Below are 86,114 nucleotides of genomic sequence, written 5' to 3' on the forward strand. Positions count from 1 at the left end.
GTTAGACGCCGAACGCAATCGCGTGGATGGCGAACGGTCGGCCGACCGGCGCGCCCAAGTGGGCAGCGGCGATCGCAGCGAACGCATCCGCACCTATAATTTTCCGCAGGGCCGGATGACCGATCATCGCATCAACCTTACGCTGTATAAGCTCGATCAGGTCATGCAGGGCGATCTGGGCGATATCATCGACGCGCTTGCCGCCGACGATCAGGCCCGCCGCCTGGCCGAGTTCGAGCATGCCTGACACCGGCGCGGATCTGCTTCGCGCTGCGGTTCGCGCGTTGCGTGACGCGGGCGTGCCCGATCCGGCGGGCGATGCGCGCCATCTGCTGGCGGCCGCGCTGGGCGTCGGGCGCGATCGCCTGACCCTTGTTCTGCCCGACCCTGTTGCGCCGGAGATGGCCGCCCGGTTGGGCGATTTCGTGGCCCAGCGGTGTGCGCGGCGTCCGGTCTCGCGCATCATCGGGCGGCGGGCCTTCTTCGGTCATGATTTCATCGTCACGCCCGATGTTCTCGACCCGCGGCCCGACACCGAAACCCTGATCGAACTGGCGCTTCTGGCGCCCTTTGCGAATGTCCTCGATCTTGGCACGGGCAGCGGCTGCATCCTGATCGCCCTGTTGGCGGCCCGGCCCGATGCGCGCGGTGTCGGAACCGATCTCAGCGAGGCCGCACTGGACGTTGCCCGCCGCAACGCGGACGCCATCGGCGTGGCCCGGCGGGCCGAATTCCGGGTGTCCGACTGGTTCGCCGGGGTGTCGAGACGGTTCGATCTGATCGTGTCGAACCCGCCCTATATCGCGGCGGGCGAACTGGACGCGCTCGCGCCGGAAGTGCGCGAACACGACCCTGCCATGGCGCTCAGCGATGGCGCCGATGGACTTGGGGCCTATCGCGCGATCTGTCGCGATGCCGCCGCGCATCTGCGCGGCGGCGGGCGACTGCTGGTCGAAATCGGCCCTACCCAGGGCGACGCCGTGGCAGCATTGTTCAACGGCGCCGGATTCGGCGACATCCGCATCCATCCCGATATCGATGGCCGCGCGCGGGTCGTTTCGGGCGTGAAGCCCCCATTCGACCGGCATTTACCGGCGGAATAACGCCGTTGTTGCGTGATTTTCTCTTGTAATGCGGTCGGGCCCATGTTTTTAAGGGCTTGCGAAGGCCGGGATGCAGGCCGCGTCCCCTTTGCCCATTGCCCTTAATTCCGCTCACCCTTCGGCCACCTGCCGGTGGTTCACGTTTCCAGGCTTCGGTGAGTGACCTGAATAATCAAAGACAAGGCTGGATTGAAAATATAATGAGATCGTCCAAGTCCCGTTCGCGGTCCAAATCGAACCGCGGCAACAACAACAGCAATCGTTCGTCGGTCAACATCGTCAACCGGGTCTTTGACAGCTCAGGCCCCGAAGGCAAGGTGCGCGGAACGCCACAGCAGATTATCGACAAGTACAATCAGCTGGCGCGCGACGCACAATTGTCGAACGATCGCGTGGCGGCCGAAAATTTCATGCAGCATTCCGAACATTACACCCGCCTTCTGGGCGATGCGCAGCGCGAGATCGACGCGCGCCGCGAACAGGAACAGCAGGCACAGCGCGACCGCCAGCAGAACCAGAACCCCAACCAGGGCCAGAACAATCCCTCGCAAGGCGGCGGGCAACAGTCGAACCAGAACAATACCGGCGGCGGCGGGCGCGACGATCGCCAGCCCGACCCCGCGCAATCGGAACAGCCGCGCAGCGACGCCGGTCAGGGTGACAAGCGCGACAAATCCGACGCTCCCGATGCGGCGCCCCAGGGCCAGGACGACGCTGGCGAACCGCGCAAGCCGAAACCGCGCCGGACCCGCACGCCCAAGCCCACGCGCAACGACGACGTGATCGATGTGACCCCCGAATCGGACGGCGACAGCGGTCTGGTCGATACCCCCGAAAGCAAACCCGCGCCCAAGCCGCGCCGCAGCCGCGCCAAGCCCAAACCGGCAAGCGATGACGGCAACGGTGATTCGAACGGCGGTAGCACCGGATCCGGCGGCGCCCCCGAGGCGGCCGAATAAAAACGCCGCCCGCCGGCTGCCTTGCCGGTCCACGCGCCACCCCGGCGCGTGGTGCGCGTTGCGGCGGCTTACGCGTCCTCGGCCAGGCTCCGCGCCAAGGCGCAGAACGCCTCCAGCGACACCTGTTCGGCCCGTTCCGTCGGCGCAATACCGGCGCGCGTCAGATGCGCCTCGATATCCGGCGACACGCCCTTCAGGGCCGAGCGCAGCATCTTGCGCCGCTGGTTGAACGCCGCCGCTACCACCCGTTGCAGGACCTTGGCATCGGCGGGGAACCGCGGTGTTTCCAACCGCGTGAAATGCACCACTGCCGAATGCACCTTGGGTGGCGGGCTGAACGCCTCGGGCGGCAGCGACATCACGATGCGTGGCGTCGCGCGCCACTGGCTGAGGATCGCCAGCCGCCCATAGGCCTTGCCGCCCGGCTGGGCGACGATCCGTTCCGCCACCTCGCGTTGGAACATCAACGTCAGGCTGTCCCAGAACGGCGGCCAGACGGCCGGCGTCAGCCACCGCACCAGAAGCTCGGTTCCCACGTTATAGGGCAGGTTGGCGACGATGCGGATCGGCGCGCTCAGCCGTGCGGCGGCGTCGATCTCCAGCGCATCCCCCTGCATGACCTCAAGGCGACCATCCGACACGGCCGCGATCTCGGCCAGTGCGGGCAGGCAGCGGGGGTCCTTCTCCACCGCCAGAACGCGGCGGGCGCCCTGCAACAGCAAGCCGCGCGTCAGGCCGCCGGGGCCGGGCCCGACTTCCAGAACGTCGCAACCGGTCAGATCGCCGGCCTGTCGCGCGATCTTCTCGGTCAGGTTCATGTCCAGCAGGAAATTCTGCCCCAGCGATTTCTTCGCGGCCAACCCGTGCGCGTCGATCACCCGGGCCAGCGACGGCAGATCCGACAGACCGCTCATCGGCTTTTTCTTGCTGAAAATACTCGATTGCACCACCGCAGCATCACGCGCCGACGCTCCGGCCATGGCCCAGCCGGGCGGCCATCGTCAGCGCCTCGATCAGCGATGACGGATCGGCGCGGCCCTGACCGGCGATGTCATAGGCGGTGCCGTGATCGGGCGATGTGCGGATGAACGGCAGGCCCAGCGTCACGTTGACGCCGCGCGCGAAGTCCAGCGTCTTGATCGGCACCAGGGCCTGGTCGTGATACATGCAGACGGCCACGTCGTATCTCGCCCGGGCGGCGGGATGGAACATCGTGTCCGCGGGCAGGGGGCCGGCGATGTCGTACCCCTCGGCCTTCAGGCCCGCAAGGACCGGCGCGATCATCGCGATCTCCTCGCTGCCCATGGCACCGCCTTCGCCGGCATGAGGGTTCAGGCCGGCAACGGCGATACGTGGCGCCGCGATGCCGAAATCGCGCTGCAACGCACGATGGGTGATCCTGAGCGTATCGGACAGCAGGTCTGGCGTCAGCGCGGCAGGCACCTCGGCAATCGCAATGTGAATGGTCACCGGCACCACGCGCAGCGCGTCGCAGGCCAGCATCATCACCACCCGGTCGACCCCGGCCAAAGCGGCCAGAAACTCGGTATGGCCGGGAAAGGCGAAACCGGCGCCGTCCTTCAGCGCCTTCTTGTGGATCGGATTGGTGCAGAGCGCGGCGGCATGGCCCCCCTGCACAAGCGCGACCCCACGTTCGATGGCACGGATCACCCCTGCGGCGTTCGCGGGATCGGGATCGCCGGGCCGGGCCGGGGCTGCGAACACCTCGGGCAGCACGGGCAGCCCGTGGCGCACGGCATCCTGCGTTTCGGACGCATCGGCAATTTCCGCGATCGGGCAGTCGCGGGGCAGGTGGGACGGATCGCCGATCAGGAAGAACGGCAGATCCGCGCCCAAATGACGCCATGCCGCGGCGGCGATTTCCGGCCCGACCCCCGAAGGATCGCCGCAACTCAGCGCGACCGGCGGGATGGCTGGCGCAGGTGTGCTCATTGGATGCGGATCGTCGCGTTTGCTTTCAACTCGGCCAGCAAGGCATCGGCGGATGAGGACAGGCGCCGGTTGATGATGCTTTCGCGCACGGCGCCCAGGTTCACGTCATCGGCGCCCTGCGGTTTGCGGTCGCACAGCATCAGGAAAATGGTCGTCTGCCCCCCGGCCGAACGCAAGGCGGTCGATACCTCGCCGGGATCGAGCTTGGCCAGTTCCAGCGCGATGTCGCTGGGGATGTCGGACGTTGCACGCGTCACCCGTTCAAGACGGCTGGCGGGCAGATCCTTGGCAACGGTATAAAGATCGTCGCAGGTGTCGACGCGGGCGCGCACCCGGGCCGCTTCGGTGCGACCGGCTTCGGTGCCGGCGCCGGGGATGAAGAAGGCGGCATACTCAAGGTCGGGATTGCCCGCGGTGTTGACGCCTGTTTCCTCGATGGCGCGCAACTGGAACAGCGCGATGGCGTTGGCGATCGGCACCGGCGGGGTCACCTGGCCGACGCTGAGGCCCAGCACCTGGCCGGCGATCGCCGGGGGCAGGTTGGCATAGGGGATCCAGTCGATGCGCCCGCCGCGGCCGCGCGACGGCGAGCCGGAATACTTGCGCGCCGCGGCGGCAAAGGCGGGCAGGGTGGTGATGCGCGCGACCTCGGCCGCGCGGCGTTGCGCGGCGGCCTGTTCTTCGGGGGTCCGGGCGGGCAGGATGATCTCGCTCAGCAGAACGCGGATCGAACTGGTGGAATCGCCCTGGCGCACGGCGCGGTTGACGTCCTGTTCGCTGACCTCGATCCGCCCGGCAAAGCGTTCGCGCACGACCTTGCGCCACGCGAGGCCCGCACCCACGAAGTCGCGGAAACTTTCTTCGCCGACACCCGCCGAGGCCAGCGCCTTGATGAACTCCTCGCGGGTCAGGTTGGCGCGACCGGCGAATTCCTCCATCCCGGTTTCGATCTCGGCCGGGGTGACGGTCAGCCCCAGGCGCTTGGCCTCGCGCAGTTGCAGCCGTTCGTCGATCAGCGACTGCAGGGCTTCTTCCTGAAGATCGCCCGGGGCGCGGAACAGCTGCAGCATTAGAACCCGCTGGTTCCGCTCATAGGCGGTGACGACGGCGCCGTCGACCTCGGCCACGGGGGCGAACAGGTTCTGCGCGCGCACCGTGCCGGGCGTGGTGGCGGCAAGCAGGACGACGGCAATCGCCCCCAGGGTCATGCGTGCCAGGGTTTGGCGGACGGTTGCGATGGTCATCGGGTGCGTGCTCCCTCAACTCGTTTCATGCGGGCGGGCCCTGTCACGGTCCGCCGTTCATTGGGCGCATCGGCGCCGATAGCTGTCGTCGTTGCGGCCCGATCCGAACCCTGCCAGGGACAGGCTCAGACCGAAGTCCGTGCTCGGCTCCACACTAGTCGAGGACGTGAAGCGGCGCGAGAGCGAAAGATCGACCACCAGGCATTCCGAGCGATACTCGAGCCCGATACCGGCGCGCGCGGCCCGTTCGTTGACCACATCGAACCGTGTGTCGAATTTCCCGGTCCAGTGGCGCGACAGCCGGTGGCGGGCATCCAGTGCCACCTCGTGGGTGTCGACGGGGCGGTTTTCGCCCGCCTCGGCCTCAAGCCACAGATAGGACGCGCCGATGGCCGAGCGTTCGTTCTGCCAGGCCAGCCGCGCCTCGGTGCGCGAGAAGTCGAAATCGTTGTCGAACAGCGACCGCTGGGTCAGGGCCAGCGAATTGCCGATGCGAAGCTGCACCGCGGCCAGCCAATCGGAGCGCTTGCCGTTCAACCCGGTGCTGGCCAGGAACTGGCCTGTATCCTCGCTGCGCAACACGCGCCCGACCGTGGTTCCGATCGACCAGCCCGCGGGGTCATAGCGGGTCCAGCGCAGCCCGACGTTGGCGCGCGCCCCCTGTTCGCGCGCATCCAGCCCCGGATAGCGCGAGATCGAGAACAGGTTGCCTTCGTCGAAGGTGACCAGGACCGAATCCTCGTTCGGCACCGTGCTGCCGTTGGTGTCGGCCCAGGCGAATTGCACCACCGGTTCCAGAACCTGATAGGCGCCACCGGCTTCGGTGCGCTGGAACGGCCACGCCAATTCGACGCTGGCGCGCTTGGTGAACTGGGCGGTGGTCGTGTCGAAGGCGGTGTCCTGGCGGGTGTCATAGCTGAACGCGGCAAGCCCCAGTTCGCCGGTGGCGACCATGCCGTTGGCGAATTGCAGGGTGCGCCGGTAATCGGCGGACAGGCCGGCCCGGCTGGTGTCGCGGCCCGCGCCATCCACGCTGCTTTCGCGGGTCAGGGACGCGGCGTCGAGATCCAGGCGCAATTCCCCGCCGCCCAGCTGCAACCGCCGTTCATAGCGCAACGTGCCATAGGCATTGGGAAGCTGTTCGCGGATCGGAATCTCGGCCTCGCGCAGGGTGCGGAATCCCGTGATCTCGGTCGCGATCATTTCGTCGCGGCGGGCCCGTGACAGCCGCAGCCGGCTTTCCAGCCGGTCGCGGTCGGAGAAGCCGTAATCCAGAAGATATGCCGTGTCCGACACCGATTGCAGCTGAAAGTCCAACCGGAAATCGTTTGGCAGATCGAAACTGCCTTCACCGAAGATGTAATAACGCTGGGGTTCGACGCCCAGATCGTCATCGGACAGCGCCCCGTTGAAGCTGATCGCGCCATTGGTGAAAGCCTGGCGGTAACGCGCCTCGAGCGTGCGGGTGCGCGACGACAGATAGGGCGTCAGCGTGAGATCCGAGTGATCGCCAAGACGCAGGAAATACGGCAGCTTCAGTCCCGTCGCCAGTTGCGAGGTCGAACGCACTTCGGGCAGCATGAAGCCCGACGCGCGGGTCAGCGTCGGATCGGGCAGCCGGAGGCGCGGGGCATAGAAGATCGGCACGCCCAACAGCCGGAACTGGGCGTGATCGAAGTAAAGCTGACGCGTCTGGCTGTCGTGAACGATGCGGCGGGCACGGATTTCCCAGGTCGGGGTGGGATTGCCCAGGCAGACCTCGCAAGACGACGCCACCGCGCGGCTCAGTTGGGTATAACGCCCGTTGACGCGCGCGATTTCATTCGCCGCCAGCTGCAACTGCTGGTCCAGCACCAGTTGCGCCGAGGTGAGGATGCCATTGGCCAGATCGCGGTCCAGATCGGCCTGATCGGCCAGCACGATGATCGCGCCGTCGTCTTCCGTCACCGTGATCGGCCCTTCGATCTTCAGGCGCGCGCCTGCCTTGCTGTAGGTGACGCTGGTCGCCTTCAGGCGGGTGGTGCCATACAGCACCTCGACATTGCCGCTTGCCGTCAGTTCCGCCTCGCGGCTGACGGTGACGCGATCGGCCACCAGCGTTGCGGTCTGTGCCGCAACGGGCGACGTGTCCAGCGCGACGACGCCGGGGATCAGAAGGAAAAACGCGATCAGCAGCGCAGTCAGACGCATCAGCCGTCCTCCCAATGGAGCAGCAGCCCCGTCGGCAGCAGGATTGCGGCCAAGGGCGGACCATAAGCGGCCAGAAGCACGGGGATCTGGCCGTTCTCGCCCAGAATCTGTGCGAAATTTCGGATGAAATAAAGCGAGAATCCCATGACCAGCGCCAGCATCACCATCAGGCCGGTGCGTCCGAACCGGATGTGCCGCATGGTAAAGACCGCCCCGACCAGCACCATGGCGACCAGCAACAGCGGCAGGGCCAGTTCCATGTGCAGCCACACCAGATGCTTGCGGGCGGAAAAACCGGCTTCTTTCAGCTGGTCGATGAAGGCGGGCAACTCCCAGATCGGAATTGCCGAGGGGGTGCCGAAGCTGTCGAGGATCTGGTTGCGCGTCAGGTTCGACGGCAGGCGGAACAGCGGATATTCGCTGGCATCGCGTTCGGGGTTGGCGGCATCGAAGCGCCATTCCTTGACGCCGCGCATCTCCCACGCGCCGGGGGCCAGCCGGGCACTGTCGGCCTCGATCCGATAGGCGGGGCCGCTGCCCGGGGCAAAACCGATGAAGGTGACACCGTAAAGTTCGGTGCCGTCCAGGTTGGCGCGCTCGGCCCGGATCACCGTCTGGTTCCGGCCATCGCCCTGGCGCAGCCACAGCCCCTCGCGGCTGATCGACATGACCGACGATGTGCCGCTGGAAAACCGGTCGGCCTTGCTTTCATAGGTTTTCGTCGTGGCGGCGACCAACGGGTTGAACACCGTCACGGCCACCACCCCGATCAGCAGAGCGACGACCACCGGCGCGTTCAACGCCTTGATCGCCGAGCGTCCGGCGGCGCGCGTGACGACCATTTCCGAGGTCCGCGCCAGCGACAGGAACAACGTCAGCGTCGTCAGGATCACCACGAGCGGCAGGATGCCATACAGGCTTTCTGGCGCATGCAGAAGCGTCAGCCCGATCAGGTCGGCAAAGGACACGTTGTCGCCATCGAACTTGCGCACCTGTTCGACCAGATCCAGCAGGACAAGGATCGCGGTAAAGATCGCCGTGACCCCGAGGAACGCCATGAAGAACCGGCGGGCGAAATACAGATGAAGGGTCATGGCGTGGCCGTCCGGGTACGTTTCAGCAGGCCCGGGCGCGCGCTCGCGCCCAGGGCCACCGCCGCGATGGCAAACCCGGACAGGGCGGGGACATAGGCCAGCGGCCACAGGCCGGCACCGCGCGCGGCATCGGTTATGGCATTGTCCAGCAGCTGGATCAGGATCAGGCAGATGATGGCACCCACCATCTGTTTCCACAGGCCGAACCGGCTGAACCCGCCCAGCAGCATGATGGCGAAACCGATCACCGGCGTCACCGCGCCGATCAGGGCATCACCGAACCGTGCATTGCCGTCATAGCGCAGGGCCGCCATGGTCTGCCCGGTTTCCACGACAAGTTCCGGCGTCGGAAACAACAGCTCGGGCGTCGATAACTGGCGCACGCCGCGCGCCCCGACGCCGGGAATGTCGACCAGATCGGCGATGTCGAAGGCGAACTCCTCGAACCGCGTGACCGCCAGCCGGTCGGTGGCAAGATCCAGCCGCTGCACCAGCCCCTGGAACATGAGCAGCTTGGGGCCGCTTTCGCTGCGCAGCAACAGGGCGCGTTCGGCGGTGTAATCGGTGCGTTCGGACGATTTGCGCGCGTCCGACAGGAAGATGTCGCGCAACGCGCCGCTGGCGTCGATGTCGCGGATATAGAAGGTGACGCCGCTGGCGGGGGTCAGGAATGCCCCATCGCTCAGCAGGCGCGCCGTGAGGTTCTCCGACACTTCGGCGGTGCGCTTTTCCAGCTTGCCGGTGCTGGCGGGCACCAGCACATGCACCAGCACCGAGATGAGGAGCGCCACGAACAATCCGAACACGATCATCGGACGGGCCAGCCGCCATGGGCTGTATCCGGTGGCCTGCACCACCACCAGTTCGCTTTCGTTGGCCATGCGGTTGGTCACGTAAAGGCCTGCCGCGAAGGCCGACACGGGCAAGACGACGCGGATCACGTTGGGCAGGCTGAGGGCCGTGAATTCAAGAAACACGAACGCCGACTGGCCATTCGCAATCAGCTGATCGAACAGCACGACCGCCCGGTTGATCCAGTAGATCGTCACAAGAACCAGCGAGAAGAAGCCGAACACCCACAACAGCTGGGAGAGCATGTAACGGTCGAATCTGGCCACCCATTCCCCCATCGTGCGCGCGTGCCTGGCCGGACCCTAGACGATCCGCGGGATGGGGAAAACTCCCTTCTGGCAAAGTCGGATGACGGCGACTAGGTATGGTCCGACTGCACGGAACGTGGTGCCCTCCGCCGCCGACCGTGCCCACAGGCCGCATCGAAAAAGGATATCATTGCCCATGACCACCCCCGCACACGTCGACCTGACCGCCACCGATCTGGACGCGATCAAGGACTTCGATGGCCAGATCGCGGTCACGGTGCCCGCCGACGGCACCCTGAACGCCCCGGCCCGCCGGGTGAACAAGCTGATGCGCGGCGCGCTGGAACGCTTCGTCACCGGACCGGCGTTCGAAAAGCTGGACGAGGGGAGCGTGCAATCCCTGGCCTGGCCGGGCGGCCTGGCCGCGTCGGCGGTCATCGTCGTCAAGCTGGACAAGCGGGCCGACGGTGTCGACGCGCGGCGTGCGGGGGTCGCGATCGGCCAGGCGGCGGCGGGCAAACCCCTGTTGATCCTTGCCGGATCGCCCAAGGGATCGGCGGAGCTGGCCCTGGGCGCGGCGTTGCGCGGATACGACTATACCGACCAGAAGACCGAGAAGGGCGAGGCCGCCGGCGCGATCACGCTGATGGTGTCGAAACCCGAAGATGTCGAAGCCGACGTCGCCGGGATCGACGCCCTGGCCCAGGGTGTGTTCTTCACCCGCGACCTGGTCAATGCCCCGTCCAACGTCCTGACTACCACGGAATTCGCCGCGCAACTGGAAGGGCTGCGCGACCTGGGGGTCGAGGTGGAGGTGCTGGAAGAGGCTGATCTCGAAAAGCTGGGCATGCGCACCCTGCTGGCCGTCGGACAGGGCAGCGAAAGCCCCTCGAAGGTCGTGGTGATGCAATGGAACGGCGGCGGCGACGAAGCGCCCTTCGCGCTGATCGGCAAGGGCGTGGTGTTCGACACCGGCGGCATATCGCTGAAACCGGCCGCCGGCATGGAAGACATGACGATGGACATGGGCGGCGCCGGTGTCGTCTCGGGCACCATGAAGACGCTGGCCTTGCGCAAGGCCAAGGCGAACGTGGTCGGCTTGGTCGGCCTGGTCGAAAACATGCCCGACGGTCGCGCGACGCGCCCCGGCGACGTGGTGAAGTCCATGAAGGGCGACACGGTCGAGGTCATCAACACCGACGCCGAAGGGCGTTTGGTGCTGTGCGACGTGATGTGGTATGCGCAGGAACGGTTCAAGCCCACGGGCATGGTCGATCTGGCAACGCTGACCGGTGCCATCATCATCGGGCTGGGCCACGAAAGGGCCGGCGTGTTTTCCAACGACGACACCCTGTGCGACGCCTTCCTGAAAGCGGCCGAGTCCGAGGGTGAAGGCGCGTGGCGGATGCCGCTGGGCGATGCCTATGCCAAGCAGCTGAAATCGCGGATCGCCGACGTCAAGAACGTGGGCGGCCGGCCGGCCGGCTCGATCACCGCAGCCGAATTCCTGCACCGCTTCGTCAAGGACGGCACGCCCTGGATCCACCTTGACATCGCCGGTGTCGCCTCGACCGGCGAAGCGTCGGCCCATGCGCCCAAGGGCGCCTCGGGCTGGGGGGTTTTGTCGCTGAACCGGATGATCCGGAACATGTTCGAAAGCTGACCCCTTGGGCGCCGCGTTCTTCTATCACCTGACCCGCCGGCCGCTCGAGGCGACGCTGCCGACGCTGCTGATCCGCGCGCTCGGCAATGACTGGCGGGTGGTGGTGCGCGGCGCCAACGCGCGGCGGATGGATTGGCTGGACGAAAAGCTGTGGCTGCTGGAAAGCGAGCCGTTCCTGCCCCACGGCCTTGCGGGCGGCGAATTCGACGCCGACCAGCCGATCCTGCTGACCACCGACAGCGCGATCCCGAACGGCGCCGTCTGCCTGATGAGCATGGACGGCGCCGACGTCACGCCCGACGAGGTGCAGCGCATGGAGCGGGTCTGTGTCCTGTTCGACGGCGGCGACGGTGCGGCGCTGGAGAAGGCCCGCAGCCAATGGCGCGCCCTGACCAGGGCCGGCTGCTCTGCCCAATACTGGAGCGAGGAGTCGGGCCGCTGGGAGAAAAAGACCGAAGCCTGATCCCACACATCGGCCGTCCTTGAAGGCGCGATCTGCCGTGGCATTCGGCAGGGCGGGCCCTGATGCCGCCACCCCCTGCGTCACCCGGGAAAACAAACCGACAAAGGCCGACACACTGTGCCGCGCGAGGGCTTGCGCCCAGCACCGGCATTGTCTAAGACGCTGACAATCTGCGGCGCGGCGAGTTGGCGGAGTGGTTACGCAGCGGATTGCAAATCCGTGTACACCGGTTCGATTCCGGTACTCGCCTCCAATAAAATCAATGGGTTATGAATTTCTCTGCTCATTGGGTATCACCTCGGGTATCAGTTTCTCGTTCTGTGCTTGTTCTGTTCGGCCTCATTTGCGCTTTGCTGCCGCCTGTCGCGCGCGCATGATCTGACGGGCCTCCCCCGCATATTTGATGATCATCTCCTTGGATGTGTGACCGCTGTAGCTGGCGATTTCATCGTCCGTACAGCCCGCCCACGCCAATTCCATCACGCCGCGATACCGCAAGGCGTGTTGGTCATAGGCCATCAGGCCTAACCGCTTACGTTCGCGCACCATGACGCGGGCCATTGCATGGTAGTCCATCTTCGAACCATCAGCGCGCGTCAGGATGTGGCGCGATGGGTGCGGCGCGAATCCCAGATCGGCCTTTGCGCTGTCCAGTGCGGCCTTGAGCGCAATCGTGCAGGGCAGTGAAAGAAAAGTATCTGTCTTGTTCTGCCGCAACTTGAGGGTATCGCCGTCATAGTCGCCCCATTGGAAGTCAACCCAGTCACCAGGACGCTGCACACTCCCCACGCCAATCTCAAAAATCAGGCGAGGCAATGGCGCACCCTCTTCCCGCATCTTTTCGACCGCCCAATCTGTCCACGGCAAATGCGGTTTCTTGCGGTCCTTCGGAACCCTCAACGGCTCGATATCAATCGCGGGATTGTCTTTGCGCCAGCGCTTGCGCATCGCCATTTTGGATAACATGCTGATCGCGGTCGGGATGTAATTGGCGAACCGTACGCGATGGCGGTTCTTTTCCATGGCGTCGTAAATGTCGGCTTGGGTTAAACGAGCAACGTCCGCGCGACCTATCTTTTCGGTCAAATACTCAAAGACTTGCTCAAGATCGCGCCGATAGCGGGGCGAAAAATCCCTCCATTTGTCGGTCTCACGCAGAGCGTCAATCAAAGCCCCCCATGACGTCTTGGAACCCACTTTCTTCCCGCTGACGATCTCCCAGTACTGCTGATCAAACTCTGCCGTACCTTCTTCTGCCGTGATCCGCCCCAGATAGAACATCTTGCCGTTGACGCTCTTGCGCACATACCAACGGCCAGACGGATGCTGCCAAAGGTATTTCTTGCGTCGGCCTACCACTGAATTTGATCCCATAATCCTGTCACATCTCCACCTGAAATTCGCTTGAGCGTTTCAGTATCCCAACGAACAACGCCGGGAGCAATTTCATGCCCCGGCGGTAGGTGACCCTCCTCGACCAAAGCCTTGAACTCGTTCGTACGCAGGTCGAGCAAGCGGGCTGCGGTCGTCTCGCTGGCCATGATGGGTGTAGGCCGCGTCATTTGTCAGGCCCCATTTCTTGGCTGGCTCTGCGCGGCTCAGGCTTTAGCGCTTTGACCGTGAATTGAGAGACATACTTTTCCCAAGCGCCGCTCGGAATCTTAGGGTTACGCTGCCCCGGCGCGGTGTAGATATGATCCAGCATATCCTCGCGGATTAGATATCGGATGTTGGTAACGGGCAGACCTAAGCGCTCGGCCAGCTCCTTTGGTGTTTCGAGAGGTTTGGTCACGGCTCACCTTTCCGTTGGATTTCGGTTGAAAACACTGCAAGAGTGAACAGAAATGCTCACAACTTACCATAAGTGCAGCTTTATGCACGTTTAGTTACTCAAGGTGCACCTTGTCAACAAGCTTGTCTGGAATAGGCCTTCGCCTTCGAGAAATTCGCAAGAATAACGATCTGACCCAGCCTGTCATGGCTGCCGCAATCGATGTGTCCGATCGGACTTACAAGTATTACGAGCAAGAGAAGCGTGAGCTTCCAGCCCTAGCAGCGGTCAAGATTAGCGAAGGGTTCGGCGTTACCCTTGAATGGCTGCTGACCGGGCGCGGCAAGGTCCAAAAGAGCGACGATCCCGAACTGGCAGAGGCCTGCGCTATCGCCGTCTTATCCGAGGCTGACGGGCGGGGAACGAACTTGCCTATCGCCAAGCTCAGCAAAATCATCGGCTTTGTCGCCGCGCAATCTGCGCAAACCGGCGAAACACCGGCACAGGTTGCCAGCCATTACTTTGACACGCTTTGAGCAGGAGAACCGTTATGACCGACACATATCAACCACTGAAGTCCTCAAAGTCGGACTTGGACCCTTGCGACCAAGAAGTGTTCACCTTCGCCCGCCAGATCGGCGTAGCGGGCGCGATATCTCTACTAGTCGGCGGCACGGGAATGATTGCAACATCGGGCCAACCGGATTGGGACATCGCGCGGTCCCTTTACCTCGCGCTGGTCGTCCTAGGCCCAATGGCCATCCTAATCGCGCAGAAATTTTTGAAAATTTTGATGAAGCATCGCAGGCGAGAGCTTAACATTTTTGATAGTCAGAGTGCATTTGAATGAAGTTAGTCACCCGAACCATTTCAGAGAAACTTTCTCCGGCATTAAAAGCACACCGACCAGCTCGATCTGACGTTGAGCAGTTCGCGCGAGACCTGAAAAGCTATCTGAACCACATTGACAGCAAAGAAACCGAAGAAAATCTCAAGACCCACTTGATGGGGCTCTTAAAGCCAACGTACCAACCGACTCATACGATTGAACAGTATGGTGACATCGACTTCGTTATTCGGGCTGGCGGCAAAGGCAGCCCAGCGGCGGTCTTGTTTGAGGCCAAGCGCGAACTCAATAAAGCTGACATGATCCGACCGGACGATATCAATCGTAAGGCGTTGCACGAACTCGTACTTTACTTTTTTCGGGAACGACACGCAGGCAATACGGATGTTCGACATCTAGTGATCTGCACAGAGTTCGAGATGTATGTCTTCGAAGCATCTGATTTTGAGAGAGAGTTTTATCGAAACAAAGCTCTTCGAAAGGATTTCGAAGACTGGGCCGCGGGTAAGAAATCCGATAGCATCACCGACTTCTTTTACAAAGAGATAGCTGCGAAGTTCATCGCTAACAGTAGTGCTGAACTCAAGGCCGTTCACATTGATCTCAGAAGCTACAAAGCAAAACTCGAGAAAGGTTCGGACGACAAATCAATCGTCAGACTATTCAAGTTTCTCGGCCCCCATGGCTTGATCGCTAAAGAACTTTCAAATGATAGTAACAGCCTGAACAAGGCCTTCTACGATGAGTTGCTGCACCTTATCGGATTGGAAGAGCGCAAGGATGGATCGAAGCGCGTGATCGGTCGCCTTGAAGCGTCTAAACGAAATCCTGGCTCGCTTCTGGAAAATGCAATCAGCCAGATTAGGTACGAAGACGATTTCAATGACCCGTCGATGATCCAGACATACGGCTCATCGAACAACGACCGCGAATTCAATATTGCCTTGGAACTCTGCCTTACTTGGGTCAACCGTCTGCTCTTCTTGAAGCTGCTCGAAGCCCAGATTTTCAAGTTCCACAGCCAAGACCCGACCTACAAATTTCTATCGACTTCGATGGTCGCTGATTTTGATGATCTGTCGGACATGTTCTTCAAGGTACTTGCTTTTGCCCCGGCTGAGCGCCCCCCGCATATCGCGACAAAGTACGAAAAGGTACCCTACCTCAACAGTTCTCTTTTTGAACTGACAAAACTCGAAAAATCTTTCAGGATCAACGCCCTTACTAACGCACTAGACATACCAGTGTTCAGTCGAACCGTGCTTCGTGATGCGTCTGGTCGACGCGCGTCAGGAACGAAAGGGACCCTTCCCTACATCTTTGACTTTCTTGATGCATATGATTTTGGGGCCGTTGGCGGCGGGGATGTCCAGGAGGAAAGTAAGACGATTATCAATGCCGCCGTACTAGGGCTGATCTTTGAAAAGATCAATGGATACAAGGACGGCGCAATATTCACGCCAGGTTATGTCACGATGTACATGGCGCGGAAGGTAATCGAGAAAACCGTTCTTGAGGCTTTCCAAAAAGAAAACCCAGGTTGGACACTCACCGACACGGACGATCTCCGAAACAATATTTCCGATGATCGATCCAAATCAGCCACACTGCGTCATAACGAAGTGATCGACAATCTGAAAATCTGCGATCCTGCGGTTGGATCGGGTCACTTCCTTGTTGCGTGTCTCAATGAACTGGTTGCGCTCAAATCTCGACTTGGAATCCTAGCCGATGCAGAAGGCAACAGGTTGTCTGACTATGTCGTTGAGGTGGACAATGATGAACTAATTATTGTGAACGCGGACACAGATGAAGTCTTCGCTTATCAAGTGCACGGCACCAAAGTGCCGCAGCGCCTTCAGCAGGTTCAGCAAACCCTTTTTCACGAGAAGCAAAAGCTGATCGAGAACTGCTTGTTTGGCGTGGATATCAACTCGAACTCGGTGCGTATTTGCCAGCTAAGACTATGGATCGAACTTCTTAAGAGCGCTTACTATCGGGACGGCCAGGACTCTCAGCTCGAAACGCTGCCGAACATCGACATCAACATCAAATGCGGCAATTCGCTCCTGTCACGGTTCACACTAGATCAAAACCTGTCTGAGGCCTTCAAGAAGGCAAAACTCACGGTATCTGAGTATCGAAAACTAGTGAGGGACTATAAAAGATCAAAAAACAAGGACGTTAAGCGCCAACTCCAAGCAAAAATTGACAGTGTCAAAACCCAGTTCCAAGAGGAGGAACTGGGACGACTTACTAAGCAGATTGATGCCGAAATTGCTGGGCTGCGTGCAAAAGAAGCTCAGGACGACCTCTTCTTAGATGAAGAGCAAAACAAGAAAATTGAGGCGAAACTGAAGGTAACTCGAGAACGCATTCAACAACTTGAGAGCAACCGCGAGAAGCTACTTCAACGGAAAACTTTTCTGGGCGCTCTAGAGTGGCGGTTTGAATTTCCTGAGGTGCTTGATGACAAAGGCAAGTACATCGGATTCGATGTGGTGATCGCAAACCCACCTTACGGGGTATCGATTCGGGAACCTATGCGTACCCACATAGTTGGCGCTCTAGGAAAGGTGCCTGATTATGAAATATACTATCTTTTCATAAACTTGGCATCGAGAATTGCTAGGCTAGAAGGACATACATGCCAGATCATTCCAAACACGATTCTGTTCAACTTTTTTGCAAAGAGTTATCGGGAGCAGCTGCTTCACGATTGGAAAGACCTGCACATTGATGACCTTACAGGCTTCACAGTTTTTGACGGCATCGTTGTACACAATGTAATAGTTCACGGTCGCCGTCGTGTCGGTTCAGAGGGTGTGAGTTTTCGACGAACCGGGCAAAGCAAAGATGTTTCCTCCTACCTCTTGCAACCGATTGAAAACGCATCCGTTAACGTTCTCTCAGAAAATATCGGGAACTGGGGCCTCGTCTTTCGACTGGATGCAAAGGTTATGAGTACCGTTTCGAAGATCCGAAATGTTGGGCAACAGCTCAAGGATCGCTTCCCGTTGGTTTCCCAAGGCCTGATTGCCTATGATAAATACCAAGGCCAATCCGAAGAAATAATTAAGAATCGAGTATATCATTCGGAACATGCAGCAAGCACCAATTCTCCTTGGCTCAAAGGCGAAGACGTTACTCGGTTTTCCGTCCGCTGGAACCAACGGGAGTATGTAGAGTATTCCGCAAAACTCGCGAACCCAAGGCAGCCAGAGTTCTTTCAAAAACCAAGGATTTTGGTTCGAGAGATCACAAACCCAAGGGTTTTCGCGGCATACACTCAAGAAGAGCTGTACAACGACCCTGCGCTAATTAATATTTTGGTTGAGGATGATCAGGGATTTGATCGCCATGTGCTACTTGCAATTTTGAACTCTAAAGTTGCTAGCTTCTTCCATTTCAACTCATCTCCAAAAGCAACGAAGGGTGCGTTCCCTAAAATTCTAGTGAATGACCTAAAGACATTTCCATTGCCAGAATTGGCTGGAAATGAAGACCTAGTTTCAAAAATTTCGACGCGGACCAACCAACTCATTGCGATGGCTATCAATGGTAGTTTGACCGATAAATTCAAAAAACTGGACGATGAAAATGAGCGCGACGTGTTCAGCCTCTACGGCTTGTCAGGCCCGGAAATTGCGATGGTAGAGCAATATTTTGATAGATTGGGCGCAATTGACGGCGAGTGAGTATGCCCGTTTGGTGCTTCCACGTCCCTGAAAGCATCAGATTGAACTAGGACGCTTCAGCCATACCCCGCTCCGCTGACAGCTTGCCTCTATGAGTCAATTCTCTTGGACCATCGAAAACGCCATCCCCTCGCGCTGCTTCAAGCGCGACACCATCGCCAGCAGATTGTCTGCGCGCGGGTTTCCCTTAGCGCTAAGCATCCGCATCAGGCTCTTGGGGTCCTTGTCCATGTCTTGCGCCAGGGCCTCGAAGCCAACTGTGGCGTTGACATAGTCGCGCAGCAGCACCTTGCCGGTCTCCAGATCATCGCTGAGCATCGCCTCAACGGCTTCGCGGAACAGACCCGCCCGAAACTCAGGATCGCGCTCAGCGCGCGCTTTGATCGTATCTTTGAAGTCTTTCGTCAGGGGCATCTCAGTCGCCTTTCACTTTGCGGGCTTTGTAGTCTTCCCAATACACCTTGGCCTGCTCTATGTCCTTTGATTGGCGCTTCTTGGTCCCACCACAAAGCAGGATGACAAGCGTATCGCCGTCTTGCCCAAAATAGACGCGGTAGCCGGGGCCGAAAGTGATGCGCCGCTCTGACACGCCTTGCCCAACCGGCTTAACGTCGCCAAGGTTGCCGGTCTCGATCCGTGCAAGCGCCGTGCGCACCTTCAATGCTGCCGCCGTGTCCAGACCATTGAACCAATCGTCGAACGGTGTTTTCCCCGCCTCAGTGACATAGACAACAAGCTTATTCATTGCGACTATTGGTGACATATACGTTACCATATGTCAATCGAATTTGCACCCTCAATGCGTCATCCCTCGGTCCATCTCGACCTCTCGCTCCCCTAGTTCTGTCTCAACCTCTCTTCGGCGGCCTTCACTAATTTCAAGCTGGTCTCGAGTTGCGTGCGTAGCCTCCCGTAATTCGAGCCCTCGCTCAACAAGCCGTGCAACGCAGCCACGGACGCTGTTTGCGATTGAATGAGCACCGACACGCAGGCGGCCAATCCATCCATCTGGCTCTGCATCCTGCTGGTCGAGCGTTCCTCTAACCCGCTCAATTCCTTTGCTGAGACCTCGCAGGCCGTCACCAACCGCTCGACGCAGACGAGCAAGTCGCGTTCCAAGGCTGTCAGGGGTGTCGTCATCTAGTTCTCCTCGATCTTGATGCATGTCACTGATCTGCCGCCCAGCGTGCAGGTTCTCAGGCGTGTCTTGGTCGGGTCCAGCACCAGCCAAGTCCCGTCCTCCCTGTCGATCCGCGTCAGGCCCAAGTCCGTCAGTTCCGAGCTGGTCAGCATGAGCGTCCAAAGCAAGCTCGCGGCCATCATCGAGACGATCCCCGCCAAGAATGTCCCCGTGATCAGCCAGGGCGAGATCGTCAGCCAGCTCTTGTTCTGTCGCAGAAAGGTGCGGGTATCGGTCTCGATTGTACGCTGCGCGTTGGTCGCAATGCTGTTCAAATCGGTCCTGAAGCTCTCCAGCTGGGATGCAATCGAGGCGGCGTAGTCCTGCCTGATCGTGTCCAGCTCGGCGTTCAGCTTCTCGCTCAGCCGGGTCGGCTTGCCAGTTTTCATGGAAAATCTCTCCTTTCAAACGCCAGCGTTCGCCGGTGTCGGGGTCTTGGGCGGTCAGGTAGGCTTTTCCCGCGCGGGGAATGTCGAAGCCCGCGTCTGTGAGGGCGTCGAGCATGCTGCCACGGTCGATGATCAGACCGACGCTGACCTGATCCAGAATCCACGCATGCAACTCGTCGCGCCCCTGCGCGCGGGTTGGGGTCTCGATGGTGTCGCGGACCTCTTGGGTGCGCTCCAACTCCATCGGATCGGCCCAGCCGTGGCGCTGGTTCATCACGTCGCGCAGGCTGTCGAAGGCCTTCTCATAGCCGGGCGGTGCAATGTTTAGGCTGCGCCCCGAGGTCAGCTCCAAGCGCGGCGTGCAGAAGTGAAGCTCGACGCGGCCTTCGTGGGTATGTCGGACCCAGAGCACCTCATATTGCTCAGGGTCCAGCCCCGCGAAGGCCAGACGCTCGAACCCGTCCATGACTTCGGCCTGCTGCTCCTCGGTCGGGGCATCCTGGGCGGCAAAGCTGATCACGCCCGCGCGGTAGGTCCACTGGTGGCGGCTGGCGTCGATGAGTGCCTCGGTGCGGTCGGGATTGCCGCGCAGGACTTCTGGCAAGGGTTCGCGTGTGACTGTCATGGGCTGGCCGTCTGCATCGCGGATCAGGTCGCGGTTGTCGTCGTAGGCCAGCACTTTGTCAGCGACGAGGTAGCCAACCGGACCCGCGCCCGCGCCTTTTCCATTGTGGAAAAACTTGATCAGCATCGGCGGGACGCCTCGACGATCTGGGCAAGCTGGCGTTCGATGGTTAGCAGGCGGCGCGCAACGGTCAGCGCGTCGAGGTCAACGCGGCCCACCAGCATCGCGCGGTTCAGCCAGCGGGCGATCTGGTTGAGGTTGCCGCCGATGCGTCCGACGGCAAGCACCAGCGCAGGATCAACACGGGGGATAGGCTTGCGGCGACGGGCCTCGGTGAGACCAAGCGCCTCGCGCAACAGGGTCGCAGCAGGCAGGCCAGCAGCCTCGGCCTTGGCGCGTAACTGGGCCTTCTCTGCCGCTGTGCACCGAAAGACGAAGGTCTCGGTTAGCGGCTCTTTGGTGCGGGCTTTTCCCGCGCCGGTGGGGTTCGAAGGGGAGGCTTGCCGCCCCTCGAAAGGTCCCGTGTCAGCAGCGCTAGCGTATGACATGGGTCGCCTTGCTGTTTGCTCTTCGCTGGAATCGGTTGCGCTCATGATCTGAGGCCTGCGGCTCGGATTTGGGCCTGTGTAACCAGTTTCGACGCCAGCAAACCGTCGATCTGCTTTGCCGTTATATGTTTGCACATCGGGCTACGATCACTGATCCAGCAGGCCAGCCGCGCATGGTGATCGGCCTGTAGCGCTGCTACCTTCTCTCGGTCTTCCGCTTGCTTCTGAACATAGGGCTGCCAGCGCCGCGACTGAAACCAGTTGTCAGAAAAGCAGACCTTGGAGCGGGTGAAACCTGCGCTGTCGGTGGCGTAGGCTTGGACGGCTTGCAGCAGGTCCTCCGGTCTGATCCCTTCCTTCATGGCCTCGTCGATATGGGCTAGGCAGGCCGCTTTGCCCCGCAACCGATCGGGCGGATATGCTGACAAAATCTTCTCGGCCTCCCCCGCCTAGCGCCCGCGCGAAGGCGGTTCTTTCTTAGGTTCAATGGTAAGGTTCCTGTCTCGATTTGAGACTACCCCCGTCTCACCCTTGAGACTTTTCCCCCGCTTTTTTGAGACGTTTCCCCCCGTCTCATTTTGAGACACAACCCCATTCTGATCGCTGCTCCCGCCCTTCGGACGGGAACTTGGCCCAAGGGTAATATCGAGGTGCAACTCATACTGATTGGACCCGCGCCCGCCGTCGCCATCACCTCGGGCATGGCGCGTAACAAGGCCGCATTCCTCCAACGTCGTCATGTGCCGAAACAGCGTTGCGCGGCCCATCTCGCATTCATCCGCCAACCGCTGCGCGCTCGGGTTGCACTGGCCGGTTTCCTTGTTGTGGAAATCCGCCAGTTGAATCAGCACAATCTTGGCGGCGGGCTTGAGACCCTTGACGTTCGCGGCCCAGATCAAAGCCATGCCACTCATAGCTTTGAGCCTGCCAAAACACGAGTATCAGGTTCGTTTATTGTTCGACAAATGTCCTGATACTTTTTCGCCACTAAGTGCTTGTTTTTGTGACGAAATACACTGGATTGCAAATTCGTGTACAGGAGTTCGATTCTCCTACTCGCCTCCAATGCCTTGGCCTTATCCCACAACACCGTTTTCGTGGTCTTGCCGCACATTCACCTCCCGTTCTGCCCTGACCAGTGATCAGGATGGAAAGCCTTCCTGACACCGCGGTTTCGGGATCCTGCAAATCATCAATGCCGCCAGCATCCGGCAAGTGGTTACCCCGGACGGCATGGTGCTGACGGGACCGCTCATGGGGGTGTCAGGCGCAGCGCGTTGCCGCCCAGGTCGCGGAAGGCGCGTTGGCGGCAAGTCAGGACGATGATCTGCAGATCGCCTGCCTGCCGGTGCAGGGCGTCGAACATGCGCTCGATCCGGTCGTCGTCGGTAAAGACCAGCGCGTCGTCCAGGATCACCGGCGCAACCCGGCCCGTCGCGGCCAGCATCCGCGCAAAGGCCAGCCGGACCAGCAGGGCCACCTGTTCCTGGGTGCCGCCCGACAGGACGTCGATCGGCTCGGTCACGCCGTTGCGGGTCAGCGCGTCGGGCAGCAACGATTCCTCGCCCCAGGTCAGTTCGGCGTCGGGCCAGAGCAGGTGGAGCAGCGGTTTCAACTCCTTCGCGATGGGGGTGAAGTAACGCTCGCGGGCCTCGTTGCGGGCCGTCTGGAGCGCCTTTTCCAGCCGCGTCAGCACGGCCACCTCATGCTCGACACGTGCAAGGGTGGCCTCTGCCGCGGTCAATTCCTGCGCGGTCTCGGCCAGGCGTTCCTCGACCGCGTCGCCCGAGGATCGGCTGATACGCTCGCCCAGCCGGGCCAGCAACGGCTGCAGGCGGGCAATTTCCTCGCGCGCGCGGGTATCGACGGATTCAGCGCGGCGCAGCGTCGCCCCGGTGGTCGCCAGATCCGGCGCATCCTTTGCCTTGGCGGCATGTGCGGCCTGGGCCGCGCGGAAAGCGCGCGCCGCCGTCTCGGCCGCCGTGGCAAGGTCGTCCTCCGAATTCTCGCCGATCTTGGTCATGGCTTCCCCGGCGCGTTTCAGGCGATCGCGCAGCGAGATCAGCGTCGTCTCGGTCCGCATCGCCTCGGCGCGGGCATCGGCCAGCCGTTCGGAGGCGGTGTCGCGCGCGATGCGCGCCCTGTCGTGGGTCGCGCGGGCGTCGGTCAGCGCGGCCTCGGCGGTGTCCGGATCGGGGCTGTCCGATGTCGCGTCGATCTGCGGGATCTTCGCCAGTGCCTCGCGCAGCCGGTCGATCCCCTGGGGCGCGAGGCTGTCCAGCACGGCCTTGGCTTCGCCGTGGCGGCGTTCGGCCTCGGCGCGGGCCGCGGCCGCGGTGCGGGCCATGTCGAGATCGTCTGCACCTGCGGCTTTCAGCGCGTCGCGCAGGGTTTGCGCGGCGGCCTCGACCGAGGTGTCGTCATGGCCTGCGTCCCCCGGGCGCACCTCCAGCGTGCCGATGCCGTCGATGGTTAGCCGGGTGGCACGGGGCAAGGGCAGGGGTTGCCCGTCAGGCAGGGGGACGTCGCAGGCGCGGATCGCGCCCGCGCGGCCTTCGGCGTAATGCGCGACGATCTGTGTCGCGGTGGCGTCGCGCGCGGCGATGGTGGTCTGATGGGCGGATGACAATGCCTCGATCCGGCGCAGGGTCTTGGCATCGGGGCCGGAACGCGCGGTCGCGGCGGCGGTTTCCATCGCGCGGCGGGCCTCTTCGGCCTTGGCGATGCGCTGTTCCAACTCGTGCCGCCGGTCGGCGCCGTCCTTTGCAGCCTGCGCGCGCAGGGCACGGGTTCGGGCGGCCTCGGCCGTCTTCAACGTCTGTTGCGCCGTCTCGAACGTGCGCTCGGCCGTGTCGCGCTGTATCCGATGGCGTTCCAGATCGGCCTGTTTTTGGCGCGCTTCCGTCGTGGCCTTCTCGACCAGCGCCGCGGCTTCCTGCCGCTCGGCCAGCGATGCACGGAAGGTGGCCAGCCGTGTGTCAGCGCCTTCGGCCGTCAGTCGCGCCATGTCGACCTTGCGCATCTCGGCCTCGACCTCTTCGGCGTGGCGCTCGGCCGCGGCATGGGCGGCGCGGGCCGCGTCGAGTTTCGCGCGCCGGTCCTCGATCGCCTCGGGGGCTTCCAACTCGCGCAGGTCGCGGCGCGCGCGGGCGCGTTCGGCCAGCGCCGCGTGCAATTCGTTCGCGGTGGCGGCCAAGGTGTCGCGCCGGATGGTCAAGGCTTCGACGTGGTCCAGGGCCTCCTTCCACGCGCCGTTCGTCTTCGGCCGTCCGGTCGAGGTGGCATAGCCGGTCAGTTCCGCGCGGCACCGTGCAAGCGCCGAATCCATCCTGCGCCCGCCGGTCATCGCCTCGACTTCCTCGCCGACCGAAGTCATGAGATCGCGCCGCGCTTCCAGTGCCGCGTCCTATTCCTTCTTCGAGCCGCCGGTCAGTCGGGTCATGCCCTGGCGCACCCAGATCAACCCCGACGGGCCGCCCGCATCGCCGCCCAGCACATCCATGATCCAGGCCTCGGCTGCATCGGATTGCGCGATCAGGGTGCCGCCGCGATGCACCGTGGCGGCGGGCTTTTGAAACCACCGTTTCGCGACGCTGAACAGGCCGGCTTCGGTTTCAATCTCGACCGTCACTTCTGGCGCGCCGCCCGCATGGGGGCGCAGCGCCGCGATGTCCTTGTCGCGCGAGCCGTGCGGTTTGAAGAACAACGCCTGCATCGCGTCGAAAAGGGTGGATTTGCCGTGCTCGTTGGGCGCGCACAGCACGTTCAACCCGTCGCCGATGGCGGCGACCCGGGTCGGTTCGGTAAAACGGCGGACGTTGTTCAGGGTGATGGCACGGATCTTCATTCCGCGGCCTCCCGCACATAGGCATAGAGACGGGCCAGCGCGTCGGCCGCCACCTCACGTTCGGCTTGCGACAGGGTTTCGGATTCGGCCTCGTCCATCAGCCCGTCGGCGGCCAGCCGCAGCGCGCCGCCGCGGTCGATCTCGTCCAGGTCGGCGGTTTCGTATTGCGTGCCCAGCGCGTCGGTCACCAGTTCGAAATGCGCGAAGTCGGGGGCACAGCGGTCAGCCGCGCGTTGCAGATCAACGTGATCGGACAGGCCGGCCCAGCCGCTGGCACAGACGCGCAAAAGCACGTCGCGCCGACCCGCCTGGGGCAGTACGGCGTCCAGTGCCGCGGCTGGATCCTGGCGTGGATGCAGCGCCAGATCGACCTGCGTCCACAGGAAGGTGCCGGTTTCGATCTCCTCGACCTGCGGCACCGCCCCGGGGCCATCGATCGCAACCGACAGGCAGACGCCGCGGCGGCCATGCTTGAACCTGTCCTGCTCGGGGGTGCCGCAATACTGCACCCGGTCCGAGACGGCCATCCGCCCATGCCAGTCGCCAAGCGCGAGATAGTCGAGCCGCGCGCTGCGGTCGCGATCCGCCGCGATCGCCGCGCCGCTTTCGGTGAAATCGGTGACACCGCCATGGGCCAGTCCGATCCGCAGCTTTCCGTCGCCGTCCGCCATCGTCACCAGCGCCTCGGTCGGATCGCTGGCGCCCGCGCGAAAGGCGACGGGGCAGGGCAGAAGCGTCGCCGCGTCGCCCATGTCGTGCGGCACGCCATCGGTCAGCGCCCGCACGTTGGCGGGCGCATCGCGCAAGATCGCCTCCCACAGCGGTTCGGCGTCGCGCAGGTTGTCGTGGTTGCCCGGAAGCAGCCACCACGTCAGCGCGGGCGCCTCGCCCATCGCCGCCAGTGCCTGGCGGATCACGCTGGGTGACGGGGTGGCGGTGTCGAACGTATCGCCGGCCAGCAGAACATGGGCGGCCCCGCGGTCCCGCGCCGCCTGTGCCAACCGCCCGATCGCGCCGTGGCGCGCCTCCATCAGGCGGCCGCGGATGTTGCCATCCACCGGCTGCGGGATGTTGGCGAATTTCCGACCGATATGAAGGTCGGAGGCGTGGACGAAGCGGAATGTCATTGGCAGCTCCTGAACTGATTCTCGGGGTCGCCGGCGGGCAACGGGTCGAGCATAGCGCACGGGGGGCGACAGATTGTGTCATGGGTGCGACGTTCGCGGTCCCGACGCAAGGCGCAGTCGTCAACCGGGGCGCCTCGAGGTGGCGACGGAATGGCCATTGTTCGTGACCGGCGTCATGTGGTGGCCAAGCCGTCCGATCGTTCAGCGTTCCAGAAGCAACCGGTCGCCTGCGATCTCGATCCGCCCGAAGCGTTGCAGATACGACATGCCCAGAAGTGATCCGTCCATTTCGCCGCCGTTCACCGAGGCGCCGACGTGGCGGTCGGTCATGTCGCCCAGTTGCACGGTGTCCAGGGTGACGCGGGCGATGGGGACAGTGCCGTTGGCGGTGCGGGCCTGCCCGAGATAGGCCAGCCGGTTCAGGTGGATACCGGCACGTTCGGCGTCCTGCGCGCTCAGCACGATGTCGCTGGCGCCGGTATCGACGACGAACTGCACCGGTTTTCCGTTGATGCCCAGCGTCAGGTAATAATGTCCGTCGACGGCGCGCGGCACCTCGATGCGGCCTTCGCCTTCGACAAAGCTCTGGCGTGGCATCAGGTCGTGGCGCAGGTCGTCCCACAGACCGGCAACGGCGACCACGCCGACAAAGATCAGCCCCCAGATCGCCGCCTGTTGTGCCGTCTTGCCCAGATTGTCGCGACTTGTCGCGAGGAAGTAGCCGCCGACCACAAGGCCCAGCAGCACGAGATAGAAAAGACGGGGAAGATCCTGTGTGTCCATGACGTTAATGTGGGGGCAACGGCACGCGATGCCAAGACGTCAGACGATCAGCGCGCGCACGCCATCGACGACGAACTGCACCGACAACGCGGCCAGCAGCATTCCCAACAGCCGGGTGACGACGTTCACGCCGACCTTGCCCAACCCCTTTTCCAGAAGGCCGGACAGCAGGAACAGCGTCAGCGTCACCCCCAGGACCGCGAACAGCACGAGATGCACCAGCACCAGCGCGCCCCAGCCGCCGGTCTGTCCGGTCAGCAGGATCATCGTGGCGATCGCGCCGGGTCCGGCGATCAGCGGGGTCGCCAGCGGAAACACCGACGGATCCCCGACGGCGGACTCCGACGTGTCCTGACGGCGTTCGGTGCGCCGTTCGAACAGCATGTCCAGCGCGGTGAGGAACAGCAGGATGCCGCCGGCAATGCGGAAGGCGGGCATCGAGATGCCGACAAAGCCCAGCACCGCCTCGCCGAACAGGCCGAAGACGGTCAGCAGGATCGCACTGATCGCGATCGAGCGCAGGGCGATGGCGCGCCGATGGCCCGGATCCATCCCCTGGGTCAGCGCCACGAACAGCGGCGCCAGCCCGATCGGGTCGATCACCACGAACAGGGTGACGAAAGCGGTGATGTAAAACGCAAAGTCCATCGCTCAGGCCGTTGCATCCTCCAGTTTCTCCAGCGCACCGATCCACAGGGTCTCGGCCCGCTCGAGTGCGGTCATCACCTCGGCGTATTTCTTGTTCCACGTCTCGAGTTCGCCGATGCGGGCGTCGTCATACAGCGCCGGATCGGCCAGCTTCTTGGCCAGCTTGTCGCGCATCTGGCTGAGCTTGGCGACCCGTTCCTCGCAGCGTTTCACATCGCTGCGCAGGACAGACACCTTTTCCTTCGGCCGCTCGGGGCGCTTTTCCGGCGCCTTTTTCGCGTCGGCCTTTCGGGTCTTTTCGGCCGGCGTGTCCGAGGACAGCAGCAACTTGCGATAGGATTCCAGATCGTCATCATAGGGCTGCACGCGCCCGTCCTTGACCAGCCACAGCCGGTCGGCCACGAGGCTGAGCAGGTGCATGTCGTGGCTGACAAGGATCACCGCGCCGGAATAGGCGGTCAGCGCCTCGACCAGCGCTTCGCGCGATTCCATGTCCAGGTGGTTGGTCGGCTCGTCGAGGATCAGCATGTGGGGCGCGTCGAGCGTGGCCAACAGCAGCGACAGACGCGCCTTCTGTCCCCCCGACAGGCGGCTGACGACGGTTTCGACCTGCGCCGCGGCCAGCCCGAAACCGGCCAGGCGGGCGCGGTGGCGGCCCGGTGCCTCGGTCGGGCGCAGGCGGCGCAGGTGTTCCAGCGGGGTTTCATCGGCACGCAATTCGTCCAGCTGGTGCTGGGCGAAATAGCCGATGCGCAGCTTGTTCGATGTCGTGATCTTGCCGGCCATCTTGTCCAGCTTGCCGGCCAGCAGCTTGGACAGGGTCGATTTGCCTTCGCCGTTGCGCCCCAGCAGGGCGATCCGGTCGTCCTGGTCGATCCGCAGGTTCAGCTTGCTCAGGATCGCGCGGCCGTCATATCCGACCTGACCGCCTTCGATGTTGATGATCGGCGGCGACAGTTCCTCGGGCTCGGGGAAGGTGAAGGCGCGCAGGGCGGCCTCTTGCGGGCTCGATATCGTCTCCAGCTTCTCGATCATCTTGATGCGGCTTTGCGCCTGCTTGGCCTTGGACGCCTTGGCGCGGAACCGGTCGACAAAGCTTTGCAGGTGGGCGCGGCGCGCTTCGGTCTTGCGGCTCTGGGATTCGGCCACCGCCAGCCGCGCGGCGCGGGTGCGCGCGAAGGTATCGTAATTGCCCGCATACAGCGTCAGCTGCCGGTCCTCGAGGTGCAGGATATGGTTCACCGCCCGGTTCAACAGACCCCGGTCGTGCGAGATCACCAGCACCGAATGGGGATAGCGGCCCAGGTAGGATTCCAGCCACAGCGCCCCTTCGAGGTCGAGATAGTTCGTCGGCTCGTCCAACAGCAGAAGGTCGGGCGCGGAGAACAGCACCGCCGCCAAGGCGACGCGCATCCGCCAGCCGCCCGAGAACGCCGAACAGGGCATCTGCTGTTCGGCGTGGGTGAAACCCAGACCGCGCAGGATGCTTGCGGCGCGCGCCTCGGCGCTCCAGGCATCGATGTCGGCCAGGCGGGTCTGGATTTCGGCGATGCGGCCGCCGTCGGTGGCGGATTCGGATTCGGCCAGCAGATCGGCGCGCTCGGTATCGGCCGCCAGCACGGTGTCGATCAGCGACACCTCGGATCCCGGCACCTCCTGCGCGACACCACCGATGCGGGATTTCGCCGGCACCCGGATGTCACCCCCCTCAAGCGACAGCTCGCCGCGGATCAGGTTGAACAGGGTCGTCTTGCCGGTGCCGTTGCGCCCGACGATCCCGACCTTGTGGCCCTGGGGAATTGCGGCACTGGCGCCCTCGAACAGGGGGCGGCCTTCGACCGAATAGGTGATGTTGTCTATTGTCAGCATCCGCGCGCCTTACCAGAGGGGGTGCGCGGGGGGAAGGGGGACGCGGCGGTTCCACGGATGCGGCGCACGGCGTTGGCATCGCCGCCCATGGTGCCTCCCTTACCCAAGCAGGGTTGATCGACAGGCCGAGACGCCGCAGAATGAATGATGTGAAATCCGAAGGCGGAATGCACGCCTGCCAATTCCTGATCTATGAGGCCGTTAACGTAAAATATAACAAAGGATTAACAAAATGCCCGTTTTCAACAGAACTTTTAGAATCGATGGTGCCAGCGATATCGCCCTGCCGGATTATTCGACCGGCATCGACTGGAACAACGGATTCGCAAGCTGGGTCAGCTTTTTCGACAACAACGCCGGCAATTCCCACAATCTGACCCTGAACCTGACCGGGTCCGACTGGTATATGCAAACCCTGCGGTTTATCGGCGAGTCGACGATGAACGTGCGCCTGCAGGATCGGAACGACGCACCGGATCGGCGGATCCAGTTTGTCGAACTGCACGAAAACGCCATTGTCGACCTCACGACAACCCGCGTCGATTATCTGGTCGGGTATGGCGACGATTACGACATCAGCTATGGGGCCGCGCCTTCGAAAATGGTGCGCCTGGGGGGAATGGCGACAAGAGCCTGACGGTGGCCGATGGTGGCCGGGTCGACGCGGTGCAGATGGATGGTGGAAAGGCGACCATCGACCTTCAGGGAAGCGCGCGGGTTTTCCTCATGAAACTCGATTTCAGCGTGAACACTGTTACGACCGACACGGGGTTTCACGAAAGCTACTATGCCCATGAAAGCCGCAATACCCTTCACTTCGGCACCGGCGGGGTTGGTCAAGTCATGCTGACCGGTGACGGCGGGCTGCAAAGGATCACTGCGGATGGCTTCTTGGGAACGCTGCAGATTCATGGTGACAACCGGGCAATCGTCACGCTGAACGACACGGCCATATCCGTCACCACATCCAGCGGGAACGACCTGATCACCACGACAGGCCGGGTGGACACCATCGCGACCCGCGGCGGCAACGACGTGGTCAACAGCGGCACCGATCGCCTGGGTCTGATCACGCTGGGCGACGGCAACGATACCATGCGGTTGGGTGCCGAAGGCGCCAACCTTGTCATGGGGGACGACGGCAACGACCGGTTCATCCTGCGTACCCTGTCCGACGGCGGTGGCGGGCGCATCTCGGGCGGCGATGGCATTGACGAGTTGAAGATGCATCTGCTCGGCGGGCTCGACATCACGTTCTCGCTTGCCGAAAGCGGTTTTCAAGGTATCGGGCGCGGCGCCTATGCGGTGACAGGAGTCGAGCAGATCACCACCGGGCGCGGATCCGACCATATCACCGGCAACAACGCCGGCAACCGCATCACCGTCAACAACGGGCAAGACACCGTGGACGGTGGCGGCGGCAACGACCGGATCTTCGGTGGCGGCGGGGCTGATGTGCTGAATGGCGATGGCGGCCGCGACCTGTTGACAGGCGGTGGCGGCAATGACCGGTTGAACGGTGGCGGCGGCAACGACCGGTTGAACGGCGGTGCCGGCGCTGACCGGCTTGAAGGGGGCGCGGGCCGCGACATCCTGCATGGCGGAGGCGGGGCCGACCGCTTTGTCTTCGTGGAAAACGGCGGAACGGACACCGTGCTCGACTTTACCCGCGCGGGGCCACAGTCCGACCGGCTGGTTCTGGATGCTGCCCTTTGGGGCGGTGGCAAGAGCGCGGCGCAGGTGGTGGCGGATCACGCCAGCATGAACGGGCAGGGCGGCGCGGTGTTCGACTTCGGCGATGGTGACCGCCTGATATTGAACGGCGTCGGTGGGCTTGGTGGCCTGGACGGGTTCATCGACATCATGTGACCTGCCAATGCGCGCCCGCTATCGCTCGCGCCGGCACACGCGCGGATCGCGCGGTTTGCCGCCGGACGTCTTTCCAACCCTGCATCGGCATGCTAGCAGGGCGCGCAAATTCCGGGCGGGCATTGGGTCCGTTCGATTACAGACGAGGATTCCCATGGCCACCGAACGCACCCTTTCGATCATCAAGCCCGACGCCACCCGCCGCAACCTGACCGGCAAGATCAACGCCAAGTTCGAGGACGCCGGCCTGCGCATCATCGCGCAGAAGCGGATCCATCTGACCAAGGCGCAGGCCGGCGAATTCTACAAGGTGCACGCCGAACGTCCGTTCTATGACGAGCTGTGCGAGTTCATGGCGTCCGCGCCGGTCGTCGTGCAGGTTCTGGAAGGCGACGGCGCCATTGCCAAGAACCGCGAAGTCATGGGCGCGACCAACCCTGCCGATGCCGCGCCGGGCACGATCCGCGCCGAGTTCGCGGAATCGGTTGGCGAGAATTCGGTTCACGGGTCGGACGCACCGGAAACCGCCGCGGAAGAGATCGCCTATTACTTCTCGGGTCTCGAACTGGTCGGCTGAACCGTCCATTTCGGTTGTTCGGGGCCGCGGGCGATGCCTGCGGCCCTTTTCATTTCGGCACGCCGGTTTCGGGGATGGACGGACCGCCATCGGCCGAACCGGCGGACCCCGGCGTATCCTAGATCGCCGCCCAATCCTTGAACGCCACCGGAACACTCGGCGTCGGCTGGGGCTGGGGGGCGGGGATGCGGGGCTGGGGGTATGGTTTTTTCATCGTCTCGATCTTTTCACTGTTACATGATCCTGCGATCATTCATCTCAAATCGGCCGGGATTGCGGCGGCTTCAATGGCGATTCCGGGGCGTTTCGGGAACGTGACCGAAATGTCTCGGATTATGCTGGCTCGGGCGCCTTTGGTCGGCGGAAAATCGCCCAGGGCCATGAAAACAAGGGGTTTGATCCCCGGCGCGCCGGTGTTGAGTCAGGCCGGCCGCCCAATCGGATTCGGCAAAAGAGGCAAGGAGCGAAGCGGATGGAGCGGATCGAGGCCGTGCTGTTTGACAAGGATGGCACGCTGTTTGATTTTCAGGCGACGTGGGCGGCATGGTGTGGCGCGCTGCTGCGCGACCTGGCCGCCGGCGACGATCACCTTTTCGCCGTCATGGCCGAGGACGTGGGGTTCGAAATCGCCTCGGGCCGGCTGCGCCCGGGCAGCATCGTGGTGGCCGACACCCCCGATGCCATCGCCGGTCTGTTGCTGCGGCGGCTTGCGGATTGGTCACGCCCCGATCTGATCGAACACATGAACGCCCGGGCGGCGCGTGCGCCACAGGTTCAGATCACGCCTCTGGCGCCGCTGCTCGACGGTTTGCGTGCGCGCGGCCTTGTCTTTGGGCTGGTCACGAACGACGCCGAAAGGCCGGCCCGCGCGCATCTGGAGGCGGCAGGGATCCTTGGGCAATTCACATATGTCGCGGGTTTCGACAGCGGCCATGGCGCCAAGCCGGATGCCGGGCCGCTTCTGGCCTTTGGCGCCGCCACGGGCATACCGCCGGCCCGCACCGTCATGGTGGGCGACAGCCTGCACGACATGATCGCCGCGCGCCGTGCGGGAATGATCGCGGTTGCGGTGGACAGCGGGATGACCTCACGCGCCGATCTGGCACGACACGCCGATGCGGTGTTGGACGGTGTCGCGGCCTTGCCCGCCTGGCTGGATCAACGGGCCGCCCGTTAAGCGCGGCCCGTGATCATGCTGATCAGCCGTCGATCTTGCCGGCCATGATCGCGATGGCCTTCTGATAAACGCCGGCCGCGTTCCATTCCTGGATCACGCGAAAGTTCGGCTGTCCCTGTTGATAGCCCTGTCCGGGACGCCACCCCTTCTGGCGCAGGAAATTCGCGGTCGAGGCCAGCGCGTCGGTCTGGTTGGTCAGATCGACCCGGCCGTTGCCGTCGGCATCGACACCGTATTTCAACACGTTGCCGGGCAGGAACTGGGTATGGCCGACCTCGCCGTGGCGCGCGCCCACGGTGTTGGCCGACAGCGCGCCGCGATCCACCAGGATCAGCGCGGCCAATGCGTGCGGCGTGAAGAACCCCGAGCGGCGGCAGTCATAGGCCAGTGTCGAAATCGCCGACACCACGTTGCTGTCGCCCATGAAGTTGCCGAAACCGGTTTCCATCCCGTGGATCGCCAGCAACACACCGGCGGGCACGCCATAGCTGCGTTCGAGCGAATTGAAGAAGGCCGCGTTCTGTGCCTTGCGCTTGCGGCCCTGCGCGACGATCGTGTCGGCCCCGCGCACCTGCATGAACTTCTCGAGGCTGTATTTGAAGCTTTTCTGGTTGCGGTCCGCGGCGATGGTCTTGGTGGCATATCGCGTGGCGGCCAGCGCCTGAAGGCCGCGTTGGCCGACGCCCTGGGCCTGAGCCTCGCGGGCGAAGGCCGCTTTCCACGCCTCGAATCCGTTTGCGTTGTTGCCGCATTGGGCGGCCAGCCCGGCGGTGGCGAGGGTCGAGAAGGCCGCGCCAAGAAGCACGCCCCGGGTTAGTTTGAACAGCATCCTGAAACTCCGAGAAACAATGTTGCGGACAAGTCTATCCGATCTGGCTCAAGACTCAAACATTCGTGATGGCCCAAGTGTTCCGCGCCGCGAAATCAGCGTCACGGCCAGATGATCAGCTTCAGCGCCAGAACCGCCAGCACGGCCAGCACCAGCCGGTCGAACGCCCGCGGCGAAATCGACCGCGCCAGCCACGCGCCCAAAGGCATGAAGCCGACCAGCGGCATCAGGGCCAGCGCGCTGAGAACCAGCATCTCGGCGTCGTAATATCCCAGAACGATCAGCGCGGGGATCTGGACCAGGCTCATGGTGGCGAAGAACAGCGACACCGTGGGGATGAATCGCGGGCGCTCCATCTTGCAGGCGTTCAGGAAACTGACCGCGATGGGGGCCGAGATCCCGGCCGCGCCCTGCAACACGCCCGCCAGAAGACCCGCCACAGGCGCCGCGCGCACGGCCGGACCTTCGGCAATGCGGAAGTCGGCCTTCCACAGGCGCAGGCCGATATAGGCCAGAACCGCCAGCGCCACCGTCAGAGTCAGCGCGCGCACCGGGACGGACACCAGCAAGGCGGTGCCGATGCCCGCCCCGATGCCGCCCGCGATGGCGAACCGCCATGCCAGCGCATCGGGGCGACGGGCGCGGTATGTCCACAGTTGCAGGATGTTCGTGCACAGGTTGGGAAGCACCATCAGCACGACGGCCAGCCGGACATCGAAAAATGCCGCCATGACCGGAATCGCCACCACGGGCGCCCCCATCCCCGTGGCCCCCTTCAGGGTGCCACCCGAGGCGAGGGCAATGAAGACGATGGCATATCCGATGGCGTCAAGTTCGATCATGGCCAAAGCGTTAGCGGATCGCACGACCGGACGGAAGGGCGCACCGCGGCGCCGGTGGTCTGCCGATGGCGGCGCTGATGTCGGCGATCCCGGCCCTCTGGGCATTTCGGCGGCGACAGCGTAATCCGGTGCCATGAGTCTTGTTGTTGATCTGATCCGGGCGCGGCCGATGTTCTGGTTTACCACCGGTCTTCTGGTGCTGGGCGCGCTGGGCGGCGAGGTGGCGAAACTGATCGGTCTGCCGCTGCCGTGGATGCTGGGCAGCCTGCTCAGCACCGCCGTGGTGGTTGCGGTGCTGCCGCACCGTATTCCCGTGGGCTTCCGGTTCTCGCAACGCTTTCGCATGGTGTTCATCTCGATCATCGGGGCGATGATCGGTGCGCAACTGACCCTGGACGTGCTGACCCAGTGGCGCCCCCTGGTCTTCAGCCTGCTGGGGGTCACGGTGTTCGTGGCGCTGGCCCATGGCTGGAATTACTGGCTGTTCCGCCGCATCGGGCGTTTTGACAAGGCGACCGCCTTTTACTGCGGAACCCCCGGCGGGCTGATCGAGAGCATCACGCTGGGCGAGGCGGCGGGCGCCGAGATCCGGATGCTGACCGTGATGCAGTTCCTGCGCATCATCCTTGTCGTGACGCTGGTGCCTCTGGGGATTTCCATTGTCGAGGGGCACCCGGTGGGAAGCGCGGACGGTGTCGGTTTTACCCCGGGCGCGGGGCATCTGTCATCGATCCCGGTCCTGCTGGTCATCGGTGGCGTCGGCCTGCTGGTGGGGCGGCTGCTGCGTCTGCCCGCGGCCCAGCTGGTGGGCCCGCTTCTGGTATCGGCGGTGCTGTCGGGAACGGGGCTGATCACGCTGGATCCGCCGAACTGGGTCATCTCGGTCGCGCAGGTGGTGATCGGCGTCAGCCTGGGATCTCGCTTTATCGGCGTCACCGGCCGGCTGTTGCGGCGCGCGCTGGGCCTGTCGCTGGTGTCGGTGATCGGAATGCTGGGCATCGGCGTCACGCTGGCGGTGATCCTGAACGCCATTGACGGCCATTCGATCCTGGTGCTGATCCTGTCGCTGGCGCCCGGTGGCGTGACCGAAATGGGGCTGGTCGCGCTGTCGCTGGCGGCGAATCCCGCGCTGGTGGCGTTTCATCACCTGTATCGGATCATCCTGACGGTTCTGGAAATGGCCGTGGTGGGCCGGTGGCTGATGCGCTCCGGCCCATAGGATTTTCGCCCCTCAGTGCGCCGTGCGGCCCGCCGCGGCCAGTTCAAAGGCGCGCTCCTGCTCGCGGCCCCATGCGCGAATGTCATATTTTTCAACAACCTGGCGCAGCGTCTTCATGCGATCGCGGCGTTCCGCCCGATCCATGTTCAGCGCCTGAAGGATCGCGCTGTCCATCGAGCGATAGGAATAGGGGTTGGTGATCACGGCGGCGTTCAACTCCACCGCCGCACCGGCGAATTCCGACAACACCAGAACCCCGTCCTCGTCCTGACGCGAGGCGACGAATTCCTTGCACACCAGGTTCATCCCGTCGGCCAGGGGCGTGATCCAGCAGACGTCCGCGGCCTGATAATAGGCGACCAGTTCGCTGAACGGCACGGCCCGGGAAATCAGCGTGATCGGCGTCCAGTCAAAGCTGCCGTGCTTGCCGTTGATCCTGCCGGCGGCCAGTTCGATGGCGTCCTGCACCTCGGCATAGGCCGTCATGTTGCGGTTCGCGCTGACCGACACATGCATCAGCCGCACCTTGCCACGCAACTCGGGGTGGGCGTCCAGCAGGCGGCCGAAGCTTTCAAGCTGAACCGTGCCGCCCTTGGTATAATCGGTGCGCCCGACCGACAGGATCAGCTTGCGGTCGGCCATCTCCTCGCGGATCGACACGACCTTGTCGGCGGTTTCCTCGAGCGCGGCCTGTTTCTTGATGTATTCGACATCCACCCCGACCGGCGCCGCCGAGATATGCACCGTGCGCCCGTTGTGCACGATGTGGGTCGGTTGCGTGCGTTCCGTCAGCGCGGTGCCTTCCGAGATGAAATCGTCGTCCACCCGCACACGAACGATGTCTTCGACGTCGAACAGCGACCGGGCCACCGACACGAAGTTCGAGGCATAGCGCGCGATGTGGAAGCCGACGACATCGCAGGCCAGAAGGCTGGCGACGATTTCCTTGCGCCAGGGCAGCACGTTGAACATGTCCGCCGCCGGAAACGGCGTGTGGTGAAAGAACGATATCCGAACGTCGGGGCGCAACTGGCGCAGGTATCCGGGCACCAGCCACAGGTTGTAGTCATGCACCCAGACCACCGCGCCTTCGGCCGCTTCGGCGGCGGCGGCTTCGGCAAAGGCCCAGTTCACCTCGCGGAAGTTGGGCCAGTCCACGGGGTCATAGTTGTAACGCTCGCGGAAGCCGTGCAGCACCGGCCAGAACGCCTCTTTCGAGGTGACGTGATAGAATTCGCGCACCTGATCGGCGGTCAGCGGCAGGCGTGACACCGAGTAATCGCCATAGCTGTCCGAGATTTCGACAACCCGTTCGAAATCCGGGTTCGCGGTGTCTTCGGCCAGTTTCCAGGCGACCCAGGCGCCATGCTCGACACTGCCGAAGAAACTTTTCAGCGTGGGGACGATGCCGTTCGGGCTGGCGTTTTCCTTGAATTTGGTTTTGCCGTTCTCGACGACTTCCTCATAGGGTTGGCGATGATAGACGATGACCAGATCTGATGGCATGACGTTTCCCCTAAATGTTTGGATGCAGGTTCAGAACGCGGATCGCGTCCATGATGCCTGCGGCGCCGATGGCGTTGGATTTGTGGACGTGGTCCAGATCCCGCACGCGATCCAGCAACGGCTGTTCGGATCCGCCCACGGCGACCGCCGGAAGGCCGACCGCCAGCATCGAATAATCGTTCATCGTGTCGCCAGCCGCCAGAATACTGTCGTGGTTCAGGCCCAGGTGATCGGCCAGCAGAACCAGGGACGGGCCTTTCGATATGCCCCGCGGCAGCACGTCGAAATATTGATCGTCCGAGATCAGCGTGTCGAAACCCATATCGTGAATCATCTTTTCAACCGTCGGATCATAGGTTTGCGGGTCGAAGTGAAAGCTTTGCCTGAAGCGGAAGGGGGTGTCTTGCGGGCGCAGGCCCGGCGCCTGTGCCAGTGCTTCGCGCACCCGCGCGCCGGCGTCGCCCCAGCGGCCCGAGATTTCCGCCTCCAGTGCGGCGATCGGTGTGACCTTGCGATCGGTGATCCGCGCGATGGTCGTGCCGACATCGCCGATGACGTATTCCGGCCACGGCAACCCGTCTTCGCACATGCCTTCGATGAACCGCGGGTCGCGACCGGTGACGAAGATCAACCCGACGGTATCACGGTTCGCCTCGATCCAGTCATACAGCATCTTGCGGTCGGCATCGCTGCCGCCCAGAAACGTGCCATCCAGATCGGTGGCGAGAACGAAGTGCTTGGTCGATAGATCAGTCATGTTGCCTCGGTCATCGGGGTGTTGGAAGGTGTGGCGGACGGATGGTCCAGCGAAAGACCCATGGCGCGCGGTTCGGATTCGATCGGGCTTGACCACAGGCGGGCGAAGGTGCCGCGCAGGTCGGCACCGTCATGCAGGACGGCGCGCACCGCCTCGCAGATCGGCATCGAGACATGCACCCGGCGGGCGAGGTTGGTCACCGAGATGGCGTTCAGCTCGCCCTCGACCACCACCGGTTTGCCCTCGAAACATTCATTGCGCGGCGTGCCCGCGCCCAGTTGCACACCCAGCGACATGTTGCGCGAACTTTCCGACGAACAGGTCAGCGTCAGATCCCCTGCGCCGGACAGGCCGGTCACGGTTTCTCGTTTTCCGCCAAGGGCTTCGGCCAGCCTCTTCATCTCGTCCATGCCGCGGGTGATCAGGGCGGCGCGGGTGTTCTTGGCAAAGCCCGCGCCGGTCATCATGCCGCAGGCGATGGCGATCACGTTCTTGACCGCGCCGCCCACCTCGACCCCCACCAGATCGTCCGAGACATAGGCGCGGAAGTGCTCGGTGCTCATTGTGACGGCCAGTCGTGCGGCGGGGCTGTCGAAGGGCGACAGACGGTCCTGATAGGTGAAGTCGAAAGCGACGGTCGCGGCGGTCAGGTATCCCATGGCCGTCTCGTCGGCGAAGGTCGGGCCCGAGATCACCCCCACCGGATGGCCGGGCAGTTCCGAGCGTGCGATCTGACCCATCAAAAATCCGGTCGATTCCTCGATCCCCTTGGCGCAGAGCGCCACGGGAACACCGGGGCCGATCAGTGGCGCGATGTCGGCGCAGAGCCCGCGGATGGAATGGGATGGCACGACGATCAGCACGACCTCGGCGCCGTTCAACGCCGCCGCCAGATCGGTGGTGGCCGCGATTCCGGCGGGCAGGTCGATGCCGGGCAGGAAGGTGTCGTTGCGCGCGTTGGTGTTGATGTCGTCGACGACCGCCTCGCGCCGCCCCCACAACCGCACGTTCGCCCCGCCACGACGCGCCACGCTGGCCAGCGCAGTGCCCCATGCACCGGCGCCCAGCACGGCGACGTTGGCATAGCGGCGGGCGCGTGACGGGCGGTGACGAGACGTCAGGTCATCAAGGGTCATCGGGGGCCTTTCCGGTGGCTTGGAGCAACGCGCGTCCGGTTCCGTGTTCCGGGCCAAACCGGTTCGCGTGACGTGACGGCACAGTGCTCAACATGGATATGAAACGCATCTTATCAACGGGCGGGTTCCGACGCACCTTGCATTTTTGATCGCCGGGGCGCGGCCGGTCGCGGGGGTTTCTGCCGTCAAACGTCCTTAATGTTTTTGGGATCGCACCACAGCTTTGTCGCATTTCAGCGCCATACCGCGCCAATCGGCGGCACGGCGAAGGGCGGTGCCAGCAACCAGCAGAAGGTATGGGCATGAGCGGCAACAAGGTGAAGACGGCGATTTTTCCGGTGGCGGGCATGGGAACGCGGTTTCTTCCAGCGACCAAGGCGGTCCCGAAAGAGCTGTTGTCCGTGATCGACACGCCCCTGATCCAGTTCGCCATCGACGAAGCCCGCGCCGCGGGGATCGAGCGGATGGTGTTCGTGTCGCATCCGTCGAAATCCGCGATCGAACGCCATGTGCGCGACGACGCCGGGCTGCGCGCATCGCTGTGCGCCAAGGGCAAGCATGACATCGCCGCACAACTGGAGTCGGCGGCGCTGCACGGGGGTGACGACGCCGTGCGCTTCGTCATGCAGGACAAGCCGCTGGGCCTGGGCCATGCTGTGTCCTGTGCCAGGGATCACGTGCTGGACGGTCCGGTGGCCGTGATCCTGCCCGATGATCTTATCCTGGGCGGACGCGGATGCCTGACCGAGATGATCGCGGCCTATGATCCATCGGTCGCCGGCCACCTGGTGGCCACGATGGAGGTCGCGCGGGAAGAGACCAAAAGCTATGGCGTGCTGGACGTTGCCGACACGGTCGGCGATCTGCTGCACGCGCGCGGCATCGTCGAAAAGCCAGATCCGAAGGTGGCGCCCTCGTGTTTTGCGGTGGTCGGGCGATACATTCTGGACCCCGCCATTTTTGCGCGACTGGCACACCAGACGCCCGGCGCGGGCGGCGAGATCCAGTTGACCGATGCCATCGCCCACGACATCGGCACGGTGGGACTGGCCGGGTTCGGCTTCGCCGGAACACGGTTCGATTGCGGATCGAAGGCCGGAATGCTGCGCGCGACGCTGCATCTGGCCATGCAGGACCCCGAATTCGACGATGTGCTGGCCGAGATCGCGCCGCGCCCCCTGGCGATGGCGGCAGAATAACCGACGGCTCAGCGGCGTTCGACCGGCAGACCGCTGGGCACGGTTTCGGGAATTCCCAACCGGCCCGCGGTCGCCACCGGATCCTCGAGCGTTTTCAGGAACGCCAGCAAATCATGGATGTCGCCGTCGCCCAGCGTGACGGGCGGAGCCGTCACGGCCTCCAGAATGTCGCGGCGTGCCTGGGGATCGTTGAACTCGGCCATGTCGTTGCCGGGTCCGATACCGGCCGGCAAGGTGATGTCGAGCGCAAGGTCGGCGTCGGCGGCCCGCGGATCGGCGTGGTGGCGCAGGAAGGTGGCCAGATCGGCAATGGCGCCCGCGTGACCATAGGGTGCCGTCAGGGTTACGTTGCGCAGGGATGGCGTGCGAAAGGCGAACGCGTCCTCGGCGCGGCCGGTGACCCGCATCCGGCCGGTGTCGCGCTGGTGGTTCTCGAAAGTCGCGGCCTTTCCCGGCCCGATCTGTGGCGCGCCCATGGCGTGGAAGCCGTGATCGGTCTGGAACGGGCCGGAATGACAGGTTGAACACCCGGCGCTGCCGTAAAACAGGTCCAGCCCGCGGGCGGCATCGTCGGGCAGCGGCGCGCCACCGCGCAGCATCCTGTCGAAGGGGGACGAATCGCTGCGCCATTCATGGGCGATGAAGGCGGCGATTGCGTTCGAGATATCGGCAAACCCGATCGCGCGCCCGGCCGCGATGGCGGGATACACCGCCGCGAACCGCTGGCGGTATTCGGGAATCGCGGCGACCCGGCGCGACAACATATCCCAGGCGCCGCCATCGCCGGTGATCCGGCCCTGGCGCACGGCGCGCGAGATCGCGTTTTCATTCACCTGGCCGGCCATCTCGTCGGCGCTGAGGACCGGGAACATGGTCTGCGCCGACAGCACGCCGGAAAAGCCGGTCAGCATGTCGTCGTCCATGGGCGTGCGCATGCCCGACGGCGCGTCGGGGTCGACCTCGACCCGGCCATCGTGGAACATCACGGTGAACTCATGGGCGCCCAGGTTGAAAAGTGCGGGCGCATTGCGGGGGATGCGCGCCTCGGGCGGGTTGTCGGGATCGGCGCGGCGCGCGGGGCCCAGGCCGATGCCGCCTTCGCCGATTCCCAGCGGCAGCCCGTCGGCTGTGGCGAAGGCGGGATGGTGGCAGGTGGCACAGGATATGTTCTGATTGCCCGACAGCACCGGATCCCAGAACAGCAGGCGGCCCAGCGCGACCTCGGCCATGGCCACGGGCCGATAGTCGGCATCGCTGACCGGGGCGGGCAGGTGCGCGGTTCCGGCCCCTGTGGTGCGGGCCGATGTGCTCGCGGCAACAGCAGCGGCGACGGCCGTGATCGTCAGCAGGGTGGGGGCGGTGATCTTCACGGTCGTTGTTCCCTTCGGCACGGTTCGGGCGGCGGTCTCGTTTCAGTATGCGGCCTATCGCAATTTGCCACGGCGGCGCGTCGGTTTTCCAGCCGGGTCTGCGGGCGATTTTGCGCGCGTCTGCCTGTTTCGGGCAATGGAAGCGACCGGCGCGGATCCGCGCAAGGATGCGGTGTGTCGCGGGCGCCTCCGGCGGGAGTATTTCGGTCGGCAAGAAGCCCGGGGTTCGTGCCCGGCATCAAGGGGTATCGCGCACCGCGGCCAGGGCTTGGGGCAGGATGGCGGCAAAACGATCCAGATCCGCATCGTTGCCACAGCTGACACGGATGCAGCGATCCAGGGGGGCCACGGCCGGCATCCGCACGAAGATGCCGCGTTCAAGCAGGGCGGCCAGCAAGGCGCGGGCGAAAGCGCCGTCGCGGCCCGCGTCGATGGTGACGAAATTGGTGGCAGATGGCAGCGCGCGCAGCCCGTTGTCGGCGGCGATGCCGGCGATGCGCTCGCGGGCCCGTGCGATCCGCGCCACGGTGTCGGCCAGATAGCTCTGGTCGCCCAGGGCCGCCAGCGCCCCGGCCTGTGCGATGCGGTTCACTCCGAAATGGTTGCGGACCCGGTCGAAGGCGGCGATCAGGGCGGCGTCGCCGATGGCGTATCCGATCCGCGCCCCGGCCATGCCGTAGGCCTTGGAGAAGGTGCGCATCCGGATCACCCGCGTATCCTCGGGGGCCAGCGGCGGGATCGCGCGCGGTGGGGCGCAGTCGCCATAGGCCTCGTCGAGGATCAGAAGCGTCTGTTCGGGCAGCGCCTCGATCATGGCGGCGATGGTTTCGACGTCGTGAAAGCCGCCCATGGGGTTGTCGGGATTGGCCAGATAGATCAGTTTCGCGCCGGTTTCATGGGCGCGGGTGACAAGGGCCAGCGCATCCTGCCGGTCATCGGCATAGGGCACGCGGTGCAGGGTGCCGCCATAGCCGGCGACGTGAAAGTTGAAGGTGGGATAGGCGCCGTCGGATGTCACGACCGCGTCGCCCGGACCGACCGTCATGCGCACCAGATACCCGAGCAGCGCATCGATCCCCTCGCCGATGGCGATATGCGCGGGCGCGATGGCGTGGTGGAGGGCCAGCGCCGCGCGCAGGTCGTGGTTTTCCGGATCCCCGTATTTCCAGACTTCGGCGGCTGTCCGGACCATGGCGTCGTGGGCGGCGGGCGACGGGCCGAACACCGACTCATTGGCCCCGAGACGGGCATCGAACGCGCGACCCCTTGCGCGTTCCTGGGTTTCCGGACCGACGAAGGGCACGGTAGCGGGCAGGGCGGCGACCAGCGGGGTCAGACGAGGGGACATGGGCAATCCTTCAGCTTTGCGCTGGCCTTATCAGGTTCGGCGGGGCACGAGAAGATGCCGCATTCGACCCGTCGTTCGCCCGCGACCACCGCCGGCGGCCGACCTTGCGGTTCTATTGACGGGTTCCGATTTGCCGCGCACAATCGCGTCAACGCAGACGGCCACAACCCGAACTTCGTGGAGGAACCATGTCCCATCTCAGCAAACGCGCGGCCCTTGGATCGGTATCGCTGGTTGCGGTTCTGACGGGGGGTGCGGCGCTTTCGGCCGAGATCGACCTGATGATTTCCGACGTCGACGGCAAGGCGGCGGTGATCCAGGATTTCGCCGACCGCTACATGCGGGACAATCCCGACGTCACGATCACCATGAACGTCGTCGGATACGACGTGATCCGCGAACAGCTTCCCGTCCAGCTTGAGGCCGGAACCGGGCCGGACATGGCATTCAACACCAACCTCGGCGGGCTGCACGACTATTACCTGGACCTGACGCCCTATGTCGATGCCGCCGCCTGGGAGGACGCCTATGGCGATGTTCTGCCGTGGTATCGGGCGGGCAACGAGGGGGGCATCTATGGCTTTCACACCGAGCTGACGGTGACCGGCCCCTATGTCAACCTGACGATGTTCGAGGAGGCGGGCGTCGCGCTGCCCGAACCGGGGGCCACCTGGGAAGAATGGGCCGAGGCGACGCGCACGGTGATGGACGAAACCGGCGCCTATGCCGGGATGGTCATGGACCGGTCCGGTCACCGCCTGGCCGGGCCGGCGATGTCGTATGGGGCGCAGTATTACGACGACGCGGGGCAATTGATCGTCGACGACGGGTTTGCCACCTTCGCGCAGATGATGGTGGACTGGCACGCCGAAGGGCTGATGCCGCCCGACATCTGGCCCGCCGTGTCGGGATCGAAATATGCCAACGGCAACGAGATGTTCTTCAGCCAGGATACGCCGTTCTACATGTCGGGCTCGTGGAACGTGGCCAATGTGCAGGAAAACGTGGGCGACACCTTCGACTGGGCCGTGGTGCCGGTGCCCTGCGGTCCGGCGGGCTGTGGCGTGATGCCGGGCGGCCAGGGGCTGGTCGGCTTCAAGGGCACGGATGCGCCCGAGGCGGTGGCGGGGTTCATCGCCTGGATGGGCGCGCCCGAACAAGCGCGCGAGTGGTATGGCCGCACCTATGCGATTCCCGCCCACAAGGCGTTGCAGGCCGAAGGGATCGATTACGTCGAATACGGCGCGGGCGACCGGGTGTCCGAGGCGCTGAACCTGTTCGCGCGCATGGCGCAGGTCGCCGCCGAACAGACGCCCCAAGCCTATCGGTTGCAGGGCGACGCGGACAACTTCGTGATGTACAACGCGACCGCCCAATACCTCAGCGCGGTGATGAGTGGCGCGTTGTCGATGGACGAGGCGCTGGCGAAAATGGGCGAAGAACTGCGCGACACGCACGAGTGACCCTTGCGCCGCCGGATGTGACGATGCCTGCCGGGGCCACGGGCCGCCGGCCTGCATGGCGGTGCGCGCGATGAGTGTCGTGGTCCTGGCCCTTGCAGCCTTGTGGATCGGCGGCGGCACCCTGTGGTTGCTGGCGCGGCGGCGCTATCACTGGCGCGAGGTTCCCGCTTTCGCCATGGACCTGATCGGCGTTCCCGTCGATCTGGCGCAGCGGCTGTTCGGGCGCGGGGGCGTGCCCTATGCGCTGCTGCTGCCGAACATGTTGATCTTCGGCATCTTCACCTTCGCCCCGATGATCCTGAACTTCCATGTCTCGTTCACCGGCGGCGCGTCGATCCACCTTCTGGATCGCCCGTGGGTCGGGGCCGCGAATTATGGGGCGATCTTTGACTGTGAGACGTATCTTTCGCCGCGGACGTGCAGCAACGAGGGTTATGATTTCTGGACCGGCATGTTCAACACGCTGGCCTTTGTCGCGGTGCAGGTGCCGGTGCTGTGCATCGTGGCACTGCTGACGGCGCTGGTGGTGAATCGCAACATCGTCGGGCGCGGCTTCTGGCGGGCGATGTTCTTTTATCCGGTGATGCTGTCGCCGGTGGTGATCGCCAACATCTGGAACTGGGTGCTGCACCGCAAGGGCGCGCTGAACGCCGCGCTGGGCGGATCGGCCGAGGGATTGACCGCCATGGCGGGTCTGGCCGGGTTCGACATGGTCGTGTCGGTCGTGTTCGCCGTGGCGCTGATGGTCACGTCCGAGCGCGCGCTGCGCGGATCGCTGGCATGGGCGGCGGTGTTCGGGCTGCTGTTTGCCTGTGTGTTCGCATGGGCGAATCCGCTGGCGATGATCGGGCTGGGGGGCAGTTTCTGGGTCGGGCCGGTGCTGGCGACCGGCGTGGTCTGGGCTGTCGCCATTGCCCACCGGCGGGCGCGCTGGGCCGTGGCCTCGGCCTCTGTCGTGTCGATCCTGCTGCTGCTGACGGTGCAGTTCGACGCCGTGTTCGCGTTCGATCGGGTCCGCCCGGTCAACTGGCTGGTCACGCCCAACACCGGCTGGCCGTTCTTCTGGCTGGTGTTCGTCTTCTGCTGGTCGCACATGGGGTTCTACATGCTGATCCTGCTGGCCGGACTTCAGGCGATCCCCCGCGATCTCTATGAGGCGGCGAAGATGGACGGCACCAAACCGGCGCGCGCGTTCTTCCGCATCACCCTGCCGCTGGTGATGCCGACGCTGACGGTGGTTCTGGTGCTGTCGCTGATCCGCAGCTTCCAGATCTTCGACGAGGTCTGGCTGCTGACCGGCGGCGGACCGGGGCGCGAGACGTTCATGATCGTGCAGCACATCTATGAAACCGCCTTTACCGGCGACCGCCCGGAATACGGCGAGGCGGCGGCGGGATCGGTCCTGATGGCGGTGGTGATCGCGGTCTTTACCTTCGTCCAGCTGTTCGTCACCCGCCGCCAGTCGGAGTTCTGAGCCATGGGCGTCGCCACCTTCCTGACCCGCACCAAGGGCACCGCCGACCGCGCCCGGCGTTTCGGCATCGCCGATCTGCTGGCCTATGGATACCTTCTGTTGGGGGTGCTGGTGATCCTGATGCCCGTGGCCTGGACGTTCCTGTCATCGCTGAAGGGCGAACGCGCCATCGACGGCTTCGACACCCGCCTGCTGCCCATGGCCCAGGTCGAGGCCGAGGTCGAGGGGCAGGGGGTCAAGCCCGTCTGGACCTGGACGGCGCCCGACGGCACCACCCGCGATGTCGTCAAGGCCGGCCCGACGCGGCGTGAAACCGATGTCGTCGCGCTGGACGATCCCGACACGGTGTTGCGCGTGCCGCGCACGACGCTGGCCCCGAACGAGCGGATTCGCGTCGCCACCGAAAATTACCTGGACCCGATCCTGGGCCGCAACGGGCAGGACAATTTCGCATTCTTCACCTACCTGCTCAATTCGGTCTTCGTCACGGTCATGGCGACCCTGATCACCCTGCTGATCAATGCCATGGCGGCCTTTGCCCTGTCGAAATACAAGTTCCGCGGCCGGCTGACCTTCACCATCCTGATCATCGCCACGCTGCTGATCCCAAGCTCGATCATCCTCGTGTCGCTGTTCTTCGTGGTCTGGTCGTTCGGCATCTTCGGCAGTCTCTGGGGGGTGATCATTCCGGCGGCCGCCACGCCGACGGGGGTGTTCCTTTTGCGCCAATACATGCTGACGATCCCTGACGAACTGCTTGATGCGGCGCGGATGGATGCGGCCAGCGAATGGCGCATCTTCTGGCGGATCGTTCTGCCGCTGTCGCTGCCCGCGTTGTCGGTGCTGGCGATCCTGTCGGTGATCTGGCGCTGGAACGATTTCCTGTGGCCGCTGATCGTGCTGATCTCGGATCCCGCCCAACACACCCTGCAAATCGGGCTGACCGCGTTCAGTGGCGAATTCGATAGCGATTTCCACTATATCCTTGCCATGACGGTGGTGTCGCTGGTCCCCATCACCCTGGTGTTCGTCTGGCTGCAACGCTTCATCACGACCGGCATCGCCACGACGGGGCTGAAATGACCGCCGCGCTTGAACTGAAGGGCATCTGCAAGTCATGGGCCGAGGTCGAGGTGATCCACGGCATCGACCTGACCGTGGACGAGGGCGAATTCGTGGTGTTCGTCGGCCCGTCGGGTTGTGGCAAGTCCACGCTGCTGCGCCTGATCGCGGGACTGGATGATCCGACCGCGGGCGATATCCTGTTGTCGGGCAAGCGGGTCAATGCCGTGCCGGCCTCGGAACGCGGGTTGTCGATGGTGTTCCAGAGCTATGCGCTCTATCCGCATATGTCGGTGCGCGCGAACCTGTCCTTCGGGCTGGAGAACCTGCGCATGCCCCGGGCCGAGATCGCGCGCCGCGTGATGGAGGCGGCGAAACTGCTGCAGATCGACATGCTGCTGGACCGGCGGCCCGGTCAGCTTTCGGGCGGGCAACGTCAGCGCGTCGCCATCGGCCGCGCCATCGTGCGCGAACCGCTGATCTTCCTGTTCGACGAACCGCTCAGCAACCTGGACGCCGAGCTGCGCCTGCAGATGCGGGTGGAGATCAGCAATCTGCATCGCGCACTGGGCAACACGATGATCTATGTCACCCACGATCAGGTCGAGGCGATGACCATGGCCGATCGCATCGTCGTTCTGCGGGCGGGCCGGATCGAACAGGTGGGGCGGCCGCTGGATCTGTATAACCGGCCCGCGAACCGCTTTGTCGCGGGTTTCCTCGGTGCGCCGCAGATGAATTTCCTGCGCGGCACCATCGCGGGCGCGGGCACAATGGCGCTGGATTGTGGGGCGATCGTGAACGTGCCGCTGGCGGCGGGCGTCGATGCGCAGCCCGCGACGCTGGGCTTGCGTCCCGAGTCGATTGCCGTATCGCTGGACGGGACCGGCGACATGACCGTCACGGTGCAGAACTATGAACAGCTGGGGGCGATCACCTATATCTACACGACCTTTCCCAACGGCGAGACGCTGACCGTGCAGCAATCGCGCCAGATCCCGCTGCGCCGGGGTCAGCAGATCGGCGTGACGTTCGACGCAGACAGCCTGCATGTCTTTGCAGGCGAGGATGAGACAGCCCTGATGCTCAAGGAGAGACAGACATGACCCGTGTTGCCCTGATCGGCCTTGGAATGGTCGCCGGAACCTATGTGGATGCCATTTCCAAACTGCCTGATATCCAGATCGGCGGCGTCTTCGCACGCACCGCCGACAGCCGTGCGGCGTTCCTGGAAACCCACGGGTTGGATGCGAAGAACTATGGATCGATCGCGGAAATCGCCGACGATCCCGACATCGGGTTTGCCATCGTCACCACGCCCCCCAATGCCCGGGCCGACATCGTCGCGATGCTGGCCAAGGCCGGCAAGCCGATCCTGATGGAAAAGCCGGTGGAGCGCACGCTGGCGGGTGCGACGGAACTGGTCGAAACCTGCGAAACGGCCGGTGTGCCGCTGGGGATCGCCCTGCAACACCGCACGAAACCGGTGGTGCAGGATCTGCTGCGCGTGCTGCCTGACCTGGGCGCACTGGCCATGGTCGAGGTGCATGTGCCATGGTGGCGGCCGCAATCCTATTACGCCGAACCCGGGCGCGGCCGCTATGACCGTGACGGCGGCGGGGTGATGATCACGCAGGCGATCCACACCTTCGATCTGATGCTGTCGCTGGCGACGCCGTTGGCCGGCCCGGTCACCGATGTCACGGCGATGACGGCCACCACCGCCCTGCACGACATGGAATCCGAGGATTTCGTTTCGGCCGGTCTGCGGTTCGAAAACGGCGCGGTCGGCATGCTCAGCGCGACGACGGCGGCGTTTCCGGGACGGGCCGAGGTCATCGCGCTGCATTGCGCCAATGGTTCGGCCCGGCTGGACACCGATCACCTGAGCGTCGATTGGCAGGACGGGCGGTCGGAAACCTTCGGCGCGGTCACCAGGTCCGGATCGGGCGCCAACCCGATGGCGTTCACGTCCGATTGGCACCGCGCGATCATCGCCGATTTCGACGCGGCGGTGAAGGAAGGGCGCGCACCGCTGATTTCCGGGCGCGCCGCGCTGGACGTGCACCGCCTGATCGCGGCGCTTGAGGCGTCGGCGAAGGCCGGCGCGCGGGTGGACGTGGAAAGGGGCTGAGATGCCGTTCAAGCTGGGGATTCTGGGCATCGATCACGGCCACATCTTCGGGATGCTGTCGAACATGCTGGCTGAGGGCTGTTCGTGCGCGGCGTGGTGGAGCGACGGGGCGGCGGTGAGCGAACCCAAGTTCCGCGCCACCTTTCCCGCATTGGAACGGGTCGCGGACCGCCGCCGCATCCTGGACGACCCCGACGTTGCCATGGTCCTGATCGCCGCGGTCCCCTGCGAGCGTGCGGTACTGGCGATCGAGGCGATGGAGGCGGGCAAGGACGTGATGGTCGACAAGCCCGGCTGCACCACCCCCGAACAACTGGCCGCCCTGCGCGCGTGCCAGGCGCGCACCGGGCGGATCTGGACCGTGAACTTCTCGGAACGGTTCGAGGTGGCGGCGGTGGCCCGCGCCGATGCGTTGGTAAAGGCCGGGGCCATCGGGCGCGTCGTTCAGACGGTGGGCTTCGGCCCGCACCGTCAGAACCTGAAAACGCGGCCCGACTGGTTCTTCGATCCGGCGAAATTCGGTGGCATCCTCTGCGATATCGCCAGCCACCAGATCGACCAGTTTTTGCATTTCACCGGGTCCGACAGCGCCGAGATCGTCCACGCCCATGTCGAGAACACCACAATGCCCGATCATCCCGGCTTTCAGGACTTCGGCGAGGTGGTGCTGCGATCACCCAAGGGGCATGGATATATCCGCGTCGACTGGTTCACGCCGGACGGATTGCCGACATGGGGCGACGGGCGCATTTTCCTGCTGGGCACCGAGGGCCAGATCGAGTTGCGCAAGTATACCGAGATCGGGCAGGCCCATCGCACGAACAACCTGTATCTGGTGAACGGTGAAGAAAACGTGCATATCGACTGTTCCGACATGGCCCTGCCGTATTTTCCGCGCCTCGTGGCCGACGTTCAGGACCGCACGGAAACCGCCGTGACACAGGCCCACACCTTTGCGGTGATGAATCTGGCCATCGCCGCGCAGCAGAAGGGGCAGACGCCATGATCCGGTCCGTCGCGATCCTCGGCGCCGGCATTGGCGCCGCCCACATGGACAGTTTCGGCGAACTGCCCGACCGGTTCCGCGTCGCCACCATCTGCGACATCGACGCCGAACGCGCCCGGCGTGTGGCCCGGCGGCGCGAGGGTGTCGCCCACACCACCGACATCGATGCGGTTCTGGCCGATCCCGCCATCGACATCGTTGATATCTGCCTGCCCCCCGCGCTGCATTTCGAGGTGGCCGAACGCGCGCTGAACGCGGGCAAGGCGGTGATCTGTGAAAAGCCGCTGGTCGACAGCCTGGCCGAAGCCGATGCGCTGGCCGCGGTGGTTGAGCGTACCGGCGGCATGCTGTTTCCGGTGTTCCAGTATCGCTATGGCATCGGCGCTGCGCAGGTGCGCGCGCTGATCGATGCGGGGCTGGCCGGGCGGTGCTTTGCCGGATCGCTGGAAACCCACTGGGACCGCAACGCCGAATACTATGCCGTGCCTTGGCGCGGCACGTGGAGCGGCGAAAAGGGCGGCACGCTGTTGGGCCACGCGATTCACATCCACGATCTGCTGTCGGCGCTGCTCGGGCCCGTCGCGCAGGTGTTCGCCGACACCGCGACCCGCGTGAACGCGATCGAGGTCGAGGATTGCGTCGCCTTGGCGATCCGCATGGCATCGGGCGCGCCGATCACCAGTTCGGTGACCCTGGGGGCGGCCGGCAACATGTCGCGCCTGCGGTTGTGTTTCGAGGGGTTCACCGTCGAATCCGACCGTGCCCCGTATACGCCCGCCGCCAGCCCCTGGACCTTCACCGCCCGCGCCCCCCTGGCGCAGGACCGCATCGACGCCGTTCTGACACGGGTGCCGCCCGCCCGGATCGGGTTCGCCGGCCTGTTCGAGGCGGTGGCCGACGCGCTGGACGGCACGCCCGGGCGCGAGGTGACCTTGGCCGACGGGCGCCGGTCGCTGGAATTCGTCACCGCCGCCTATGCTTCGGCCCGTGCGAATGCGCCGGTGGCGTTGCCGCTGGGGTCGGATCATCCGATGTATCGCGGATGGCTGCCGACCGCGTGATCCGCCCGGGGTTTGCGGCCGCCGGAAGGCTCGGCACAAGGCTTGTGCCGATGCCGGCTTTGCGGGCAAGCTGGGCGGGAAAACCAGGGAGTGGCAGGCATGAAGGTCGTCGTGATGGGTGCGGGGGTGATCGGGATCACCACCGCGTATTACCTTGCAAAACGGGGCGCCGAGGTGACGGTTCTGGACCGTCAGATCGGCCCCGGGCTCGAGGCAAGCTATGCCAACGCCGGAGAGCTGTCCTATGGGATGACGTCGCCCTGGGCGGCGCCCGGGATCCCGATGAAGGCCGTCAAGTGGATGTTCATGAAGCGCCGGCCGCTGTTCATCTGGCCGCTGATTTCGCCCACCATGTGGAAGTGGGGGGCGCAGATGATCGCCAATTGCAACGCGGAAAGCTATCGCATCAACAAGAGCCGGATGGTCCGCATCTCGCATTATTCGCGCGATGTCATGCCCGAGCTGATCGAAGAGACCGGCATCGAATACGATGGCCGCGCGCAGGGCACGCTCCAGCTGTTTCGCACCGAAAAGCAACTGAAGGCATCGCGCGCCGATCAGGAGATCCTGGCCGCGTTCGATTCACCCTTCGCAGAGCTTGACCGCGACGGGTGCATTGCGGTCGAGCCGGCCTTGGGCGCGGTGCGCCACAAGTTCGTCGGCGGATTGCAACTGACGGCGGACCGCACCGGGGATTGCCGGATGTTCACCGTCTCGCTGGCCGAGAAATGCGCTGAAATGGGCGTGAAGTTCCACTATGGCCAATCGATCCGCGAGATCGTGATCGAGAACGGCAAGGTCAAGGGCGTGCGCTGTGACCTGGCCGGCCTGGTCGAGGCCGACGCCTATGTCTGCGCCCTGGGCAGCTATGCGCCCAGGCTGCTGAAACCCGTGGGCGTCAGGATTCCCGTGTATCCGGTCAAGGGGTATTCGGTGACGCTGCCGGTGGTGGACGACGCGATGGCGCCGCAATCCACCATCATGGACGAGACGCACAAGGTGGCGATCACCCGGCTGGGCGACCGGATCCGCGTCGCCGGAACGGCAGAGATCGCCGGATATTCGGATCGGCTGGGCCCCCATGCCACCGACACCGTCAAGCACGTCATCGGCGATCTGTTTCCGAAGGGGGGCGACCTGTCGCAGGCCGAAGGCTGGACCGGATTGCGCCCGATGACCCCCGATGGCACGCCCGTCCTGGGTGCGACGCGCTATGACAACCTGTTCCTGAACACCGGGCACGGTACGCTGGGATGGACCATGGCCTGTGGTTCGGCACGTGCGGTGGCCGATGTCGTGACCGGCCATCCGCCCGAAATCGATTTCGACGGGCTGACGGCGGCGCGATACGACTGACGCGGGCGGCGGCGCGGATCGTGGGGGCGGATGCCTCCGGCGGGAGTATTGCGATCGGTAAGAAGCACGGGACAACGTGCCTGGCGTGATGGCGGTCGCGGCCCGGGCATTGCCGGCGGTCCGGGTATGTTGCAAGTGCGACCGGTGGGGCGTGATCCTTGGCTTCAGGCGGGCGGTCCCGGGGAATGGCCGGGGGCGGAGTGATGGCGCCCCGCGTGGGACGCCGCAACCTCATGCGCGGGTCAGGACGACGTCGGCGCGGATGTCGTGGTCATGCTCGATCACGTCCAGCAGGTAATCAGCGACTTCGGTGCGCGACACCAGGCCGTTCTTCCACTTTGCCGGCTCGTGGATGGCCCGTGCCTGGCCCGTTCGGGCCGAGTTTGTCAGGATCGTCGGGCGGACGATGGTCCAGTCCAGGGCGCTGTCCATGATCAGCCCCTCCTGCCGGTCCTTGTCGGCATAGGGGCGGCCCAGTATCGCGCGGTGGCCCAGGCGTTCGACGGTGCTCATGGCGGCGCGGCTGCGTCCGGCGCCAAAGCCGGTGACGGCGACCAAGCGCGTCACCCCGGCCCGTTCCATGGCGGCGATCAGCACGCGGGTGGTGTCGGAGAACAGCGTTTCCTTTTCCCACAACATGGCAAGGCGTTCGCGGATGCCGAGGGCGTAGATCACGGCGTCGGCCCCGGCAAGCGCGCCGTCGACATCGGCCGCCGTCCGGGCGTCGCCGGCGATGGGCGTGAGCCGGGGATGGGGCGCCATGTCGTGGGCCGAGCGGGCGAAGCCGTGCACATGGTGACCCCGTGCCAAGGCTTCGCGGGTGGCGGCGGCGCCGATGCCGGAGGTCGCGCCGAGGATCAGAATGGTCTTGGTGTCGCTGGTCATTGCAGGCCCCTGTGATGTCCCGCTTCAGATATGGCGCCGCTGGCCGATGTCGAGAGGGGCATGGCGGTCGGCGGTCGGCGACCTTGCGCCGTCGTGGACCGGGCAGCCGCGGGTTTCGACGCTTCCCCGGCCAGGGGTGTTGGGCGGCGTGCCGGCCGCTGCGGCACGCCAAGCCCCGTGGATCCGGCGGGACCGCCCGCCGGCTGGCAGGATCGCGCGCCCTGGGTGAACAAACGTTGCAGGGATCGGGGCGCCCCTGAGGCGCAATGGCGCGGCCGACGGCCTTTCAAGTCAACGCACATTGGCCCATAGTCAAAGGGAAAGGTGAAGTCATGGCGGTCAGTCATTGCAACAGATCCCGGGTTTCGGCGTTCTTTGCCCCCGAACAGCGGGTATGGCGCGGGCGGGCGAGCCTGGCGGTTGTCTTCTGGGGCTATGGTGTCGGGGTCAGCCTTGTCCTGGCCACCCTTCAGGCCACGGCGATCTTCACCGGAGAGCTTCTGTTTCAGCAGTTCCTGATCGCCGTCTCGGCATTGTACACGGTCTGGATCGTGATCGCGATCTGGCGCTGTGCGCGCAACGCCGATCCGTTCTGGGGCACGCTTGCGCGATGCTTGACCGTGACGTGGGCGTTGAACGCGGGTCTGGTGTTGTTCTTCCTGCAGATCGAGCTGGTGCTCAGATATGTGCGGGGGTGATCCCACCCGCACGCTCGGACCTCCGGGTCTGAAACGTATATTGCTGGATGGCGCGAAATCCCTGTTTCCGGGGTATTTCGCGCTGGTCATGGCGACGGGGGTGGTTTCGATCGCCTGTCAGTTCATGGGGCTGCGCCCGATCGCGCTGGCGCTGATCGTGGTCAACTGGATCGCCTGGCCGGTGCTGTGGGGGCTGACGATCCTGAGGGCGGTGCGGTTTCGCACATTGTTGATGCGCGACATCTCGGACCATCGGCTGGCGCCGGGCTTTTTCACCATCGTTGCCGGCACCTGCGTGCTGGGCACCCAGAACGTCGTGGTGATCGGGGCCGTGGCGGTGGGCACGGTGTTGTGGTGGTTCGGGCTGATCCTGTGGTTCGTGATCATGTACACCTTCTTCACCGCGGTGACCGTGCGGGCGCGCAAGCCGACCTTGGCGCGCGGCATCAACGGCGCGTGGCTGATTGCCGCCGTCTCGACCCAGTCGGTGGTCGTGCTGCGGGGGGTGATCGACATCGCGGCGCCGCCGTCCGAGGCGATCCAGTTCCAGGTGATCGCGATGTTCCTGATCGGTTGCATGCTGTATCTGGCGATCATCCCGTTGATCTTCTATCGCCTGACGTTCGTGCCGATGAGTCGCGAGGATTTCAGCCCGCCCTACTGGATCAACATGGGGGCGGTCGCGATCACGGCGCTTGCCGGGTCGATCCTGCTGTTGCGGGGGGAAACATGGCCGCTGCTCGGGCCGCTTCTGCCGTTCCTGCGCGGATTCACCTTCTTTTTCTGGGCGGTGGCCAGTTGGTGGATTCCGTTCCTGTTCGGGTTGATGACCTGGCGTTACCTGTGGATGCGTGACCGCTTTACCTATGAGCCGGCGATCTGGGGCATGGTCTTTCCGCTGGCGATGTACACGACCAGCACCTATCAGTTCGACCGCGCCATGGGGTACGGGTTTCTCGATCCGGTGCCCAATGTATTGGTCTATATCGCGCTGACCGCATGGATCCTGGGGATCGTTGGCCTGATCCGCCACATCCTGCGCATCATGCGCGGGGCAGGGGCGATGGTGGTGACGCCGCTTGACTGACCCGGCCCCGTGGCCTTGCGGACCCGGGCCGTGATGTGCCGGATCGGGTCCGTGTGCGGGCAGGGCGGTGTCAGCCGGCCCCGCGATCCTGACGGCGGGCCGTGATCGGGAAGGTCGCCCGAGTCATGACTTTGCCGGCGTCGTCGACGATGAAACGACAGGCGCGGTCGCCGTGATGAAAGGTCAGACGCCAACGACCGGCGTCCTCGTCGATGCCGGCTTCGCACCGCGAGGTGATCGCGCCGTCGCGCATCCGGGTCTTGACCTGGTCTTCGGACAGCCCGAACGCCTCGGCCAGCAACGCGGCGTCGACCACGAAATCGTCCGCGTTGCGTTCGATGGCTGTCATGACGTCTCTTTCCAGTAATCGTTGGCGGCGGCCACGGTGGCGAAATGCGTCGCCACGATCTGGCTGGACGCGATCAGCGCGTCGGCGTCCTCGGCATAGACGGGACGCAGACGGTCGCGGACCGCGGCGTCGGGCTGGGTCATCTTCACGGCGACACGGGCCAGTTTCACGGCCAGTTCATAGCCTTCTTCCGGTGTCGCGGTTTTCAGGGTGGGTAGCCAGGTTGTCATGGTCATCCTTCCGGTTCTGGGTTGCGGGACGTGTGCAGATCGACACCGCCGATCATGGTTCAATTTAGCTCAAGCGGGGCAAGCGCGATATCCCCGAGCGTCGAGCGGTCAAGCTCGGCAAGGAACGCGGCTTCGGCGGCGCCCAGCCGCGATTTGAGGCCGCAGCGTCCGTCGATCACGCAGGCGCCGCCGTTCGCGCCCAGGCATTCGACCAAGGGTTGGCCTTCCTCGAGCAGGCGGACGACCGCACCCAGCCGGATCTGGTCGGCCGGGCGCGCCAAGGCCGCGCCGCCACCGCCACCGCGCCGCGTCGTGACCAATCCCGCACGGGAAAGACGCTGCATGATCTTGGCCAGGTGATTGCGCGAGACACCGAATTCATCCGCCAGTTCAGCGGTCGAAAATGCGCGTTCGGGGTCGCTTGCCAGGCGCATAAGCATCCGCAGGCCGTAATCCGTGAACGAGGTGAGACGCATCGGTGCAAGGTCCGTTTGAATGGGTATTTACAATACCTATTAGCAGTCCTAGGCTCGGATGCAAACGGAGAACGCGAAATTTTCATGACCAGCTTCGGCGCATCACCACGGATCGATTCCGTCAGGGCAGAGATCACCGCCGGGATCATGGCCGACACCGGCCTGAACGAAGCGATGTTGCGCGCCCTGGTCGAGCATTTCTATGACGCGGCCCGGCGCGACCCGGTGCTTGGCCCGATCTTCGATGCCCACATCACCGACTGGCCGGCCCATATCGAACGCATGATCGATTTCTGGTCGTCGATCGCGCTGATGACCGGGCGCTATCACGGTCGCGCCATGGCGGCGCATACGCCGCTGGCGCTGGGCCAGGCGCACTTTGACCGCTGGCTTGACCTGTTTCGCACCAGCGCGCGCGAAACCTGCACGCCGGCGGGTGCCGTGCATCTTGTGATGCGCGCCGAACGCGTTGCGCGCTCGCTCCAACTGGCGGTTGTCAGGGCGCGCACCGCCCGTGACGGCGCGCCTTTCACCCGTCTGGAAAGGATGTCGAAGTGACCGAAACCGCCCCGAAACATGATCCCGCCGAACTGACCCGCTATATCGAAAGCCGCTATCACGCGCGCCACCGCGAACAACTGCCGGCCCTGGCCGACATGGCCGAGCGGGTGGAAAGCGTTCATTTCGGTGATGACGATGTGCCCGACGGCCTGTCGTCGGTCCTGCATCGCATGATCGGCGAGATGGAGGTGCACATGAAGAAGGAGGAGCTGATCCTGTTCCCCGCCATCCGCAAGGGCGGTGTGCCGGGGATCGAAAACCCGATCGCCATGATGCGCGCCGATCATGACGATCATGCCACCGGAATTGCCGAAATCCGCCGGCTGACAAACGATCTGACGCTGCCGCAGGGCGCCTGTGGCACGTGGACCGCGCTTTACGCCGGCCTCGAGGAATTCGTGGCCGATCTCGAATCGCATATCGAGCTGGAAAACCAGGTTCTGTTTCCCCAGTTCGAGCAGGAGTAAGGACAGCCCATGGGTATCGCGACCGTGACATCGGCGGAACGCGGGGCGACGGATCGCCTGTTCGACGCCATCGTGACCCGGCTGTCGGCCGAGGGTGTGCGCATTGCGGGCGCCGTGCGCCCCGTCATTCCCGACGTGGCGCCGGGCCATTGCGAGAGCGACCTGCTGTTGCTGCCGGACGGGCCGATCGTGCGGATCACCCAGGATCTTGGTCCGGGCTCGACCGCGTGCCGCATGGATGCCGGCGCCCTTGAACAGGCGGTCGGCCTTGCCACCGCGCGCTTGGCCGAACAGGGCGCCGATCTGGTCGTTCTGAACAAGTTCGGCCTGAGCGAGGCGGAAGGGCGCGGTTTCCGCGGCTTGATCGCCGATGCGCTGGGGCAGGGCGTGCCGGTTCTGATCGGTCTGTCCGACACCCATCGCGCCGCGTTCGAACGCTTCAGCGAAGGACTGTCGCGCGCGCTGCCGCCCGACGAGATGGCGATCGTCGACTGGTTCCGGGCGACGGCGGGGGTCGATGCCGACATGGCCGAAAACGTCTGAGCGCGTTTGGATGGCTGCGCAGCGGGGTGCGGCCTGAACGGCCCGCACGGCGATCACCGAACCGCGCGCATTTCCATCGACACGACACTGGACAACGCCCCCGCGCGCGTTTAAGTGACGCCCGTGCGCCGCTCACGTCCACAAACGCGGCGCCTCGATGGCGGCAACCCTGTCCACCGAGAGCCCCTATAGCTCAGCTGGTAGAGCAACTGATTTGTAATCAGTAGGTCCGCGGTTCGAGTCCGTGTGGGGGCACCATGATTGCTTCAGATCCTTCGCAGGAAACCTGGGCGATATCGGCTCTTCCGCTTGCCCTTTCGCAACACGCAGTGTCTTGGGATGCGCTTGAATGCGGCGGCGATCGGGCGGCGTTTTGCGTTGCCGGGATGGCGGCCTTCTATGGGGTGATCTCGTCGAGGCCCCTTGTGACGATGATCGACGCCAGGGCCATCGCGGCGAAGATCGTCAGCGTCACATGCGGGCCGGCCAGCGAGGCCAAAGCGCCGAACAGCCCGGATCCCAACAGGAGCAGGCCGATCACCGTGTTCGATACCGCCGTATAAGCTGCGCGGTTGTCCTTCGGCGCCATGTCCACCAGATAGATCACGCGCCCCTGCCGCACCCCGTGATAGGCGATCATCAGCACGAACAGCACCAGCGGCAGGGCCCAGATCGTGCCGGAAAGGCCGATCAGGTCCATCGCCACCGCCGATACCAGCGCCAGAGCCCCGGCAAGGGCGGATACGATCAGCACCCGGCGGCTGGATCTGTCGGCCAACCGGCCCCAGATCCACGAACTCAGCAGCGATGCGATGGACGAGGCCAGAACCAGCGCGCCGAGGCGGTCGAACCCGCCTTGCCCGGCCTGCGAGCCGAGCAGCACGATGTAGGGCGGCGCAAGGGCGGTCGAGGTCAACAGGCCGCGCGCATAGATGAAGCGGCGCAGTTGCGGATCACGCCGCAAAAGGGCCAGCTGCGCGAAGGCGGGCGTCTCGCCGGCACCCGGCGCGGCCTCTTCCCACAGGGTCGAGAAAAGCAGACCCGCGCCCAGCCACAGAAGCGCCGCCAGCGCGATCGCCACCAGGACCAGCGTTGTCCTGTCGATCAGCCCCGACATCAGGAGCAGCGCGAAGATGACGACCGCGGCGGCGCCCAGCGATGTGGCCGTGCCGGTGGCCGCGCCACGCCGCGACTGGCCCACCGTCTTGCCCAGAACATCGCTGTAGCTGACCGAACAGACCGAGCGCGACACCGCAAGCACCGCCAGCAGGCCACAGATGACGGCGCCCGCCGCGGTCCCGGTCAGCGTCAGCGCGGCCAGCACGATGCCCGCGGCGGCGGCGCCCTGTCCGATGCTGCCGCCGACCCATGCCCATTTGCGCCGATCCATCGCCTGCACATGGGCGGCGGTGAACAATTGCGGCAGCAGCGCGCCCGCCTCGCGGATCGGCACCAGCAGGCCGACGAAGAAGGCCGACGCGCCCAAGTGGTCCAGCAGCCACGACAGCACCAGTTTCGGGTCGATCAGCCCGTCGGCGATCTTGCTCATCGAGAGGGATCCGGCGTGGCGCAGGAAATTGCCCGGCTCATGGGTCGCTTGGGCGTCGGACAGATCGCCGGGGGTGTCGGTGTCGTCCACCAGCGCCTCGAACAAGGTCTGTTCGAAATCCGGTTTGCTCATCGTGTTTTCCTATCGGGCCTGGCTTTGTCTGGCGTTGCTTGCTGTTTCCTGTCGCGCAGGTCCTTCAGCGCCACAAGCAGCGCCAGAACCACCACGAAGGCGATCAGGCCGAGCCCCACAACCATCGCGGTCCCCCAGGACGAGACGGCCAGCGTGGCAAACACTGCCGCCGTGATCACCGCAATGCCGACCGCCGTGCCGATCCTTTGCCCGGTCTGCATGATCGCCCCCGAACTGCCGGCATAATCCAGTGGCACGTTGGCCAGTGTCAGCGTCTGGTTCGGGCTGATGACCGTGCCCTGCGCCACCCCGATCAGGGACAGCGACGCCATCAGCCACCAGATGCTCAGATGGCCCGCCTCGAACAAAAAGACGACAAGGATGCTCAGCCCGAGGCCGAAAAGCGCGATGATCAGGCCGGCCACCACCAGCTTGCGCCCAAGATAGGCGACCCGGCTGCCGGCCCAATGGGCGGCATAGGCCGACAGCAGGGCCGCCGGAATCCCGAACGACGCCGACTGCAGCGCCGTCTTGCCGTCGCCTTCCTGGACATAGAGCGCAACCAGAACCCAGACACTGGTCACCCCCATGAAATACAGCGCCATGATGGTGATGCCGTTGGTATAGCTCTGGGTCGAGAAGATCTTGAGATCGACCATCGGGCTCAGCCCCAGCCGGACATAGCGTTGCTCCCACCTGACCCAGAGCCAGGCCAGAACGAAGCCCGCGGGCAGCAGCAGCCACAGCGCGGCGCCGCCACGCCCTTCCATGAAGGGAAAGAGGACCGCAAGAACCGCAAGCCCCAGAAGCACCGCGCCCACCGGGTCGAGCGAGCGCAGCCCGCTGCCCGTGCGCGGCAATCGTATGATCAGGGGCCGCGGGAACCACCACAGCCCCAGCGCGATGGCAAGCACGCCAAAGGGCACGTTGACCAGGAACGTCAGGCGCCAGCCGATATCCGGCCCGCCCAACTGGATCAGCAGGCCGCCCAGAACCGGGCCGACAGCGACCGATAGACCGACCGTGGTGCCGAAATATCCAAAGGCACGCCCGCGGGCGTCGCCGCGGAAATAATGCTGGATCATGCCCAGCCCTTGGGGGTTCAGCAGGCCCGAGCCGACCCCCTGTACGAAACGGGCGGCATTCAGCCATTCGGCGTTCGGCGCCATTCCCGCCGCGACCGAGGCGAGGGTGAAGATCGCCACGCCGATCAGGAACAGCCCGCCGCGCCCCATGATGTCGCCCGCGCGCCCCGCCGCCACCAGAACGACGCCGAAGGTCAGCGCATAGCCCGACAGCACCCATTGCAGATCCGCCTCGGACGCATCCAGCCCCAGTCTGATCGAGGGCAGCGCCACGTTCACGATGCTGACGCTGACGAGTGTCATGAAGATGGTGATCAACAGCACCGAAAGGATGCGCCATCTTACCGGGTCCGTCGTCGGGTGGGCATCGGCCTGCGCCGACGTGTTCGTATCTGCCTTTGACGAAGCCAAATCCAGGACCTTCCGTTTACCCGTCCGGTTCACTGCTCTAGCCTGTGCGCCGATTTATTGCTAGCCGGTTGCACCAGGATGGCATTATCGGAAGACGTCATGAAATACCTCTGTGGCCTGGCAACGGCACTGATTGCTCTCGTCGTCGGCGCGGCGGCCCTGAACTGGTCGGCCAGGCCCGACAACGCGCCCCTCAGCCTGGATCCGTCCGAAGCGCTGCAGACCTATCTGTTTTCCGTCTCGTGGGTCGCCGGCGGCTGGGGCATGGTGATCGGGGTGGTGGTGCTGGTGGTTTATGTGTCTCTTTTCTACGCGCTGGGCGCCCGGACGTATAAGCGTTTGGCGCACCGCACCCCCTGACACGGGTGCGGCGCCCTCAACACTCCTTTTCCCCAGCACAGGACGTTCGACAATGATGCATCCGCTGACGTTTCCCCGACCGCGAGATGACGAACGCTGGGCCTGGGGTCTGTCAGGCCCTGAACCGGTCGAGGTCTGGGAGAGGTTCTCCCCGGCCTACGAGGCCCAGTTGGAACGGCTGACATCGATCCTGATCGATATGGGGTTCAGCCCCACGATCGGCGGGGCGGGATCGGAGGATGGCGAATACGTGCGCGCCGAACACGACGACAGCGATCGCATCGTCTTTTTCTACCATCTGGAAGATCCCGCCGATGCAAATGTCCTGGCCGCACTGAACGATGACGACGCGCTGCGCGATTGGATCCAGGAAGGATGGATCGGTGGCTGACGGCCGGCCGCATCGATCCTGAGCCCGCGGACGATCGGTTCCGCGGGCGCCCGATCCGCACCGGCAGGACCGGGTCACAGGGACAGGCGAGACGGCCATGGGCCCGTATCCTTGCTTGACCTGCGGTCTGGTTTTCACAAGACAAAAGGATGCGTGTCCTGCACCGAACCGGTTTGTATGTCCTTCCCCTGTGCCTGGGACTCTTGTCTCTGGCGGCGTCGCTGACGCCGTCGCTGATCCCGCGTGACTGGCTGGTTCAGGGGGTGCTGGGCGGCACGGTCATGGCTTTGGGCTACCTGATCGGGCGGCTGTTCGTCGCCTTCTGGCGGCTGCTGGATCTGCCCGAACCCACCGGGCGGGCGGTTGTGGGGGCGCGGTTGGTCGGGGGCATTCCGACGCTGCTGATTCTTGCCTGGTGCCTGTTTTCGGCGCGCGACTGGCAGAACGGCATCCGCGTGCGGATGGGCATGGACCTGCTCGAAAGCTCGAACACGATTCGGATGCTGGCCTTGGCCTTTGTGGTATTCGCCGCGCTGGTTCTGCTGGGTTACGCGCTGCAATGGCTGTTCGATCGGGTGCGCTTTCGCCTCTATCGGTTCATGCCGATGCGCACGGCGAACCTTGCCGGCTTCCTTGTCACCGCGCTGGCGCTGATCTTCCTGGCCCGCGACGGCGTGATGAACCAGGTGATCATCGCGCTGGACGATTCCGTGACGCTGGCACAACGGCTTTTTGCCGACGCACCGCCGCCGCCGGATGTTCGCGACCTGACGGGGGGCGCGGCATCGCTGGTGGATTGGGGTGCGTTGGGCCAGCCGGGGCGCGATTACGTTCTGACGGGGCCCGATGCCGAGGCCATCGCCGCCTTCAGCGGCCGCGCCGCCATGACGCCGATCCGCGTCTATGTCGGTCGCGCCCAGGCCGATACCGCTCAACAGCGGGCCGACATCGCCCTGGCCGAACTGATCCGCCAGGGCGGGTTCGAGCGTGAGGTGCTGATCGTCGCCATGCCCACCGGCACAGGCTGGATGGATCCGGGCGCGATGGACCCGGTCGAATACATGCATGGCGGCGATATCGCCACCGTCGCGGTCCAGTATTCCTATCTGCAATCGCCGCTGGCGCTGATCCTCGAGACGCGCTCGGGGCTGGATCAGGCGGAGAGGCTGATCAGCACCGTTCATCGCCACTGGCGCACCCTGCCCGAAGAGACGCGACCGCGGCTCTACATTCACGGGCTCAGCCTGGGCGCCTGGTCGTCGATGCATGGCACGGATCTGTTCGTGCTGCTGGACGATCCGATCGACGGTGCGTTCTGGGTCGGGCCGCCGTTTCCATCGCTCAGGTGGCAGAATGTCGTCGCATCGCGCAACCCCGACAGCCCCTATGTGGCGCCGGTCCTCGGGGACGGCCGGCTGGTGCGGTTCGCGTCCCATTACAAGGACGCGGGCGGCCCGGACGGCTGGGGCGACATGCGCATCGTCTATCTGCAATATGCAAGCGATCCGATCGTGTTCTTCACCACCAGCGCGGCCTTTCGCGCACCGCAGTGGATGAAGGAGCCGCGCGCGCCGGATGTCTCGCCGCAGATGCGCTTTGTTCCGGTGGTCACGCAGTTGCAGCTTGTCGTCGACATGCTGTTGGCAAACACCGCACCCGAAGGGCACGGCCACGCCTATCACGCGCGCGACTATATCAAGCCCTGGATCGCGGTGACCGCGCCCCGGGACTGGACGGCGCAGGATACCGGGCGCCTGATCGCGCTGTGCGACAACGGGTTCCTGCAAGGCTGTGACGCGGCGCGCGCCGCCGGCAAACGGCCCTGACGGGCGGCCCGTCGCCGGGCGCGATCAGTTACAACGGGGGCAGGGGCCCCGACCCCTGACAGGCGCACGACACGAAGCCACTGGCGCCGGCCGGCACATTCCCGTTGATCCCGGCGCGCGGGCACCGCATCATCACGGCCATGATGATGTCCGCACCCGGAACTACGATCGATCAGGGTCAAAGGGGCGAAGCCGCCGCAATCTGAGGGGTGCCGATGGACAGTCTGAGTTGGCAGATGAGACATGCGTTGCGCATGGTCGTTTCCGGTTCGGGCGCCTATCTGCTGGTCTTTTCGCTGGGCCTTCAGGTTGATTTCTCGGCCGTCATCACCGCCATCTTCGTCACCCAGAGCAACGTCGGCGGGTCGTATCGGGTGGCGGTCGAACAGTTCTTCGCCTCGATTGCCGGTGCGCTCTGCGGCACCGGGGCGGCCGCGCTGATCATGCCGCAGGATCCGGTGACGACCGCCATCGCGCTGGTCATCGCGCTGACGCCCCTGGCCATGCTTGGCGCGCGGTCGCCGGGGTTCCGGGTGGCGCCGATCAGCGCGGTGATCATCCTGTTGCAAGCGCCGGAATTCGAGATCGATACGCTTACGCTGGCGCTCGACCGGGTGGTGGGGGTTGCACTGGGGTGTGGCGCGGGGGTGGCGGTGTCGCTGACGGTGTTTCCCGCCCGCGCGCTTGCGGCCGCGGTGGAAACCGCGGCGGCCGTCACCGGTCTGCTGGCGCGGCAGATGCAGATCCTCTCAAAGGACCAGCCCGCGCCCCGCGGCGCCCACGGCGCGCTTGCGGCGCAGGTGCGCGAGAACCTCGTGCGGCTTGGCGAATTGGTGGAAGAGGCCGAACGCGAGCGGCGCGGTCGATCCACGCGCTATGCGGGCGCGCCGCGCCTGCTGCGCACCTTGCGCCGGTTGCGCCATGATACGGACATGCTGCGCCGGGCGGGTCGTGACATCAGCCGCGACGCGCTGCCGGCCAGCATCGATGCGCCGTGGTGCAAGGCCGCCCACAGCGCCGCCGAAACCCTGCTGGGTGTCAGCCGCCTTCTTGCCGGCGAAGACGTCGCCGAGGATTTCGACACCCTCGGGCCGGCCGTGCGCGTCTATCTTGCCGCCCTTGAGGAGATCCACAAGAGCGGAGAGGCGGCGACGCTGCCGCCCGCCACCCTGCGGCGCATGTTCGGGATCGGGTTCACGCTGGATCAGCTGCGCCTGGATGTCGGTGACATGATCGAGATCGCGCGCGACGTGCCCAAGCCACGGCCCGGCGTGGTCGCCGCCGTGACCGGCTGGCGGTCTGCACGCGGCCGGGCATGATGCCGTGCCATGGCGCGCAAAAGGCCCCGCGGGATTGTTCCCGCGGGGCCTGATGTTTCCGTGTCGGGCAATGGGTGGCGCTCAGCCTTCCCTGACGCCCTTTTCGACCCGCTCGCCCAGCGTCTTGTCGACGTTGCGCCAGTATTCGAAGGCGCGTGTCAGCACCTTTTCGGACACGCCATCCTTGAGATGGCCGACGATGTTGCTGACCAGCCGGTCGCGGGCCGCGTCATCCATCACGTCGCGCACCAGGGTGCCGGCCTGTCCCCAGTCGTCGTCATCCTTCCGCAGGGTATAGGCGCGGCGCACCATGTCGCCGTCGGCATACCACAGACCCGCATCGTCGGTGCGCGACGGATCCGCCGCCGGCCCGCCATAGGAGTTGGGCGCATAGACCGGATCAGAGACATTCTGAACCCGCATCGCCCCGTCCTTGCTATAGCTGTGAACCGGCGATTTGGGCCGGTTTACCGGGATCTGCTTGTAATTCGCACCCAGCCGCGCGCGGTGTGCGTCGGAATAGGAAAAACCGCGCCCCAGCAGCATCTTGTCGGGGCTGAGGCCGATACCCCGCACCACGTTGCTGGGCTCGAATGCCGCCTGTTCGATCTCGGTGTGGAAATCGGTCGGGTTGCGGTCCAGCGTCAGCTTGCCGACCTCGATCAGCGGATAATCGGCATGGGGCCAGACCTTGGTCAGATCGAAGGGATTGAAGCGATAGGTCCGCGCATCCTCGAACGGCATGATCTGCATCTTCAGGGTCCAGCTGGGATGATTCCCGTCGCGGATCGAATTGAACAGGTCACGGCGGTGATAGTCGGCATCGGCGCCGGCCAGGCGGTCGGCCTCGTCCTGGGTCAGGAATTCGATGCCCTGGTCGGTCTTGAAGTGGTACTTGACCCAGAACTTCTCGCCCTCGGCGTTGACCCACATGTAGGTGTGGCTGGAAAAGCCATCCATGTGCCGCCAGGTTTTCGGAATGCCGCGATCACCCATCAACCAGGTCACCTGGTGCGCCGATTCCGGCGAGAGCGTCCAGAAATCCCACTGCATGTCGTGATCGCGCAGACCACTGTCGGCGCGGCGTTTCTGGGACCGGATGAAATGCTGGAATTTCATCGGGTCGCGCAGAAAGAAGATCGGTGTGTTGTTGCCGACCATGTCATAGTTGCCCTCGGTGGTATAGAACTTCAGCGAAAAGCCACGGGGGTCGCGCCAGGTGTCCGGGCTGCCCTGTTCGCCAGCGACGGTCGAGAACCGGATCAACGTTTCGGTTTTCGTGCCCGGCTGGAACAAGGCCGCGCTGGTGTATTTGCTGACGTCATGGGTGACTTGGAAATGTCCGAACGCGCCGCCGCCCTTGGCGTGGGGCTGGCGTTCGGGGATGCGTTCGCGGTTGAACTGCGCCATCTGCTCGATCAGGTAGTGATCGTGCAACACGATCGGGCCGTCCGCACCGACGGTCAGCGAATGTTCATCACTCGCCACGGGAATCCCCGCATCGGTCGTGGTCGGCTTCTTGGCGTCGTCGGCCATGGTAATCTCTCCTTGCGCTGCTTGGGGCCTTCGGAACCCCGACCGGAAGGTCGGGGCGCCGCGATCCCGTGTTGGCTGTCGTGATCCTGCCGCAATCGGGCACCACTGCCAATAGCGGGTTTGTCGGCAGGCGGGACCGCGACGACGGTCCGCCGGCTGGACCGGATCGAACGGTGGCTATGGGATACTGTTGCACCTTATGCAATGGTGAATGCGATATTATGGCCCTATCCGGCAACAAATCGGTGGCCTATATCAAGAGGACGAGACGCCGATCACCGCCGGGCCGGATCGACCGACGGCCACGCCATCGGACATTATGGAACACCTGGCCGCGCGCCGGCATTAACCCACGACCCTTCTTGCACGGAGAACAATAATGTCTGTCAAACTCGCCATCATCTACTATTCCAGCTACGGCACCAACCATCAGATGGCCTCGATCGCTGCCGAGGCGGCCAAGGCCACCGGCGCCGAGGTGCGGCTGCTGAAGGCCCCCGAAACGGCACCTGCCGAGGTTGTCGCCGGTGTCGACGCATGGAAGGCACAGGCCGAGCGCATGGCCGACATCCCCGAGGCGACGGTTGAAGACATGGAATGGGCGAACGCCTATCTTCTTTCCGCACCGACCCGGTTCGGCGTCGTGGCCAGCCAGATGCGTGCGTTCATCGACACGCTGGGCGGTATCTGGGGCAAGGGCGGTTTGGCGAACAAGCCGGTGTCGGCGATGACCTCGGCCCAGAACACCCACGGGGGCCAGGAAACCACGCTGCTGTCGCTTTATACGACCGTCATGCACTGGGGCGGTTTCGTCGTGGCACCGGGCTATACCGACGAGGTGATCTTCAAGACCGGCGGCAACCCCTATGGCTACAGCCACACGGCGGGCGAGGATTTCTCGGACGACGCGAAAACCGCCATCGGCCACCAGGTGCGCCGCCTTGTCGAAATCGCGGGCAAGCTGGCCTGACCTTCGGCCTTCTTCGCCACATCGCTTCCGTGGAAGCGACCGGACCGGTCCGGAGCTGTTGACCGGTTCAGGGATGGCACATGGGCCGGGCCGTTTTCACAACGGCCCGGACTGAACCCTGCGATGCGAAAGGACCCCCGAGATGAGCTATGCGCCTTGCCCCGATCCCGTTCTGGGGGACGCCGACAGCGTCAATTCCATCGAAACCCTGATCGTGCCTCGCGCGGTCGATCTGGGCGGGATGGAGGTGCGCCGGGCGCTGCCGTCGACCAAGCGACAGATGGTCGGCCCGTTCATCTTCTTCGACCAGATGGGACCGGCGGAATTCCTGACGGACCAGGGCATCGACGTGCGGCCGCATCCGCACATCAACCTCGCCACGCTGACCTATCTGTTCGAGGGCGAGATCCTGCACCGCGATTCCCTCGGCACTGAACAGACGATCCGGCCGGGCGCCGTGAACTGGATGAAGGCGGGGCGCGGCATCGTCCATTCCGAACGCACATCGCAACAGCGCCGCCAGGACGGCCAGCGGCTGTTCGGGTTGCAGACCTGGGTGGCCCTGCCCGAAGCCGACGAGGAAACCGCGCCCGATTTCATTCACTATGGCGCGGACGTCCTGCCGATGCTCGACAGTGACGGGATCAGGGCGCGCATCCTTGCGGGCGCGGCGTTCGGTCAGAAAAGCAGCCTGAAGACGGCGTCGGAAACCCTTTACGCCGATCTCGAGGTGCAGGCAGGCAAAAGCGTGCCGATCGATGCCACCCATGAAGAACGTGCGCTTTACACGATCTCGGGCGAGATCGAGATCGCGGGCGACCGGTTCGGCAAGGGTCAGCTTCTGGTGCTGCGGCCCGGCGATGCGATCACGGTCAGGGCCAGCACGCCGGCGCGATTCATGCTGTTCGGCGGCGCGCCGATGGGCGGGCCGCGCTATATCTGGTGGAACTTCGTGTCGTCGCGCCCCGAACGCATCGAGGCGGCGAAACAGGAATGGGCCCACGGCCGGTTCGACACCGTGCCGGGGGACGAGGCCGACTTCATCCCGCTGCCCGAAAGCATCGGCAAACCGCGCCGCGCCTTCGGCGGTGTCCGCTACCCCTGAGACCGAGCCAGCAAAGGATACTTCCATGACACAGACGATTCCCGGCCTGCATCACGTCACCGTCGTTTCCGGCCCACCTCAGCAGAACGTCGACTTCTACGTTGGAACCCTGTTGCAACGGTTGGTGAAGAAGACGGTGAACTTCGACGATCCCGGCACCTATCACCTGTATTACGGCAACGACCGTGCCGAACCCGGCAGCATCCTGACGTTCTTTCCCTTCGTCGATGCAGGGCCGGGGCGGGCGGGGCCGGGCATGGCAAGTGCCGTGGCCTATGCGGTGCCGAACGGCGGGCTGGACGCGTGGGTTGCGGCCTTGGCCGAGGCCGGCGTTGACCATGAAGGACCGTTCACGCGCTTCGGCGAACAGATGATCGCGCTCAGCGATCCCGACGGCCTGCGGATCGAACTGATCGAAACCGATCGCGGCACGGCGGGTACGGCCGGCGGTGATGCGCCCACCGATGGCGGGTTCCATTCGGTTACCCTGTGGCTTCGCAACCCGGACCGTACCGCGCGCCTGTTGACCGATGTTTTCGGCTACGCCAGCGCGGGGCAGGCCTCGGAGGGTGGCGAGACGCGCTATCGTTTTGTCGCCGACGGGCAGGGGCGCGGTTCGGTCATCGACCTGATGACGTCGGATGTGACCGCTGCGGGCCGACCGGGTGCGGGCACGATCCACCATGTCGCCTTTCGCGCCGAAACCGACGATGTGCAGATGGGCTGGCAGGAGACGCTGCGCGCTCAGGGGTTTGACGTGACGCCCCAGATCGACCGGCAGTATTTCAATGCGATCTATTTCCGCGAGCCCGGCGGCGTGCTGTTCGAAATCGCCACCGATCCACCCGGCTTTGCCACGGACGAGCCGATGGAGAAGCTGGGGCAGGCGCTGAAGCTGCCGGAACAGCACGAGCGGTTGCGCGATCAGATCGAACGCATCCTGCCGCCCGTCACCGTTCCGCAACGGGGGCGCGGTGGGCGATGATCGCCGCACTGCAACATTCCAGATGCTCCCGCAATCCATCCTGACACGCCCGGGGATCGAAACCCGGCCAAACACCACCAAAGGAGAACATACCATGCGTATCAGCCTGTTGACACTCGCCAGCCTGGCAATCGCCGGCACTGCCTCGGCCGACGTATCGCTGTCCATCCCGCTTGAACTTGGCACGATCGGCAGCGTCCACGCCCAGAGCTATACCTGCGGCGAAGCCGAGCCTTTCACCGTGCAATACATCAATACCGACGCGAACACCCTGGCGATCGTCCCGGTCGACGGCGAAGACCGCGTCTTCGTCAACGTCGTGTCGGGGTCCGGTGCGCGCTATGTGTCGGGTGCCCACGTCTGGTGGAGCAAGGGCGACACTGCCACGCTGGAAAACACGATGGACGAAAAAGACGTCGCGGATTGCCAGGCGCAGGGCGACACCACGGTCCAGTGATGTGAGGGGCAGGGAGGATCCGCGTATCCGCCCCTGCACCAACGTGATCCCCTGTGGCATTGCCGGCTTCGGCGGCCACAGGGGCTTTGACGGGTGGGCACGGCCCGCACAAAGCCCCAGCCTTTGCTATCCCGCTGACCAAACCGTCTTGACGTTTGTTCAAGACTTCCATAATTCGCGATATATGGATAAGAATCACGCCCTCGACGCCTTCAATGCCCTTGGCCAATCCACGCGGCTTGACGTGTTCCGCCTGTTGATCACGGCGGGGGCGGCGGGTCTGTCGGCGGGCCGGATCAGCGATACCTTGGGCGTGCGCCAGAACACCATGTCGGCCAATCTTGCCATCCTGGCCCGCTCCGGCCTGATCCGCAGCGAACGCGAGGGGCGCAGCATCCGCTATTTCGCCGACATGGACGGCATGCGCGGCCTGCTTGCCTTCCTGATGGAGGATTGCTGTGGCGGATGCCCCGACCTTTGCCAGCCGGTCATCGATGAGATCGCGTGTGCTGCCCTCCAGGCGACAGCGGATGACGTGACGCCCAACCGATGATCCCGCCCGCCCTGTCATCACACCTTCCCACAACCTGAAAGCCCGTCATGACCGATACATCTCTCCGCGCCGCCGCCGGCCTTGGAACGTTCGAGCGTTGGCTGTCCGTCTGGGTGGGGCTGGCCATCGGTGCCGGGCTGCTTCTGGGAAACCTCTTTCCGGCGGCCTTCTCCTTTCTTGCGGCGCTTGAGGTGGCATCGGTCAACCTGCCGGTCGCGGTGCTGATCTGGGCCATGGTCTATCCGATGATGGTCGGCGTGGATTTCGGCGCGCTCGCCCGTGTGGGCGAGACGCCGAAGGGCCTGATCGTGACCTTGGTGGTGAACTGGCTGATCAAGCCCTTCACCATGGCGGCCCTCGGCGTGCTGTTCTTCAACCACGTTTTCGCCGGCCTGATTCCGCCGGATGATGCCCAGGCTTACCTTGCCGGGGTGATCCTGCTGGGGGCCGCGCCCTGCACCGCGATGGTATTCGTCTGGTCGAACCTGACCCGGGGCGATGCCACCTATACGCTGGTGCAGGTCAGCGTGAACGACGTGATCATGGTCTTCGCCTTCGCGCCCATCGTCGCCTTCCTGTTGGGGGTGACGGATATCACGGTGCCCTGGGACACGCTGCTTTTGTCGGTGGGGCTTTATGTCATGCTGCCGCTTCTGGCCGGCTATGTGACGCGCCGCAATCTTGTCGGCCGGGGGGGCGAGGCGGCGGTGGATGCCTTCAAGGCCCGGATTCAGCCGTTCTCGATCCTCGGGCTGCTGGTCACGGTGGTGCTGCTGTTCGGCTTCCAGGGCGAGGTCATTCTTGATCGCCCGCTGGTCATCGCCATGATCGCGGTGCCGCTGTTGATCCAGTCCTATGGCATCTTCCTGGTCGCCTATGGCGTTGCGCGGGCCTGGCGCATTCCGTTCAACATCGCCGCGCCCTGTGCGCTGATCGGGACGTCGAATTTCTTTGAACTGGCGGTGGCCGTCGCGATCAGCCTGTTTGGGCTTGGCTCGGGCGCGGCGCTGGCCACTGTGGTCGGCGTGCTGGTCGAGGTGCCCGTTATGCTGTCGCTTGTCGCCTTCGCCAACCGCACCAAGCATTGGTTCCCGCCCGCAGGGGGCACCGCATGACCACTTGGCCGTGCCGACAAGGGCTGCCGTGACCTAATCGGTCTCCCCGCGGAACGCCTGCCTGTGCGGGAACTGACCATCGGCGATGTAAGCCTGTTCGGCAGCGGTCGAGGCGCGGTTCAGGATGGCGTTGCGATGGGGATGGCGGCCGAAGGCGGCAACCACCTTGCGCACCTTGCGGGCCTGATCGGCCAGCGACCCATAGATCGGGCGCAAATGATGCGGCGCCGCGGCGGCGATGCCCTCGCGCAGGTCGATCAGCATGTCGACGCGTTGAAGATGGTCGGGCCCTTCGCAATGGCCGAGCGGAAGGCCAAAGACGATCCGGAACCACGGCGTTTCCAGGTCCTGATACTGCCCGTTCGAGATCCCCGCGAGGGTCAGCGCCAAGGCATGGGGATCCTGCGCGAAGGCGCGGACGTCATCGCGCCAGACCGAGCGCGAGAACTGGTCGAGCACGATGATCAGCGCCAGCCGTCCCTGCGGATCCCGCGCCCAGTGATCCAGATCGCCGCGCGCCGCCTGTCCGGTCAGATCGCTGAAGCGCGCGATGATTGCGTCATCGGCGCCCCCCTGCATGCGCCAGCGCCAATGGGTGCGGTGCGTCTGGGCGTCGATGGTCAGATCGGCCCCCTCGGGAAACCAGAAATCGAGAACATCGTCCCATTCCTCATGAAGCCTGGCACGCATTTCATCCCCTCCATCCGTGGTCTCGCGACAGGGCGAACCATACCCTTGAACGTATCAAACCCGCGCCGGCAGGGCGCGGGTTTTTCGGCGTTTGCGTCGGTCGCCCCTATGCCGCGACGCGTTCGGCGGCCCGGGCGGCACGGGCCCTTACGGCTTTGGGCACGCGCAGCAGGCGCATGGCGTTGAGGATCACGATCAGCACCGAAAGCTGGTGCACCAGCATCCCGCCGGCCATGTGGATCGTGCCGGTATAGACACCGAACAACAGCCCGACGACGGTCAGCACCGAGATCACCAGGTTCTGGCGCATGTTGCTGATCGTGGCACGCGAGATCTCCATGGCCTCGGCGATCTTGCCGAGATCGTCGGTCATCAGCGCGATATCCGCCGTCTCGATGGCGATGTCGCTGCCCGACGCCCCCATGGCGATGCTGATATCCGCCGCCGCCAGGGCCGGGGCATCGTTGATGCCGTCGCCCACCATCGCCACGCGCAGACCTTCGGCACGCATGGCGCGGATGCGCTCCAGCTTGTCGTCGGGCATCATCGCGGCATGCACCTCGTCGACGCCGACGGCGCGCGCGATCGCCTCGGCTGCCGGGCGCTGGTCGCCGGTCAGCATGACCACGCGACTGACCCCCAGGGCATGCAGCCGGTCGATCATCGGCCGGGCGCTGGCGCGCGGCATGTCGGCCAGGCCCAGCAGGCCCACCACCGTGCCGTTGCGCGCCACGATCACCACCGTGTGGCCCAGCCCGTGGAGACGGGCGATGCCGTCCTTTGCCTCGGCGTTGAAGTCGATCTCCAAGTGGTCGAACAGGCGGTGGCTGCCGACGGCGATGTCGTGACCGTCATGACGGGCGATCAGACCCATGCCGGCGATCTCCTCCAACGACGCGGCGGTGGGCAACGGGCCCTGCTTGCGTGCGGCCTCGATGATCGGGCGGCCCAGCGGGTGGGTCGAACCCGTTTCGGCGATGCCCGCCCAGAGCAGCACGTCATCCTTGCTCTGACCCGACAGCGCCACGACTTCGGCCAGACGCGGCTGGCCTTCGGTCAGCGTGCCGGTCTTGTCCAGCGCCAGTGTGTCGATCCGCCCGGCGTTCTCAAGATGTTCGCCGCCCTTGATCAGGATGCCGGCGCGGGCCGCTCGTCCGATACCCGCGACGACCGACACCGGCGTCGAGATGACCAGCGCACCGGGGCAACTGACCACCAGCAACGTCAGCGCCAGTTCGACGTTGCGCGTGACGAGATAGCTGACGATGGCCAGGACGAACACGGCGGGTGTATACCAGCGCCCGAAGCTTTCGATCATCCGCTGGGCCGGGGCCTTGGCCTCTTGCGCCTCTTCGACGCGGCTGATGATGCGGGCCAGCGTGGTGTCGGCGCCGACACCGGTTGCACGCAGATGCAACAGGCCGTTTTCGGCCAGCGTTCCGGCGAACACCTTTGATCCGGGGGCCTTTTCGGCGGGGATCGGCTCGCCCGTGATCGACGCTTCGTTGACGGCGGCCGTTCCCTCGGTGACCTCACCATCGACCGGCAGGCGTTGTCCGGCGCGCACCAGAACGGTTTCGCCCAGTGCGACCTCGTGGGCGGCGACCTCGATGGTTTCGCCGCCGCGCACCACGGTTGCCGTGACGGGGGCGGCATCGATCAATGCCTTCAGCGCACCGCGCGTCCGGCTCATCGTGCGGGTTTCCAACCAGGCGCCCAGCATGAACAGGAAGGTGACGGCGGCGGATTCCCAATGGTTGTCGATGAACAACGCACCGATCGCCGCGACGATCACCAGCAATTCGATGCTGAGCTGGCGGATGCGCAGTGCGCCCCAGGCCCGCAAGGCAATGTCATAGCCGGCAAGAACGGCGGCAATGGTCATCAGCGGCGCCCAGGGGGCGGCCAACCCGAAACCATACCAGGCGACAAGGGCCGCGGTGATGAACAGCCCGCTGGCGATGGTCAGCCATTTGCGCCGCTCGGCGGGCTGTCTGTAGATCGTCGTGAGGGCGGATAACATGCGCACTCTCCTTTCAGGACAGAACCCACCGCCTTGGGGGCGGTGGGCAAGGGGGGGGCAGCGAGGTCAGAAGGCCGAGGGTCGGGCGGTATAACCTGTCCTGGCAATCGCCTGCACCAGCGCATCCACACTGGTCTGTGCCGGATCGTGTTCGACCTCGATCCGCCCGCTGGCGAATTTGACCTCGGCCTTTTCCACCCCGGCAAGTGCGCGCAGCGCACCTTCGATCTTGGGCACGCAGGACGGGCAGGAGAGTTCATCGCTGCGCAGAAGGGTGCGGGTTTTGGTGTTGGTCATGGCGTGGTCCTTTCGTGGAATGATCGTTGCCTCTGACCTCCATATGGCTCCACACTCAGCGCACAGGGAGTGGCGATAAGGGAAAGGTGGCTTTGCATGAATGCACAGCTTGCGAATTGGGACGATCTGCGGGTGTTCCTGGCCGTCGCCCGGGCCGGAAGCCTTTCGGGGGCGGCACGCCGCCTTGGGGTCAACCATTCCACGGTCTTCCGGCGAATCGCGGGTCTGGAGGAGACGCTGGACGTGCGGTTGTTCGAGCGTCTGCCGAACGGCTATGCGCTGACCCCGGCGGGCGAGGAAACCCTTGGCATCGTGGAGTCCATCGAAGATGGCGTGGCCACGCTGAACCGCACGGTGACCGGAAAGGATCTGCGCCTGAGCGGGTCGGTGCGCATCACCGCGGTCGACATGCTTGCGTTCTGGCTATTGCCCGATCACCTTGCGCGGTTCCGCGCGGCCTATCCGAGGATCGAGATCAGTCTGGCCGTCGGCAACGAGACGCTGGATCTGTCGCGGCGCGAGACCGATATCGCGCTGCGGATCGGCAACACGCCGCCCGAAACGCTGGTGGGGCGCCGGGTCGGCCAGTTGCGGTTTGCGGTATATGGCGCCCCCGACTATTGCGCCGCGCATCCCGACACCGAACTGGCGGCGCATACCTGGATCGGGCTGGATGGCGGCCATGCCCCGCTGACCCGACGATTTGCGCAATTCCTGCCGGGGGTTCGGCCGGCCATCCGATCGAACTCGGTGGCTTGCACGGTGCGACTGGCCAAGGCGGGTCTCGGCCTTGCCGCCTTGCCCTGCGCGATTGCCGAACGCAAACCCGACCTGATCCGCGTGGCGGACCTGCCGGACAGTTTCGCACTGGACCTGTGGCTGCTGACCCATGAGGATCTGCGTCACACCGCCCGGATCCGCGCGGTGCTGGATTTTCTGGCGCCCGCGCTTGGCACGGCCCTGATGTCAGATCCCGATGGGGTGTGACGGGAGCGGCGACAACCGTGCCGCAGGCTTGCCGCCAGACGGCGGGGGCCGGCGCGTGATACGCCAACCCGCCCGCCCTTACGCGGACTGCATGTTGAGCGCCTTGCCATCGAATTTCCCGGTCGTGGCGGCGGTGGCAAGAACCTGCGCCACGTCGGCGCGGCTGGCCTTGGCGGACGTGTCGACATCGTCCCCCAGGATCACATCGTCGCTGCGCCCGTCATCCGTCAGGGCCACGGGCCGCAGGATGGCATAGGTCAGGCCCGACGCCTTCAGATGTTCGTCCGCGTCGTGCTTGGCCTTGAGGTAATGCGCCATATCGCCCGAGGGATCCGACTGGTCCGCCCCGATCGAGCTGAGCATGACGAAACGTTCGACCCCGGCATCCCGGGCCAGATCGACCAGCCGCATCGCGCCCTGACGATCGACCTTCTCGGTCATCTCGGGGCCGGTCGATCCGCCCGACCCGGCGGCGAAGACGACCACGTCCGCGCCGTCACACACGCCCGGTTGCAGATCGGTCAGATCGGCGCGGCGCAGCTTCGTGTCGGCGGGCAGAACGCTGGTGTCCGAACTGTCACGCACCAGTGCCGTCACGGTGTGGCCCTGATCGCGAAGCGCGTGGGCCAGGATGCGGCCGGTTTGGCCGGTGGCACCGGCGATGAGGATGTTCTTGCTCATGTCATTTCCTTTTCATGTCAGGCGGGCGGCGCCATGGGGCCCGCGTCGCGCAGCGCGGCGATATAGCCGGGCTGCCCTTGCAACGCGTCCCAATAGGCCGCGACCGTGGGATGATCGGCAAGCAGATCGAACCGCGCCAGAAGCGCCACGATATAGGACAGCTGTATGTCCGCCAGCATCGCACGCTCGCCAAACAGAAGCGGACCATCGCCGATTTCCTGCGTCAGGTAATCAAGGTGGGTGTTCAGCGCGGCGCGCGCCGCTTGCGGCACGGGTTTGTCTGCAAAGGCGGGCAGGATGGCTTGCAACGCCACCTCGGCCAGCGATGCCTCGACGTAATCCAACAACGCTTCGTGGCGCCAATAGGCGGACGTGCCCCGGGGCGGTGCATGGCTTTCGTCGCCGTACTTCGCCGCCAGATATCGCAGGATCGTCGCCGATTCGGCGATCATCTCGCCGTCATCCTCGATTACCGGGGATTTGCCCAAGGGGTGCACCCGCTTCAGCGCGTCGGGCGCGCGAAAGCTGTCGGTGCGGTCATAGTCGATCCGGTTGCAGGGCTGGCCAAGGTCGGCCAGCAGCCACAAGACGCGGCTCGCGCGCGAGAATTTCAGTGCGTGCAGCGTGATCATGGCAGGAAGATCGATTTGGCGTTGGTGAATTCCTTCATGCCGAAACCACCGTGTTCGCGGCCGTAACCGGAATCCTTCACGCCACCGAAGGGCATGTTCGGATCCGCCGCGCCGAAGTTGTTGATCCGCACCATGCCGGTGTCGAAATGATCGCGGGCAAGCTTTAGCGCGCGTTCCTCATCGCGGCTGAAGATGCCGCCGCCCAGGCCATACCGGCTGTCGTTGGCGATGCGCATGGCGTCTTCGTCGTCCTTGGCACGGATCACCGCGGCGACCGGGCCGAAGATTTCATCGTCATAGGCAGGCATGCCGGGCGTCACATTGGCCAGAACGGTGGCGGGGTAATAGGCGCCGGTGCGCTCGGGCACGTCGCCCCCGCACAGAACCTTGGCGCCCTTGGCCACGCTCTGTTCCACCTGTTCCTTCACCGTGCTGAATTGGTCTTCGCTGGACAGCGGTCCAAGCTGGGTGTTCTCGTCCGTGGGGTCGCCCAGGGTGATCGCCTTCATCTGATCGACAAATGCGGACACGAAGGCGTCATAGACCTTGTCCGTCACCACAAAACGCTTGGCCGAAACGCAGGTTTCGCCGTTGTTGTAGAGCCGACCCATGACCGAGAATTTCACTGCGGTTTCGATGTCGGCGTCTTCCAGCACCAGGTAGGCATCGTTCGAACCCAGCTCGAGCACGGTCTTCTTCAACGCCTTGCTCGCCACGCTTCCGATATGGCGCCCGGCGGTGTCGCTGCCCGTCATGGTGACGCCGCGCACAAGGGGATGTTCGATGATCTCGTCGCTGGTGTCGTGGTCGATCAGGATCACCTGGAACAGGTCTTCCGGCAACCCGGCCTCGATGCACAATTCGCGCAGCCGCAAGCCCGAGCCGGTGCAGATGCTGGCATGTTTCAACACACAGGCGTTGCCTGCCATCAGGTTCGCCGCCAGCACGCGCACCGGCTGATACAGCGGAAAGTTCCACGGCTGGATCGAATAGATAACACCGATCGGCTGGTGGGTGACGACGCCGCGCGCGCCGTCCGTGCCATGGGTGCGTTCCTCATCGGCCAGAACGTCCGGGCCGTGCTGGGCGGTATATTCGAAGATCGCGGCGCAGATCTCGACCTCGGTCTTGCCGTCCTTGATCAGTTTGCCGGTCTCGCGCGTCATCAGCGCGGCCAGTTCATCGGAATGGTCGCGCAGCACCTTTGCGATCCGGTTCAGATAGGGCGCGCGGTCGGCATGGGATTTGGTGCGCCAGTCAAGGAACGACGCGTGGGCGGCTTCGACTTTCTGGACGACGTCGTCCTTGCTCATCAGCGTGTAGGTTTCGATTTTCTCGCCGGTTGCGGGGTTTGTTGTCGTGAACGTCGACATGGATTCTCCTTCAAGCGTTGTCCGGTCAACACGCGCAGCGCATTCCGGTTCCTGCGCCGCGCGCCGCAGACCGCCGGATCACCGAGACTTTATCGCCCCACGTCCGCGCCGATCGCATCTTCGGGGTGGGATTGCGGCGCGCGACGGCCTACCTGCTGGTGCAACTGAACCGAGAAATAAAAGGAAATCCGGATATGGCCACCACCGGCAAACAATTGTTCACCACGCTCGAGGCCGACGGCACGCTGACCGTCGCGCTTGAAGAGGTGTCCTTTCCCGACCCCACCGGCAATCAGGTCCTGGTGAAGATGGAGGCGGCGCCGATCAACCCGTCCGACCTTGCCATCCTGGTGGGCGGGGCCGACATCGAGAACGCGCAATACACGCCGGGCAAGTTCGTGGCGAAGCTGCCCAAGCCCGCGAACGCCGCCGCGACCGCCCGGCACGGTCTGAAGCTGCCCGCGGGCAACGAGGGGGCGGGCACCGTGATCGCCGCCGGCGACGGCGAGGCCGCCCAAGCCCTGATGGGGCAACGCGTGTCCTGCGTGCCGGGCAACGCCTATAGCCAATACTGCCTTGCGGATGCGCCCATGTGCCTGCCGCTGGGGGATCATTCCGCCGAAGAAGGCGCCAGCGCCTTCGTCAACCCGATGACCGCGCTGGGCTTTGTCGAAAATGCCAAGGCCGACGGGCAGGGCGCGATCCTTCATACCGTCGGCGCGTCGAACCTCGGCCAGATGTTGATACGCATCTGCCAGGAGGATGGGATCGATCTGGTCAACATCGTGCGCAAGCGCGATCAGGTCGATCTGCTGAAGGGGCTCGGCGCGACCCACGTCGTCAATTCGTCGGACGATGATTTCATGGAGCAACTGACCGCCGCCATAGGCGAGACGGGTGCATTTTATGGCTTTGATCCGGTTGGCGGTGGCACGCTGGTCGATACGGCCTTTCGCGCGATGGAGCGGGTTGCCGCCGAGCGGATGAGTGAATATTCGCGCTATGGCTCGAACCAGATGAAGCGCATGTTCATCTATGGTCGCCTCGACACCAGCCCCACGGTGCTGACGCCCAGCTATGGATTCGGCTGGACGCTGTCGGGCTGGCTGCTGTTCCCGTTCCTCCAGTCCGTCGGACAGGACACCATGGGCCGCATGCGCCAACGGGTGCGCGACAACCTGACCACCACCTTCGCCAGCCACTACAAGACGCGCGTCACCCTGGACGAGATGCTGACCAAGGACGCGGTGATGGATTACAGCGCGATGCGGACGGGCGAGAAATACCTCGTGACGCCCTGGGGCTGACGTTCGAACCGGCGCCGCCCGATGCGACGGCGCCGGTTGCCGCGGCGATCTGACGGCAGCACACGGGCGCGACGCGTTATGCCGGAAAGCGGCCGGTGATGAAGGCGGCGCAGCGGGTCACGATCCGGTCGCGATCATGGTCCAGCGTCGCGACGTGAAAGGACCGGTCCAGCCATTGCAGCGACACGTCCGACGATCCGACATCGCGCACGATGCGGCTTCCGTTTTCGGGGGCGACGACGTGATCCTCGCGGGACTGGAACACAAGGATCGGCTGTTTCAGAGCGGGCAGCAGGATGCCCGTCGCGCAGGTCAGGATGAACCTTTCCCGCATCGTGGAAACGGGAATCCTGTCATAGCATATCTCGCGTCGGGCAGGGTGGCTGATGTCTGATCCGATCCCCGGCTGAAATGCGTCGGCCGCCGTGGCGAACAGGCCTGTCACCTGATCGGGCCGGTAGATCCCGGTCGAGCCGTTGATGCTGACCACCCCATCGACCCGGTCCGGAAAGCGGGCGGCAAGGTTGAGGGAAATCGTTCCGCCAAGCGACAGGCCCGCCACGACAACCCGGTCGCAATCGCCGCGCAAGCGATCGAGTGCCGCGTCTGCCGAGGCCAGCCAGTCGCGATATCCCGTCCGACCCAGCGCTTCGGGGCTTTCGCCGTGGCCGGCCAACAGCGGCACGCCGAGCGTGACCCCGGTCGCCGCCTGGATTGCGCGGCCGACGTGGGCGACGCTCTGGGGGGTGCTGGTGAAACCGTGCAGCAGCAGCACGCCGGTGCGTGATCCGTTCAGATAGAAGGGGGTCGGGTCGGTATCATGGTCCATCACGGGCTCACACGGGTCAGTCACATCGGCGCCCCCATAAGACGCAAGGTCGCAGCGACGCTCAAATAAGGTTGTGTGATCGGGTGATCGCGGAATTGGATCACCCCGGTGGAAGCTATTGCGGAAAGCTCTCGCGGAACGCCTGCAGCAGCCGTGTATCGACGGTCCTGCTCCATGCCATCGCGATGGTCAGTTGTGGTGTCCAGCCTGGCACCGGGAGAATCTGAAGCGCGGCGGGCAGGCTGTCTGCCGCGCTGATCGGATAGAAGGTCAGCCCGCGCCCGTCGGCGACCCGCTGAAAGATGACCTGGACGTCCCACGCCTCGTCCACGATCGACGGGCTCAGGCGCGGTGCGTCGAACGCCGCGTCGAGAAGCGCGCGGAACGATCGCCAGTTTTCGCGCACCCCCATCACGAAGTCGCTGGTGCGCAGCATGTCCAGCGACACCGCGTCGACCGTGCGCGGAACGACGACGCCGATGGTCGTTGACCAGATCGGCTTTTGCGCCACCTCGGGATCGTGCACGCTGTCATGGGACAGCAGGAAACCTATGTCGATCTCGCCCGTCTTCAGGTTGCGCATCATGGTGTCGGTGGACATGACATGCATCTCGACCTGGCAGCCGGGGTGGCGTTCCTGAAAGCGGTCCAACCCGCCCGAGATCTGCGCAGACGTGGCAAGGGCCGAATACCCGACGATGATGTGCCCCCTCGCGCCCAACTCGTTCTGGCGCGACGCGCGGATCGTCCGCTCGAACGTGGCCAATGTCTGGCGCGCGTCATCGAGGAAGATGCGGCCCGGTTCGGTGATCTCGAACGTGCCGGCACTGCGCAGGAAGATCGCGAACCCAAGGTCGTTCTCGGTATCCTGCACGGTCTTGCTGACCGCCGGCTGTGCGATGTTCAACGCTTCGGCTGCCGCGCGAAACCCGCCCGCGTCCGCGACTGCAACGGTATAGCGCAGGTGACGGATGCCAATACGCGTCGGGCCCATGGCGTTCTCCTTGTCGACTGGCCGACTGATAACGAAGCGCGATCACCCGATCAAGCTTTGCGATTTGCGATGGGCTGATCCGTGCGGAATGCTGTGAAAAGCGCAGCGGATCGCGAGAGGTTTTGCGCAGGGAGGACGTATGGATCGCGCATTTCGCAAACTGACCCAAGGGCTGATGCTTGTCGGAGGTCTGGGCATCATCCTGATGATGCTGAACATAACGCTGGACGTCGTTCTCAAGATATTCTGGAATGCCCCGATCCAGGGCACGGTCGAAATCTCGTCCTATTACTACATGGTCGCGATCGTCATGTTACCGATGGCTTTGGTGGAATACGATGACGAGCAGATCAGCGTTGACCTGCTGTTCAACCACTTTCCCGACTGGCTGAAACGGGCCAGCCTGATGCTGACGTTCATCGCCACGGCGGGAATGCTGGCGATCATGACCTGGCGCACCGGGCTAGATGCCGTGCGTGCCTTCAAGGTCGGCGAGGTGGTCATGGGCAGCCGCGAGATCATCGTCTGGCCCGCCCGCTGCATGTTGCCGCTGGGCTTTGGACTGGCGGCCGTCGCGGCGGTCTTGCGAGCGATCATGCTGTTGCGCGGCCGGCCCGTCACGAAACTGCACGATATGGACTCTGCGGCATGAGCATGCTGGCCATCGGTTGGATCGGGGTCGGCGGTCTTTTCGCCCTGCTTGCCCTGCGCATGTCCATCGGCATTGCCCTGATGATCGTGTCGTTCGTCGGCATCTCGGTCATGCTGAACACGACCGCCGCCTTCGGCATCGTCAGCGCGCTGCCGTTCAGTTTCATCGGTGACTGGTCGCTGACCGCGATCCCGATGTTCCTGCTGATGGGGTTCATCGCGGCCAACACCGGGCTGACGACCGGCGCGTTCGATTTGCTGAAGCTGCTGCTGGCGCGTGTTCCGGGCGGGCTTGCCTCGGCCAGCGTGGGGGCCTGCGGGCTGTTCGCGGCGGCGTCCGGCTCCAGCATCGCGACGACCGCCGCCATGTCGCGCATTGCCGTGCCCGAAATGCTGCGGGCGAAATATCATCCGTCCCTTGCGACGGGCGTGGTCGCGGCCTCGGGTACGCTGGGGTCGCTGATCCCGCCGTCGATCCTGATGGTGCTTTACGGCATCTTCACCGAGCAATCGATCGGCCAGTTGTTCATCGCCGGCATCATTCCGGGCGTGATCTCTGCCCTGATCTACATGGGCATGATCACGATCCGCTGCGCCCTGAACCCCGGCCTGGCGCCCCGCAGCACGGAAACCTTCGACGCCGCGCGATTTTTTGGCCTGCTGTGGTCGGTCTGGCCGTTTCCCGTGCTGATCATGGGCGTTCTGGGCGGTATCTTCGGCGGCTTCTTCACCCCGACCGAGGCCGGTGGGGTCGGCGCAAGCCTCGCGATCCTGATCGCGCTCGCCCGCCGCAGCCTGACGTGGGAGGCGGTACGCATCGCCATCCGGCAGACCGTTGTGGCGACGTCCTCGATCTTCTTCCTGTCGATCGGCGCAATCATGTTCACCCGGTTCATGGGGCTGTCGGGGGTGCCGCGATCCCTCACGGATGCGATGCTGTCGGTGTCGGACAACCAGATCGTCATCATCCTGATGGTCGCGGGGCTGTTCGTCATCCTGGGCATGGTCATCGACTCGATCGGTCTGATGCTGCTGACGCTGCCGGTATTGCTGCCCGTTCTGGAAGGGGCGGACGTGAACCTGATCTGGTTCGGCATCATCACGATCAAGCTGCTGGAAATCGGGTTGGTCACACCGCCGGTCGGCCTGAACCTCTACGTTCTGCACAGCGCGCTGTCGGGCAAGGTCAAGCTGCGCGACATCATTTCCGGAACAACCTGGTTCATCGCCATGGACCTGCTGACCCTGATCCTGCTGATCGCATTTCCCGCGCTCAGTCTTTTTCTGCCGTCCCTGATGGCGGGCTGACACCAAACCACTGCATGTTCCAAAGGGAGGAAACCTGTGAACACGAAGTCGATACTGAAATCCACCGCCGTCGCGCTTGCGGCACTGACAACCACGGCCACGGCTGACAGCTATAACGCCAACCATTTCTTCGCCGAGCGCCACTCGATGGTCCGCGGACCATATGTCGAATTCGCGAAAAAGGTCGCCGAGGAGACGAACGGCGAAATCGAATTCACCGTCTTCTCTGCCGGCTCGCTTTTGCCGCCGGCCTCGTCGCTTCAGGGGGTCCGCGACGGCGTGGCCCAGGTCACCTATCATGCGGGCACCTACACACCGTCCGAATTGCCCATCGACAACCTGATCGGCAACATGGCGTTCTACAACACCGATCCGCTGGTCATGGCGTTCGCATCGACCGAATTCGGGCTGACCAACCCCGCACAGTTGGACGAATGGAAAGCGAACGGCGTGGTTTACGGCGGCGGCTATTCGACATCGCGCTATTTCATGCAGTGCAACACACCGATCCGCACGCTGGAAGACATCAAGGGCAAGCGGTTGCGCATGGCCGGGGGCGCATGGTCGCGCTTCGCCGAATACGTTGGTGCCGTGCCGGTCTCAATCCCGTCGAGCGAGATGTATACGGGGCTGGATGCGGGATCCCTTGATTGTGCGGTGGCGGCGGCCGACGCGCTGGACAGCTTCAGCCTGAAGGACGTCGTGACCGACATGAACACCCTTGCGATCGGCAACTACTATGCCGGGTTCGAATGGGGGTACAATGTGCCGTTCTGGCAATCGATCTCGCCCGAAAACCGCCGCGTGCTGTTCAACCAGATGGCCTATTACCTGGGCGAGCACCGCATCGAATTCGACAAGGACGTCGAAAAGGCCGTCCAATCCGCGAAAGATGATGGCATGACGGTGGTCGATCCGGACGAGACGCTGAAGAACGCCCTGGCCGAATTCGTGGTGGCTGACGAAGCGACCCTGATTTCAACGGCAAAGGAGCGGGGAATCGAAAACCCGGAAGAGATCCTGACCTCGTTCAAGGCACTTGTCGACAAATGGGACGGGCTTCTGGCCGAGGTCGACACCAAGGATGTCGAGGCACTCGCCGAACTGGCCCGCACCGAAATCTACGACAAGATCGATGAGACCACATACGGTGTCTATTGATCCGCTTTGAGCGTGATCACAAACGGTGGAGGCGGCTTTCGGGCCGCCTTCGTCTTCTCTCCCCAGTCCATCAGCCTTTCTCGCGATTGGAATCGATTGGATGGGTATCTGATCCTGCCGACCGAGAAGGTAGGAAGGCGCAGTTGCGCAAACTCTGTTTGCCGCGCGCCTGCCGCGGGCTTTTTCCGGTAGCGAGATCCAGCCTAGCCTCAGGACCCATTGATTTTTCACAGACGGCATGATTCACGGTTCGAAAAGCGAGCGGTGAACATGTCTGATCTTTTCTGCTGACGGATGCGCAGATGGCGCGTCTTGAGCCCTTCTCTCCGAAGTCCCACGGCAAACCCTGGGTCGATGATCGGCGTGTGTTGAGCGGAATTATCTTCATCAATCGCACTGGCTTCCGATGGCGCGACGCACCTGCAGCCTATGACCCGCACAAGACGCTCTACAATCGCTCGACGCGGTGGCGTGATAAGAGCGTCTTCGCCGGGATGATGGCGGGTTTGGCTGCCGAGCACGGCGAACAAAAGACCGTCATGATCGACGCGACCTATCTCAAGGCCCACCGCACAGCGACCGGCATGGGCGTCAAAAAGGGGGGTGCGGTCGCCTGATTGGACGGACCAAGGGCGGCATGAACACAAAGCTGCATGGCATCTGCGACAGCCGGGGACGCCCACTGAACCTGTTCGTGACTGCCGGACAGGTGAGTGATTACATCGGGGCACGAGCCTTGCTCAGCAGCCTGCCGAACGTCGATTGGCTGCTCGGGGATCGCGGCCATGACGCCGATTGGTTCAGGGAAGCGTTGCAAGACAAAGGGATACGCGCCTGCATCCCGGGCCGAAGACAACGCAAGAAGCCCGTCAAATACGACAAGCGCCGATAAAAACGCCGCAACCGCATCGAAATCATGTTCGGCAGGCTCAAGGACCGGAGGCGGGTCGCGACCCGTTACGACAGGTGCCCAAGAGCCTTCCTGTCAGCCGTCGCTCTTGCCGTCATCGTCATCTACTGGCTTTGAAACTTAATGAGTCCAGGCCCTGCCGCGCATCGAACAGGTGATCGAACCGGACAGTATTAAATGTCCGTGCGGCTGCGGGGCGATGCACCGGATCGGCGAGGATCGCAGCGAACGGCTCGACATCGTTCCGGCGCAACTGCGCGTCATCGTGACCGTGCGCCCGAAATACGCCTGCCGCGCTTGTACCGATGGGGTCACTCAGGCGCCGACGCCGCCCTGGCTGATCGAGCGCGGGTTGCCGACCGAAGCCACCGAACGCGGGCGCACCTTCAACAACGTGGGGCGCACCCGGCTCTTGTCGGCGTTGACCTCGGCCATTCATACCGGCGACATGACCATCGGCAACTTTGCGGCCCGCGATCTACTGCGCCAAGAGCTTGAGAGTTTCGAGGCCGATGTGGGATCGACCGGGCGCGTGCGGATCGAAGGATTAAGCTACCCCCCGAAATTCGGACACTGACATAAGCTACGATATGCAGTCTGCTGATCTTCAACACCAAGGAGATTACAGATGTCTAAACGCAAGCAGCATGCGCCGGAGTTCAAGGCGAAGGTCGCGCTGGAGGCCTTAAAGGGCG

At 64.3% G+C, this 86,114-nt stretch carries 84 protein-coding genes, 2 tRNA genes and 2 pseudogenes (1 of these 88 cut by a window edge); 46 read left to right on the forward strand and 42 right to left on the reverse strand.

Annotation, left to right across the window (positions count from 1 at the left end):
• From prfA to CFP68_RS13445, 3 genes are all read left to right on the forward strand, one after another.
• On the forward strand, positions 1-247 hold the end of the coding sequence (gene prfA, locus CFP68_RS13435) for a peptide chain release factor 1 (RefSeq protein ID WP_099827456.1). It extends 806 nt beyond the left edge of the window; 247 of the gene's 1,053 nt are visible here — the last part of the coding sequence; its start codon lies off the left edge, out of view; it ends in the stop codon at positions 245-247.
• On the forward strand, positions 240-1,103 hold the full coding sequence (gene prmC / locus CFP68_RS13440; RefSeq protein ID WP_099827457.1) for a peptide chain release factor N(5)-glutamine methyltransferase: 864 nt from the start codon (positions 240-242) through the stop codon (positions 1,101-1,103). Before prfA ends, prmC begins: the two co-directional genes overlap by 8 nt.
• A 200-nt stretch (positions 1,104-1,303) precedes the next feature.
• Entirely contained in the window at positions 1,304-2,062 is a 759-nt protein-coding gene (locus CFP68_RS13445; protein ID WP_099827458.1) for a DUF4167 domain-containing protein, read from the forward strand.
• Between the two features lie 68 nt (positions 2,063-2,130).
• Here CFP68_RS13445 and rsmA read toward each other — a convergent pair whose 3' ends face one another.
• From rsmA to lptF, 6 genes are read right to left on the reverse strand one after another with little or no spacing between them, the layout of a single operon-like run.
• A complete protein-coding gene (gene rsmA / locus CFP68_RS13450) occupies positions 2,131-2,976 on the reverse strand; it encodes a 16S rRNA (adenine(1518)-N(6)/adenine(1519)-N(6))-dimethyltransferase RsmA (protein WP_099827532.1) in 846 nt (281 codons plus the stop codon).
• Positions 2,977-3,019: 43 nt separating this feature from the next.
• A complete protein-coding gene (pdxA, locus tag CFP68_RS13455; RefSeq protein WP_099827459.1) occupies positions 3,020-4,015 on the reverse strand; it encodes a 4-hydroxythreonine-4-phosphate dehydrogenase PdxA in 996 nt (331 codons plus the stop codon).
• Positions 4,012-5,259: a peptidyl-prolyl cis-trans isomerase gene (locus CFP68_RS13460; protein ID WP_099827460.1), complete on the reverse strand. Its 1,248-nt coding sequence runs from the start codon at positions 5,257-5,259 to the stop codon at positions 4,012-4,014. Before CFP68_RS13460 ends, pdxA begins: the two co-directional genes overlap by 4 nt.
• Before the next feature lie 57 nt (positions 5,260-5,316).
• Positions 5,317-7,449, reverse strand: a complete 2,133-nt coding sequence (locus tag CFP68_RS13465; RefSeq protein WP_099827461.1) for an LPS-assembly protein LptD — start codon at positions 7,447-7,449, stop codon at positions 5,317-5,319.
• Positions 7,449-8,543: an LPS export ABC transporter permease LptG gene (gene lptG, locus CFP68_RS13470; protein WP_099827462.1), complete on the reverse strand. Its 1,095-nt coding sequence runs from the start codon at positions 8,541-8,543 to the stop codon at positions 7,449-7,451. Before lptG ends, CFP68_RS13465 begins: the two co-directional genes overlap by 1 nt.
• Positions 8,540-9,661 (reverse strand): LPS export ABC transporter permease LptF, encoded by a 1,122-nt coding sequence (gene lptF, locus CFP68_RS13475; protein WP_099827533.1) that lies wholly within the window; start codon positions 9,659-9,661, stop codon positions 8,540-8,542. The genes lptG and lptF overlap by 4 nt, the downstream gene beginning before the upstream one ends.
• 178 nt (positions 9,662-9,839) lie before the next feature.
• Between lptF and CFP68_RS13480 the strand changes: the two genes are divergently transcribed.
• The 3 genes from CFP68_RS13480 (at position 9,840) to CFP68_RS13490 (ending at position 12,022) form a co-directional block, all read left to right on the forward strand.
• Positions 9,840-11,306: a leucyl aminopeptidase gene (locus CFP68_RS13480; RefSeq protein WP_099827463.1), complete on the forward strand. Its 1,467-nt coding sequence runs from the start codon at positions 9,840-9,842 to the stop codon at positions 11,304-11,306.
• Between the two features lie 4 nt (positions 11,307-11,310).
• Complete coding sequence (locus tag CFP68_RS13485; protein WP_099827464.1) at positions 11,311-11,769, forward strand: DNA polymerase III subunit chi; 459 nt, start codon at positions 11,311-11,313, stop codon at positions 11,767-11,769.
• A 179-nt stretch (positions 11,770-11,948) separates the two neighbouring features.
• Positions 11,949-12,022 (forward strand) — tRNA-Cys (locus tag CFP68_RS13490).
• Positions 12,023-12,108: 86 nt separating this feature from the next.
• Here CFP68_RS13490 and CFP68_RS13495 read toward each other — a convergent pair.
• Together CFP68_RS13495 and CFP68_RS17955 are read right to left on the reverse strand one after the other, a co-directional pair.
• Positions 12,109-13,074, reverse strand: a complete 966-nt coding sequence (locus tag CFP68_RS13495; RefSeq protein WP_241524086.1) for a tyrosine-type recombinase/integrase — start codon at positions 13,072-13,074, stop codon at positions 12,109-12,111.
• Positions 13,075-13,327: 253 nt separating this feature from the next.
• Positions 13,328-13,561 carry a MerR family transcriptional regulator gene (locus tag CFP68_RS17955; protein ID WP_145953457.1) on the reverse strand — a complete coding sequence of 78 codons (234 nt, stop codon included), beginning with the start codon at positions 13,559-13,561 and terminating at the stop codon, positions 13,328-13,330.
• 122 nt (positions 13,562-13,683) lie between these two features.
• On the opposite strand from CFP68_RS17955, the gene CFP68_RS13500 reads away from it, so the two are divergent.
• From CFP68_RS13500 to CFP68_RS13510, 3 genes are read left to right on the forward strand one after another with little or no spacing between them, the layout of a single operon-like run.
• Positions 13,684-14,076 carry a helix-turn-helix domain-containing protein gene (locus tag CFP68_RS13500; RefSeq protein WP_277621463.1) on the forward strand — a complete coding sequence of 131 codons (393 nt, stop codon included), beginning with the start codon at positions 13,684-13,686 and terminating at the stop codon, positions 14,074-14,076.
• 14 nt (positions 14,077-14,090) lie between these two features.
• Positions 14,091-14,390 (forward strand): hypothetical protein, encoded by a 300-nt coding sequence (locus CFP68_RS13505; RefSeq protein ID WP_099827467.1) that lies wholly within the window; start codon positions 14,091-14,093, stop codon positions 14,388-14,390.
• On the forward strand, positions 14,387-18,085 hold the full coding sequence (locus tag CFP68_RS13510) for a type IIG restriction enzyme/methyltransferase (RefSeq protein ID WP_099827468.1): 3,699 nt from the start codon (positions 14,387-14,389) through the stop codon (positions 18,083-18,085). Before CFP68_RS13505 ends, CFP68_RS13510 begins: the two co-directional genes overlap by 4 nt.
• A 96-nt stretch (positions 18,086-18,181) precedes the next feature.
• Here CFP68_RS13510 and CFP68_RS13515 read toward each other — a convergent pair whose 3' ends face one another.
• The 12 genes from CFP68_RS13515 to CFP68_RS13565 form a co-directional block, all read right to left on the reverse strand.
• Positions 18,182-18,499, reverse strand: a complete 318-nt coding sequence (locus CFP68_RS13515; protein WP_099827469.1) for a helix-turn-helix domain-containing transcriptional regulator — start codon at positions 18,497-18,499, stop codon at positions 18,182-18,184.
• Between the two features lies 1 nt (position 18,500).
• The gene (locus CFP68_RS13520; RefSeq protein WP_099827470.1) at positions 18,501-18,830 is read right to left on the reverse strand and encodes a type II toxin-antitoxin system RelE/ParE family toxin; all 330 of its coding nucleotides are present in this window, start codon (positions 18,828-18,830) and stop codon (positions 18,501-18,503) included.
• A gap of 51 nt (positions 18,831-18,881) precedes the next feature.
• Positions 18,882-20,405: a relaxase family protein gene (locus CFP68_RS13525; protein WP_241524087.1), complete on the reverse strand. Its 1,524-nt coding sequence runs from the start codon at positions 20,403-20,405 to the stop codon at positions 18,882-18,884.
• On the reverse strand, positions 20,399-20,872 hold the full coding sequence (locus CFP68_RS18475) for a plasmid mobilization protein (protein WP_241524088.1): 474 nt from the start codon (positions 20,870-20,872) through the stop codon (positions 20,399-20,401). Before CFP68_RS18475 ends, CFP68_RS13525 begins: the two co-directional genes overlap by 7 nt.
• Positions 20,869-21,189 carry a hypothetical protein gene (locus tag CFP68_RS13535; protein WP_241524089.1) on the reverse strand — a complete coding sequence of 107 codons (321 nt, stop codon included), beginning with the start codon at positions 21,187-21,189 and terminating at the stop codon, positions 20,869-20,871. The genes CFP68_RS18475 and CFP68_RS13535 overlap by 4 nt, the downstream gene beginning before the upstream one ends.
• A gap of 87 nt (positions 21,190-21,276) precedes the next feature.
• A complete protein-coding gene (locus CFP68_RS13540) occupies positions 21,277-21,741 on the reverse strand; it encodes a helix-turn-helix domain-containing protein (RefSeq protein WP_099827472.1) in 465 nt (154 codons plus the stop codon).
• 338 nt (positions 21,742-22,079) lie between these two features.
• Positions 22,080-24,203 carry an ATP-binding protein gene (locus CFP68_RS13545; RefSeq protein WP_241524091.1) on the reverse strand — a complete coding sequence of 708 codons (2,124 nt, stop codon included), beginning with the start codon at positions 24,201-24,203 and terminating at the stop codon, positions 22,080-22,082.
• 30 nt (positions 24,204-24,233) lie between these two features.
• Entirely contained in the window at positions 24,234-24,674 is a 441-nt protein-coding gene (locus CFP68_RS18480) for an AAA family ATPase (RefSeq protein ID WP_241524092.1), read from the reverse strand.
• A complete protein-coding gene (locus tag CFP68_RS13550; RefSeq protein WP_099827473.1) occupies positions 24,671-25,801 on the reverse strand; it encodes a metallophosphoesterase family protein in 1,131 nt (376 codons plus the stop codon). The genes CFP68_RS18480 and CFP68_RS13550 overlap by 4 nt, the downstream gene beginning before the upstream one ends.
• A gap of 201 nt (positions 25,802-26,002) precedes the next feature.
• Positions 26,003-26,584: a retropepsin-like aspartic protease family protein gene (locus CFP68_RS13555; RefSeq protein WP_099827474.1), complete on the reverse strand. Its 582-nt coding sequence runs from the start codon at positions 26,582-26,584 to the stop codon at positions 26,003-26,005.
• A gap of 39 nt (positions 26,585-26,623) precedes the next feature.
• Positions 26,624-27,232, reverse strand: coding sequence for a MarC family protein (locus CFP68_RS13560; protein ID WP_099827475.1), 609 nt, complete (start codon positions 27,230-27,232; stop codon positions 26,624-26,626).
• 3 nt (positions 27,233-27,235) lie between these two features.
• Positions 27,236-29,101, reverse strand: a complete 1,866-nt coding sequence (locus tag CFP68_RS13565; RefSeq protein WP_099827476.1) for an ABC-F family ATP-binding cassette domain-containing protein — start codon at positions 29,099-29,101, stop codon at positions 27,236-27,238.
• A gap of 232 nt (positions 29,102-29,333) precedes the next feature.
• Here CFP68_RS13565 and CFP68_RS13570 point away from each other — a divergent pair, with 232 nt between their 5' ends.
• From CFP68_RS13570 to CFP68_RS13585, 4 genes are all read left to right on the forward strand, one after another.
• A complete protein-coding gene (locus tag CFP68_RS13570; protein WP_099827477.1) occupies positions 29,334-29,738 on the forward strand; it encodes a hypothetical protein in 405 nt (134 codons plus the stop codon).
• A 2-nt stretch (positions 29,739-29,740) separates the two neighbouring features.
• Positions 29,741-30,970: a calcium-binding protein gene (locus CFP68_RS13575; protein WP_099827478.1), complete on the forward strand. Its 1,230-nt coding sequence runs from the start codon at positions 29,741-29,743 to the stop codon at positions 30,968-30,970.
• Positions 30,971-31,124: 154 nt separating this feature from the next.
• The gene (ndk, locus tag CFP68_RS13580; RefSeq protein WP_099827479.1) at positions 31,125-31,547 is read left to right on the forward strand and encodes a nucleoside-diphosphate kinase; all 423 of its coding nucleotides are present in this window, start codon (positions 31,125-31,127) and stop codon (positions 31,545-31,547) included.
• Positions 31,548-32,019: 472 nt separating this feature from the next.
• Positions 32,020-32,724 carry an HAD family hydrolase gene (locus CFP68_RS13585; protein ID WP_099827480.1) on the forward strand — a complete coding sequence of 235 codons (705 nt, stop codon included), beginning with the start codon at positions 32,020-32,022 and terminating at the stop codon, positions 32,722-32,724.
• A gap of 22 nt (positions 32,725-32,746) precedes the next feature.
• On the opposite strand, the gene CFP68_RS13590 is transcribed toward CFP68_RS13585, so the two are convergent.
• Positions 32,747-33,553, reverse strand: coding sequence for a lytic murein transglycosylase (locus CFP68_RS13590; RefSeq protein ID WP_099827481.1), 807 nt, complete (start codon positions 33,551-33,553; stop codon positions 32,747-32,749).
• A gap of 101 nt (positions 33,554-33,654) precedes the next feature.
• The gene (locus CFP68_RS13595; RefSeq protein WP_099827482.1) at positions 33,655-34,395 is read right to left on the reverse strand and encodes a sulfite exporter TauE/SafE family protein; all 741 of its coding nucleotides are present in this window, start codon (positions 34,393-34,395) and stop codon (positions 33,655-33,657) included.
• A 133-nt stretch (positions 34,396-34,528) separates the two neighbouring features.
• Here CFP68_RS13595 and CFP68_RS13600 point away from each other — a divergent pair, with 133 nt between their 5' ends.
• Positions 34,529-35,614, forward strand: a complete 1,086-nt coding sequence (locus CFP68_RS13600) for an AbrB family transcriptional regulator (RefSeq protein ID WP_241524093.1) — start codon at positions 34,529-34,531, stop codon at positions 35,612-35,614.
• 12 nt (positions 35,615-35,626) lie between these two features.
• Here CFP68_RS13600 and ggpS read toward each other — a convergent pair whose 3' ends face one another.
• From ggpS to CFP68_RS13615, 3 genes are read right to left on the reverse strand one after another with little or no spacing between them, the layout of a single operon-like run.
• Entirely contained in the window at positions 35,627-37,120 is a 1,494-nt protein-coding gene (gene ggpS, locus CFP68_RS13605; RefSeq protein ID WP_099827483.1) for a glucosylglycerol-phosphate synthase, read from the reverse strand.
• Between the two features lie 10 nt (positions 37,121-37,130).
• Positions 37,131-37,877 carry an HAD-IIB family hydrolase gene (locus CFP68_RS13610; RefSeq protein WP_099827484.1) on the reverse strand — a complete coding sequence of 249 codons (747 nt, stop codon included), beginning with the start codon at positions 37,875-37,877 and terminating at the stop codon, positions 37,131-37,133.
• Positions 37,874-39,013: an NAD(P)H-dependent glycerol-3-phosphate dehydrogenase gene (locus CFP68_RS13615; protein ID WP_099827485.1), complete on the reverse strand. Its 1,140-nt coding sequence runs from the start codon at positions 39,011-39,013 to the stop codon at positions 37,874-37,876. Before CFP68_RS13615 ends, CFP68_RS13610 begins: the two co-directional genes overlap by 4 nt.
• 302 nt (positions 39,014-39,315) lie before the next feature.
• On the opposite strand from CFP68_RS13615, the gene CFP68_RS13620 reads away from it, so the two are divergent.
• Entirely contained in the window at positions 39,316-40,212 is an 897-nt protein-coding gene (locus CFP68_RS13620) for a UTP--glucose-1-phosphate uridylyltransferase (protein WP_241524094.1), read from the forward strand.
• Positions 40,213-40,220: 8 nt separating this feature from the next.
• Here the strand turns inward: CFP68_RS13620 and CFP68_RS13625 are convergent, their stop codons facing one another.
• Together CFP68_RS13625 and CFP68_RS13630 are read right to left on the reverse strand one after the other, a co-directional pair.
• The gene (locus tag CFP68_RS13625; RefSeq protein ID WP_420915824.1) at positions 40,221-41,582 is read right to left on the reverse strand and encodes a cytochrome-c peroxidase; all 1,362 of its coding nucleotides are present in this window, start codon (positions 41,580-41,582) and stop codon (positions 40,221-40,223) included.
• A gap of 238 nt (positions 41,583-41,820) precedes the next feature.
• Complete coding sequence (locus CFP68_RS13630) at positions 41,821-42,930, reverse strand: pyridoxal phosphate-dependent aminotransferase (protein ID WP_099827487.1); 1,110 nt, start codon at positions 42,928-42,930, stop codon at positions 41,821-41,823.
• A 188-nt stretch (positions 42,931-43,118) separates the two neighbouring features.
• Between CFP68_RS13630 and CFP68_RS13635 the strand changes: the two genes are divergently transcribed.
• From CFP68_RS13635 to CFP68_RS13670, 8 genes are all read left to right on the forward strand, one after another.
• Positions 43,119-44,393 (forward strand): ABC transporter substrate-binding protein, encoded by a 1,275-nt coding sequence (locus CFP68_RS13635; RefSeq protein ID WP_099827488.1) that lies wholly within the window; start codon positions 43,119-43,121, stop codon positions 44,391-44,393.
• 70 nt (positions 44,394-44,463) lie between these two features.
• Positions 44,464-45,867 carry a carbohydrate ABC transporter permease gene (locus tag CFP68_RS13640; RefSeq protein WP_158234176.1) on the forward strand — a complete coding sequence of 468 codons (1,404 nt, stop codon included), beginning with the start codon at positions 44,464-44,466 and terminating at the stop codon, positions 45,865-45,867.
• 3 nt (positions 45,868-45,870) lie between these two features.
• Positions 45,871-46,950, forward strand: coding sequence for a carbohydrate ABC transporter permease (locus CFP68_RS13645; RefSeq protein WP_099827489.1), 1,080 nt, complete (start codon positions 45,871-45,873; stop codon positions 46,948-46,950).
• Complete coding sequence (locus tag CFP68_RS13650) at positions 46,947-48,035, forward strand: ABC transporter ATP-binding protein (RefSeq protein ID WP_099827490.1); 1,089 nt, start codon at positions 46,947-46,949, stop codon at positions 48,033-48,035. The genes CFP68_RS13645 and CFP68_RS13650 overlap by 4 nt, the downstream gene beginning before the upstream one ends.
• The gene (locus tag CFP68_RS13655; protein WP_099827491.1) at positions 48,032-49,063 is read left to right on the forward strand and encodes a Gfo/Idh/MocA family protein; all 1,032 of its coding nucleotides are present in this window, start codon (positions 48,032-48,034) and stop codon (positions 49,061-49,063) included. The genes CFP68_RS13650 and CFP68_RS13655 overlap by 4 nt, the downstream gene beginning before the upstream one ends.
• A gap of 1 nt (position 49,064) precedes the next feature.
• Positions 49,065-50,069, forward strand: a complete 1,005-nt coding sequence (locus CFP68_RS13660) for a Gfo/Idh/MocA family protein (RefSeq protein ID WP_099827492.1) — start codon at positions 49,065-49,067, stop codon at positions 50,067-50,069.
• A complete protein-coding gene (locus CFP68_RS13665) occupies positions 50,066-51,130 on the forward strand; it encodes a Gfo/Idh/MocA family protein (protein WP_241524095.1) in 1,065 nt (354 codons plus the stop codon). Before CFP68_RS13660 ends, CFP68_RS13665 begins: the two co-directional genes overlap by 4 nt.
• Before the next feature lie 42 nt (positions 51,131-51,172).
• Complete coding sequence (locus tag CFP68_RS13670; RefSeq protein ID WP_420915825.1) at positions 51,173-52,486, forward strand: D-amino acid dehydrogenase; 1,314 nt, start codon at positions 51,173-51,175, stop codon at positions 52,484-52,486.
• 231 nt (positions 52,487-52,717) lie between these two features.
• On the opposite strand, the gene CFP68_RS13675 is transcribed toward CFP68_RS13670, so the two are convergent.
• Positions 52,718-53,371 carry an NAD(P)-dependent oxidoreductase gene (locus CFP68_RS13675; RefSeq protein ID WP_099827493.1) on the reverse strand — a complete coding sequence of 218 codons (654 nt, stop codon included), beginning with the start codon at positions 53,369-53,371 and terminating at the stop codon, positions 52,718-52,720.
• A gap of 332 nt (positions 53,372-53,703) precedes the next feature.
• On the opposite strand from CFP68_RS13675, the gene CFP68_RS13680 reads away from it, so the two are divergent.
• Positions 53,704-54,069, forward strand: a complete 366-nt coding sequence (locus CFP68_RS13680; RefSeq protein ID WP_099827494.1) for a hypothetical protein — start codon at positions 53,704-53,706, stop codon at positions 54,067-54,069.
• Between the two features lie 40 nt (positions 54,070-54,109).
• The gene (locus CFP68_RS13685; protein WP_206601915.1) at positions 54,110-55,156 is read left to right on the forward strand and encodes a tellurite resistance/C4-dicarboxylate transporter family protein; all 1,047 of its coding nucleotides are present in this window, start codon (positions 54,110-54,112) and stop codon (positions 55,154-55,156) included.
• Positions 55,157-55,226: 70 nt separating this feature from the next.
• Here CFP68_RS13685 and CFP68_RS13690 read toward each other — a convergent pair whose 3' ends face one another.
• From CFP68_RS13690 to CFP68_RS13700, 3 genes are read right to left on the reverse strand one after another with little or no spacing between them, the layout of a single operon-like run.
• The gene (locus CFP68_RS13690) at positions 55,227-55,505 is read right to left on the reverse strand and encodes a DUF6522 family protein (RefSeq protein ID WP_099827496.1); all 279 of its coding nucleotides are present in this window, start codon (positions 55,503-55,505) and stop codon (positions 55,227-55,229) included.
• Positions 55,502-55,735, reverse strand: a complete 234-nt coding sequence (locus CFP68_RS13695; protein ID WP_099827540.1) for a hexameric tyrosine-coordinated heme protein — start codon at positions 55,733-55,735, stop codon at positions 55,502-55,504. The genes CFP68_RS13690 and CFP68_RS13695 overlap by 4 nt, the downstream gene beginning before the upstream one ends.
• A gap of 59 nt (positions 55,736-55,794) precedes the next feature.
• The gene (locus CFP68_RS13700; protein WP_099827497.1) at positions 55,795-56,211 is read right to left on the reverse strand and encodes an Rrf2 family transcriptional regulator; all 417 of its coding nucleotides are present in this window, start codon (positions 56,209-56,211) and stop codon (positions 55,795-55,797) included.
• Positions 56,212-56,295: 84 nt separating this feature from the next.
• Here CFP68_RS13700 and CFP68_RS13705 point away from each other — a divergent pair, with 84 nt between their 5' ends.
• From CFP68_RS13705 to CFP68_RS13720, 4 genes are all read left to right on the forward strand, one after another.
• Positions 56,296-56,769: a group III truncated hemoglobin gene (locus CFP68_RS13705; RefSeq protein WP_099827498.1), complete on the forward strand. Its 474-nt coding sequence runs from the start codon at positions 56,296-56,298 to the stop codon at positions 56,767-56,769.
• Positions 56,766-57,239, forward strand: a complete 474-nt coding sequence (locus tag CFP68_RS13710; RefSeq protein ID WP_099827499.1) for a hemerythrin domain-containing protein — start codon at positions 56,766-56,768, stop codon at positions 57,237-57,239. The genes CFP68_RS13705 and CFP68_RS13710 overlap by 4 nt, the downstream gene beginning before the upstream one ends.
• A gap of 9 nt (positions 57,240-57,248) precedes the next feature.
• Positions 57,249-57,782, forward strand: coding sequence for a DUF2478 domain-containing protein (locus CFP68_RS13715; protein WP_099827500.1), 534 nt, complete (start codon positions 57,249-57,251; stop codon positions 57,780-57,782).
• 182 nt (positions 57,783-57,964) lie between these two features.
• A tRNA-Thr gene (locus CFP68_RS13720) sits at positions 57,965-58,040 on the forward strand.
• A gap of 139 nt (positions 58,041-58,179) precedes the next feature.
• Here the strand turns inward: CFP68_RS13720 and CFP68_RS13725 are convergent.
• Both CFP68_RS13725 and CFP68_RS13730 read right to left on the reverse strand, forming a co-directional pair.
• Positions 58,180-59,463, reverse strand: a complete 1,284-nt coding sequence (locus CFP68_RS13725) for an MFS transporter (protein WP_099827501.1) — start codon at positions 59,461-59,463, stop codon at positions 58,180-58,182.
• Positions 59,460-60,959, reverse strand: coding sequence for an MFS transporter (locus CFP68_RS13730; RefSeq protein WP_206601916.1), 1,500 nt, complete (start codon positions 60,957-60,959; stop codon positions 59,460-59,462). Before CFP68_RS13730 ends, CFP68_RS13725 begins: the two co-directional genes overlap by 4 nt.
• A 99-nt stretch (positions 60,960-61,058) precedes the next feature.
• Between CFP68_RS13730 and CFP68_RS13735 the strand changes: the two genes are divergently transcribed.
• From CFP68_RS13735 to CFP68_RS13750, 4 genes are all read left to right on the forward strand, one after another.
• On the forward strand, positions 61,059-61,319 hold the full coding sequence (locus tag CFP68_RS13735; protein WP_099827502.1) for a hypothetical protein: 261 nt from the start codon (positions 61,059-61,061) through the stop codon (positions 61,317-61,319).
• A 52-nt stretch (positions 61,320-61,371) separates the two neighbouring features.
• Positions 61,372-61,710 (forward strand): hypothetical protein, encoded by a 339-nt coding sequence (locus tag CFP68_RS13740; RefSeq protein ID WP_099827503.1) that lies wholly within the window; start codon positions 61,372-61,374, stop codon positions 61,708-61,710.
• Between the two features lie 149 nt (positions 61,711-61,859).
• The gene (locus CFP68_RS13745; RefSeq protein WP_099827504.1) at positions 61,860-63,536 is read left to right on the forward strand and encodes an alpha/beta hydrolase; all 1,677 of its coding nucleotides are present in this window, start codon (positions 61,860-61,862) and stop codon (positions 63,534-63,536) included.
• Positions 63,537-63,772: 236 nt separating this feature from the next.
• The gene (locus tag CFP68_RS13750) at positions 63,773-64,855 is read left to right on the forward strand and encodes an FUSC family protein (RefSeq protein WP_158234177.1); all 1,083 of its coding nucleotides are present in this window, start codon (positions 63,773-63,775) and stop codon (positions 64,853-64,855) included.
• 81 nt (positions 64,856-64,936) lie between these two features.
• Here CFP68_RS13750 and CFP68_RS13755 read toward each other — a convergent pair whose 3' ends face one another.
• A complete protein-coding gene (locus CFP68_RS13755) occupies positions 64,937-66,391 on the reverse strand; it encodes a catalase (protein ID WP_099827506.1) in 1,455 nt (484 codons plus the stop codon).
• A gap of 379 nt (positions 66,392-66,770) precedes the next feature.
• On the opposite strand from CFP68_RS13755, the gene wrbA reads away from it, so the two are divergent.
• From wrbA to arsB, 6 genes are all read left to right on the forward strand, one after another.
• Positions 66,771-67,361 (forward strand): NAD(P)H:quinone oxidoreductase, encoded by a 591-nt coding sequence (gene wrbA, locus CFP68_RS13760; protein WP_099827507.1) that lies wholly within the window; start codon positions 66,771-66,773, stop codon positions 67,359-67,361.
• Positions 67,362-67,503: 142 nt separating this feature from the next.
• Complete coding sequence (locus tag CFP68_RS13765) at positions 67,504-68,466, forward strand: pirin family protein (RefSeq protein WP_099827508.1); 963 nt, start codon at positions 67,504-67,506, stop codon at positions 68,464-68,466.
• A 25-nt stretch (positions 68,467-68,491) separates the two neighbouring features.
• Complete coding sequence (locus CFP68_RS13770) at positions 68,492-69,451, forward strand: ring-cleaving dioxygenase (protein ID WP_099827509.1); 960 nt, start codon at positions 68,492-68,494, stop codon at positions 69,449-69,451.
• A 94-nt stretch (positions 69,452-69,545) separates the two neighbouring features.
• Positions 69,546-69,908, forward strand: coding sequence for an MliC family protein (locus CFP68_RS13775; RefSeq protein WP_158234178.1), 363 nt, complete (start codon positions 69,546-69,548; stop codon positions 69,906-69,908).
• Between the two features lie 184 nt (positions 69,909-70,092).
• Positions 70,093-70,461 carry an ArsR/SmtB family transcription factor gene (locus tag CFP68_RS13780; RefSeq protein ID WP_099827511.1) on the forward strand — a complete coding sequence of 123 codons (369 nt, stop codon included), beginning with the start codon at positions 70,093-70,095 and terminating at the stop codon, positions 70,459-70,461.
• A 47-nt stretch (positions 70,462-70,508) separates the two neighbouring features.
• Positions 70,509-71,576 carry an ACR3 family arsenite efflux transporter gene (arsB, locus tag CFP68_RS13785; protein ID WP_099827512.1) on the forward strand — a complete coding sequence of 356 codons (1,068 nt, stop codon included), beginning with the start codon at positions 70,509-70,511 and terminating at the stop codon, positions 71,574-71,576.
• A gap of 33 nt (positions 71,577-71,609) precedes the next feature.
• On the opposite strand, the gene CFP68_RS13790 is transcribed toward arsB, so the two are convergent.
• The 3 genes from CFP68_RS13790 to CFP68_RS13800 all read right to left on the reverse strand — a co-directional run bounded on the left by CFP68_RS13790 (position 71,610) and on the right by CFP68_RS13800 (position 74,586).
• Positions 71,610-72,266 carry a DUF924 family protein gene (locus CFP68_RS13790; protein WP_099827513.1) on the reverse strand — a complete coding sequence of 219 codons (657 nt, stop codon included), beginning with the start codon at positions 72,264-72,266 and terminating at the stop codon, positions 71,610-71,612.
• A 106-nt stretch (positions 72,267-72,372) separates the two neighbouring features.
• Positions 72,373-74,289 (reverse strand): heavy metal translocating P-type ATPase, encoded by a 1,917-nt coding sequence (locus CFP68_RS13795; RefSeq protein ID WP_099827514.1) that lies wholly within the window; start codon positions 74,287-74,289, stop codon positions 72,373-72,375.
• 66 nt (positions 74,290-74,355) lie between these two features.
• Positions 74,356-74,586, reverse strand: coding sequence for a heavy-metal-associated domain-containing protein (locus tag CFP68_RS13800; protein ID WP_099827515.1), 231 nt, complete (start codon positions 74,584-74,586; stop codon positions 74,356-74,358).
• Between the two features lie 96 nt (positions 74,587-74,682).
• Here CFP68_RS13800 and CFP68_RS13805 point away from each other — a divergent pair, with 96 nt between their 5' ends.
• Positions 74,683-75,573, forward strand: coding sequence for a LysR family transcriptional regulator (locus CFP68_RS13805; protein WP_099827516.1), 891 nt, complete (start codon positions 74,683-74,685; stop codon positions 75,571-75,573).
• A 78-nt stretch (positions 75,574-75,651) separates the two neighbouring features.
• Here CFP68_RS13805 and CFP68_RS13810 read toward each other — a convergent pair whose 3' ends face one another.
• The 3 genes from CFP68_RS13810 to CFP68_RS13820 are packed head-to-tail and all read right to left on the reverse strand — an operon-like array spanning position 75,652 to position 78,259.
• The gene (locus CFP68_RS13810; RefSeq protein WP_099827517.1) at positions 75,652-76,254 is read right to left on the reverse strand and encodes an SDR family oxidoreductase; all 603 of its coding nucleotides are present in this window, start codon (positions 76,252-76,254) and stop codon (positions 75,652-75,654) included.
• 17 nt (positions 76,255-76,271) lie between these two features.
• Positions 76,272-76,886, reverse strand: a complete 615-nt coding sequence (locus tag CFP68_RS13815; RefSeq protein WP_099827518.1) for a glutathione S-transferase family protein — start codon at positions 76,884-76,886, stop codon at positions 76,272-76,274.
• Positions 76,883-78,259, reverse strand: coding sequence for an NAD-dependent succinate-semialdehyde dehydrogenase (locus tag CFP68_RS13820; RefSeq protein ID WP_099827519.1), 1,377 nt, complete (start codon positions 78,257-78,259; stop codon positions 76,883-76,885). The genes CFP68_RS13815 and CFP68_RS13820 overlap by 4 nt, the downstream gene beginning before the upstream one ends.
• Before the next feature lie 194 nt (positions 78,260-78,453).
• Between CFP68_RS13820 and CFP68_RS13825 the strand changes: the two genes are divergently transcribed.
• Positions 78,454-79,566, forward strand: coding sequence for a zinc-binding dehydrogenase (locus CFP68_RS13825; protein WP_099827542.1), 1,113 nt, complete (start codon positions 78,454-78,456; stop codon positions 79,564-79,566).
• Positions 79,567-79,642: 76 nt separating this feature from the next.
• Here CFP68_RS13825 and CFP68_RS13830 read toward each other — a convergent pair whose 3' ends face one another.
• On the reverse strand, positions 79,643-80,395 hold the full coding sequence (locus CFP68_RS13830) for an alpha/beta hydrolase (RefSeq protein ID WP_099827520.1): 753 nt from the start codon (positions 80,393-80,395) through the stop codon (positions 79,643-79,645).
• A 115-nt stretch (positions 80,396-80,510) separates the two neighbouring features.
• Positions 80,511-81,389, reverse strand: coding sequence for a LysR family transcriptional regulator (locus CFP68_RS13835; protein ID WP_099827521.1), 879 nt, complete (start codon positions 81,387-81,389; stop codon positions 80,511-80,513).
• Between the two features lie 139 nt (positions 81,390-81,528).
• Between CFP68_RS13835 and CFP68_RS13840 the strand changes: the two genes are divergently transcribed.
• From CFP68_RS13840 to CFP68_RS13860, 5 genes and pseudogenes are all read left to right on the forward strand, one after another.
• Positions 81,529-82,041, forward strand: coding sequence for a TRAP transporter small permease subunit (locus tag CFP68_RS13840; RefSeq protein ID WP_099827522.1), 513 nt, complete (start codon positions 81,529-81,531; stop codon positions 82,039-82,041).
• Positions 82,038-83,348, forward strand: coding sequence for a TRAP transporter large permease (locus tag CFP68_RS13845; protein WP_099827523.1), 1,311 nt, complete (start codon positions 82,038-82,040; stop codon positions 83,346-83,348). Before CFP68_RS13840 ends, CFP68_RS13845 begins: the two co-directional genes overlap by 4 nt.
• 36 nt (positions 83,349-83,384) lie before the next feature.
• Positions 83,385-84,509, forward strand: coding sequence for a C4-dicarboxylate TRAP transporter substrate-binding protein (locus tag CFP68_RS13850; protein ID WP_099827524.1), 1,125 nt, complete (start codon positions 83,385-83,387; stop codon positions 84,507-84,509).
• A gap of 302 nt (positions 84,510-84,811) precedes the next feature.
• Positions 84,812-85,536 (forward strand): annotated as a pseudogene (locus CFP68_RS13855) (IS5 family transposase).
• 19 nt (positions 85,537-85,555) lie between these two features.
• Positions 85,556-85,789, forward strand: a pseudogene (locus tag CFP68_RS13860) (IS66 family transposase zinc-finger binding domain-containing protein); the annotation flags it as partial.
• Positions 85,790-86,114 lie beyond the last annotated feature (325 nt).

Source organism: Oceaniglobus indicus (assembly GCF_002751875.1).
GTDB lineage: Bacteria > Pseudomonadota > Alphaproteobacteria > Rhodobacterales > Rhodobacteraceae > Oceaniglobus > Oceaniglobus indicus.

What these genes read in the sequence shown, in the direction of transcription:
- prmC (WP_099827457.1), top strand. Translation starts at nt 240, where the DNA reads ATGCCTGACACCGGCGCGGATCTGCTTCGCGCTGCGGTTCGCGCGTTG.
- CFP68_RS13445 (WP_099827458.1), top strand. Translation starts at nt 1,304, where the DNA reads ATGAGATCGTCCAAGTCCCGTTCGCGGTCCAAATCGAACCGCGGCAAC.
- rsmA (WP_099827532.1), bottom strand. Translation starts at nt 2,976, where the DNA reads ATGAGCGGTCTGTCGGATCTGCCGTCGCTGGCCCGGGTGATCGACGCG.
- pdxA (WP_099827459.1), bottom strand. Translation starts at nt 4,015, where the DNA reads ATGAGCACACCTGCGCCAGCCATCCCGCCGGTCGCGCTGAGTTGCGGC.
- CFP68_RS13460 (WP_099827460.1), bottom strand. Translation starts at nt 5,259, where the DNA reads ATGACCATCGCAACCGTCCGCCAAACCCTGGCACGCATGACCCTGGGG.
- CFP68_RS13465 (WP_099827461.1), bottom strand. Translation starts at nt 7,449, where the DNA reads ATGCGTCTGACTGCGCTGCTGATCGCGTTTTTCCTTCTGATCCCCGGC.
- lptG (WP_099827462.1), bottom strand. Translation starts at nt 8,543, where the DNA reads ATGACCCTTCATCTGTATTTCGCCCGCCGGTTCTTCATGGCGTTCCTC.
- CFP68_RS13480 (WP_099827463.1), top strand. Translation starts at nt 9,840, where the DNA reads ATGACCACCCCCGCACACGTCGACCTGACCGCCACCGATCTGGACGCG.
- CFP68_RS13505 (WP_099827467.1), top strand. Translation starts at nt 14,091, where the DNA reads ATGACCGACACATATCAACCACTGAAGTCCTCAAAGTCGGACTTGGAC.
- CFP68_RS13510 (WP_099827468.1), top strand. Translation starts at nt 14,387, where the DNA reads ATGAAGTTAGTCACCCGAACCATTTCAGAGAAACTTTCTCCGGCATTA.
- CFP68_RS13515 (WP_099827469.1), bottom strand. Translation starts at nt 18,499, where the DNA reads ATGCCCCTGACGAAAGACTTCAAAGATACGATCAAAGCGCGCGCTGAG.
- CFP68_RS13520 (WP_099827470.1), bottom strand. Translation starts at nt 18,830, where the DNA reads ATGAATAAGCTTGTTGTCTATGTCACTGAGGCGGGGAAAACACCGTTC.
- CFP68_RS13525 (WP_241524087.1), bottom strand. Translation starts at nt 20,405, where the DNA reads ATGCTGATCAAGTTTTTCCACAATGGAAAAGGCGCGGGCGCGGGTCCG.
- CFP68_RS18475 (WP_241524088.1), bottom strand. Translation starts at nt 20,872, where the DNA reads ATGAGCGCAACCGATTCCAGCGAAGAGCAAACAGCAAGGCGACCCATG.
- CFP68_RS13535 (WP_241524089.1), bottom strand. Translation starts at nt 21,189, where the DNA reads ATGAAGGAAGGGATCAGACCGGAGGACCTGCTGCAAGCCGTCCAAGCC.
- CFP68_RS13540 (WP_099827472.1), bottom strand. Translation starts at nt 21,741, where the DNA reads ATGAGTGGCATGGCTTTGATCTGGGCCGCGAACGTCAAGGGTCTCAAG.
- CFP68_RS13545 (WP_241524091.1), bottom strand. Translation starts at nt 24,203, where the DNA reads ATGACTTCGGTCGGCGAGGAAGTCGAGGCGATGACCGGCGGGCGCAGG.
- CFP68_RS18480 (WP_241524092.1), bottom strand. Translation starts at nt 24,674, where the DNA reads ATGAAGATCCGTGCCATCACCCTGAACAACGTCCGCCGTTTTACCGAA.
- CFP68_RS13550 (WP_099827473.1), bottom strand. Translation starts at nt 25,801, where the DNA reads ATGACATTCCGCTTCGTCCACGCCTCCGACCTTCATATCGGTCGGAAA.
- CFP68_RS13555 (WP_099827474.1), bottom strand. Translation starts at nt 26,584, where the DNA reads ATGGACACACAGGATCTTCCCCGTCTTTTCTATCTCGTGCTGCTGGGC.
- CFP68_RS13560 (WP_099827475.1), bottom strand. Translation starts at nt 27,232, where the DNA reads ATGGACTTTGCGTTTTACATCACCGCTTTCGTCACCCTGTTCGTGGTG.
- CFP68_RS13565 (WP_099827476.1), bottom strand. Translation starts at nt 29,101, where the DNA reads ATGCTGACAATAGACAACATCACCTATTCGGTCGAAGGCCGCCCCCTG.
- CFP68_RS13570 (WP_099827477.1), top strand. Translation starts at nt 29,334, where the DNA reads ATGCCCGTTTTCAACAGAACTTTTAGAATCGATGGTGCCAGCGATATC.
- ndk (WP_099827479.1), top strand. Translation starts at nt 31,125, where the DNA reads ATGGCCACCGAACGCACCCTTTCGATCATCAAGCCCGACGCCACCCGC.
- CFP68_RS13585 (WP_099827480.1), top strand. Translation starts at nt 32,020, where the DNA reads ATGGAGCGGATCGAGGCCGTGCTGTTTGACAAGGATGGCACGCTGTTT.
- CFP68_RS13590 (WP_099827481.1), bottom strand. Translation starts at nt 33,553, where the DNA reads ATGCTGTTCAAACTAACCCGGGGCGTGCTTCTTGGCGCGGCCTTCTCG.
- CFP68_RS13595 (WP_099827482.1), bottom strand. Translation starts at nt 34,395, where the DNA reads ATGATCGAACTTGACGCCATCGGATATGCCATCGTCTTCATTGCCCTC.
- CFP68_RS13600 (WP_241524093.1), top strand. Translation starts at nt 34,529, where the DNA reads ATGAGTCTTGTTGTTGATCTGATCCGGGCGCGGCCGATGTTCTGGTTT.
- ggpS (WP_099827483.1), bottom strand. Translation starts at nt 37,120, where the DNA reads ATGCCATCAGATCTGGTCATCGTCTATCATCGCCAACCCTATGAGGAA.
- CFP68_RS13610 (WP_099827484.1), bottom strand. Translation starts at nt 37,877, where the DNA reads ATGACTGATCTATCGACCAAGCACTTCGTTCTCGCCACCGATCTGGAT.
- CFP68_RS13615 (WP_099827485.1), bottom strand. Translation starts at nt 39,013, where the DNA reads ATGACCCTTGATGACCTGACGTCTCGTCACCGCCCGTCACGCGCCCGC.
- CFP68_RS13620 (WP_241524094.1), top strand. Translation starts at nt 39,316, where the DNA reads ATGAGCGGCAACAAGGTGAAGACGGCGATTTTTCCGGTGGCGGGCATG.
- CFP68_RS13630 (WP_099827487.1), bottom strand. Translation starts at nt 42,930, where the DNA reads ATGTCCCCTCGTCTGACCCCGCTGGTCGCCGCCCTGCCCGCTACCGTG.
- CFP68_RS13635 (WP_099827488.1), top strand. Translation starts at nt 43,119, where the DNA reads ATGTCCCATCTCAGCAAACGCGCGGCCCTTGGATCGGTATCGCTGGTT.
- CFP68_RS13640 (WP_158234176.1), top strand. Translation starts at nt 44,464, where the DNA reads ATGAGTGTCGTGGTCCTGGCCCTTGCAGCCTTGTGGATCGGCGGCGGC.
- CFP68_RS13645 (WP_099827489.1), top strand. Translation starts at nt 45,871, where the DNA reads ATGGGCGTCGCCACCTTCCTGACCCGCACCAAGGGCACCGCCGACCGC.
- CFP68_RS13650 (WP_099827490.1), top strand. Translation starts at nt 46,947, where the DNA reads ATGACCGCCGCGCTTGAACTGAAGGGCATCTGCAAGTCATGGGCCGAG.
- CFP68_RS13655 (WP_099827491.1), top strand. Translation starts at nt 48,032, where the DNA reads ATGACCCGTGTTGCCCTGATCGGCCTTGGAATGGTCGCCGGAACCTAT.
- CFP68_RS13660 (WP_099827492.1), top strand. Translation starts at nt 49,065, where the DNA reads ATGCCGTTCAAGCTGGGGATTCTGGGCATCGATCACGGCCACATCTTC.
- CFP68_RS13665 (WP_241524095.1), top strand. Translation starts at nt 50,066, where the DNA reads ATGATCCGGTCCGTCGCGATCCTCGGCGCCGGCATTGGCGCCGCCCAC.
- CFP68_RS13675 (WP_099827493.1), bottom strand. Translation starts at nt 53,371, where the DNA reads ATGACCAGCGACACCAAGACCATTCTGATCCTCGGCGCGACCTCCGGC.
- CFP68_RS13680 (WP_099827494.1), top strand. Translation starts at nt 53,704, where the DNA reads ATGGCGGTCAGTCATTGCAACAGATCCCGGGTTTCGGCGTTCTTTGCC.
- CFP68_RS13690 (WP_099827496.1), bottom strand. Translation starts at nt 55,505, where the DNA reads ATGACAGCCATCGAACGCAACGCGGACGATTTCGTGGTCGACGCCGCG.
- CFP68_RS13695 (WP_099827540.1), bottom strand. Translation starts at nt 55,735, where the DNA reads ATGACAACCTGGCTACCCACCCTGAAAACCGCGACACCGGAAGAAGGC.
- CFP68_RS13700 (WP_099827497.1), bottom strand. Translation starts at nt 56,211, where the DNA reads ATGCGTCTCACCTCGTTCACGGATTACGGCCTGCGGATGCTTATGCGC.
- CFP68_RS13705 (WP_099827498.1), top strand. Translation starts at nt 56,296, where the DNA reads ATGACCAGCTTCGGCGCATCACCACGGATCGATTCCGTCAGGGCAGAG.
- CFP68_RS13715 (WP_099827500.1), top strand. Translation starts at nt 57,249, where the DNA reads ATGGGTATCGCGACCGTGACATCGGCGGAACGCGGGGCGACGGATCGC.
- CFP68_RS13725 (WP_099827501.1), bottom strand. Translation starts at nt 59,463, where the DNA reads ATGAGCAAACCGGATTTCGAACAGACCTTGTTCGAGGCGCTGGTGGAC.
- CFP68_RS13735 (WP_099827502.1), top strand. Translation starts at nt 61,059, where the DNA reads ATGAAATACCTCTGTGGCCTGGCAACGGCACTGATTGCTCTCGTCGTC.
- CFP68_RS13740 (WP_099827503.1), top strand. Translation starts at nt 61,372, where the DNA reads ATGATGCATCCGCTGACGTTTCCCCGACCGCGAGATGACGAACGCTGG.
- CFP68_RS13745 (WP_099827504.1), top strand. Translation starts at nt 61,860, where the DNA reads ATGCGTGTCCTGCACCGAACCGGTTTGTATGTCCTTCCCCTGTGCCTG.
- CFP68_RS13750 (WP_158234177.1), top strand. Translation starts at nt 63,773, where the DNA reads ATGAGACATGCGTTGCGCATGGTCGTTTCCGGTTCGGGCGCCTATCTG.
- CFP68_RS13755 (WP_099827506.1), bottom strand. Translation starts at nt 66,391, where the DNA reads ATGGCCGACGACGCCAAGAAGCCGACCACGACCGATGCGGGGATTCCC.
- wrbA (WP_099827507.1), top strand. Translation starts at nt 66,771, where the DNA reads ATGTCTGTCAAACTCGCCATCATCTACTATTCCAGCTACGGCACCAAC.
- CFP68_RS13765 (WP_099827508.1), top strand. Translation starts at nt 67,504, where the DNA reads ATGAGCTATGCGCCTTGCCCCGATCCCGTTCTGGGGGACGCCGACAGC.
- CFP68_RS13770 (WP_099827509.1), top strand. Translation starts at nt 68,492, where the DNA reads ATGACACAGACGATTCCCGGCCTGCATCACGTCACCGTCGTTTCCGGC.
- CFP68_RS13775 (WP_158234178.1), top strand. Translation starts at nt 69,546, where the DNA reads ATGCGTATCAGCCTGTTGACACTCGCCAGCCTGGCAATCGCCGGCACT.
- CFP68_RS13780 (WP_099827511.1), top strand. Translation starts at nt 70,093, where the DNA reads ATGGATAAGAATCACGCCCTCGACGCCTTCAATGCCCTTGGCCAATCC.
- arsB (WP_099827512.1), top strand. Translation starts at nt 70,509, where the DNA reads ATGACCGATACATCTCTCCGCGCCGCCGCCGGCCTTGGAACGTTCGAG.
- CFP68_RS13790 (WP_099827513.1), bottom strand. Translation starts at nt 72,266, where the DNA reads ATGCGTGCCAGGCTTCATGAGGAATGGGACGATGTTCTCGATTTCTGG.
- CFP68_RS13795 (WP_099827514.1), bottom strand. Translation starts at nt 74,289, where the DNA reads ATGTTATCCGCCCTCACGACGATCTACAGACAGCCCGCCGAGCGGCGC.
- CFP68_RS13800 (WP_099827515.1), bottom strand. Translation starts at nt 74,586, where the DNA reads ATGACCAACACCAAAACCCGCACCCTTCTGCGCAGCGATGAACTCTCC.
- CFP68_RS13805 (WP_099827516.1), top strand. Translation starts at nt 74,683, where the DNA reads ATGAATGCACAGCTTGCGAATTGGGACGATCTGCGGGTGTTCCTGGCC.
- CFP68_RS13810 (WP_099827517.1), bottom strand. Translation starts at nt 76,254, where the DNA reads ATGAGCAAGAACATCCTCATCGCCGGTGCCACCGGCCAAACCGGCCGC.
- CFP68_RS13815 (WP_099827518.1), bottom strand. Translation starts at nt 76,886, where the DNA reads ATGATCACGCTGCACGCACTGAAATTCTCGCGCGCGAGCCGCGTCTTG.
- CFP68_RS13820 (WP_099827519.1), bottom strand. Translation starts at nt 78,259, where the DNA reads ATGTCGACGTTCACGACAACAAACCCCGCAACCGGCGAGAAAATCGAA.
- CFP68_RS13825 (WP_099827542.1), top strand. Translation starts at nt 78,454, where the DNA reads ATGGCCACCACCGGCAAACAATTGTTCACCACGCTCGAGGCCGACGGC.
- CFP68_RS13830 (WP_099827520.1), bottom strand. Translation starts at nt 80,395, where the DNA reads ATGGACCATGATACCGACCCGACCCCCTTCTATCTGAACGGATCACGC.
- CFP68_RS13835 (WP_099827521.1), bottom strand. Translation starts at nt 81,389, where the DNA reads ATGGGCCCGACGCGTATTGGCATCCGTCACCTGCGCTATACCGTTGCA.
- CFP68_RS13840 (WP_099827522.1), top strand. Translation starts at nt 81,529, where the DNA reads ATGGATCGCGCATTTCGCAAACTGACCCAAGGGCTGATGCTTGTCGGA.
- CFP68_RS13845 (WP_099827523.1), top strand. Translation starts at nt 82,038, where the DNA reads ATGAGCATGCTGGCCATCGGTTGGATCGGGGTCGGCGGTCTTTTCGCC.